At 69.7% G+C, this 105034-nt stretch carries 106 protein-coding genes; 23 read left to right on the forward strand and 83 right to left on the reverse strand.

Annotated features, from left to right (window positions below):
* The 9 genes from H489_RS37950 to H489_RS20320 form a co-directional block, all read left to right on the forward strand.
* A partial coding sequence (locus H489_RS37950) for a WXG100 family type VII secretion target (protein WP_200860503.1) occupies positions 1-1797 on the forward strand: 1797 nt, incomplete at its 5' end.
* Entirely contained in the window at positions 1794-2402 is a 609-nt protein-coding gene (locus H489_RS20285; RefSeq protein WP_017885450.1) for a hypothetical protein, read from the forward strand. The genes H489_RS37950 and H489_RS20285, both read left to right, overlap by 4 nt.
* A complete protein-coding gene (locus tag H489_RS20290; protein ID WP_017885451.1) occupies positions 2393-3226 on the forward strand; it encodes a hypothetical protein in 834 nt (277 codons plus the stop codon). The genes H489_RS20285 and H489_RS20290 overlap by 10 nt, the downstream gene beginning before the upstream one ends.
* A gap of 188 nt (positions 3227-3414) precedes the next feature.
* Positions 3415-3849 carry a hypothetical protein gene (locus H489_RS20295; RefSeq protein WP_152427103.1) on the forward strand — a complete coding sequence of 145 codons (435 nt, stop codon included), beginning with the start codon at positions 3415-3417 and terminating at the stop codon, positions 3847-3849.
* A gap of 47 nt (positions 3850-3896) precedes the next feature.
* Positions 3897-4928, forward strand: coding sequence for a hypothetical protein (locus tag H489_RS36500; RefSeq protein ID WP_159556103.1), 1032 nt, complete (start codon positions 3897-3899; stop codon positions 4926-4928).
* A 24-nt stretch (positions 4929-4952) separates the two neighbouring features.
* On the forward strand, positions 4953-5804 hold the full coding sequence (locus H489_RS20305; protein ID WP_017885454.1) for a phosphoribosyltransferase family protein: 852 nt from the start codon (positions 4953-4955) through the stop codon (positions 5802-5804).
* Positions 5801-7399, forward strand: a complete 1599-nt coding sequence (locus H489_RS20310) for a nicotinate phosphoribosyltransferase (protein WP_017885455.1) — start codon at positions 5801-5803, stop codon at positions 7397-7399. Before H489_RS20305 ends, H489_RS20310 begins: the two co-directional genes overlap by 4 nt.
* Complete coding sequence (locus tag H489_RS20315) at positions 7396-8046, forward strand: NUDIX domain-containing protein (protein WP_017885456.1); 651 nt, start codon at positions 7396-7398, stop codon at positions 8044-8046. Before H489_RS20310 ends, H489_RS20315 begins: the two co-directional genes overlap by 4 nt.
* Before the next feature lie 18 nt (positions 8047-8064).
* A complete protein-coding gene (locus tag H489_RS20320) occupies positions 8065-8700 on the forward strand; it encodes a pyridoxal 5'-phosphate synthase (RefSeq protein WP_017885457.1) in 636 nt (211 codons plus the stop codon).
* Positions 8701-8730: 30 nt separating this feature from the next.
* Here the strand turns inward: H489_RS20320 and H489_RS20325 are convergent, their stop codons facing one another.
* From H489_RS20325 to H489_RS20350, 6 genes are all read right to left on the reverse strand, one after another.
* Complete coding sequence (locus tag H489_RS20325) at positions 8731-11142, reverse strand: GNAT family N-acetyltransferase (RefSeq protein ID WP_017885458.1); 2412 nt, start codon at positions 11140-11142, stop codon at positions 8731-8733.
* A complete protein-coding gene (locus H489_RS20330; protein WP_017885459.1) occupies positions 11139-12569 on the reverse strand; it encodes a lysine N(6)-hydroxylase/L-ornithine N(5)-oxygenase family protein in 1431 nt (476 codons plus the stop codon). The genes H489_RS20325 and H489_RS20330 overlap by 4 nt, the downstream gene beginning before the upstream one ends.
* Positions 12566-13990: a pyridoxal phosphate-dependent decarboxylase family protein gene (locus H489_RS20335; protein ID WP_017885460.1), complete on the reverse strand. Its 1425-nt coding sequence runs from the start codon at positions 13988-13990 to the stop codon at positions 12566-12568. The genes H489_RS20330 and H489_RS20335 overlap by 4 nt, the downstream gene beginning before the upstream one ends.
* Positions 13991-14085: 95 nt before the next feature.
* A complete protein-coding gene (locus H489_RS20340) occupies positions 14086-16077 on the reverse strand; it encodes a LamG-like jellyroll fold domain-containing protein (protein WP_017885461.1) in 1992 nt (663 codons plus the stop codon).
* A 99-nt stretch (positions 16078-16176) separates the two neighbouring features.
* Positions 16177-18624 (reverse strand): ATP-dependent helicase, encoded by a 2448-nt coding sequence (locus H489_RS20345; RefSeq protein ID WP_017885462.1) that lies wholly within the window; start codon positions 18622-18624, stop codon positions 16177-16179.
* Positions 18625-18636: 12 nt separating this feature from the next.
* The gene (locus tag H489_RS20350) at positions 18637-19647 is read right to left on the reverse strand and encodes a glycerophosphodiester phosphodiesterase family protein (RefSeq protein ID WP_017885463.1); all 1011 of its coding nucleotides are present in this window, start codon (positions 19645-19647) and stop codon (positions 18637-18639) included.
* A 106-nt stretch (positions 19648-19753) separates the two neighbouring features.
* Here H489_RS20350 and H489_RS20355 point away from each other — a divergent pair, with 106 nt between their 5' ends.
* Together H489_RS20355 and H489_RS20360 are read left to right on the forward strand one after the other, a co-directional pair.
* Positions 19754-20749 carry a DUF817 domain-containing protein gene (locus H489_RS20355; RefSeq protein ID WP_017885464.1) on the forward strand — a complete coding sequence of 332 codons (996 nt, stop codon included), beginning with the start codon at positions 19754-19756 and terminating at the stop codon, positions 20747-20749.
* A gap of 31 nt (positions 20750-20780) precedes the next feature.
* On the forward strand, positions 20781-21653 hold the full coding sequence (locus H489_RS20360) for a Bax inhibitor-1/YccA family protein (RefSeq protein WP_017885465.1): 873 nt from the start codon (positions 20781-20783) through the stop codon (positions 21651-21653).
* A gap of 344 nt (positions 21654-21997) precedes the next feature.
* Here the strand turns inward: H489_RS20360 and guaA are convergent, their stop codons facing one another.
* The 5 genes from guaA to H489_RS20385 are packed head-to-tail and all read right to left on the reverse strand — an operon-like array spanning position 21998 to position 26799.
* Complete coding sequence (gene guaA / locus H489_RS20365; RefSeq protein ID WP_017885466.1) at positions 21998-23578, reverse strand: glutamine-hydrolyzing GMP synthase; 1581 nt, start codon at positions 23576-23578, stop codon at positions 21998-22000.
* Positions 23575-24021, reverse strand: a complete 447-nt coding sequence (locus H489_RS20370; RefSeq protein ID WP_017885467.1) for a DUF3817 domain-containing protein — start codon at positions 24019-24021, stop codon at positions 23575-23577. Before H489_RS20370 ends, guaA begins: the two co-directional genes overlap by 4 nt.
* Positions 24022-24031: 10 nt before the next feature.
* Complete coding sequence (locus H489_RS20375; protein WP_017885468.1) at positions 24032-24808, reverse strand: SURF1 family cytochrome oxidase biogenesis protein; 777 nt, start codon at positions 24806-24808, stop codon at positions 24032-24034.
* 5 nt (positions 24809-24813) lie between these two features.
* On the reverse strand, positions 24814-26265 hold the full coding sequence (locus H489_RS20380) for a cation:proton antiporter (protein ID WP_017885469.1): 1452 nt from the start codon (positions 26263-26265) through the stop codon (positions 24814-24816).
* 3 nt (positions 26266-26268) lie between these two features.
* Positions 26269-26799, reverse strand: coding sequence for a cation:proton antiporter regulatory subunit (locus H489_RS20385; protein ID WP_017885470.1), 531 nt, complete (start codon positions 26797-26799; stop codon positions 26269-26271).
* 75 nt (positions 26800-26874) lie between these two features.
* Between H489_RS20385 and H489_RS20390 the strand changes: the two genes are divergently transcribed.
* On the forward strand, positions 26875-27378 hold the full coding sequence (locus tag H489_RS20390) for a hypothetical protein (RefSeq protein WP_042539852.1): 504 nt from the start codon (positions 26875-26877) through the stop codon (positions 27376-27378).
* Between the two features lie 241 nt (positions 27379-27619).
* On the opposite strand, the gene H489_RS20395 is transcribed toward H489_RS20390, so the two are convergent.
* The 7 genes from H489_RS20395 to H489_RS20420 form a co-directional block, all read right to left on the reverse strand.
* The gene (locus tag H489_RS20395; protein WP_017885472.1) at positions 27620-29506 is read right to left on the reverse strand and encodes a glycerol-3-phosphate dehydrogenase/oxidase; all 1887 of its coding nucleotides are present in this window, start codon (positions 29504-29506) and stop codon (positions 27620-27622) included.
* A 62-nt stretch (positions 29507-29568) separates the two neighbouring features.
* The gene (locus H489_RS20400) at positions 29569-30687 is read right to left on the reverse strand and encodes a GuaB3 family IMP dehydrogenase-related protein (RefSeq protein ID WP_017885473.1); all 1119 of its coding nucleotides are present in this window, start codon (positions 30685-30687) and stop codon (positions 29569-29571) included.
* A gap of 95 nt (positions 30688-30782) precedes the next feature.
* Positions 30783-30974: a hypothetical protein gene (locus H489_RS37520; RefSeq protein ID WP_139179596.1), complete on the reverse strand. Its 192-nt coding sequence runs from the start codon at positions 30972-30974 to the stop codon at positions 30783-30785.
* A gap of 362 nt (positions 30975-31336) precedes the next feature.
* Positions 31337-32143, reverse strand: coding sequence for an ABC transporter ATP-binding protein (locus H489_RS20405; protein WP_017885475.1), 807 nt, complete (start codon positions 32141-32143; stop codon positions 31337-31339).
* On the reverse strand, positions 32140-33042 hold the full coding sequence (locus H489_RS20410) for an ABC transporter ATP-binding protein (RefSeq protein ID WP_017885476.1): 903 nt from the start codon (positions 33040-33042) through the stop codon (positions 32140-32142). The genes H489_RS20405 and H489_RS20410 overlap by 4 nt, the downstream gene beginning before the upstream one ends.
* Entirely contained in the window at positions 33035-34021 is a 987-nt protein-coding gene (locus H489_RS20415; protein ID WP_017885477.1) for a branched-chain amino acid ABC transporter permease, read from the reverse strand. Before H489_RS20415 ends, H489_RS20410 begins: the two co-directional genes overlap by 8 nt.
* Positions 34022-34033: 12 nt before the next feature.
* Positions 34034-35344, reverse strand: coding sequence for a branched-chain amino acid ABC transporter permease (locus tag H489_RS20420; RefSeq protein WP_017885478.1), 1311 nt, complete (start codon positions 35342-35344; stop codon positions 34034-34036).
* A gap of 326 nt (positions 35345-35670) precedes the next feature.
* Here H489_RS20420 and guaB point away from each other — a divergent pair, with 326 nt between their 5' ends.
* The 4 genes from guaB to H489_RS20440 all read left to right on the forward strand — a co-directional run bounded on the left by guaB (position 35671) and on the right by H489_RS20440 (position 40507).
* Complete coding sequence (gene guaB, locus H489_RS20425; protein ID WP_017885479.1) at positions 35671-37173, forward strand: IMP dehydrogenase; 1503 nt, start codon at positions 35671-35673, stop codon at positions 37171-37173.
* A 206-nt stretch (positions 37174-37379) separates the two neighbouring features.
* A complete protein-coding gene (locus H489_RS20430; protein ID WP_017885480.1) occupies positions 37380-38285 on the forward strand; it encodes a hypothetical protein in 906 nt (301 codons plus the stop codon).
* Between the two features lie 182 nt (positions 38286-38467).
* Positions 38468-38869, forward strand: coding sequence for a VOC family protein (locus H489_RS20435; RefSeq protein ID WP_017885481.1), 402 nt, complete (start codon positions 38468-38470; stop codon positions 38867-38869).
* 309 nt (positions 38870-39178) lie between these two features.
* Entirely contained in the window at positions 39179-40507 is a 1329-nt protein-coding gene (locus H489_RS20440) for an ABC transporter substrate-binding protein (protein ID WP_031259028.1), read from the forward strand.
* A 154-nt stretch (positions 40508-40661) separates the two neighbouring features.
* Here H489_RS20440 and rarD read toward each other — a convergent pair whose 3' ends face one another.
* Positions 40662-41624, reverse strand: coding sequence for an EamA family transporter RarD (rarD, locus tag H489_RS20445; RefSeq protein WP_017885483.1), 963 nt, complete (start codon positions 41622-41624; stop codon positions 40662-40664).
* Positions 41625-41788: 164 nt separating this feature from the next.
* The gene (groES, locus tag H489_RS20450; protein WP_017885484.1) at positions 41789-42085 is read right to left on the reverse strand and encodes a co-chaperone GroES; all 297 of its coding nucleotides are present in this window, start codon (positions 42083-42085) and stop codon (positions 41789-41791) included.
* Positions 42086-42244: 159 nt separating this feature from the next.
* Here groES and H489_RS20455 point away from each other — a divergent pair, with 159 nt between their 5' ends.
* Positions 42245-43447 (forward strand): class I SAM-dependent methyltransferase, encoded by a 1203-nt coding sequence (locus tag H489_RS20455; RefSeq protein ID WP_017885485.1) that lies wholly within the window; start codon positions 42245-42247, stop codon positions 43445-43447.
* A gap of 49 nt (positions 43448-43496) precedes the next feature.
* Here H489_RS20455 and H489_RS37955 read toward each other — a convergent pair whose 3' ends face one another.
* The 10 genes from H489_RS37955 to glmS form a co-directional block, all read right to left on the reverse strand.
* Entirely contained in the window at positions 43497-44324 is an 828-nt protein-coding gene (locus H489_RS37955) for a DUF4190 domain-containing protein (protein ID WP_017885486.1), read from the reverse strand.
* Between the two features lie 86 nt (positions 44325-44410).
* Positions 44411-45466, reverse strand: coding sequence for a tRNA (adenosine(37)-N6)-threonylcarbamoyltransferase complex transferase subunit TsaD (tsaD, locus tag H489_RS20460; protein ID WP_031259030.1), 1056 nt, complete (start codon positions 45464-45466; stop codon positions 44411-44413).
* Complete coding sequence (gene rimI, locus H489_RS20465) at positions 45453-45998, reverse strand: ribosomal protein S18-alanine N-acetyltransferase (protein WP_017885488.1); 546 nt, start codon at positions 45996-45998, stop codon at positions 45453-45455. Before rimI ends, tsaD begins: the two co-directional genes overlap by 14 nt.
* Positions 45995-46630, reverse strand: a complete 636-nt coding sequence (gene tsaB / locus H489_RS20470; protein ID WP_031259031.1) for a tRNA (adenosine(37)-N6)-threonylcarbamoyltransferase complex dimerization subunit type 1 TsaB — start codon at positions 46628-46630, stop codon at positions 45995-45997. The genes rimI and tsaB overlap by 4 nt, the downstream gene beginning before the upstream one ends.
* 20 nt (positions 46631-46650) lie before the next feature.
* Complete coding sequence (locus H489_RS20475; RefSeq protein WP_017885490.1) at positions 46651-47013, reverse strand: GNAT family N-acetyltransferase; 363 nt, start codon at positions 47011-47013, stop codon at positions 46651-46653.
* 92 nt (positions 47014-47105) lie between these two features.
* Positions 47106-47621 (reverse strand): tRNA (adenosine(37)-N6)-threonylcarbamoyltransferase complex ATPase subunit type 1 TsaE, encoded by a 516-nt coding sequence (gene tsaE, locus H489_RS20480; protein WP_017885491.1) that lies wholly within the window; start codon positions 47619-47621, stop codon positions 47106-47108.
* The gene (gene alr / locus H489_RS20485; RefSeq protein ID WP_017885492.1) at positions 47618-48784 is read right to left on the reverse strand and encodes an alanine racemase; all 1167 of its coding nucleotides are present in this window, start codon (positions 48782-48784) and stop codon (positions 47618-47620) included. The genes tsaE and alr (H489_RS20485) overlap by 4 nt, the downstream gene beginning before the upstream one ends.
* Positions 48781-49884 carry an alanine racemase gene (alr, locus tag H489_RS20490; RefSeq protein ID WP_017885493.1) on the reverse strand — a complete coding sequence of 368 codons (1104 nt, stop codon included), beginning with the start codon at positions 49882-49884 and terminating at the stop codon, positions 48781-48783. The genes alr (H489_RS20485) and alr (H489_RS20490) overlap by 4 nt, the downstream gene beginning before the upstream one ends.
* Entirely contained in the window at positions 49881-50276 is a 396-nt protein-coding gene (locus H489_RS20495) for a holo-ACP synthase (protein WP_017885494.1), read from the reverse strand. The genes alr (H489_RS20490) and H489_RS20495 overlap by 4 nt, the downstream gene beginning before the upstream one ends.
* 8 nt (positions 50277-50284) lie before the next feature.
* Entirely contained in the window at positions 50285-52132 is a 1848-nt protein-coding gene (glmS, locus tag H489_RS20500) for a glutamine--fructose-6-phosphate transaminase (isomerizing) (protein WP_017885495.1), read from the reverse strand.
* 70 nt (positions 52133-52202) lie between these two features.
* On the opposite strand from glmS, the gene H489_RS20505 reads away from it, so the two are divergent.
* Complete coding sequence (locus H489_RS20505) at positions 52203-52688, forward strand: glutathione peroxidase (protein ID WP_017885496.1); 486 nt, start codon at positions 52203-52205, stop codon at positions 52686-52688.
* 105 nt (positions 52689-52793) lie between these two features.
* Positions 52794-53738, forward strand: coding sequence for a type I pantothenate kinase (coaA, locus tag H489_RS20510; RefSeq protein WP_017885497.1), 945 nt, complete (start codon positions 52794-52796; stop codon positions 53736-53738).
* A gap of 94 nt (positions 53739-53832) precedes the next feature.
* On the opposite strand, the gene glmM is transcribed toward coaA, so the two are convergent.
* The 13 genes from glmM to infA all read right to left on the reverse strand — a co-directional run bounded on the left by glmM (position 53833) and on the right by infA (position 65867).
* Entirely contained in the window at positions 53833-55206 is a 1374-nt protein-coding gene (gene glmM, locus H489_RS20515) for a phosphoglucosamine mutase (RefSeq protein ID WP_017885498.1), read from the reverse strand.
* A 22-nt stretch (positions 55207-55228) separates the two neighbouring features.
* Positions 55229-55714, reverse strand: a complete 486-nt coding sequence (gene rpsI, locus H489_RS20520) for a 30S ribosomal protein S9 (protein ID WP_017885499.1) — start codon at positions 55712-55714, stop codon at positions 55229-55231.
* Between the two features lie 37 nt (positions 55715-55751).
* Entirely contained in the window at positions 55752-56198 is a 447-nt protein-coding gene (gene rplM, locus H489_RS20525; protein WP_017885500.1) for a 50S ribosomal protein L13, read from the reverse strand.
* A gap of 331 nt (positions 56199-56529) precedes the next feature.
* Complete coding sequence (locus H489_RS0118045; protein WP_017885501.1) at positions 56530-59589, reverse strand: ExeM/NucH family extracellular endonuclease; 3060 nt, start codon at positions 59587-59589, stop codon at positions 56530-56532.
* A gap of 84 nt (positions 59590-59673) precedes the next feature.
* The gene (locus tag H489_RS20530; RefSeq protein WP_017885502.1) at positions 59674-60417 is read right to left on the reverse strand and encodes an MBL fold metallo-hydrolase; all 744 of its coding nucleotides are present in this window, start codon (positions 60415-60417) and stop codon (positions 59674-59676) included.
* On the reverse strand, positions 60414-61322 hold the full coding sequence (truA, locus tag H489_RS20535; protein ID WP_017885503.1) for a tRNA pseudouridine(38-40) synthase TruA: 909 nt from the start codon (positions 61320-61322) through the stop codon (positions 60414-60416). Before truA ends, H489_RS20530 begins: the two co-directional genes overlap by 4 nt.
* 76 nt (positions 61323-61398) lie before the next feature.
* Positions 61399-62517, reverse strand: a complete 1119-nt coding sequence (locus H489_RS20540) for an FUSC family protein (RefSeq protein ID WP_017885504.1) — start codon at positions 62515-62517, stop codon at positions 61399-61401.
* A 141-nt stretch (positions 62518-62658) separates the two neighbouring features.
* Complete coding sequence (gene rplQ, locus H489_RS20545) at positions 62659-63225, reverse strand: 50S ribosomal protein L17 (protein WP_017885505.1); 567 nt, start codon at positions 63223-63225, stop codon at positions 62659-62661.
* A gap of 63 nt (positions 63226-63288) precedes the next feature.
* Entirely contained in the window at positions 63289-64284 is a 996-nt protein-coding gene (locus H489_RS20550) for a DNA-directed RNA polymerase subunit alpha (RefSeq protein WP_017885506.1), read from the reverse strand.
* A gap of 205 nt (positions 64285-64489) precedes the next feature.
* Positions 64490-64888 (reverse strand): 30S ribosomal protein S11, encoded by a 399-nt coding sequence (gene rpsK, locus H489_RS20555; RefSeq protein WP_017885507.1) that lies wholly within the window; start codon positions 64886-64888, stop codon positions 64490-64492.
* Between the two features lie 9 nt (positions 64889-64897).
* A complete protein-coding gene (gene rpsM, locus H489_RS20560; RefSeq protein WP_017885508.1) occupies positions 64898-65272 on the reverse strand; it encodes a 30S ribosomal protein S13 in 375 nt (124 codons plus the stop codon).
* Between the two features lie 186 nt (positions 65273-65458).
* The gene (gene rpmJ, locus H489_RS37185; RefSeq protein WP_022903266.1) at positions 65459-65575 is read right to left on the reverse strand and encodes a 50S ribosomal protein L36; all 117 of its coding nucleotides are present in this window, start codon (positions 65573-65575) and stop codon (positions 65459-65461) included.
* A 70-nt stretch (positions 65576-65645) separates the two neighbouring features.
* A complete protein-coding gene (gene infA, locus H489_RS20565) occupies positions 65646-65867 on the reverse strand; it encodes a translation initiation factor IF-1 (RefSeq protein ID WP_017885509.1) in 222 nt (73 codons plus the stop codon).
* A gap of 296 nt (positions 65868-66163) precedes the next feature.
* Between infA and H489_RS20570 the strand changes: the two genes are divergently transcribed.
* Positions 66164-67471: an LCP family protein gene (locus H489_RS20570; protein ID WP_017885510.1), complete on the forward strand. Its 1308-nt coding sequence runs from the start codon at positions 66164-66166 to the stop codon at positions 67469-67471.
* A gap of 142 nt (positions 67472-67613) precedes the next feature.
* Here the strand turns inward: H489_RS20570 and map are convergent, their stop codons facing one another.
* The 34 genes from map to H489_RS20730 all read right to left on the reverse strand — a co-directional run bounded on the left by map (position 67614) and on the right by H489_RS20730 (position 91186).
* On the reverse strand, positions 67614-68393 hold the full coding sequence (map, locus tag H489_RS20575; RefSeq protein WP_042537634.1) for a type I methionyl aminopeptidase: 780 nt from the start codon (positions 68391-68393) through the stop codon (positions 67614-67616).
* Positions 68394-68452: 59 nt separating this feature from the next.
* Entirely contained in the window at positions 68453-69043 is a 591-nt protein-coding gene (locus H489_RS20580) for an adenylate kinase (RefSeq protein WP_017885512.1), read from the reverse strand.
* Positions 69040-70362 carry a preprotein translocase subunit SecY gene (secY, locus tag H489_RS20585; protein ID WP_017885513.1) on the reverse strand — a complete coding sequence of 441 codons (1323 nt, stop codon included), beginning with the start codon at positions 70360-70362 and terminating at the stop codon, positions 69040-69042. The genes H489_RS20580 and secY overlap by 4 nt, the downstream gene beginning before the upstream one ends.
* A 147-nt stretch (positions 70363-70509) precedes the next feature.
* The gene (gene rplO / locus H489_RS20590) at positions 70510-70974 is read right to left on the reverse strand and encodes a 50S ribosomal protein L15 (RefSeq protein WP_017885514.1); all 465 of its coding nucleotides are present in this window, start codon (positions 70972-70974) and stop codon (positions 70510-70512) included.
* Positions 70971-71156 (reverse strand): 50S ribosomal protein L30, encoded by a 186-nt coding sequence (gene rpmD / locus H489_RS20595; protein ID WP_017885515.1) that lies wholly within the window; start codon positions 71154-71156, stop codon positions 70971-70973. The genes rplO and rpmD overlap by 4 nt, the downstream gene beginning before the upstream one ends.
* The gene (gene rpsE, locus H489_RS38560) at positions 71156-72004 is read right to left on the reverse strand and encodes a 30S ribosomal protein S5 (protein WP_017885516.1); all 849 of its coding nucleotides are present in this window, start codon (positions 72002-72004) and stop codon (positions 71156-71158) included. Before rpsE ends, rpmD begins: the two co-directional genes overlap by 1 nt.
* Positions 72001-72375, reverse strand: coding sequence for a 50S ribosomal protein L18 (gene rplR, locus H489_RS20605; RefSeq protein WP_031259041.1), 375 nt, complete (start codon positions 72373-72375; stop codon positions 72001-72003). The genes rpsE and rplR overlap by 4 nt, the downstream gene beginning before the upstream one ends.
* Before the next feature lie 2 nt (positions 72376-72377).
* On the reverse strand, positions 72378-72914 hold the full coding sequence (gene rplF / locus H489_RS20610) for a 50S ribosomal protein L6 (protein WP_017885518.1): 537 nt from the start codon (positions 72912-72914) through the stop codon (positions 72378-72380).
* A 6-nt stretch (positions 72915-72920) separates the two neighbouring features.
* Positions 72921-73319 (reverse strand): 30S ribosomal protein S8, encoded by a 399-nt coding sequence (rpsH, locus tag H489_RS20615; protein WP_017885519.1) that lies wholly within the window; start codon positions 73317-73319, stop codon positions 72921-72923.
* A gap of 153 nt (positions 73320-73472) precedes the next feature.
* Positions 73473-74063, reverse strand: coding sequence for a 50S ribosomal protein L5 (rplE, locus tag H489_RS20620; protein WP_017885521.1), 591 nt, complete (start codon positions 74061-74063; stop codon positions 73473-73475).
* Positions 74063-74422, reverse strand: a complete 360-nt coding sequence (gene rplX / locus H489_RS20625; RefSeq protein WP_017885522.1) for a 50S ribosomal protein L24 — start codon at positions 74420-74422, stop codon at positions 74063-74065. Before rplX ends, rplE begins: the two co-directional genes overlap by 1 nt.
* 3 nt (positions 74423-74425) lie before the next feature.
* On the reverse strand, positions 74426-74794 hold the full coding sequence (rplN, locus tag H489_RS20630) for a 50S ribosomal protein L14 (protein ID WP_017885523.1): 369 nt from the start codon (positions 74792-74794) through the stop codon (positions 74426-74428).
* A 31-nt stretch (positions 74795-74825) separates the two neighbouring features.
* Complete coding sequence (gene rpsQ, locus H489_RS20635; RefSeq protein WP_017885524.1) at positions 74826-75110, reverse strand: 30S ribosomal protein S17; 285 nt, start codon at positions 75108-75110, stop codon at positions 74826-74828.
* Complete coding sequence (gene rpmC / locus H489_RS38565) at positions 75110-75430, reverse strand: 50S ribosomal protein L29 (RefSeq protein WP_017885525.1); 321 nt, start codon at positions 75428-75430, stop codon at positions 75110-75112. Before rpmC ends, rpsQ begins: the two co-directional genes overlap by 1 nt.
* A complete protein-coding gene (rplP, locus tag H489_RS20645) occupies positions 75430-75849 on the reverse strand; it encodes a 50S ribosomal protein L16 (RefSeq protein WP_017885526.1) in 420 nt (139 codons plus the stop codon). The genes rpmC and rplP overlap by 1 nt, the downstream gene beginning before the upstream one ends.
* Before the next feature lie 2 nt (positions 75850-75851).
* Positions 75852-76664, reverse strand: coding sequence for a 30S ribosomal protein S3 (gene rpsC, locus H489_RS20650; protein ID WP_017885527.1), 813 nt, complete (start codon positions 76662-76664; stop codon positions 75852-75854).
* Positions 76664-77056 (reverse strand): 50S ribosomal protein L22, encoded by a 393-nt coding sequence (gene rplV / locus H489_RS20655; protein WP_017885528.1) that lies wholly within the window; start codon positions 77054-77056, stop codon positions 76664-76666. The genes rpsC and rplV overlap by 1 nt, the downstream gene beginning before the upstream one ends.
* Before the next feature lie 25 nt (positions 77057-77081).
* Complete coding sequence (rpsS, locus tag H489_RS20660) at positions 77082-77363, reverse strand: 30S ribosomal protein S19 (RefSeq protein WP_017885529.1); 282 nt, start codon at positions 77361-77363, stop codon at positions 77082-77084.
* An 11-nt stretch (positions 77364-77374) separates the two neighbouring features.
* Positions 77375-78214, reverse strand: a complete 840-nt coding sequence (gene rplB / locus H489_RS20665; protein WP_017885530.1) for a 50S ribosomal protein L2 — start codon at positions 78212-78214, stop codon at positions 77375-77377.
* Between the two features lie 18 nt (positions 78215-78232).
* Entirely contained in the window at positions 78233-78532 is a 300-nt protein-coding gene (gene rplW / locus H489_RS20670) for a 50S ribosomal protein L23 (RefSeq protein WP_017885531.1), read from the reverse strand.
* Positions 78529-79188, reverse strand: coding sequence for a 50S ribosomal protein L4 (rplD, locus tag H489_RS20675; protein WP_027466730.1), 660 nt, complete (start codon positions 79186-79188; stop codon positions 78529-78531). Before rplD ends, rplW begins: the two co-directional genes overlap by 4 nt.
* Before the next feature lie 2 nt (positions 79189-79190).
* Positions 79191-79847 carry a 50S ribosomal protein L3 gene (gene rplC / locus H489_RS20680; protein ID WP_017885533.1) on the reverse strand — a complete coding sequence of 219 codons (657 nt, stop codon included), beginning with the start codon at positions 79845-79847 and terminating at the stop codon, positions 79191-79193.
* A gap of 12 nt (positions 79848-79859) precedes the next feature.
* A complete protein-coding gene (gene rpsJ, locus H489_RS20685) occupies positions 79860-80168 on the reverse strand; it encodes a 30S ribosomal protein S10 (protein WP_017885534.1) in 309 nt (102 codons plus the stop codon).
* Between the two features lie 521 nt (positions 80169-80689).
* Positions 80690-81517 carry a DarT ssDNA thymidine ADP-ribosyltransferase family protein gene (locus tag H489_RS0118055; protein WP_017885535.1) on the reverse strand — a complete coding sequence of 276 codons (828 nt, stop codon included), beginning with the start codon at positions 81515-81517 and terminating at the stop codon, positions 80690-80692.
* Between the two features lie 79 nt (positions 81518-81596).
* Positions 81597-82574 carry a DNA topoisomerase IB gene (locus H489_RS20690; protein WP_017885536.1) on the reverse strand — a complete coding sequence of 326 codons (978 nt, stop codon included), beginning with the start codon at positions 82572-82574 and terminating at the stop codon, positions 81597-81599.
* Positions 82575-82747: 173 nt separating this feature from the next.
* A complete protein-coding gene (tuf, locus tag H489_RS20695) occupies positions 82748-83935 on the reverse strand; it encodes an elongation factor Tu (protein ID WP_017885537.1) in 1188 nt (395 codons plus the stop codon).
* A 147-nt stretch (positions 83936-84082) separates the two neighbouring features.
* On the reverse strand, positions 84083-86200 hold the full coding sequence (fusA, locus tag H489_RS20700) for an elongation factor G (protein ID WP_017885538.1): 2118 nt from the start codon (positions 86198-86200) through the stop codon (positions 84083-84085).
* Between the two features lie 87 nt (positions 86201-86287).
* Positions 86288-86758 carry a 30S ribosomal protein S7 gene (gene rpsG, locus H489_RS20705; protein ID WP_017885539.1) on the reverse strand — a complete coding sequence of 157 codons (471 nt, stop codon included), beginning with the start codon at positions 86756-86758 and terminating at the stop codon, positions 86288-86290.
* Positions 86759-86763: 5 nt separating this feature from the next.
* Entirely contained in the window at positions 86764-87132 is a 369-nt protein-coding gene (gene rpsL, locus H489_RS20710) for a 30S ribosomal protein S12 (protein ID WP_017885540.1), read from the reverse strand.
* A 228-nt stretch (positions 87133-87360) separates the two neighbouring features.
* Positions 87361-88593 carry a hypothetical protein gene (locus H489_RS20715; RefSeq protein ID WP_017885541.1) on the reverse strand — a complete coding sequence of 411 codons (1233 nt, stop codon included), beginning with the start codon at positions 88591-88593 and terminating at the stop codon, positions 87361-87363.
* Between the two features lie 37 nt (positions 88594-88630).
* A complete protein-coding gene (locus tag H489_RS20720; RefSeq protein WP_017885542.1) occupies positions 88631-89158 on the reverse strand; it encodes a DUF6121 family protein in 528 nt (175 codons plus the stop codon).
* Between the two features lie 27 nt (positions 89159-89185).
* Positions 89186-89797, reverse strand: a complete 612-nt coding sequence (locus tag H489_RS36510) for a CBU_0592 family membrane protein (protein WP_214533295.1) — start codon at positions 89795-89797, stop codon at positions 89186-89188.
* 161 nt (positions 89798-89958) lie between these two features.
* Positions 89959-90207, reverse strand: coding sequence for a hypothetical protein (locus H489_RS20725; RefSeq protein WP_017885544.1), 249 nt, complete (start codon positions 90205-90207; stop codon positions 89959-89961).
* A gap of 61 nt (positions 90208-90268) precedes the next feature.
* The gene (locus tag H489_RS20730) at positions 90269-91186 is read right to left on the reverse strand and encodes a prepilin peptidase (RefSeq protein ID WP_081612156.1); all 918 of its coding nucleotides are present in this window, start codon (positions 91184-91186) and stop codon (positions 90269-90271) included.
* Between the two features lie 185 nt (positions 91187-91371).
* Here H489_RS20730 and H489_RS20735 point away from each other — a divergent pair, with 185 nt between their 5' ends.
* Positions 91372-91767, forward strand: a complete 396-nt coding sequence (locus H489_RS20735; RefSeq protein ID WP_017885546.1) for a VOC family protein — start codon at positions 91372-91374, stop codon at positions 91765-91767.
* Between the two features lie 129 nt (positions 91768-91896).
* Here the strand turns inward: H489_RS20735 and rpoC are convergent, their stop codons facing one another.
* The 6 genes from rpoC to H489_RS20760 form a co-directional block, all read right to left on the reverse strand.
* Complete coding sequence (gene rpoC, locus H489_RS20740; RefSeq protein WP_017885547.1) at positions 91897-95778, reverse strand: DNA-directed RNA polymerase subunit beta'; 3882 nt, start codon at positions 95776-95778, stop codon at positions 91897-91899.
* A 44-nt stretch (positions 95779-95822) separates the two neighbouring features.
* On the reverse strand, positions 95823-99311 hold the full coding sequence (gene rpoB, locus H489_RS20745; RefSeq protein WP_017885548.1) for a DNA-directed RNA polymerase subunit beta: 3489 nt from the start codon (positions 99309-99311) through the stop codon (positions 95823-95825).
* A 418-nt stretch (positions 99312-99729) separates the two neighbouring features.
* Positions 99730-100329, reverse strand: coding sequence for a hypothetical protein (locus H489_RS20750; RefSeq protein WP_017885549.1), 600 nt, complete (start codon positions 100327-100329; stop codon positions 99730-99732).
* A gap of 332 nt (positions 100330-100661) precedes the next feature.
* Entirely contained in the window at positions 100662-101339 is a 678-nt protein-coding gene (locus tag H489_RS20755) for a response regulator transcription factor (RefSeq protein ID WP_017885550.1), read from the reverse strand.
* On the reverse strand, positions 101336-102604 hold the full coding sequence (locus H489_RS0118065; RefSeq protein ID WP_017885551.1) for a sensor histidine kinase: 1269 nt from the start codon (positions 102602-102604) through the stop codon (positions 101336-101338). The genes H489_RS20755 and H489_RS0118065 overlap by 4 nt, the downstream gene beginning before the upstream one ends.
* Complete coding sequence (locus tag H489_RS20760) at positions 102601-103122, reverse strand: hypothetical protein (protein WP_017885552.1); 522 nt, start codon at positions 103120-103122, stop codon at positions 102601-102603. The genes H489_RS0118065 and H489_RS20760 overlap by 4 nt, the downstream gene beginning before the upstream one ends.
* Positions 103123-103253: 131 nt before the next feature.
* On the opposite strand from H489_RS20760, the gene H489_RS20765 reads away from it, so the two are divergent.
* Positions 103254-104096 carry a spermidine synthase gene (locus H489_RS20765; RefSeq protein WP_017885553.1) on the forward strand — a complete coding sequence of 281 codons (843 nt, stop codon included), beginning with the start codon at positions 103254-103256 and terminating at the stop codon, positions 104094-104096.
* A 108-nt stretch (positions 104097-104204) separates the two neighbouring features.
* Entirely contained in the window at positions 104205-104978 is a 774-nt protein-coding gene (locus H489_RS36515) for a DUF308 domain-containing protein (protein WP_139179594.1), read from the forward strand.
* Positions 104979-105034: the final 56 nt, after the last annotated feature.

Raw genomic sequence — 105034 nt, forward strand, 5'->3', positions numbered from 1 at the left:
GATCCGGTCAAGGGTGATCCGTCGACGTTGCGGATGATGGCGCGGGAGTACCAGCGCATCTCCGACGCAGCCGATGACGCCTCGACCCGACTGAAGTCGGTGAAGGGCTCGGGGTGGCTGACCGACTGGGAGGGTGAAGCCGCGGACGTGTTCGTCGACGCGATCGAGGACACCCCGTCGGACCTGACCAAGCTCGTCGATTCCTACGAACTCGCCGCGACGGCGTTGTCGGGGTGGGCTGACACGGTCGATGACACCCAGTACCGGGCTGACGGTGCGTTGGCGGACGCGAAGGACGCCTCCGGGGACCTCGCCGCGGCGCAGGACCGGCTTGCCGATGCGCAGTCGAACCTGTCGCACTACCAGTCGGCGTCGAAGGACCTGTCGAAGGTCGCGGACAAGTACCCGGCCGGTTCCGACGTGCCCGACGGGGTGGATGTTCCGTCGCCGGCGCAGTTGCGGGCAGCGTCCGACAACGCTTCCGTCGCGCAGGGGTCGGTGTCGTCGGCGCAGGGGGACATCTCGGCGGCGCAGTCGCGGATCGATGCGGCGAAGCGGCTCGTGGCGGATGCGAAGGGTGACTGGCAGGACGCGGAGCAGCGGACCGCGACGAAGATCGGTGAAGCTGCTGACGCGGGCCTCGGGAAGCAGTCCACGTGGGACAAGATCTTCGGGTCCGAACGATGGGAGACCATCGTCTCCATTGCGAAGGTCGTCGTCGCTGTTGGCGGCATCATCGTCATGATCGTCGGCGGACCGCTCGCATGGATCGTGCTCGGTGCAGCGCTGCTCGTACTCGCTGACACCCTGTACAAGATGAGCAAGGGCACCGCCGACGGGTGGGACCTCGCGTTCGCGCTGCTCGACTGCATCCCGGGTATGAAGGGGATCACCACCGCCGGACGGCTGCTGTCCGCAGCCGGCGACGCACGCAAGGCGTTCTCGCTCGCCCGCTCGACCGGATCGCTCGGCTCGCTCGCCGCCCGGACCCTCAGCGGAGCTGGCCGCTACGGCGTGATGGCGCTCAAGGAGCTTCCGCTGGCGGTGAAGCAGTTCGCGTCAAACCCGACGCGGCGACTCGAGCGCATGGCGCTCCAGGTGCGCTACCTGACCCCAGCGAACATGGTGCACAGCGCCGTCGATGCGGCGAAGGGGCTGCACACCGGCTTCTTGGGGTCGCAGGGCAAGCCGATCGTCGAGCGCCTCACCGACGCTTTCACCGCGAGTGACCGCGCCTTCAACCGCACCGTCAGCGGCGCCTACAACGCCCACGTGTCCGACATCGCTCGGACGGATCCGGCCCGGGCCAGCCAGCTGTGGCAGGGCGGCGAAGGCTACTACGGTGTCGACTCGATGACCAACGTGACCGGCCCGCACGCGCAGATCGACGCGTTCGCCTCGACGCCGTCCGGCATGCAGAGCCCGTCGGCGAGCTACGCCGTCCCGAACGCCCCGAGCGGCGACTCCGCCGCGTTCCACGAATCGGCCCAGGTCGGCGCGAACTTCGACTACCCGACCCCGTACCGTGAAGACGTCTCAGTCGCACACATCGGAGCGGACCAGCCGTACGCCGTCGGCACGGCGCAGGCCAACCCGCAGTTCGGCGCCGGCGGTGGAACGCAGTACTTCCACTCCGGCATGGCGACCGACAGCCCATCGCCGTTCCCGGCAGGCGGGCCTTCCGGCATGGACCCGAGCGTTCGGTCGATCACCGAGTCGGTCGGTATGCGCGGAGCCCTGCACGCACCGTGGCGCGCGGTGGCCTACACGCAGCCGCTCGTCGGGAGCGACGAATGATCCACGAGGGCTTCCCGGACGTCCTCGTCGTGGGACCGGTCGCCGATCGGTCGTTCTCCGATGACGGCCAGCTGGTCATCGATTACGGCACGGCGCCTCGGTGGTCCCCTGACGCAACGCTCCCGGATCTCGTCGCACGGGCGAAACTCCTGGCGCTGCTCCTCGACGCGCTCGACCCCGAAGTCGACGTCCGAGTCGGCGCACGTCACCAGTTCCTGCTCAACGACCACATCGACGGGCGCGTCGACACCCGCGCCGGTGGGACTCCGCCGCGCCTGCTCGCGTACGGCTCGCTGACGACCACTGTGATCCGGTCGAGTGACCTCGGCCGACTCGTGGATGTCCGCAACGAACCCTCGATGGCACAAGGGCTCTTCACCTTCCCCCGCGGCGCCGATGTCGTCTCGCAGATCGGCCCCGGAGCCGCACTCACGCGCCACGGCGACACCGGGTACTTCGACCAGGTCCTCTCCTTCGAGACCGACAATGCTGCACCGCCCTCGAAGCAGACCACCAAGGCACTGCACCGATGGACGAAGATCGTAGATCGCTGGCGGACGAAGGCCACTCCCGCGCAACGGGAACTCGAAGGCCCGTGGATCTGAGCGAGCCGGCCGAGCTCACGGCCTGGCGACGGGCGGTCGACACGGACCTGTGGATGCTGGCGACGGAGGACGGCGTCCCGGCGGTCATCGCCCCGGCTGACGAGTCGCCCCAGGCCGTCGCGCTCGCGTTCCTCGACCAGCAACAGGCGCAGGCCGCGGCCCCGGACGACGCGGTCCTCCTGCACACGACGCTGTGGTCGGCGCTCCGCGCGACCCCGGCCGACGTGGCTCTCCTGCTCCAGCCCGGCCAGCCCGACGAGCAGGTCCTGCTGCCCGAGGACATCGACCGGATCGTCGGTGTATCGCGAGACCGCGCGCCGGTGCTCTCACCCCGCGACCTGGCGATCACGTCGATGATCCCCGCGGTGATCGTGGACGGAGTCGTCAGCCCGCAACCGGATGGTCTGCCCGTGGGGGTGCTCCTCGACCAGGCCGGCCGATCCGGCGTCCCGTTGACGCTGGCGGCGGGGCCGACGATGCCCCTCGAACTCGACGCATGGACGACGGCGGCACTCGTCCGAGCGGCGAGCCCGTTCCCGGCGGGGTTCGACGTCGTCGTCGGTGCCCCGAAGCCGGAGCAGTACCCGGCGGTGACCGACTTCCGCGAACAGTACGACGGGGCGGCGATCAGCACGGTCGGTGTCATCGTCGAACGGGCGTCCGAGCGGATCGTGGTACTCGTCGACACGGATGACGCCGACGAACTCGGACGCGTCCGGGTCCAGGCCGCATCGCTCGTGCCCCTGCCCGTCTTCGTGACCGATCGCCGGTCCTCACCAGAGCAGGCGTGGGTGCTCGGGCGGCCCGACAGCCACGTGTCCTGATGGTGACCTGGCGCGCGAGTACCCGTCAGACGACGGTCTGGGCTGTACCGGTTCCGAACGGCCTCTACCTGGCGATCGAGTCCGATGGTCGCCCCGCCACCGAACCGCACGATCGGGATGTTCGTGTCGAGTCCGCGTACTCGGTCGCCGAGGACCGTCCGGCGACGCGAGGAGTCGCAACGCGACCGGTGACGCGGCAGTCCCTGCTCGATGACGAGCGGAGCGGTCGCTTCGTCGTGCAGGTCGCCGCCGCCGAGGGACACGGAGACGGCGTCCTGATCACGGAACGACAGCCGCGTCGCCCAGGTCTAATCTCGTTCGCGCCGTCCGGCGTCCGCGTCCTCGAGCTGTCGGCAGCCAACGGGATCTGGGGGGACGTCGTCAGCAGACTGGCTCGGCCGCACTCGGCATGGATGCTCCTCGAGGCGTCGACGGGCGGTGCGAGCTGCACCGTCATCATCGACCCTGACCCGGACGGATGGCGGAGGCGAGCGGTCGAGGCCCTTGGTCGACGCCCGCACCCGGAGATCACCGTCGTCGACTCCCTCGACGCCGTCGCCCGTGCCTGGCGAACCGCCGCCCGCAACCTGCTCGGGCCGACATTGGCATCGACGCCCGGATGACCGAGTACGCGCGAACGGCGCACCGCCAGGGCGAGACGACGCCAGCCATGATCACCGTGAGCTCCGAGCCGTCCGGCTCGGACGGCCGATTTCGCTACTCCGTGACCGTCGTCGTCGACGGTGTCGAGCACGTCGCCGTCGAGGACGACGCCTTCGGGGCCCTGTCGACGGTGCGGATGGAGCTCGAACGACGCGGCTGGCTGCTCGGCGTCGAGGGTGCACGGATCGACGTCTGGCCGAGCGGCATGGCGAGGGACCAGGGCGGGGGCCTTCGCGCCTACCGGCTCCGACGTGGGCGTTCTCCCCGTTCAGCGGACCTGGTCGACGTGTTCGCTCCGGCTGCCGATCACCTGGCGACCGTGGCCGAGCAGCGCCTGGCGGTCGGGGTCGCGCCACTCGATCTTGCTGCCGCATCGTACGAGGACGCCGACGAGGTGGTCTCGGTCTCGGCACCGTGCGACCAGCTCGTCGCCGAACGGAGCCGGCGAGGCGGCCTCCGTGCCGCACTCTTCGGTGGCCGACGCCCCGGCGACGAGCGATGGCAGGTCGTGCGTTCGCTGGTCGGCGATGCACTGCGACCAGACCGATGGGACGAGGCCGAAGCGCTGTCCGACGAACCGGACGGTGTGCGGCTCGTGACGACGGTCGGTGCGGACGAGGACGGTGTGCGGTGGTCGGACCTCGTCGACATTGGGGTCGACGAGGCTGGCGTGGTGCGGGTCCGACGGTTCCGACGCCGCTACACCGGACGGACCCGCGCGCACGTGGAGGTGCTGCTCGACACCCGCGCGCAGGGTCTGCCACCGACACGGTTCCGGCCGGACGAGTTGGCAGCGCTCACCGGGCAGCGGCAGGTCGATGCGCTGCGGCGGCACGTCCAGGGTCTCGGTCTGGTGCCGACACCAGCTATCGATGCAATGTTCTGGACCGACCGCGGCCGTGTCCCGACCGGTCGCGACGAGGACCAGGGGTCGAACACGACGTTCCACGGCTGGGCCGACAAGGCGGCCTACAAGGTGCTCGTCAGCGGTGTCGGGCACCTCCGGATCGTTCAGGAGAAACCGTTCTTGTCGGACTGACAAATACCGTGGTACGGTCGAGCCATGGCAGTCGAACTCAGCACCTGGGACGCCCAGGGCAACCAGACGACACCGACGTTCTCCACCATGCGGTTCCCCGCCGGTGAAGCCCACGTCAAGGTCGCGAACGACACCGCCGAGCCGGGGGGCCTCACCGAGATCGCGACCCTGCGCGGCACGAACGGCGACGACCTGATCATGCTCGGCATGTGGGCGGACGCCGTGCGACAGCGCGGTTCGAAGTCCGTCGCGCTCGTCCCCTACCTGCCCGGAGCCCGGCAGGACCGTGGCCTGCCGTTCGGCGCGAAGGTCTACGCGGACATCCTCAACGGCTTCCACGTCGACCAGGTCATCGCGTTCGACCCGCACTCGCCGGTCATCGTCGGCCTGGTCGACAACCTGACCGTCGTCACGAGCGAACAGGTCGTCCGTGACGCGGTGGTCGGGGCGTCCGAGCACGGCGGTGGCGACCCGTACACCGGCATCATCGCCCCGGACAAGGGCGCGGTCCCCCGGGCGACCGCGGTCGCCCGGGCATGCGGCCTGCCGGTGTACCGCGCCGAGAAGCACCGCAACCCCGACACCGGCAAGCTCGACGGCTTCACCTGCGAACCGCTGCCGGACACCGGCCGGTTCCTGGTGGTCGACGACATCTGCGACGGTGGCGGCACGTTCATGGGCCTCGCCGGCTCGACGGGACTGCCGAAGGAGCGGCTCAGCCTCTGGGTCTCGCACGGTGTCTTCTCCGGCCGGGCAGCGCAGCTCGCCGACCACTTCGGCGAGATCGTCACCACCGACTCGTACCCCGCGCAGAACGCCATCGACGGCCTGCGCACGATCGCACTCACCCCCTACCTGACGGAGCAGATCCGATGACCCAGACCGCGCCCGCAACCACCGCCGGAGCCAACGCGACCGGCACTGCCGCCGGCCTCGAACCCCGCATCACCACGGCGAGCCCGATCGCGCCGCTGCTGGCCGTCGACGGCTACAAGCACTCGCACCGGCAGGTCTACCCCGCGGGCACCACCCGGATCCTCATCAACTGGACGAACCGGTCGAACGCGCACATGCCCGAGTCGACGCACGCCGTGGTCTTCGGGCTGCAGGCGTTCATCCAGCGCTCGCTCGTCGAGGCCTGGGCGCCGTTCTTCGCCGCGGACGAGGACGAGGTCGCCCGACTGTTCGAAGAAGCCCTGCAGGGGTACTTCGGCCCGAACCACATCGGCACCGACCACGTCCGCGCCCTGCACCGCCTGGGTTACCTGCCGCTCGAGATCCGTGCCCTGCCCGAGGGCACCCTCGCCCCGATCGGCGTAGCAACCCTGACCGTCGAGAACACGATCGACGAGTTCTTCTGGCTGCCCAACTACATCGAGACCGCCCTGTCCGCATCGATCTGGCACCCGTCCACGGTCGCGACCAAGGCGCTCGCCTACCGCGACCTGATGGAGGACTGGGCAGCGCGCACCGGTGCCGTCCCGGCCGGCATCGACTTCGCCGCGCACGACTTCTCGTTCCGCGGGCAGTCGAGCATCGAGTCGGCTGCGGCGGGCGGGGCGGGCCACCTGCTCTCGTTCCTCGGCACCGACTCGATGCCGTCGCTCGACTTCATCGACCGGTACTACCCGGGCGACAACGGGCTGGTGGCAGCGAGCGTCCCCGCGACCGAGCACAGCGTGATGTGCGTCCGTGGTGCCGACGGGGAGCTCGCGACGTTCGAGCAGATCCTCGACGTCTACCCGACGGGCATCGTGTCGGCGGTCAGCGACGGCTTCGACCTGTTCAAGGTCGTCACCGAGACCCTCCCGGCCCTCAAGGACCGCATCACGGCCCGCGACGGCAAGCTCGTCATCCGACCCGACTCGGGCGACCCGGTCGACATCGTCACCGGCACCGTGCACGGCGTGGACGAGGCCGAGTTGCTCGCCCCCGGGCGCAGCCACGAGGAGAAGGGCGTCGTCGAACTGCTCGACGAGATCTTCGGCCACACCGTGAACGACCAGGGCTTCAAGGTCCTCGATCAGCACATCGGCGTCATCTACGGCGACAGCATCACGCTCGACCGGGCGCAGCGCATCTACGAGCGCCTCGCCGCGAAGGGCTACTCGAGCGACAACATCGTGCTCGGTATCGGGTCGTACACGTACCAGTACATGACGCGCGACAACCTCGGCAGCGCCGTCAAGGCGACCTGGGCACTGGTGGACGGCGAGCCGGTCGACATCCAGAAGGACCCGAAGACGGGCAGCGGCAAGAAGAGCGCGAAGGGCCGCATCGCCCTGCACCGCGACGAGACCGGCGAGATCCGGCAGACCGACCAGGCCACGGCCGAGGACGAGGCGACCAGCCTGCTCCAGCCGGTGTGGATCGACGGACGGTTCACGCGCCTCCAGTCCTTCGCCGACGTCCGGCAGACGCTGCGGGACGAACGTGCGGCCCGCGCTGCCCGCCGGACGACCATCGCGTGACGGCCGCCGGATCGGCGACCCGCGACCAACCGCTCATCGCGATCGACGTCGTCCCGGTGTCGTTCGCGGGGGCGGACGGCCTGCGGGTCGCCACAGCGCGTCGGGCCTACGCCCCGTACGCCGGACTGGAGGCCCTGCCCGGCGTGCTCCTGGACGGCACCGAGATCCTGGCGGACGGTGCGCGGCGCGCGCTGCGCACCAAGACCGGGATCGACGCGGCCGCGGTCCGCCACCTGGCGCAGATCGGCGCGTTCGACGGACCCGACCGCGACCCGCGGAGCGCCGCGATCAGCATCGCGTTCCTGGCGGTCGTCGAGCCGGGCACGGACTCGACGGCGACGTGGCACGCCGCCGCGGACCGCCCCCTCGCGCTGCCCTTCGACCACGACCGGATCGTCGACGCCGCGCTGGAGCACGTGCGACTGCGGTGCTGGTCGGACGTCCCCCTCACGCGTGCGCTGCTCGGATCGCCCTTCACCACGGCGGACGCCCGTCGGCTGCTCACCGCGCTGACCGGCGCGAGCCCGGACCCGGGCAACCTGAACCGGATGCTCCGGACGAACCCGGTGCTCAGCCGTGTCGACGCCCCCGCGGCGGCCGGTCCCCGCGGGGGTCGTCCCCCGGCAGCCTGGACGTGGAGCGCCTGAGCACGGTTGGGTGGAGGCATGTCCTCCTCCCTGTCCGGTGACGATTCCCTGCAGCTGCCCGAGTTCGACGCTCCCCCGGCATCACCCCTCGACCTGGCCCGACAGTGGCTCGAAGCCGCCGACGAGCGCGACGTCTCCGAGCCGAGGTCGATGACCCTCGCCACCGCCGGTGCCGACGGTCGGGTGAGCGCCCGGACGGTGGACGTGAAGCGCCTGGACGACCGCGGGCTGGTGTTCGGCACCTCGACCCTGAGCCCGAAGGGACGCCAGCTCGCCGAGAACCCGCACGCAGCACTGCAGGTCTACTGGCGCGAGACCATGCAGCAGCTGCGGTTCGAGGGCCGGGCGGTGCAGCTCTCCGACGACGAGTCCGACGCGCTGTTCGCCGACCGCTCCCCGAAGTCCCGCGCGGCGACCGCGATCGCCGACCAGTCCGACGTGCTCGAACCGCGGACCCTGCAGGACCTGATCGACGACGCGAACGACCTGCTCGACGAGACCGACGACGCCGTGCCGCGGCCGGCCGGCTGGGTGGCTTGGCGACTCGAACCCGACGTCGTCGAGTTCTGGCACGGCAGCCGTGACCGGATGCACCGCCGGCTGCAGTACGTCCTCGCCGACGCTGCGTGGTCGGCCACCCGCCTGCAGCCCTGACGTCTCGCGCATCGCGAGCGCCGGCGCCCCCTACCGCCCGATCGGGTTCGGCATCGCGCCCGCCCGGATGAGCGACGACGACTGGTCGGCCAGGTCCACCATCGACAGGGTGTTCCGCAGCTGCAACCGGTTCAGGCACGAGTGCTCGAACGTCGGCACCCGCAGGTCCAGGGGTCGACGGCGGTCCGGGTGTGCGGCGGCGTGCGCGTCGATGCACTCCCCCGCGACCTGCCAGAACCGGGCCTCCGGCAGCACCCCGTCGTCGTCGAGGATCGCGGCGACGAACCGCAGCACCCCGTCGAACACGTCGGTGAACACGGCGAGCGCGGCTTCGTCGTCGGACACCGGGTGCACGATCCGGTCGATGTCGGCGGGCACCGGGCGGTCGTCGAGCCGGCCGAGCACCGCGGCCTCCTCGCCGATGTCCTTCATCACGGCGCGGACGACGACACCGTCGCGCACGACGAGCACCAGGTTCTCACCGTGTGGCATGAACACCAGGTCGTGCACGGTCAGGCAGTGCACGACGGGCAGCAGGTAGGCGTCGAGCCAGCGTCGGACCCACTCGTCGGCAGGGACTCCCGATGCCTCGATCAGGGCTGACACGACGGCGTTCCCCGCACCGTCTCGGTGCAGCAGTGCCGCCATGGTGAGCAGGTGTTCGCCCTCGGCCAGCTGCGGGACGGGACTCTCCCGCCACAGCGCCGCGAGCATCTTGCGCTGCGGCGAGGACACGTCGACCCGGTGGTAGGCGTCGCCGGTGTAGCCGATGGCGGCGTGTTCCCGGAGCACCGAGAACCCGACCGACGCGAGTGTCGGGTCGGCGGCGACGATCGACGCGACCCAGTCGTTCACGGCCGGCGTGTTCCGCATGTAGGCGGGCGACATCCCCCGCAGGAACCCCATGTTCTGCACGGCGAGCGCCGTCTTCACGTACGAGCGTGCCGGCTCGGTGCGGTTGAACGCGGTGCGGATGGACTGCTGCGGCTGGTACTCGTCAGGCCCCTCGCCCAGGTCCACCAGGTCCTGCCGGCCCAGGTCGGGCGCGAAGGTCACGGCGATCCGGTGCTGCCACTGCCAGGGGTGCACGGGCAGCCACACGTAGTCGTCGGGGTCGAGCCCGTGGCGCTCCAACGTGGCACGGAACCCGGCCACGACCGCCGCCGACAGCTCCGACTGCCAGTGCGCCTGCTCGGTCCGGTCCGCGGCGAGCGCCAGGTGCGTGTGCTCGCGTCGGGCGGCGAGCCACCGGTACCGGAACCGTCCGCCGGACTCGGGCGCGAACGCCCGGTACTCGTCGAGCCCGAACCCGATCCGCCCGTTTGCGGCGACGAACGCAGGGTGCCCCTCGGTCATCGCCGCCTCGACGTCCTGGAACGACGCGACGACGTCCTCGACGGAACCGGTCGCACCGGTCGCACCGGACGAAACGGACGCCCCGCCCGACCCGGCCCCGCCCCGCCCCCGTGCCAGCTGCCCGGCCGACGGTCCGCCCCGCCGGTGCTTCGCCGCGGCACTCGCCAGCGTCGACGCGATCTCCTCCAGGTACGTGCCGAGCAGCTCGTCGGGGATCCCGAGCACCGCGCGCAGCTCGAGCACGAGCTCCTGCGCGCTGAGCGGCGTCGACACCCCCGCACGGGTCCGCGTCAGCGAGGCCTCGTCCATCGACCAGTGCTCGAGCACGTGCTGCCGCGCCCGGAACCGGTAGGTCGACTCCCCCGCCTCGAGCCGCCAGCCGTCCCCGTCCGGCACAGGGGCGATCAGCCGTTCGTGGGTGAACTCCGCGATCGCCTTCGCGACGAGGTGCCGTTCGGCGGGTTCCAGGTGCTCGGGCCGCAGGTGCGCGGCCGGCCCGTCGTCGTCGGGGACGCCGATCCGGTCGGTGTCGAGCACCGACAGCAGCGCCCGCTTGCCGTCGACGTCGACCTGTCGCAGGGCACGGAACCCGACCTCGGCGTTCTTCGCCTGCACGGCGGTGTTCCGCACGTCCGGTTCGACGACGACCCGGCGCGCGCCGAGGGCGTCCCGGCAGTGCTCGACGACGGCACGCATGACCGCGCTCGTCAGGCCGTGCACGCGGCCCTCGGCCGGCACCGGTGCGACGAGCAGGTGCATGCCGACGTCGCCGGGTTCGGCAGCCCACACGTCGGTGAGCAGGACGGCCGAGGGGTCGTAGGTCTCGGCCAGGAAGCACGGTTCGCCGTTCCGGCGGCCGAGCCACGCGGCCTGCGCGGGGTCGGCCTGCACGCCGGCCAGGTAGGTGCGGACGCCGTCCACGTCGAGGTCGCCCATCTCCCACCACGACGACGCGGGGTGGGCGAGCCACGACTGCACGACGGCGGCGTTGCGTTCCGGGTCCACGGGTTCGACGGTCAGGAGGCCCGGCCCGGCTCCTCCAGGCGCGGTCGCGTCCGGCGCCGTGGTGGTCACGGTCGTGCTCATGCGGAGACCTCCGCACGTTCGGTCGAGGGCCGGGCCGGCGCGCGCTCCGCGGCGCCGGGATGGGCGGTGGACGGCTCTGCTGTTGACTGCTCCGCGGCGGGCAGGCCGAACTCCTGGAAGGCGATCCGGGCCTCCAGGCCGTACACGGGGCGCCCCGTGACGGACCGGATGATCGACGCGTTCCGCCACGCACCCATGCCGAGGTCGGGCGCGGTCAGGCCGTGCGTGTGCTCCTCGGCGTTCTGCACCCAGATGCGCCCGCCCAGGGTGTCGACGTGGTGGTCGCGGGCGACCGCCAGGCGACCGCGGGAGTCGCGGGCGACGAGGTGCTCGACCGGGTCGAGGAAGCGCGGGACCCGCGGGGTGTACCCGGTGGCGAGGACGAGCTGCTCGACCTCGTGCTCGTACGTCTGGTCGAGCTGCTCGTGGCGGAGCGTCAGCCGGTACGTGCCGCGGTCGGCGAGCCAGGCGGCGTCGACGACGCTCGTCTCGGTCCGGAGCGTCGTCGGGACCGGACCCCGCGCGCTGATCCGGTAGAGCTGGTCGTACAGGTCGTCGACCAGGTCGGCGCTGATGCCCTTGTACAGCCCCCGCTGTTCCCGTCCGAGGCGGTCGCGGACGGCTTCGGGCAGCCCGTGGAAGTGGTCCGTGTACTCCGGGCTCGTCATCTCGAGGGTGAGCTTGGTGTCCTCCATCGGGAAGAACCGGGGCGAGCGCGTGATCCAGTCGAGGCGGTAGCCGTCCTGCCGGATGTCCTCGAGCAGTTCGCGGTAGACCTCGGCGGCGGACTGCCCGCTGCCGATGACGGCGATCGACCCGGCGTCGCGCAGGGCGTCGCGGTTCGGCAGGAACTCGGCGGAGTGGACGGCCGGCCCGCCGATCCCGCGCAAGGGGGCGGGGACGGACGGCTCGGTGCCGATGCCCACGACGACGTGGTGTGCGCGGTACGTCTCGGGACCCTGATCGGTCTCGGCGTGCACCGTGAACGTGTCGGTGTCCGCGTCGTGCTCGACGGCGGTCACCCGGCGGCCCCACCGCAGGGTGTCGAGCCGGTCGGCGGCCCAACGGCAGTAGGCGTCGTACTCGCTGCGCAGGGGGTGGAAGTCCTCGCGGATGTAGAACGGGTACAGGCGTCCGGTCTCCTTGAGCCAGGCGAGGAACGAGAACGGCGACGTCGGATCGGCCATCGTCACCAGGTCGGCGAGGAACGGCACCTGGATCGTGGCGTCGTCGAGCATCATGCCGTGGTGCCAGGCGAAGCCGTCGGCGGTGTCGAGGAACACCGCGTCGAGGTCGGCGATCGGGTCGGTCAGGCAGGCCAGGCCGAGGTTGAACGGGCCGATGCCGATGCCGACGACGTCGTGCACGGTGTCGGCGGTGCGGTCCGCTGCGCGGTCGGCGGTGCGGTCTGCGCGGTCGGCGGTCATCGGGACGCTCCTTCCGGGGCGGTGGTGGTGGCCCTGACCCGGGCGGCCGTGGCGACGACGTGCTCGAGCGACGCGCGCATCTGTTCCGGGGTGGTCTCGGGGTTGAGCAGCGTGAGCTTGTTGCACGGGCGGCCGTCGATGACCGTCTTGGCGATGAGGACCCGACCCTCGGCGAGCAGCGCCGAGCGGATCGGGGCGACCAGCGCGTCGGCGTCGTCGTCCGTCATGCCGGCGGGCTGCCAGCGGAACAGCACCGTGCTGAGCTGCGTCGGCGCGACGAGCACCAGGTCGGGGTGCTCCTCGACGATCCGGTGGGTGACCACGGCGAGGTCGATGACGGCGTCGAACGCTGCTCCGATCGCGTCGGCCCCCGTTGCCCGCAGCGTGGCCCAGAGCTTCAGGGCGTCGAACCGGCGGGTGGTCTGCAGGGACTTGTCGACCTGGTTCGGCTCGGCGGCGTCCTCCGGGTTCAGGTAGTCGGCGTACCACGCGGTGCGGCGCAGGTCCTCCGGGCGCTGCACGAGCAGGGCGCTCGACGACACCGGCTGGAAGAACGACTTGTGCAGGTCGGCGGTCACGCTCCTGGCTCGTTCGACGCCGTCGAGCAGGTGGCGGCGCGTCGGCGACACGAGCAGCCCGCAGCCGTACGCGGCATCGACGTGCAGCCACACTCCCTCCAGATCACAGACGTCCGCGATCGGTTCGATCGGGTCGATCACGCCGCGGTCGGTGGTACCGGCCGTGGCGACGACGGCCATCGGTCGCTGCCCGCTGGCCCTGGCTGCAGCGATCGCCTCGGCGAGGGCCGCGGGCACCATCCGGCCGGCGTGGTCGGTCGCGACGGCGACCACGGTCTCGAGCCCGAGCAGCCGGGCGGACTTCGCGATGCTGAAGTGGGTCTCAGCGGTCGTGAACACGGTGCCGCCGGTGCCGAGGGCCTCGCGCGCCAGCAGCAGGGCCTGCAGGTTCGACTGTGAGCCGCCCGAGGTGAAGATGCCGTCCCCCGCGGCGAACCCGATCCGACCGGCAAGCCAGGCGACGACGTGGCGCTCGATCTCGGTGCCGATGCGGGACTGGTCCCACGTGTCGACCGACGGGTTCACGGCGGCCAGGACCGACTCGGCAGCGACCGCGGGCAGCGCGACCGGGCAGTTCAGGTGCGCGAGGTACGCCGGGTCGTGGAACCAGACGGCCTCGCGGACGAACAGCTCGTCGAGTTCGGCGAGCGCGCGGTCCGTCCCGAGGGGTTCGGCGTCGAGGTCGACGTCCTGCACCCGGGCCCGGAGGACGTCCGGGGCGGTGTCGGTGGTCGGACGGTCGGCCGCGGCGAACCGGTCGGCCAGACGGTCCACCGTGGACGTCACGGCGGAGCGGTAGCGCTCGGCGGTGGCGGTGGTCAGGAGTTCGATGGGAGGTGTCACGTTAGGTAAGGCTAACCTCACAAAACGCGTTCACGCCACCCGAACGAGGGGTGTCCTGGTCGGCCGGGCGTGTCAGACGGCCGTCTGTCGGGTCGTCAGGCGTTCATGAACTCGCTCGGTTGCAGTGCCCGGCCGACGATGCGCACGTCACCGATCGACCCGACGAACACGTTGTCGAGCTTGCCGCCGTAGCGGTACCCGCCGAGCAGCCACGGCTTGCCGATCGTGCTCAGACCGCGGTTCTGGGTGGACGGGTTCCGCACGACCGGGCACCCGTCGACGTAGAGCACGGTGTGCGTCCCGTCGTTCACCACGGCCACGTGCCACCAGGCTCCGAGCGGCAGCTCGTGCCCCCAGTTCGTCAACGATCCGTCCTGGCTCGTCGGGTACACGCACCACTGCAGTTCGCGGTCCCCCGACAGGCTCAGGGTCACCGCGGGTTCGTCCGGGTCGCCGTCGGCTCCGGTCGCCTTCCCCGCCTGGCCGGCGCTCGAGTACTGCGACAGCAGGGCGCTGAACCCGTTCGTGCTCGGGTCGAAGGTGGTCGGCAGCGCGAAGAACGCCTCGACCGTGTACCCGCGAGGGAAGTGGGTGCGGTTGAGCGGCGCCGCCCGGACGGTCTGCAGGTGGTCGCCCCCGGTCTTGCCACCCTGCAGCGCGAGGCTGCCGGCACCCGGCTGGTCGGGGTGGTGCGCGGCGGTCCAGCGCAACGCCCCGGCGACGGCGCCGGTCCGGCGGGCGACCACCAGGTCGTTGCCCTTGCCGCTCTGGTCGCGCACCCGCGTGGTCGGCGCGAGCGCCGCCCCGTCCGGGTTGCCGTCGAACCGCCAGTACGCGAGCGTCCCCGGTACCAGCATGCGTGCCGCCGGCCGGGAGGCCCGTGGTGCGACCGGCGCGAAGCCCGCGAAGCGCGCCTCGAAGTCCACTGCCATGGTGAAGCGGTCGACGTCACCGCTGAGGTTGACCTCCTGGGCGGCGAGCTCGTTCGCCTCGCCGAGCCCGCCGGCGAGCAGGAACGGCGACAGCGTCTCGACGTCGATGACGTTCCGTTCGAGGTCGACGTGGTACAGCCGGATCATGGCCGCCCCGCCGTAGTACCGGTTCTGGTAGTTGGTCAGGTGCAGGGCGACGTCGTGTCCCACCGCGTTCTTCGCCGTCGTGCGGCCCGGCCCCCAGTAGTGGCCGTTGAGCGTCAGGAACACCTGGTCGTGCTTCGTGATGAAGGAGTCCCAGAGCTGCTGCCCGTAGGGGTCGAACGCCGCCCCGCCGTCGGCGTCCGAGTCGACGATGGCGTGCGTCGTGAGGATCACCGGCGAGTGCGGCCGGGCTGCGAGCACGGAGCTGGCCCAGGCGAGGCCGCTCGCGCTCGTCCGCCAGTCGAGGGCCAGGACGACCCACTCGCGGCCGGCCGCGGTGAACCGGTGGGCGGTGTTGTAGCCGTCGGGGCTCGAACCGATCCAGCCCGGGGCCTTCCGGAACCGCTGCGGACCGAACACGTCGAGGTACGGGGTGCGGCCGCGTTGGTCGTCGGTCGACGAGTCGACGTCGTGGTTGCCGGCGAGCACGCTGTAGGGCGCTCCGGCACGGTCGAGCACGTCGAAGACCTCGCCGGACGCGCGCATCTCGGACGCCGCACCGTTCTGGGTCAGGTCGCCGAGGTGCACGAGGAACACCGTGTTGTGCCGGGCCTGCTCGCGCACGACGTACTCGAGCGAGGCGCGCATCGGGGCCTGGTCGACCGCGGCACCGTCGAACATGTACTGGGTGTCCGGCATCACCGCGACGGTGAAGCGCGGCGAGGTCGTGTCGGGTCGCCACGGACCGGTGCGCCCACGTGCCACCGCCTGCTGGGCCGCGATGCCGGACCCGCCGAGGGCCGCCGGGGTGACGGCGGGGGCTGCGGTCAGCGCGTCGGCGACGGCCGGGGCGCTGCCGAAACCGTTCGACGCCACGAGGCCTGCGGCGCCGGCCAGTCCGGACCCGACCAGGAAGCCACGGCGGGAGACCGGGATGCGCTTGCTGCGATCGTCGGCGGGGGCTGCTGCACCGTCGTGGGCGGCTTCGTGGTCGTCAGGGCTGTTCTGCACAGCACCGCACCGTACGGTCCGCGGGGGAACGCCCCGGGTCCGTCCCGTGAACACCAGACCGGCCGCTGCTGCCGGTTCGGTGTGGACCGGTGAGGGCTCCTACAGCTTCTCGATCGGGGCGATCTTGATGAGGAGCTTCTTGCGGCCCGCGGAGTCGAACGCGATCTCGGCGATGCGCTTGGCACCCTGCCCCGTCACCGCGGACACCGTGCCCTCGCCGAAGTCGACGTGCTTGATGCGGTCGCCGGCGACGAGTTCCATGTCCCCGTTGTCGCGCACCTGGCCGGACACCCGGTTCGCCCACTCGGTCTTCGGACGGGTCTTCGAGGCTGCTGCTGCACGGTCGTACGATCCGCCGCCCCAGCCACCACCACCGCGGTAGCCACCGCCGCCGCCACCACCGTTGAAGCCACCGTCGCGCTTGGCGTTCAGGGCCCGGGGCTGCGTGCCACCGCGGCTGTTCGCCATGCCCGGCGACTGCTTCCACTCGATGAGCCCCTCGGGGATCTCCTGCAGGAAGCGCGACGGCATCGCCACGTTGACGTCGCCGAACTGCGCACGGGTCATCGCGAGCGACAGGAACAGGACCTTCTTGGCGCGGGTGATGCCGACGTAGAACAGCCGGCGCTCTTCCGACGGACCACCGGGTTCGTTGGCGGACATCCGGTGCGGGAGCAGGTCTTCCTCGACACCGGTCAGGAACACCGCGTCGTACTCCAGGCCCTTCGCGGTGTGCAGGGTCATCAGCGAGACCGTGCCCGAGGAGTCGTCGAGCTCGTCCGCCGCTGCGACCAACGAGACCTCGGTCAGGAAGTCCGACAGGGTGCCCTCGGGGTTGTTCTTCTGGAACTCACGCGTCACGGCCACGAGCTCGTCGATGTTGTCGGCGCGGGCGGCGTCCTGCGCGTCGGGCGACTTCCGCAGGTTGTCGAGCAGCCCGGAGCCGTCGAGCAGCTGCGTCAGGGTGTCGACCACCGGTTGCGTCTGCGCCTTCTCGGACACGGCGTCGAGCAGCGCCGCGAACTCCGTGATGGCGTTCCGCACCTTCGGCCCGAACCCGAGTTCACCCGCGTGCCGCAGGGCGTCGCGCATCGTGGTCTCGTGCTCGTCGGCGTAGCGCTGCAGCGTGGTCTCGGTGACCGACCCGATGCCGCGCTTCGGCACGTTGAGGATGCGGCGCAGGGCCATCGGGTCGGCCGGGTTGGCGACCGTGATCAGGTACGCCATGGCGTCCTTGATCTCGGCGCGCTCGTAGAACTTGGTGCCGCCGAGCACCCGGTACGGGATCGCCGCACGGATGAAGATCTCCTCCAGCGCACGGGTCTGCGAGTTGGTCCGGTAGAACACCGCCATGTCGCGGTAGTCCATGCCGTCTTCCCGCAGGCGCTGGATCTCGTCGGCGACGAACTGCGCCTCGTCGTGGCCGGTGTACCCGGTGAAGCCGACGATCTTCTCGCCGGCACCGACATCGGTGAACAGGCTCTTCGCCTGGCGGTCGAAGTTGTTCGCGATGACGGCGTTCGCGGCGTCGAGGATGTTCTGCGTCGACCGGTAGTTCTGCTCGAGCAGGATCGTCTTGGAGTTCGGGAAGTCCCGCTCGAACTCGACGATGTTGCGGATGTCCGCCCCGCGGAAGGCGTAGATCGACTGGTCGGAGTCACCGACCACCGTCAGGGACGCGGGCGCGATCGAGCCGTCGGTCTCGCGCATCCGGGCGACGTGCTGCCCGGAGTCCTCGAGCTTGTCGACCTGTTCGACCGGCACCGGGCGGGTGAGCTCACGGATCAGGGCGTACTGGGCGTGGTTCGTGTCCTGGTACTCGTCGACCAGGATGTACCGGAAGCGCCGCTGGTACAGGGCGGCGACGTCCGGGAAGGCGCGGAACAGGAACACCGTCTGGCCGATGAGGTCGTCGAAGTCGAACGCGTTCGCCCGGCGGAGCTCGTTCGTGTAGCGCCGGAACACCTCGGTGAACATGACTTCCTGCGGGTCGTTCACGTTGATGTTGCGCGCGTAGGTGTCGATGTCCTGCAGCTCGTTCTTGAGCTTCGAGATCTTCGACGCCGCGGCACCCACGGTCAGCCCGAGGGAGTCGGCTTCGAGCTCCTTGATGATCCGCTTCAGCAGCGCCTTGGAGTCGGCGGAGTCGTAGATCGTGAACGACTGCGGGAACCCGAACCGCTCGGCTTCGCGCCGCAGGATGCGCACGCACGCCGAGTGGAAGGTGGAGATCCACATCCCCTCGGCCTCGCCGCCCACCAGCGCCCGGACACGCTCGCGCATCTCGGCGGCGGCCTTGTTCGTGAACGTGATCGCCAGGATCTGCGACGGCCAGGCTTCGCGGTTGGCGAGCAGCAGCGCGATGCGGCGGGTGAGCACGCTCGTCTTGCCGGAACCGGCACCGGCCACGATCAGCAGGGACTCGCCGCGGTACTCGACGGCTTCCTTCTGCTGGGGGTTCAGACCCGCGGTGAACGGGTCTTGGTACGCGCGGGCACCGGCGCCCGGTTCGGGCGTCGATTCGAAGGGGTCGAGCACGATCGTCATGTCCGGAACAGTCTAGGCGGGACCCCCGACAGCGGACCGGGCGAGCACCGCCAGGTCCGTGTGGTCGGCGAACACGCCGTCGAGTCCGGTGCGGATGACCGAGGTGAACCAGCGTTCCCAGTCGCCGAAGGCCGCGACGTCCCCGCCGCGACGCAACGGCGACGGCAGGAACCGGTTCTCCGGCCGGAGGGTCCACGTGTACACCGCGAGCCCGGCGGCGTGGGCACGGTCGACGATCGCGCTGCGCACCGGCGTCGGGTCGTCGAGCGCGACGCTGTCCACGCCGGCCATCAGGGTGCCGAGGTCGACGCTGATGCCGTGGAACTCGGTTGCGAACGACGCGAGCGCGTCCTCGGAGCGCTCGGCGGCGTAGGTCGGGGCGAGCGCCCCGTGGGACGCGACCTCGTCCGCGGCGCTGCCACGGGCCTCCTGGAGGTACACGAGCCGACCACCGGTCGCCCGCTCGCGCAGGTCCCGCAACACGCCCTTCTCGAAGCTCTCCACCGTCAGCCGCTCGTCCTGCCGCCACCCGGCCTCGCCGAGCGTGGCGTCGACGAGCTCGCCCATCGGGAACCCGGCGCGGTCGAAGGACGCGGCGTGCTTGACCTCGGCGACGAGCCCGACCGGGCGGGGCGCCGCGTCGAGGATCGCGAGCAGGTCGACGAACCGCAGGATCGGCTGCGCGCCGTCGTGCTCGGCGGATCCCGGGCGCAGCGCGGGCAGGCGCTCGCGGGTGCGGAGCGTCTGCAGCTGCGCCCACGTGAAGTCCTCGGTGAACCAGCCCGTCAGCGTCTGGCCGTCGACGGTCTTCGTCGTGCGCAGGTGCCGGAACTCGGCGTGGTCGGCGACGTCCGTGGTGCCCGAGACCTCGTTCTCGTGCCGGAGCACCAGGACGCCGTCCTTCGTGGGCACGAGGTCCGGTTCGATCGCGTCGGCGCCGAGTTCGATGGCCAGGTCGTACGCGCTCCGCGAGTGCTCGGGGCGGTAGCCGGACGCGCCGCGGTGGGCGATCACGAGGGTCATGGCGCGACCCTACTTGCCCGGGATGACGAGCGGGCCACCTGTGTCGCGGGACACACTCGTCGCGCCGGGGACCGCCGTTCCCAGCGCCGACGCCGAGCATCACCGCATGACCGTCCGATCGCTCTCCACCGCCGTCGAGGCCCGGATCGACCGGGCCGCACGCCGTGTGCTCGACGCCGGGCACCGACCGCACCGACCCGTCCGCGTGTTCGTCACCGAGTTCCTGGTGTTCGGTGCGAAGCAGGCCTGGGCGTGTGCGTTCGGGGCGCTGCTGCTCGCGACGATGGCCCTCGGGCACCTGACCGTGCCGGCCCCGATGCGGAACGACGTCCTGACGACCGCGGCCGTGCTGCTGCAGGTCGGCATGCTCGTGTTCGGGCTCGAGACCGTACGGGAACTCCGGGTGGTGGTGCTGTTCCACGTCGTCGGCACCGTGATGGAGGTGTTCAAGACCCACATGGGCTCGTGGACCTACGAACCCGGAGGGCTGCTCGTCGTCGCCGGGGTGCCGCTGTTCTCGGGGTTCATGTACGGGGCCGTCGGGTCGTACATGGTCAGGGTCCACCGGCTGTTCGACCTGCGGTTCGACCGGTACCCGCGGCAGTGGCTGCTGGCGGTCGTCGCGGGCGGCGTCTACCTGAACTTCTTCGGACACCACTTCGTCGCCGACGCAAGGTATGTCCTGCTGGCGCTCGTGCTGCTGCTCTTCGCCCGCACCACCATGGACGTCCGGATCCACCGGGCGACGATGCGGATGCCCGTGCTCGTCGCGATGGGGTTGGTGGCCGTGTTCGTCTGGGCAGCCGAGAACGTCGCGACCTGGGCCGGGGCGTGGAGCTACCCGGCGCAGCTCGCCGCCTGGCACCCGGTGGCCCCGACGAAGATCGTGGCGTGGTTCCTGCTCATGACGATCTCGGTCGCGCTCGTGACCTGGTTGTACCCGGCGTCACCCGCGGGCTCCCCGCGCTCGACGGCGGACTCTCGACGTCTTCGAGGCGCGCGTGCAGCGGGCGACCCTAGGCTTCCCTCGTCGGGGCCCGCTGGGCCCGCGTCCGCTCGCCGCGAATCCTCAGCCTTCCGCGACCGAGCGCACCTAGGCTGAGAGGACTCGAATCTCCTAGGAAGAGGACACCATGGCCTTCAAGCCCGGTTTCGACCAGTCCCCCGCCTTCAACGCACAGGGGGCAAACACCTGGGGCGGGCGCGGTGCTGGTCAGCAGCAGGCCGGCTGGGGACAGACCCCGCAGCAGGCACAGGGCGGCATGACCCCCGAGCAGCTGCAGTACATGTACGACCGCCCGACTGCGTCCCCGGTGGACACCGACCGCATGTCGTACGAAGACACCATCGTCAAGACGCTGCTCGCGTTCGGCGTGCTCGTCGTCGGTGCGGTGGCCGGTTGGAACCTGCCGCCGGCCGTCTGGGTCGTCGGCGCGCTCGTCGGGTTCGTCCTGGCGCTCGTCAACACCTTCAAGAAGAAGCCGTCGCCGGGTCTGATCCTGACGTACGCGTTCTTCGAGGGGCTGTTCGTCGGCGGTATCTCGAACTACTTCCAGACTGCGTTCCCCGAAGCTGACGGCATCGTCGCGCAGGCGGTGTTCGGCACGCTCGGTGTGTTCTTCGTCACCCTGCTGCTGTTCCGCTCCGGCAAGGTCCGCGCGACCCCGAAGGCCACGCGCTTCTTCCTGATCGCGATGGTCGGGTACATGGCGTTCTCGCTCGTCAACCTGGTCCTGATGTGGACCGGCGTGACGCAGAGCGCGTTCGGCCTGATGGGCGTGACGCTCTTCGGCATCCCGCTCGGTGTGCTCATCGGCATCTTCGTGGTCGTCATGGCGGCGTACTCGCTGATCCTCGACTTCGACCAGATCAAGACCGGTGTCGAGCGCGGCGCACCCCGCATCTACGCCTGGACCGCGGCGTTCGGCCTGATCGTGACGCTCGTCTGGCTGTACCTCGAGATCCTGCGCATCCTCGCCATCATCGCGAGCAGCTCGCGCAACTAGAACCACCGCACACACGAAGGGCCCCGGCGCTGCCGAGGCCCTTCGTCGTTCCCGGGCCGGTGGTCGGCGACGGCCGGGGCGGTGGCGGTGGCGGGAGGCAGTGGCGGTGGCGGCGGCGGTCCCGGGTGGTCACAACACCCCGCCGGTCGCCCGCCGAGTGGTCACGAAGCGTCGCCGGAGCCGGGGCCAGTCGACACTTCGTGACCCCTCGGCACCGGGCCCGCGGGGTGTTGTGACCACTCAACGACCCCGTCAGCACCGCCCGCCGCTCCGGCAGCGCCCCCGGACGCACGAAGGCCCGGCACGCGTGACGCGTACCGGGCCTCCCGTCGCTCAGGGGAGCCCTACTCCCACTCGATCGTCCCCGGCGGCTTCGACGTGACGTCGAGCACGACCCGGTTGACGTCGGGCACCTCGTTCGTGATGCGGTTCGAGATCTTCGCCAGGGTGTCGTACGGCAGACGCGTCCAGTCGGCGGTCATGGCGTCCTCGGACGAGACCGGACGGAGCACGATCGGGTGGCCGTAGGTCCGGCCGTCGCCCTGCACGCCCACGGAGCGGACGTCGGCGAGCAGCACGACCGGGCACTGCCAGATCTCCTCGTCGAGGCCGGCCGCGGTGAGTTCTTCGCGGGCGATCTTGTCGGCCGCGCGGAGCAGTTCGAGCCGGTCCTTCGTGACCTCGCCGACGATGCGGATGCCGAGGCCGGGCCCGGGGAACGGCTGGCGACCGACGATGACCTCGGGCAGGCCGAGCTCGCGACCGACGGCACGGACCTCGTCCTTGAACAGGGTGCGCAGCGGCTCGACGAGCTCGAACGTCATGTCCTCGGGCAGGCCGCCGACGTTGTGGTGCGACTTGATGTTCGCGGTGCCCGCTCCGCCGCCGGACTCGACGACGTCCGGGTAGAGCGTGCCCTGCACGAGGAACTTGACCTCGGCATCGGAGTCGGACGCCTGGGCCTCGAGCACGAGCGCCTCGGCTGCGCCCTCGAACGTGCGGATGAACTCGCGCCCGATGATCTTGCGCTTCTGCTCGGGGTCGCTCACGCCGGCGAGGGCGTCGAGGAACTGCTGCTCGGCGTCGATCGTGATGAGCCGGACACCGGTGGAGGCGACGTAGTCCTCTTCCACCTGCTTGCGCTCGTCGGCCCGCAGGAGTCCGTGGTCCACGAAGACGCAGGTGAGCTGGTCGCCGACGGCCTTGTGCACCAGGGCTGCGGCGACGGCGGAGTCGACACCACCGGAGAGACCGGCGATGACCCGTGCGGAGCCGACCTGCTCGCGGATGCGGGCGACCTGCTCCTCGATGACGTTGCTGGAGTTCCAGTCGCCGGGCAGGCCCGCGGCACGGTGCAGGAAGTTCTCGAGCACGGCCTGGCCGTACACGGAGTGCTTGACCTCGGGGTGCCACTGCACGCCGTAGAGCTTGCGCTCGTCGGACGCGAACGCCGCGACGGGCGTCGATGCGCTCGAGGCGAGCACCTCGAAGCCGGCCGGTGCCTTGGCCACGGAGTCGCCGTGCGACATCCACGTCACCTGGTCCGCCGGCTGGTCGCCGAGCAGAGTGCTGGTGCCGGGGGCGAGGGTCACGTCGGTGGCGCCGTACTCGCGCAGCCCGGTGTTCGCGACCTCGCCACCGAGGGCGGTCGCCATGGCCTGGAAGCCGTAGCAGATGCCGAGCACGGGGACGCCGAGGTCGAGGATGTCACCGTCGAGGGACGGCGCGCCTTCTTCGTACACGGACGACGGACCACCGGACAGCACGATGGCCGCCGGGTCCTTGGCGCGGATCTCGTCCGCGGTGATGGAGTGCGGCACGATCTCGCTGTAGACGTTCGCTTCACGGACCCGACGCGCGATGAGCTGCGCGTACTGGGCCCCGAAGTCGACGACGAGGACGGGACGCTGTTCGGTCTCGCTCACCGAGCGGCCTCCTTCTCACGCTGCTGGGCAGCGATCAGCTCGTGGTAGGTGTCCATGGCCCGCTGCTGCATGCGGTGTTCGACCACGAAGGACATGAACGGGATGATGCCCCCGAGGGCGATGAGCAGGAAGCGCGACGGCCTCCAGCGCATGATGCTCCACAGACGGAAGTCCGTGAAGAGGTAGAGCACGTACAGCCAGCCGTGGGCGATGAGGATCGCGATCGACAGGTTGAACGTGCCCGGGGTCTCGCCCGCCGTGCCGTTGGGCACGAAGAACGGACCGTTGCCGAGCTGCATCTCGAGCTGCAGCGGCGTGTACTTGATGATGACCTCGACCACCAGGGCGAGCAGCAGCACACCGGTGATGTACGCCGAGACGCGGTACCACTTCACCGCCCCCGGGATCTTGGGGATGTCACGGGTTCGGACGGTCAGGGCCATGCCGGCAATCCTACCGTCGGAGCGCGTCGGCTTCGGTGGCGAGCGCTGCCTCGCGCTCCTCTTCCTGCTCGCGCTCCCAGGCGTCCTTCACGAACCGGTACCAGAGGAACACGGCGAAGCCGGCGAAGACGACCCACTCGATCGCGTAGAACAGGTTGAGCCAGTCGAACTGGACCTCGCGCGACGGTGCACGGTCGGCGATGGTGCCGAGGTCGGCGGCCTTCGCGGTGGTGCCGTCGGCGACGACGTACCCGAGGTACATGCGGTCGTCGAAGGCCTGCCAGGTGTTCACGAACCGGGCGGGGGCGACTGCGGAGTACTCGCCCTTCTTGTAGGCGTCCTGGTCGGGCGACTCCGCCGGGTAGTAGCGGCCCTGGATCGTGAGCGTCTGGCCGTCCGCCAGGCGCTCGCCCCCGGCGACGGCGGCCGACCGCTGGTCGGACCACCCGATGACGACCGGGAGGCTCGCCCCACCATCCGAGTCCACCAGGTGCCCGACGGTCTGGTACTTCCCACCCCCGGTGCGGCCGGTCAGGACGGTGGTGTCGTCGGCGACGAAGGTCCCGGTGACGGTCACCTTCTGCCCGGCGAGGCTCTCGCTGACGGGGCGTTCGGGGGTCGTGACCGCCTCGAGCGTGCGGCGGGTCTCGGTGGTCGCCGGCAGGGGCTTGCCGTTGGCGATGGACCGCTCGAGCTGCCACTTGCCCAGCCCGGCGAACACCGCCGCCAGCACGAGCGCCAGCAACAGCAGCGCGATCCACCTCGGTCGTCGGGCAACGGCCCACATCTGTATCAGTACTCCGGATCGCGCTGTCGGACCGGGCGTTCGGGGCGCTCGGCGGGGATCTCGACCGGCGACGTCACGGGTGCGGACGTCGGCTCGGACCCCTCATTGTCTCGCTCGTCCCTGCCAGCGGCCTCCACGAGGGCGAACTCCTCGGCGAACTGGCGATCCCGCTCGGCCTTCCGTGCCGCGGCGGTGGCGTCCGCCTCGGCCTCGGCTGCTTCGGCGCTCTCGGCGGCGGCTGCCGCGGCGACGGCACGTCGGCCGCCCAGGCGTCCGCGCAGGCGGATGAGCCGGCCCGGGCGCACCACGAGGCGGCCGATCCGGTCCGAGTTCACCGCGAGCAGCGGCCCGAGGACCGCCATGCAGAGGACGTAGAGGCCCGCGAAGGCGGTGATCCGCGCCTCCAGCCCGGCGGCAGCCGACAGCGTCGCGAGGATCAGCGCGAACTCGCCGCGGTTCACCAGGATGACGGCGGTGTTGATGCCCTGCTGGACGTTGAAGCCGTTCATCCGCGCGACGATCTGGCCGGCGACCGCGTTGAGCACGATGGTCATGCCGATGGCGCCGAGGACGGGCCAGAGCACCTCGCCGAAGGTCGACAGGTCGAGACCGAGCCCGAAGTTCACGAAGAAGAACGCCGCGAAGACGTCGCGCATCGGCAGGGCGAGCCGTTCGATGCGGTCGCGGTACCGGGTCGCTCCGCAGAGCAGGCCGATGACGAAGGCGCCGATGGCGTCGGTCACACCGAGCAGGTCGCCGATGCCGCCGAACATGACCGCGAGTCCGAAGAACAGCACGGTGAACAGCTCGTCGTCACGCGTGGCGAAGATCTTCGAGACCCACTTGCCCGCGAAGCGCGCGAGCGTGAACATCACGATCAGGAACCCGAACGCCAGGGCCAGCTTGCCGACGACGGCCCAGAGGTTGGTGTCGCCGGACAGCACGACGGAGACGATCGCCAGGTACACGGCGATGAAGACGTCCTCGATCACGGTGACGCCGAGGATCATCGGGGTCTCGTCGTTCGCCAGACGGCGGAGTTCGATGAGGAGCTTCGTCACGATGGCGCTCGACGACGTCGCCGTCATGCCCGCGATGATCAGGGCTTCACGGGTGCCCCAGCCGAGCGAGAACCCGAAGGCGAAGCCCACGCCCATGTTGATGACGACGTAGGTGCCGCCCGACACCAGGAGCTTGCCGGCGTTGCCGTAGAACTCCTCTTGGTCGAACTCGAGCCCGAGGTTGAACAGCAGCAGGATGAGCCCGAACGTCGCGATGAGCTCGATCGTGTGGGACTCGACGCTCAGCCCGAACCACGGCGTGTTCGGGCTCGCGACGAGGCCGACCACCATGTAGATCGGGATGGCTGGCAGACCGATGGTCTTGCCGAGTCGGCCCAGGACGTAGGCGATGACGAAGAGCACACCGATGGTGAGCAGCTCACCACCCAGGTGCATGCGCTAGCTCTTCCGCGGGGCCTCGGCCGAGGCGGCCGCAAGCTCTCCGCTGCGGTAGAAGGAGAACGCCTTGGCGACCTTCTCGGGGGATCCGGCCACGACGATGGTGTCACCGGGGAAGACGACGAAGTCCGACGAGGGCGCCGGGTTGGCGCTGTCGCCACGGACCACGGCGACGACGGTCAGGCCGATGAAGCCCGAGTCGTGCAGGTCACCGAGGGGCTTGCCCGCGATGGCGTCGTCGTAGTCGACCGAGAACCAGTCGATGGACAGCCCGGGGATCTCGTCGAGCTTGTCGAGGCCCTCGGTGATCCGGGTGCCGCCGAGCAGTTCGGCGAGGGTGTGCGCTTCGTCTTCGCTGAGACGGAGCGAGACCTTCTCGGACTTGTCCGCGCCGTCGGAGACGTCGGCGAACGAGATGAGGTCGGAGTGCCCCGACCGGTGCGTGATGACACCGCACTTGCCACCGTCGTCGGTGTAGAAGCTGTGCAGCACGCCGACTCCGGGGAGTTTGACGCGATGGACGTCGACCATGATGGCTCCCTCTTCGAGTACCCCGATGATAACCACCCGGTGACCCCGCGCATTCCGCGCACTACTGTTCTGTGGATGGGGAGAACACGGATCGTCGTGGCCGTCGTCGGGGTGCTGGTCGTCGCGCTGTACGCGGCACTGCTCGCGCTGAACGCACTGGTGCTGGACCCGCTCGCCGCGGTCCCCGGTGCGAGCCTGGCCGAGATCCACGCCGAGCTCTCGGAGCAGGGGTTCTCGGTCGGGGCGGACATCGCGACCGTCGTGGGGATCGCCGTCGTCGGCGTCCTGTTCGCCGCGGGACTGTCGGTGCTGCTGCTCATCACCCGGGCGAGGGCGCACGTCATCGCGGCGGTGCTGCTCGCGGTCGTCGTGATGGGGACGCCGATGTCGTTCGTGGCGGCGTTCGCCCTGCAGATGGACGTCGCAGATGCCTACGGGGTCGGCGGCGGTGCCCACACGATCTGGTCGGGCGTGATGTACGTGACGAGCCTCGTCGCGCTGATCGGGATCCCGGTGGTGCTCGTGGTCGGCCAGGCGGTGCACGTGCGCCGTGCGGCCCTGCGGTCGCGCGCCGTCTGACGGACGCACCACGGGCCTCCAGTCCGGTCTTCCGTCCTTCCGGTCTTCCGGTCTTCCGTCCTGGAGGCGCGGGTGGACTCCGCAAGACGCCGTCGTCTCGTCGAGACGCCTCGTCCACCGCGAGACGCCGCCTGATTTGGCGGCGTCTCGGCGACCAGACGGCGTCGACCCGAGACGACGGCGTCTTACGCAACCCGCAGACGCCGGCGTCTCGGTGACACGACGGCGTCTGCGGGCCTCCTCACTCCGGCTCGCTCGTCTTCTCGCCGATGACCTGCTCGTCGGACGCCTTCGCGCCCTCCGCGCCGTCCGAACGGCCGCCACCCACGACCACGTCGTCCTCGTCGAAGCCGAACGCGATGTCCGGGGCCTCGAGCCGCACGCGGTCCGCGCTCTCGTCGTCGGGCTGCAGCTGCGACTCCCGTTCTGCGGCGACGCGCTTCAGGTAGTTCGCGACCTCGTGCTCGGTCGTCTCCTGGTCCCACCCGAGCACGTCCGCCATGAGCTTCGCGGCGACGGGCGCCGCTGACTCGCCGCGGTCCCAGGCCTCGATGGAGATGCGGGTGCGGCGGGCGAGGACGTCCTCCAGGTGCAGGGCGCCCTCGTGCGAGGCGGCGTACACGACCTCGGCGCCGATGTAGTCGTCGGCCCCGGGTAGGGGTTCGGCCAGCGCGGGGTCCTGCTCGACGAGCTGCAGCACCTCGGTCGCGAGGGTGCCGTACCGGTTGAGCAGGTGCTCGATCCGGACCTTGTGCACGTTGCAGCTCCGTGCGGTGCGGGCGCGTCGGTTCCACGCGGCCGGGTAGCCCTCCGCGCCGAGGAGCGGGATGTCCTCGGTCGTCGACTCCGGGATCCTGCCGTCCATGGCAGCGACGGCCTCGTCGATCGCGTCCTTGCCCATCACGCGGTACGTCGTCCACTTGCCGCCGGCGACGACGACGAGCCCGGGCACGGTGTGCGCGACGACGTGTTCGCGGCTGAGCTTCGACGTCTGGTCGGACTCCCCCGCCAGCAGCGGGCGGAGGCCGGCGTAGACGCCCTCGACGTCCTCGCGGGTCAGCGGGACGGCGAGCACCTTGTTGACGTGCTCGAGGATGTAGTCGATGTCCGCCGCGGTCGCCGCCGGGTGCGCCTTGTCGAGGTACCAGTCGGTGTCGGTCGTGCCGATCAGCCAGTGCCGGCCCCACGGGATGACGAACAGGACGCTCTTCTCGGTGCGCAGGATCATGCCCGTGTTCGACTGGAACCGGTCGCGCGGGATGACGAGGTGCACGCCCTTCGACGCCCGCACCTTGAACTGCCCGCGGGTGCCGATCATCGCCTGGGTGTCGTCGGTCCAGACACCGGTGGCGTTGACGACCTGCTTCGCGCGGATCTCGAACCGCTCACCGGTCTGGATGTCGTGTGCCTGCGCGCCGACCACGCGCTCTCCGACCTTGATGAATCCCTCGATGCGGACGCGGCTCGCCGCCTCGGCACCGTACGAGGCCGCGGTGCGCACGAGCGACGCGACGTAGCGCGCGTCGTCGACCTGGGCGTCGTAGTACGTCATGCCGCCGACGAAGGCGTCCTTCTTGAGCCCGGGCATGTTCCTGAGCACCTGCTTCCGGCTGAGGTGCCGGTGGTGCGGGACGCCGGGCGGACGGCCGCCGGACCAGCTGAACACGTCGTACATCGCCATGCCGATGCCGATGTAGAAGCGCTCCCAGACCCGGTGGTTGAGCGGGTAGAGGAAGCGCACGGGCTTCACCAGGTGCGGGGCGATGCGCTGCAGCAGCAGCCCGCGTTCGATGAGGGCTTCGCGGACGAGTGCGAAGTTGAGCTGCTCGAGGTACCGGATGCCGCCGTGCACGAGCTTCGACGAACGGCTCGACGTCCCCGAGCCCCAGTCACGGGCCTCGACGATGCCGACGCTGAGGCCGCGGGTCACGGCGTCGAGCGCACTGCCCGCACCGACGATGCCGCCGCCGACGACCAGGACGTCGAGTTCCTTGGTCTTCAGCGTCTCGATCGCGGCCGCACGTTCGTCCGGCCCGAGCTTCGCCGTGGGGTCGAACCCCACGCCGGGCGCGACGTCACGCGGACGTCCGGCCGTGCTGGTCTGCTTCGTCGTGCTGGACTTCGCCATCGTCGCCTCCGGGTCACGGTCGGCGCCGTGGCGTCACCCGGAGCAGTGTCCGGGTGCCACCGTCACTGGTGGTACGGCGCCACGACCACTTCTACTCGCTGGAACTCCTTGGCGTCGGAGTATCCGGTCGTCGCCATCGAGCGGCGCAGGGCACCGACCAGGTTGGCGCGGCCGTCGTGGGTCGGCGTCGGTCCGTTCAGGACGTTCTCGAGCGGGGCGATCGTGCCCACCTCGACCCGGCGGCCACGCGGCAGCTCGGGGTGGTGCGCCTCGGCACCCCAGTGGTAGCCGCCACCCGGGGCCTCGGTCGCACGGGCCAGCGCGGTGCCGAGCATGACGGCGTCGGCGCCGACGGCGATGGCCTTGACGATGTCGCCCGCGGTGTCGAGCCCGCCGTCGGCGATGACGTGCACGTAGCGGCCGCCCGACTCGTCGAGGTAGTCGCGACGGGCACCTGCGACGTCCGCGACGGCGGTGGCCATCGGGGCGTGGATGCCGAGTGCGGCACGGGTGGTCGACGCTGCGCCGCCACCGAAGCCGACGAGCACACCGGCGGCACCGGTGCGCATGAGGTGCAGCGCCGACGTGTAGGTCGAGGCGCCGCCCACGATCACCGGGACGTCCAGCTCGTAGATGAACTTCTTGAGGTTGAGGGGTTCCTCGGTCTGGGAGACGTGCTCCGCCGAGACCGTGGTGCCGCGGATGACGAACAGGTCGACACCGGCGTCGACGACCGTCTTCGAGAACTCCTGGGTGCGCTGCGGGCTGAGCGAACCGGCGACCGGCACCCCGGCTGCGCGGATCTCGGCCAGGCGGGCGGTGATCAGCTCGGCCTTGATCGGCTCGGAGTAGATCTCCTGCATGCGCTTCGTGACGTTGCCGTCGGTGAGCGACTTGATCTCGTCGTAGTACGGGGTCGGGTCCTCGTAGCGGGTCCACAGACCTTCGAGGTCGAGCACGCCCAGGATGCCGAGCTTGCCCATCTGGATGACCGTCGCGGGCGAGGACACGGAGTCCATCGGTGCCGACAGGATCGGCGACTCGAACGTAAACGCGTCGATCGACCACTGCACGCTGACGTCGCGCGGGTCACGCGTCCGCCTGGAGGGGACCACCGCGATGTCGTCGAACGCGTACGCCCGACGTCCGCGCTTGCCTGCACCGATCTCGACTTCGCTCACCAGGACAGCCTACCGGGCGGGCTCTGCGGCGTGCACGGGCCGGACGGTGCGGACGGCCGGCAACCTCGCACCGTGCAGCCGTCACGGCGGAGCCGTCAGCGCGGGCGGCGCGGGGCTCGTCGACGTTTGCGGAGCACCCGCAGCACGAAGCCGAGCAGGAGCGCGAGCACCACGAGGACGACGAGGAGCACTGCCGCGACCTTGACGAGCAGCGCCGCACCGACGAACAGCGCGATGAAGACCACCCACACCAGGGCGTCCATCGCGCTCACCGACAGTCTCTGCACCTGCGGAACGATACCGACCCGCGCGGGGCGAGTAGCGCCTCCTGGCCGGGTGCGACGGGCGACGCCGTCGTCAACGGAAGACGCCGTCGTCAACGGAATACGCCGTCGTCAGCGCAGGACGCCGCCATCCCGACGAGACGCCGCTGGATTCCGAGGCGTCTCGACGGGACCGCGGCGTCGACGGAACACGACGGCGTCATGCGACCACAGTCACCCGACCAGACGCGATCGGACGCGACCAGACGCGAGCCGCGCCTCCGGGCCGGGTACAGGAGCGGGGCCGTGCGGCGCGAAGCGACCACGCACGGCCCCACCCGTCACGGATACCACCCCCACAGCGGTACCCGTAGCCGACGACAGCGCTAGCGCTGTGCGTCGACGTCCTTGGCGAGCGTCCCCAGGTAGAGCTCGATGACCTTGGGATCGTCAGCGAGTTCCTTCCCGGTGCCCGAGTACGCGTTCTTCCCCTGGTCGAGCACGTACCCACGATCGCAGATCTGCAGACAGCGTCGCGCGTTCTGCTCCACCATGATGATCGACACACCGGCCTTGTTGATCCGGCGGGTCCGCAGGAACGTCTCGTCCTGACGCACGGGGGACAGTCCGGCGCTCGGCTCGTCGAGCAGCAGCACCTTCGGGTCCATCATCAGCGCCCGGGCCATCGCGACGGACTGCCGCTCACCGCCCGACAGCGATCCGGCCCGCTGGTTCCGCCGCTGGGCGAGGACCGGGAACAGGTCGTAGATGACCTCGAGCCGCTCGGTGAACTTCCGGGGCCGCAGGTACAGCCCCATCTGCAGGTTCTCCTCGATCGACAGCGACGGGAACACGTTGTTCGTCTGCGGCACGAAGCCGACACCGGCCTGCACGAGCTTGTTCGCCTTGAGGTTCGTGATGTCGTCACCCTGCAGGGTCACCGAACCCTCGCGGATGGACACGAGCCCGAACAGCGCCTTGAGGAGCGTCGACTTGCCCGCCCCGTTCGGCCCGATGATGCCGATGAGCTCGCCCGGGTAGCAGTCCAGGTCGCAGCCGTTCAGGATGTTCACGCCCGGCAGGTACCCGGCGACGAGGTTCTTCGCGCTGAGCACCGGCTCGCGTTCCAGCGTGGCCGCCGGGGACGGACTGGAGGCACTGCTCGCGTTCGTGGGGTCCGCCTGGTCCGTCATCGGGTCGTCTCCTCTGCTGCTGCGTCCGCCGCGTCTTCTTCCGCGACTTCCTCTGCCAGTTCCTCGAAGGTCTCCTCGGTGAGGAGCGAGTCGTCACCCAGGTCGGTGTCGTGGTGCGCACCGAGGTAGGCGTCGATCACGGCCTGGTCGTCCATCACCGTGTCCGCCGGGCCCTCGGCGACGACCTTGCCCTCGGCCATCACGACCACCCAGTCCGAGATGTGCCGGACCATGTGCATGTCGTGCTCGACGAACAGCACGGTCATGCCGTCGTCGCGCAGGGACTGGATGTGCCCGAGGAGCGACTGGGTGAGCGCGGGGTTCACGCCGGCCATCGGCTCGTCGAGCATGATCATCGTCGGGTCGGACATCAGCGCCCGGGCCATCTCGAGCAGCTTCCGCTGCCCGCCGGACAGCGAGCCCGCGTAGTCGTCGGCCTTGGTGTCGAGCTTGAACCGGGCGAGCAGGTCCTCGGCCTTGGCCGTGATCTCGCGCTCCCGCTTCGCCCACACCGGCTTGACCAGGGCGGCGAAGAAGTTCTCGCCGGGCTGGTCGCGAGCGCCGAGCAGCATGTTCTGCATCACGGTGAGCCGCGACAGGGCCTTGGTCAGCTGGAAGGTGCGGACCATGCCCTTGTTCGCGATGTGCGTCGCGCTCGTCTTCTGCAGCGTGGCGCCGTTGAACTGCGTCTTCGCACCGGGGCTCGGCTTGTCGAATCCGGTGAGCAGGTTGAAGAACGTGGTCTTGCCGGCGCCGTTCGGGCCGATCAGGGCGGTGATGGAGCCGCGCTGGACCTCGAGGTGGTCGACGTCCACGGCGGTCATGCCCCCGAAGCGGCGGGTGACGTCGTCGACGGTGAGGATCGGGTCGGCCTTGGGGTGGCCGTAGGTCTCAGACACTGAACGTCAGCTCCTTCTTGTTGCCGAGCAACCCCTGTGGACGGAACACGATGAGCAGCATGAGCGCGACGCCGACGAGCACGTACGAGAACTGCTCGGCCTGCTGTGCGTTCATGATCGAGTCGGGGATGAAGTCGCCGGCCAGCGTGCGGATGAAGAGCCGGACGACGAAGAAGAGCACGGCTCCGAGCACCGGTCCGAACACCGTCGCCGCGCCACCGAGGATGAGCGCCGTCCAGATGAAGAACGTCATCGAGCGGCCCATGGCGTCCGGTTGCACGGAACTCGGCAGGACGTAGATGATGCCCGCGATCGCACCGAGCGCCCCACCGAACACGAGCGCCTGCATCTTGTACGAGTAGACGTTCTTGCCGAGCGAGCGGACGGCGTCCTCGTCCTCGCGGATGGCCTTCACCACGCGGCCCCACGGGCTGCGCATGAGCAGGAACAGCACCAGGGTGAACAGAGCGACCATGGCCCACGCCGCGATGCGGATCCACCAGCCGTTGACGCCGTTGTTGGCGTACGTGAACCACAGGATCGTGGTGGTGCCGTCGGGCAGTGGGCTGAGGGCGGTGAACGGGTCGCGGTAGCTCGACCCGGTGATGCCGTTCGAGCCGCCCGTGGTCGAGGTGAGCAGGCTCGAGCGGCCCACCATGCGGATGATCTCGGCGCCGGAGATCGTGACGATCGCCAGGTAGTCGCCGCGCAACCGCAGGGTCGGGACGCCGAGGATGATCGCGAACACGATCGAGACGAGCAGGGCGATGAGCACCGCCATCACGAACGGCAGTCCGTTGGTGATCGAGATCGCGAAGCCGTAGGCCCCGAGCAGCAGGAACGCCGCCTGGCCCATGTTCACGAGCCCGGTGAGCCCGAAGTGCACGTTCAGGCCGATCGCGGCCAGCGCGAACGCCGCCGTGGTCGGGGCGAGTGCCTCCTGGGTGAGCGAGGACAGCAGGTTGAGGATGTAGTCCATGCGCGTGCTCCCTTAGCCGATCCGCTCGGCGCGGCCGAAGATGCCCTGCGGCCGGAACAGCAGGATGAGGATGAGGATGACGAGGGCGGTGGCGTACTTGAAGTCACCGGGGAGCACCAGGTTCGTGAGCTCCACGACGACCCCGATGATCATCGAGCCGACCAGGGCGCCGTACGCGGTACCGAGGCCGCCGAGCGTGACCGAGGCGAACATGAGCAGGAGCAGCTGGAGCCCCGTCTGCCAGTTCACGCCGTTCAGGACGAGCCCGAGCATCACGCCGGACAGGCCAGCCAGACCGGCGGCGAGCGTCCACACGAAGCGGATCACCCGGTCGACGTCGATGCCGGAGGCCGCGGCGAGCGCCGGGTTGTCCGACACGGCGCGGGTGGCCCGACCGAAGCGCGTCTTCGCCAGGAAGAGCCCGGTGGCGACGAGGACCACGAGCGCGATCCCCATGGCGACGTAGGACTGCACCGTCAGGGTCACGCCGGCGAACCGCACGGTCTCCGGGTTGCCCTGCTGGATGCGGACCGTCGAGGCGCCGAAGAAGTACTGGAACGCGTACTGGGCGGCGATCGACAGCCCGATCGTCACGATCATGAGCTGCGTCAGGCTGATGCGTCGGCGCCGGAGCGGGCGCCAGATCGCGGCGTCCTGCAGGTACCCGGTCGCGGCGCACAACAGCGTGACGACGATGCCGGTGACCCAGATGTTCCAGCCGAGCTGGTTGGCGAAGACGTACGCCAGCAGACCGCCGAGGGTGACCTGCTCACCGTGCGAGAAGCTCGACAACCCCGTCGTGCCGTAGATGAGCGAGAGCCCGATGGACGCCAGCGCGATCAGCAGGCCGAGCCGGAGCCCGGATGCGAACTGCTGCCAGGCCCGCTGCATGCTCACACCCGACGAGTCGGACGAGGTCGTCGCGCCCTTCTGGTCGGACAGCTGGAAGATCTGCCCGACGTTGGCGTTCAGCGTCGCCTGCACCTTCCGCTCGGCGTCCGCGGCGTTGGTCAGGTACTGCCCCTTCGGCAGGGTGCCCTGGTCGACGCTCACCGTGTACTCGCCAGCGGTCTCGACCTTGACGGACCAGCGGCCGTCGGCGTTGGTCGTGGCCGTCTGGTCGAAGCCGCTCGGGCCGGTCACGTCGACGTCGACGCCCTCGGCCGGATCACGCTCGGAGTCGGTGATCGTGCCCTGGATGCACCCGTTGTCGGGGCTGACGGTGCACGCCTGGCTGGTGGCCGGAGCCGACGTGGCACTGAAGGCCGGCAGGGTGACCGCCCAGTCGATCAGGAAGGTCGCCAGGAACGCGGCCACGAGCACGGCCGCGAGGACCGGTCGTCGTCGTGTCTGGCGGAGGCGGAACAGGCGCGGCTGCGCCCGTCCCGGAGGAGTGATGGATCCCACGGAAGAGCCTCTCGTTCGGATGACGAGGAACCTATGGGGATTTTGTGACACCCGTGTTTCCAACACGTTCCCTGTGTGATTCGTACCCGAACTGTGACGTTGTGGAGGAATGCTCCGAGGCGGGCGCGATCCGTGCCTCCAGGCGGAATGCGGCGACAGCCGCTCGCGTTACCATGTCCTATCCGGAACCCGTCGTCGTGTTCCCGGTGTCTCGACACTTCACTCGCCCACGAAGGGGACCCATGGACCAGCCGGATCCGTTCGGATTCATCGGACTCACGTACGACGACGTCATGCTCCTGCCCGGGCACACCGACGTCATCCCGAGCGAGGCGTCCACCGCGTCCCGGCTCACCAAGCGGATCTCCGTCAACGTCCCGCTGCTCTCTGCTGCGATGGACACCGTCACCGAAGCCCGCATGGCGATCGCCATGGCGCGCCAGGGCGGCATCGGGATCCTGCACCGCAACCTGTCCATCGAGGACCAGGCTGCCTACGTCGACAAGGTCAAGCGCTCCGAGTCGGGCATGATCACCAACCCGGTGACCACCACCCCGGACGCCACCGTGGCCGAGGTCGACGCGCTCTGCGGCCAGTTCCGTGTCTCCGGCCTGCCGGTCGTCGAGCAGGACGGCACCCTCGTCGGCATCATCACGAACCGCGACATGCGCTTCGTGGCCACGTTCGAGCAGGCCACCACGTACGTGCGCGACGTCATGACGAAGGCGCCGCTGATCACCGCGCTCGAGGGCATCGACCCCGAAGAGGCGATCGCCATCTTCGCCCAGCACAAGATCGAGAAGCTGCCGCTGGTCGACGCCGAGGGCAAGCTCCGCGGCCTCATCACCGTCAAGGACTTCGACAAGAGCGAGCAGTACCCGGACGCCACCAAGGACGACGAGGGCCGGCTCCGCGTCGGTGCGGCGATCGGCTTCTTCGGCGACGCCTGGCAGCGCGCCGAGGCCCTGCGTGACGCCGGCGTCGACGTGCTCGTCGTCGACACCGCCAACGGTGAGAGCGAAGGCGTGCTCGACATGGTCCGCCGCCTCAAGGCCGACCCGACGTTCGACGCGATCGACGTCATCGGCGGCAACGTCGCCACCCGCGCGGGCGCCCAGGCGCTCATCGACGCCGGTGTCGACGCCGTCAAGGTCGGTGTCGGCCCGGGCTCGATCTGCACCACGCGCGTCGTCGCCGGTGTGGGCGTGCCGCAGGTGACGGCCGTGTACGAGGCGTCCCTCGCCGCACGTGAAGCCGGTGTGCCGATCATCGCCGACGGTGGCCTGCAGTACTCGGGCGACATCGCGAAGGCCCTGGTCGCCGGTGCCGACACCGTCATGCTCGGATCACTGCTGGCCGGCACCGACGAGTCCCCCGGTGACCTGGTGTTCGTGGGCGGCAAGCAGTTCAAGGCCTACCGCGGCATGGGGTCCCTCGGGGCCCTGCAGACCCGCGGCAAGAAGACCTCGTACTCGAAGGACCGCTACTTCCAGGCGGACGTGCCGAACGACGACAAGCTCATCCCCGAGGGCATCGAGGGCCAGGTGCCCTACCGCGGCTCGGTCGGCAACGTCGTGTACCAGCTCACCGGTGGGCTGCGGCAGTCGATGTTCTACGTCGGCGGTCGCACGATCCCCGAGCTGAAGGCCCGTGGCAAGTTCGTCCGCATCACCGCGGCGGGGCTCAAGGAGTCCCACCCGCACGACGTCCAGATGGTCGTCGAGGCGCCGAACTACCGCAGCTAGCCTGCGGGCCGGGCCGGTTCTGGTCCGCAAGACGCCGTCGTGTCGTTGAGACGCCGCCGAATCCGGCGGCGTCTCAACGCTTTCCGGGCGTGGTTCGGAGACGACGGCGTCTTGCGACTCCTCCACAGGCGGCAACGGCCTGGAGGCTCTCCACCGGTCCGTCGTGCGAGTCGCCTCGCGCCGTGGTCGCGTTCCATGCTGCGGGGATGAACGCGCTCGCCCGGACAGCACTGGTCCGTGTCCCGTCGGCCCTGCACGAACCGGTACGCCTGTTCCACGGCGCCGCCGTCGAACGTCCGGAGTGGGAGGCGCTCTCACCCCTGGAACGCCGGCGCCTGTTCGTCCGCGCACGGTACGGGTCCCTGCAGTCCGAGTGCGTCGTCTCGGGGACCTCGGCCGCGGCGCTCTGGGGCTTGCCTGACTTCGACGCGACCGACTGGCGGCTGCACGTGATCGACGTCCGGCTCGACAAGACGCACACCGGTCGAGGCGTCGTCCGTCACGCTGGGCGGATCCGGAACGGCGAACGCGTCGTGGTCGACGGGATCCCGACGACCTCGCTCGACCGGACCGTGCTCGACATCGCGCGTCGGCAGTCGTTCACCCACGCCGTCGTCGTGCTCGACCACGTGCTCCGGTCTGCCCTGGTCAGCCGCGAAGGGCTCGTCGCCGCACTCGACGCGCTCGGACCACCTGGGCGCCTGCGCGGATGCCGACAGGCTGCCGCCGCGATCGACTTCGCCGATGCCCGTGCCGAATCGCCCGGCGAGTCGATCAGCCGCGTCACCGCCCGTGACCTCGGGGGTCCTGCTCCGGAGCTGCAGCGCGAGTTCGAGACACCGCTCGGCAGGTTCAGGACGGACTTCTGGTGGCCCGACGCCGGCGTGATCGGTGAGTTCGACGGTCGCTTGAAGTACGACGACCCTCGAGCGCTGTGGGACGAGAAGAACCGTGAGGACGCGCTCCGACGGGATCCCGAGGTGCGCGGGTTCGCGCGGTGGACGATGCGGGAAGCTGCGGATGCACGAGCGCTGGCTGCGGTGCTGTCGGCTGCCGGGCTCCCCTTGTTCCGCGCAGCACCGATCGGCGCACGTCGCCAGCCGGGCTCGTGAGCAGCGGCTGGCGGGCAGCGCGAGACGCCGTCGTGCGGGTTGGGCGCCGCCGAGTCCCCGAGACGCCGCCGAATTTGGCGGCGTCTCGCGAGCACCGCGGCGTCGGAGCAGCACGACGGCGTCTTCACCCAGTCCCCCGCCCCGTCCCCCGCAGCTGCGTTCCCCGGCGGTAGTGTCGCGGCATGGTCAGCGCTGTCTCCCACACCACGATCGACTCCCGCGACGCCTACGCCCAGTCCGAGTGGTGGAAGCAGGTGCTCGGGTACGTGGACCTGCCCGACGACCCGAATGCTCCGGGGCACGAGGAGTGCGAGATCACAGCACCCGATCGATCGCACACGGTGCTGTTCCTCCAGGTGCCCGAGACGAAGACCGTGAAGAACCGGATCCACTTCGACCTGCGCCCCACCGACCGCACCCGCGACGAGGAGGTCGAGCGGCTCCGCGGCATCGGTGCCGTGGAGCTCGCCGACCTGCGCCACCCGGACGGCGGATGGGTGGTCTTCGCCGACCCGGAGGGCAACGAGTTCTGCGTCCTGCGGTCCCAGGCCGAACTCGACGAGGAAGCCGGACAGCAGAGCTGACCGGGCCAGCACGGCTGACCGGGCCAGCACGGCTGACCGGCCCGCCGTCCACCGGCGCGCCCCCGGGCCTCCCGAACACCCTGCCGGACCATCCGCCTGGCGCAGGTCAGGGCACCACGCCGGCACCGCGGCTCCTGCACGGATGCCTGTCCCCACGCACAGGAACGTCACGGCTCGGTAACGAAACACCTTTGCGTACCGCCCCGTCACACGGGCGAAACACATGGACCCTACGTTTCTCGACATCCAGTGGAGGCGTCGCATTCACCCGAAGCGGCACAGCCTCCGCGCAGAGAAAGGGCTCCACGGATGATCAGAACCACCCGTGCCACCGCGGCACTGGCGTTGGCGGGCGCAGCAGCCGTCCTCCTCGCCGCGTGTTCCACCACCGGCAGTGCTTCCCCCTCGAGCTCGGCGTCGAGCGATGCGAAGAAGGATCCCGCCGCCAGCTGCAAGGCCCCCGACACCCCTGGCACGGACGCGCTGAAGATCGGCACGATCCTGCCCCTGACCGGTTCGCTGGCCTACCTGAACCCGCCGGCCGAGTCCGGTGTCGGCCTGGCCGTCAAGGACATCAACGCCGCGGGCGGTGTCCTCGACAAGGACGTCACGATCGACCCGGCGACCGACTCCGGTGACAGCAACGACATGACCGTGTCGAGCTCCGCGGCGACGAAGCTCGTCAACGCGAAGGTCCCGGTCGCGATCGGCGCCGAGTCCTCGTCCGTCACGCTGAACGTCATCGACCAGCTGACCAGCAACTGCATCGTCGAGATCTCGCCGGCGAACACGGCGAGCGACCTCTCCGGGTACTCGTCGTACTACTACCGGACCGCACCGCCGGACTCGGTGCAGGGTTCCGCGCTCGGTCAGCTCGTGACCGGTGACGGCAACGCGAAGGTCGCCTTCCTGGTCTTCAACGACACGTACGGCACCGGCCTCCGCAACTCCGTGCAGGCCGCGGTCGAGGCTTCGGGCGGCCAGGTCGTCTACGGCGGCAAGGGCGAGGGCCAGGAGTTCCCGCCCGGCCAGACCACGTTCTCGTCCGAGGTGACCGCGGCACTGGCCCAGAAGCCCGACGCGATCGTCGTCCTGGCCTTCGACGAGACGAAGTCGATCATCCCGGAGCTCGTCTCGCAGGGGAACGAAGCGAAGATCTACATGTCCGACGGCAACACGGCGGACTACTCGAAGGACTTCGACAAGGGCACCCTGAGCGGCGCCCAGGGCACCATCCCCGGTGCCTCGCCGAAGGACGACTTCAAGAAGCAGCTCGCTGCGTTCTACAAGGACTCGTCGGGCAAGACGCTCGCCGACTACTCGTACGCGGCCGAGTCGTACGACGCCACGGTCCTCGCCGCCCTCGCTGCGGTGAAGGGCAAGGGCACCGACTCCGGCACGATCCAGGCCAACATGGCTGCGGTGTCGGGAGCTGACGGCGGCACGGAGTGTGCGACGTTCAAGGAGTGCAAGACGCTCCTGGACGACGGCAAGGACATCCACTACACCGGCCCGTCCGGCATCGGTCCGTTCGACGACAACAACGACCCGTCGAGCGCGTACATCGGCATCTACAAGTTCGACGGCGACAACAAGCCCGTCTACCAGAGCGCCATCCAGGGTGCGGTGAAGAAGTAGGGTTCAGCCCAGCACCGCTCGCGAGAGCGACAGGCCCCCGCGGAAGTTCCGCGGGGGCCTGTCGCTTTCGCGGTGGAGACCGGGACGAGCGGCACGATGTGTCGCCTCCACAAGACAGGACCGACGGGCGGCCTGGAGGCCCGTGGAGACCGGGTCAGACCGGCTCGGCCGGGGTGGGTGCGAGCGCCCGGCGGCGGGACGCGCGTGCGGCGGCGAACGAGTCCGCCGTCAGCACCACGAGCGCGAGCCACACGATGCCGAAGCCGAACCAGCGCCCGGCCGACATCTCCTCGTGCTGCACCAGGACCCCGACGAGCAGCTGCATCACCGGTGCCAGGTACTGGGTCAGGCCCAGGGTCGACAGGCTCACCCGGCGCGCCGACGAGGCGAAGAGCAGCAGCGGCACCGCGGTCGCCGGCCCGGTCAGCACGGTGATGACAGCGTGCCCCCAGCCCTCGCTCGTGAACGTCACGCCGCCGCCGAGCCCGGTCACACCGAGCACCACCAGCGCCACGACCGCGATCGGCAGCAGCCACACGGTCTCGATCGTCAGGCCGCTCAGCGCGTCCACGGTGCCGCCGACGCGCTTCTTCACCAAGCCGTACAGGCCGAACGAGAACGCCAGGGCCAGCGAGATCCACGGCATCTGCCCGTAGCCGATCGCGATGACCACGACCGCCACGACGCTCAACCCGACCGCGGCCCACTGCGCCGGACGCAGGCGTTCGCGCAGGACCACGACGCCGAGGGCGATCGTGACGAGCGGGTTGATGAAGTACCCGAGCGCGGCCTCGACCGTGTGACCGGTCGTCGTCGCGAGGACGTAGACGGTCCAGTTCACCAGGATCAGGACGGCGGCGAGCCCCATCACGAGCATCACGCGGCGCTGGGCCATCAAGGTGCGGGTGCGGAGCCACGACCGGGTGACCGCGATCGCCACCGCGCAGAACACCAGACCGAAGACGATCCGCCACGACACGATCTCGAACGCCGCCGCGGGGGCCATGGCCGCGAAGAGCAGGGGCATCAGCCCCCAGAGCCCGTAGGCCACGACGGCCTGCACCACGCCGACGGATGCCTCGCTGCGGACGGGTCGCGCCGGACTCGGTTCACTCACGGAACCATCCTAGGAAGGACCGCCGACCCCGGGACGTGCACCGGGCCTCCAGGCGGGCTGCAAGCGGGCTGATCAGGACCGGAGCGCTCTGCAGACCGGCCCCGGACACACGAACGCCCCGTCGGCCCGAAGGCCGGACGGGGCGTCCGTCATGCGTACTGGACTCAGTGGACGATGACCGCGAGGACGTCGCGGGCCGACAGGACCAGCAGGTCCTCGCCCGAGTACTTGACCTCGGTTCCGCCGTACTTGGAGTAGATGACCTTGTCACCCACGGCGACGTCGAGCGGGACGCGGTTGCCGTTGTCGTCGATGCGACCCGGACCCACGGCGACGACCTCGCCCTCCTGGGGCTTCTCCTTCGCGGTGTCGGGGATGACCAGACCGGAAGCGGTGGTCTGCTCCGCCTCGACCTGGCGGATGACGATGCGATCCTCGAGCGGCTTGATGCTGACGGCCACGGTGACCTCTTCTTTCTCGGTACGGACTCGGTACAGATGAAAACCGGTTGGCACTTCGCACAGGAGAGTGCCAACGCCAACTCTAGGGGGCCACTGGCACTCGGTCAATCCGAGTGCCAGCACACCCGGAGAACACGCAGCACCTGCGAGGATCGACGCATGGACGCCGCCGAACTCACCGCACTGCTGACCCCGGACGGGATGGCCCTGCTCGACCGTACCCCCGGTGTCTCCGACGGCGGCGAGATCGTCCGCGTGGTGTCCCGGCTGCGCGCTGAGGGCCACGACCCACGGCTCGTCGCAGCCGTGCTGACCCAGGCGAAGCTCCGGCTCAAGGCCCGCGGCAAGTTCGGTGACTTCGCGTCCCGGATGCTCTTCACCGAGGCCGGTCTCGAGCAGGCCACCCGACTGCAGGTCGCGGCCCAGCACGCCGGACGCTTCGCCGCCGCGGGGCTCACCCGGGTCGCCGACCTCGGCTGCGGCATCGGCGGGGACGCCATGGCGATGGCGGCGCTCGACCTGGACGTCACCGCCGTCGACCGCGACGAGGTCACGGCTGCCGTCGCGACCCACAACCTGGCGCTCTGGCCGAACGCGCGGGTGGAGCTCGGCGACGCCGAGTCCTTCGACCTGTCCTCGGTGGACGGCGCGTGGATGGACCCCGCACGACGCACCTCCGGCCACTCCGACACCCGCCGACTCGCCGACCCGGACGACTGGTCCCCCTCGCTCGACACGGTGTTCGCCGCAGCGACGACGACACCGACCGGCGTGAAGCTCGGACCCGGCATCGACCGCGACCTGATCCCGGACACCGCCGAGGCCCAGTGGACCTCCGTCGACCGCGAGGTCGTCGAGCTCGCCCTGTGGTTCGGCCCCCTCGCACGCCCCGGCATCCGCCGCGCGGCCACCGTCATCGGCAGCCACGGCATCGACGAGATGACCGGAGCGGCAGACGCCGACGACACCGAGGTCGGACCGCTCGGCGCCTACCTGTACGAGCCGGACGGCGCCGTGATCCGCGCGCGACTGATCGGCGACCTGGCGAGGGGCCTCGACGGGCACATGCTGTCCGACGGCATCGCCTACGTCACGTCCGACCGGGCCGTCACGACACCCTTCGCGCAGGGGTTCCGGGTGCTCGACACGATGCCGCTCGACGTCAAGCGGCTGGCCGCGCGGCTCGCCGCCGACGGCATCGGCACCGTCGAGATCAAGAAGCGCGGCGTCGACGTCGACCCGGCGCAGTTCCGCAAACGGCTGCGGTTGCGCGGATCGGGTCGCGTCACACTCGTGCTCACCCGCCTGGAGGGACGCCACACGGCGATCCTGTGCGAGCGGCTCACCGACACGGTCGGCTGACGGCCGGGGGCCGGGGGCCGCTCGCGGCCTCCGTCACCCTGCGGCGAAGTCAGCTGACGAAGGCCCCGGTGTTCGAGCTGTAGTCGGAGTAGTCGGAGTAGTCCGAGTAGTTCGACGAGTTCGCGATCGAGATCCACACCAGGGCGACGATCAGGATGAACAGGCCCGTCAGGACCCAGCCACCGATGATGCCTGCGAGCGCCAGGCCACGGCCGCCCTCGCCGCTCTGCTTGATCTTGCCGAGGGCGATGTGGCCCATGATCGCGCCGGCCGGGCTCGTCAGGATGATGATCGGCCAGATGATGACGCCGCCGAACGCGAAGACGATCGACAGGATCGACAGGACGTTCGTCTTCGGTCGCTGCGCGTAGGGCTGGTACGAGTACGGGTTGGCCGCGTACGGCTGCTGCTGCTGCGCGTACGGGTTCTGCTGCTGACCGTAGGGGTTCTGCTGCTGACCGTAGGGGTTCTGCTGCTGACCGTAAGGGTTCTGCGGTGCGCCGTACGCCTGCTGCGGCTGCTGTTGCTGGGCCGCGTACGGGTTCTGCTGCTGCGGCGGCTGGCCGTACGGGTTCTGCTGCTGCGGCGGCTGGCCGTACGGGTTCTGCTGCTGCGGCGGCTGGCCGGACGGGTTCTGCTGCTGCGGCGGCTGGCCGGACGGGTTCTGCTGCTGGCCGTACGGGTTCTGCTGCTGCGGCGGCTGGCCGTACGGGTTCTGCTGCTGGCCGTACGGGTTCTGGGGCGCTTCCGGAGCCGACGGGGCCTGCGGCGCGTCAGGTGCTTGCGGGGCGTCCGGGGCGGGTGCACCGTCGGGCTGTCCGTTCGCCGCGCCGTTCGGCGTCTCGCCCGGCTTCGGCCACTCGTTCTGATCGGACACCGTCCACCCCTCTCGGGCGTCCGGTCTCTCCGACGCCCGTGTGAATCCTCCCACAGGCTCCCCCAGAAGGACCGGGGCCGAACTGGTCAGACCTGGACGGTCGTCACCGGCAGGGTCGAGTCCGCCGCGATGCCGAGGTCGCTCGGCGCGTGCCCCTCGGCAACGAGTCGGGCGCCGACGGCGGCGATCATCGCGCCGTTGTCCGTGCACAGGTCGAACGGCGGGATCCGCAGCCGCACGCCCACGGCCGCGCAGCGTTCCTCGGCGACCTGCCGCAACCGGGCGTTCGCGACGACGCCGCCACCGAGCAGCAGCCGGTCGACACCGGTGTCGCGGCAGGCGTTCAGGGCCTTGGTGAGCAGGACGTCGACGACGGCCTCGCGGAAGCTCGCGGCGACGTCGGCCACCGGCACCTCTCGGCCCTCGTCGCGGCAGCGTTCGACCCAGCGGGCCACGGCGGTCTTCAGCCCCGAGAACGAGAAGTCGTACCGGTGTGCGGCCATGTCCTTCGGCAGCGTCAGCCCGCGGGGGAACCGGATCGCCGTCGGGTCGCCCTCGGCCGCGGCCCGGTCGATCTGCGGGCCGCCGGGGTAGGGCAGTCCGAGCAGCCGCGCGACCTTGTCGAACGCCTCGCCCGCCGCGTCGTCGATCGTCTCGCCGAGCAGTTCGACGTCACCGACCAGGTCCCGCACCAGCAGCAGCGACGTGTGCCCACCGGAGACGAGCAGCGCGATCGTCGGCAGCTCGATCTCGCTGCCGTCCTCGCGCAGCACGTCGGCACCGACGTGCCCGACCAGGTGGTTGACGCCGTACAGCGGCTTGCCCGTGGCCACGGCGAGCGCCTTCGCTGCCCCCACCCCGACCATGAGCGCTCCGGCCAGACCCGGCCCGGCGGTCACTGCGACGGCGTCGAGCTCGTCGAGGGTGACGCCGGCACGCTCGAGCGCCTCGTGCAGCGTCGGGGTCATCGCCTCCAGGTGGGCCCGTGCGGCGACCTCGGGCACGACCCCGCCGTAGCGCGCGTGCTCGTCCATGCTCGAGGCGATCACGTTCGCCAGCAGGGTGTTCCCCCGCACGATCCCCACGCCCGTCTCGTCGCAGCTCGTCTCGATGCCGAGCACCAGTGGTTCAGTCGCGCTCACCGAGGGCCTCCTGTCCGATGGGTCCGACGTCCGACGACGGTTCCGCGTCCGGGCCGGGCAGTTCCGCCCGCATCACCCACGCGTCGACGCCGTCCGGTTGGTAGTAGCGTGGCCGGGTCGCGATGTGCTCGAACCCGAACGCCGTGTACATCGCCTGCGCGACGGGGTTGTCCGCCCGCACCTCGAGGAACACCTCGCGCACCCCGCGGCGCCGGGCCTCGTCGAGCAGTTCCGTGAACAGGACCCGTCCGAGCCCCTTGCCGCGCTGATCGGCGGCGACCGCGATGGTCTGCACGTCGGCCACCGGGTTGCCCGCCAGGGACGAGAGTCCGGCGTACCCGACGACCATCGGCGCTGCGGTGTCGTCGACGGTCTCGATCACGACGTAGTACCCGTGCGGTGAGTACAGCTCGCCCGACATCTGCGACGCCGACCAGGCGTCCGTCGGGAACGAGACGTGCTCGAGCCACATGATGTCGTCGAGGTCCTGCGGGTGGGCTCGGCGCAGGCGGAGCGCGTCCGGCAGGGTCACTGCTTCACCCGTTTCGGCGCACCGGGCACCGTGACGTCGGGGTCGCGCAGGTACAGGGGGGTGTCCTGGTCGAACGCCGCGCCGGACGCGAGTCGGTCCGCGGCGAGCGCGCCGAGCCTCCAGGCCGGGATGGACGTGACGGTCACGCGGTCCCAGCCCACGGCTGCGGGCCGGGAGGCGCGGATCGCGTCGTCGAGATCGGCGGGCTTGGCGAGTCCGGGGCCGGCCACGCGGACGCCGTCGGCGTCGTAGGCGCTCCAGTAGACCTCGCGGCGGCGGGCGTCCGTGAGGACGACGAAGGGGCCGGCGAGGCCGGCGGCGCGCTGGTCGAGGGCGACGGCGTCGTGGCTGACGAGCGGCAGGACGGGGACGCCGCGGGCTGCGGCGAAGGTGCGGGCGGCGGCGATGCCGACGCGCAGGCCGGTGAAGGGGCCCGGGCCCATGCCGGCGACGACCCCGGTGACGTCGGCGCCGGTGATGCCCGCCTCGGCGAGGGTGTCGGCCAGGAACGGGCCGATCACCTCGGCGTGCCGGCGGCTGTCCTCGGTGTCGCGGGTCGCGAGGGCCTGGCCGGTGACCGGGTCGACGACGGCGACGGAGGTCCCGGCGGAGGTGTCGATCGCGAGCAGCACCCGTCCATCGTAGGCGGCGGTCAGCGCACCGGCAGTCCCAGGGACCACGCGACCTCGTGCTCCAGCTGCCCCGTCCGGCGGAACAGGCGGACCTGGTGGGTGTCCGGCAGCGCGGCAGCCAGGGCCTGTCGGTCGGCGGGTGCGAAGCCGAGCGACTGCCAGAACGGACCGGAGCGACGGGAGAACAGCCACGCACGCTGGGCGCCGGCCTCGGCGGCCCGGTCGATCGCGAACCGTGCGAGGCGGGTGCCGGCTCCGGACCCGCGGTGCTGCGGAGCGACGGCCACGCTGCGGACGAGGACGTGCACGCCGTCCGCGCTCGACTCGAAGCCGGTGCTGCCGATCACGCTGCCGTCGTCGGCGCGATCGGTCCAGAGCCGCACGGTCGGGACGTCGAGCCCGGCCAGGGTCAGGTCGGCCTCGACGAGGAACGCCCGGAGCGCCTCGACGTCGTCCGCGGTGACGGGCCGCAGGGTCAGAGGACCACGCCCTGCCAGCGCGGACCGGAGGCGGTGACGACGACCCGGCGGGGCTCGTCGGGGACGTCGTCCGGGTCCGTGTCGTCGGGAGCTGCGGGTCCGGCGTCGGCACCGGTCGCCCGCGTGATCTCGACGTCGAGCAGGCTGTCGCTGACGCCGTCGACCATCCCGCGGCCCCACTCGACCACCACGATCGCGGCGTCCCAGTCGAGGTCGAGGTCGTCGAGCTCGACCGGGTCGGACAGGCGGTAGGCGTCCACGTGCACCAGGTCCGGCCCGGCGGTGGTCGGGTGTGTCCGGGCGAGGACGAAGGTCGGGCTGGACACCTGTCCACGCGCACCGAGTGCTGCGCCGAGCCCACGGGTCAGGGTCGTCTTGCCGGCGCCGAGGGGGCCGGTCAGCACGACGAGGTCTCCGGCGCGCAGCACCCGGGCCAACCGGGCACCGAGCTCCCCCATCGCCTCGGTGCCGTCGACGGTGGTGTCGAGCAGGACGTGGGACGACCCGGTCACGGCCGCTCGCCCCGCAGGTACTCCCCGACGCGTCCCTCGATGTCGTGACCCTCGTAGGACCGGGGCACACGGCTGCCGATCCGGCAGACGATCTCTTCACCGATGGTCTCGAGCGCCGCGCCCCACTCGAGCACGGTCATCTCGTCGTGCTCGCCGGTGCCGAAGAGGACGACGGTGTCACCGGTCCGCACGTCGTCGTCGCCGACGTCCACCAGGAACTGGTCCATCGCGACGCGGCCGGCGATCGGGTAGCGCTTGCCGCCGATCGCGACCTCGATGCGGCCCTGCGCCAGTCGCGGGACCCCGTCGGCGTACCCGACGGGCACGAGCGCCAGGGTCGTCTCGGTCGCGGTGCGGTACGTGTAGTCGTACGAGACGCCGGTGTCGACGGGGACACGCTTCGTCTTCGCCACCGACGCGGTCAGGGTCATCACCGGCTCGAGCCCGAGGTCTGCTGCCGAGACCCCGTCGGCCCCGGGGATGCCGAACAGGTTCGCACCCATCCGGACCATGTCCTTGCGGAACTCCTTGCGTTCCAGCCCCGCGAGCGACGCGGCGACGTGCTCCGTCGGGACATCGAGCCCCAGGTCCTCGGCGATCTCGATCGCGGCGTCGAACACGGCGACCGCGGCGCTGTCCTCGTGGTCGGACGACTCGGCCAGGTGCGTGTAGGCGGCGACGACCTCGATGCGGCCGTTCCGCTGGGCGTCCCGCGCGGCCTCGACGAGGGCCGGCCAGTCTGCGGGGACCGCGCCGTCGCGGTGCAGTCCGGAGTCGACGCCCAGGTGGACCCGGGCGGGGCGCTGGTCGACGGCGTCGACGATGCGCTGCAGTTCGGCGACGTTCGAGACACCGAGGTCGACGGCCGAGTCGATGGCGTCACGGAAGTCCAGGTCAGGGTCGTGCTGCCAGGTGAACAGGTGGACGTCCTCGCCCACCCCGATCGACCGCAGGCGCAGGGCGGCGGGGACCGTCAGTACACCGATCCAACGGATGCCGGCGTCGACTGCGGCGAGCGCGATCGGTTCGAGGCCGTGCCCGTACGCGTCGGCCTTCATGATCGCCATGACCTCGACCGGGTCCATCCACTCGCGGACACGCTCGAGGTTGGCGCGGTACGCGTCGAGGTCGATGCGTGCCTGACGCAGTGGTGCGGAGCTCACGCGGTCCTCCGTTCCACGCTGCGGCCGATCCGGGCGACCACCTCGTAGTTGATCGTGCCGATGGCGTCGGCCCAGTCCTCGACGGCGGGGTCGCCGTTCGCGGGGTCGCCCCACAGCACGGCCTCGTCGCCGACCTGCACGTCCGCGTCGCCGACGTCGACGTGCATGGCGTTCATCGCGACGCGTCCGACCACCGGGAACGTGCGGTCCCCGATGCGCAACGAGACCCGGTTGCCGAAGTCGCGGTCGAAGCCGTCCGCGTAGCCGAGGCCGATCACAGCGAGGCGGGTGTCCGTCTCGGCGCGCCAGGTGTACCCGTACGAGACGCCGTCACCCGCGGCGACCGGCACGGTGCGGAGCACGGCGGCGGTGACCCGCATCGCCGGACGCAGCCCCAGGTCGGCCGAGGTGCGGCCGTCGAAGGGGCTCAGTCCGTACAGAGCGAGTCCGACGCGGGACAGGTCGTGGCGGGTCTCCGGCACGGCGATGCTCGCGGCACTCGCGGCGAGGTGCACCACGTCCGGCACGATGCCGTTCGCGGCGAGACCGTCCAGCGCACGCTGCAGTGCGGCGTCCTGGTCGAGGTCGTCGGTGCGCGAGGCGTTCGACAGGTGGGACATGAGCCCCTCGACCCGGGTGCGGTTGCCGCCGCGGGCCAGGGCGCCGGCGGTCGCGAAGAGCTCGGCCCACTCGGACTCGACGGCCCCGTTGCGGCTCAGGCCCGTGTCGACGCACAGGTGCACGGCACGGACGTCGGAGTCGGCGGCGGCGGACAGCTGCTCGACGCTCGACACCGCCGGCGTGACGTCGAACTGCGCGGCGCGACGGAAGTCCTCGTCGGGGGCGTGCAGCCACGTGAGGATCCGGACCCCCTCGTCGATGCCGCCCTGCCGGAGCGCGACGGCCTCGTCGATGTCGGCGACCCCGAGCCACTCGGCGCCCGCGTCGACGAAGGCCTGCGCGGCGTCGAGGGCCCCGTGGCCGTAGGCGTTCGCCTTGACGACCGCGATCACACCAGCCGGGGCGACCCGGTCGGCGATCGTCGCGTAGTTCTCGATCAGGGCTCCGCGATCGATCGTGATGCCGGTGAACGCACTCACCGGGCCGTTCCTTCCAGGACCACGTCTGTTCCTTCCAGGACCACGAACGCGGTCGCGATCCCTCCATCATGCGAGAGCGACAGGTGCACGCTCGTCACGCCACGCGCATCCGCGACCCGGCGCGCACCCTGGCGCAGGGTGAGCGAGGGGTTCCGCTGGTCGTCGGACACGACCTCGAGGTCCTGCCAGCTGAGCCCGGCACTCGACCCGAAGGCCTTGATCAGTGCTTCCTTGGCGGCGAACCGTGCCGCCAAGGACGCGATCGGACGGGGTTCGCCGTCACGGACCTGCTCGGACGGCGTGAACAACCGCGCCCGCATCGCCGGTGTGCGTTCCAGCACCCGTTCGAACCGCTCCAGGTCGACCACGTCGACCCCGATCCCGATGATCACCGTCTCGACTACTCGACGGTGACCGACTTCGCCAGGTTGCGTGGCTGGTCGACGTCGAGGCCCTTGGCCGCGGCGAGCTCCATGCCGAACATGTGCAGCGGGGCCACGGCGAGCAGCGGCTCGAACAGCGGGGTCGCGAGCGGGATCCGCAGGACCTCGTCGGCGAAGGGCAGCACCGCGGCGTCGCCTTCTTCCGCGATGGCGATGACCCGGGCACCGCGGGCGCGGATCTCCTGGATGTTCGAGACGACCTTCGGGTGCAGCGATCGCGGGTCGCGGGGCGACGGCACGATGACGAAGACGATCTGGCCCGGCTCGATCAGCGCGATCGGACCGTGCTTGAGCTCACCGGCGGCGAAGCCCTCGGCGTGGATGTACGCGAGTTCCTTCAGCTTCAGCGCACCTTCGAGCGCGATCGGGTAGCCGACGTGGCGACCGAGGAACAGCACGCTCCGGGTGTCCGCCATCCAGCGGGCCAGGTCCTTGATGCCGGCGGCGTCCTCGATGGTCTGCTGCAGCTTCGGTGCGAGCCCCTCGAGCTCGGCCACCTGCTCGGCGATCTGCTCGGTGGTGAGCGTGCCGCGCAGCGTCGCCAGGTGCAGCCCGAGCAGGTACAGCGCGACGCCCTGGGCGATGAACGCCTTGGTGGACGCGACGGCGACCTCGGGCCCCGCGTGCGTGTAGATCACGGCGTCGGACTCACGCGGGATCGTGGCGCCCTGGGTGTTGCAGATCGACAGGACCTGGGCGCCCTGTTCGCGGGCGTACTTGACGGCCATGAGCGTGTCCATGGTCTCGCCGGACTGGCTGATCGAGACGACCAGGGTGCGTTCGTTCAGCACCGGGTCGCGGTAGCGGAACTCGTGGGCGAGCTCGACCTCGACCGGGATGCGGGCCCACTGCTCGATGGCGTACTTGCCCAGGATGCCGGCGTAGGCGGCGGTGCCGCAGGCGATCACGATGACCCGGTCGACGGTCGCCAGGCGCTCGGCGATCGGGTCGAGGTCGGTCAGGGTGACGGCGCCGTCGTGGACACGGCCGAGGATCGTCTTGGCGACGGCCTCGGGCTCCTCGCTGATCTCCTTCGCCATGAACGAGGACCAGCCGCCCTTGTCGGCGGCGGAGGCGTCCCAGTTGACCTCGAACTCGGTCGGCGCGGCGGGGGTGCCGTCGAAGTGGATGACGTCGACGCCGTCGGGGCGGATCGTGGCGATCTCGTCCTGCCCGATCGACAGCGCGCGCTGCGTGTAGGCGACGAACGCGGCGACGTCCGAGCCCATGAAGTTCTCGCCGTCGCCGAGCCCGACGACCAGGGGCGAGTTGCGACGGGCGCCGACGACGACACCGGGCTGGTCGGCGTGCACGACGAGGAGCGTGAAGGCGCCCTCGAGCCGCTGCACGGCCTGCTGCATGGCGGCGGTCAGGTCACCGGTGTCGCGGAAGGCCCGCCCGACCAGGTGCGCGGCGACCTCGGAGTCGGTCTCGCTCCGGAACTCGATGCCCTCGGCCTGCAGTTCGGCGCGGAGCTCGGAGAAGTTCTCGATGATGCCGTTGTGGATGAGGGCGAGCTTGTCGCCGTCGGCCAGGTGCGGGTGGGCGTTGCCGTCGGTCGGGCCGCCGTGGGTCGCCCAGCGGGTGTGCCCGATGCCGGTCGTGCCGTCCGGGATCGGCGACGACTCGAGTTCGTCGACCAGGGCCTGGAGCTTGCCGGCCTTCTTGGCCGACACGAGGTCTCCGGCTGGGTCGACCACGGCGATGCCCGCCGAGTCGTAGCCGCGGTACTCGAGGCGGCGGAGGCCACCGAGGAGGACGTCCTGGCTGCTGTTGCTGCCGACGTAGCCGACGATTCCACACATGGGACCGATCCTACGGTCTGCCTGGACGCCGACCCTGCGAAGTCCCGGGGGTGGGGATAACGTTTCGGCCATGGGACGCTTCGACGACATCGCCATCACCACGCTGCACGGCGAGGACACCACGTTCGGCGCCTACGCCGACAAGGCCGTACTGGTCGTGAACGTCGCCTCCCGGTGCGGCCTCGCCCCGCAGTACGAGCAGCTCGAGGCCCTGCAGAAGCAGTACGGCCCCCGCGGGTTCACGGTGCTGGGCTTCCCGAGCAACCAGTTCCTGCAGGAGCTCGGCTCGTCCGAGGCGATCGACGAGTACTGCTCCACCACGTGGGGCGTGACGTTCCCGATGTCCGAGAAGGTCAAGGTCAACGGCAAGAGCGCCCACCCGCTCTACCAGGCCCTCAAGGAGACCCCGGACGCCGACGGCAAGGCCGGTCGGGTGAGCTGGAACTTCGAGAAGTTCCTCGTCGCCCCCGACGGCACCGTCACGCGCTTCCGCCCCACCACGAAGCCGGACGCCCCCGAGGTCGTCGCCGCCATCGAGGCGGCCCTGCCCGCCTGACGCGTCGCGTCCTGCGGGCGCGCACCGAGCACTGGCCGGGAGGCCCGGGGCACGTGAGCCGACCGGCTCACGTGCCCCGGGCCTCCCGTCTGTACGCTCGATCCCATGCCGATCCCGGAGACCGCCGTCGCGCACCCGACCCCGTTCGTGGAGATCCCGCGTGCCGAGTGGTCGCAGCTCGCACCCAAGGAGCACCTGTCGCTCACCGAGACCGAGATCGTGCAGCTGCGCGGACTCGGCGACCGGTTGGACATGCAGGAGGTGCAGGAGGTCTACCTGCCCCTGTCCCGCCTGCTCACGCTCTACGCGGCCGGCGCACGGAACCTGCACGCCGAGACGAGCCGGTTCCTGGGTGAGCGCGCCGGACGCACGCCGTTCGTCATCGGCGTCGCGGGTTCCGTCGCCGTCGGCAAGTCCACCGTCGCCCGTCTGCTGCGGGAGCTGACGAAGCGCTGGCCGGACACCCCTCGCGTGGAGCTCGTGACGACCGACGGCTTCCTGTACCCGAACGCCCAGCTGGAGCGCCGCGGGATCATGGACCGCAAGGGCTTCCCGGAGTCGTACGACCGCCGCTCCCTGCTGCGCTTCGTGAGCCAGGTGAAGAGCGGGGCAACCGAGGTCCGGGCACCGTACTACTCGCACCTGGTCTACGACATCGTGCCTGATGCCGAGATCGTCGTCCGGCAGCCCGACGTGCTCATCGTCGAGGGTCTCAACGTGCTGGCGCCCCCGGTGCACGGGCGGCTCGCGCTGTCCGACCTGTTCGACTTCACGATCTACGTGGACGCGAAGACCAAGGACATCGAGTCCTGGTACGTCGACCGGTTCCTCGCCCTGCAGGAAGAGGCGTTCTCGAGCCCCGACTCGTTCTTCCACCGGTTCGCCTCGCTCTCGCGTGAGGACGCGGTGCGGACGGCGACCGAGGTCTGGCGGGCGATCAACGAGCCGAACCTGCTCGAGAACGTGCTGCCCACGCGCTCCCGCGCCACCCTGGTGCTGAAGAAGGGCGCGAACCACAAGGTGAACTCGGTCCTGCTCCGCAAGATCTGAACGGGAGCGGGCAGCAAAACACCGGTGTTCGCGAGCTGAACCGCGTCCTGCGCGTGTTCAACCGGCGAACACCGGTGTCTTGCGGAAGGGAACCCTACGCGGCGTCGAGCGCCAGGCGGTCCTGCACGACGGCGGCGAGCTCCTCGGCGATGCGCTGGGCGTCGTCCTGCGACGCAGCCTCGACCATGACCCGCACGACCGGCTCGGTGCCGGAGGGTCGGAGCAGCACGCGACCGGTGTCGCCGAGTGCCACGGACGCCGCAGTCACGGCGTCCTGCACGCCCTGGTCGGCGAGCCCGTGACGGTCGACGCCACGGACGTTGAGCAGCACCTGCGGGAACACCGTCATGCACGAGGCGAGCTCCTGCAGGGTCTTGCCCGTCCGCGCCATCTCGGCGACCAGGTGGAGCCCGGTGAGGATGCCGTCGCCCGTGGTGGCGAACTCGTTGAAGATGATGTGGCCGGACTGCTCGCCACCGATGGAGTAGTCGCCCTCGGTCATCTTCTCGAGCACGTAGCGGTCGCCCACACCGGCCTCGATGACGGTGATGCCCGCGTCGGCCATGGCCCGCTTGAGCCCGAGGTTCGACATGACCGTCGCGACGAGGGTGTCGTCCTTCAGGCGTCCGCGCTCCTGCAGCGACAACGCCAGGATCGCCATGATCTGGTCGCCGTCGATCGCGTTGCCCGCGGCGTCGACCGCCAGGCAGCGGTCCGCGTCGCCGTCGTGCGCGATGCCGACGTCCGCGCCGGCTTCGAGCACGGCGCGCGACAGGTTGTCGATGTGGGTCGACCCGACGCCGTCGTTGATGTTCCAACCGTCGGGGTCGGCACCGATGAGCGTCACGCGGGCACCCGCGTTGACGAAGACCTCGGGTGAGACGCCAGCGGCGGCACCGTTGGCGCAGTCGAGCACGACGTGGATTCCGTCGAGCCGGTGCGGCAGTGTGCCGAGCAGGTGCACCACGTAGCGGTCCTCGGCGTCGGCGAACCGCGAGATGCGCCCGACGTCGATGCCGGTGGGGGTCGGTGCGGAGTGGTCGTGCATGGCCGCTTCGATGCGGTCCTCGACCTCGTCCGGCAGCTTGCGACCACCCGTGGCGAAGAACTTGATCCCGTTGTCGGGAGCGGGGTTGTGCGACGCGGAGATCATCACGCCGAAGTCGGCGTCGATGTCCGCGACGAGGAACGCCGCGGCGGGCGTGGGGATGACCCCGGCGTCGAGCACGTCGACGCCGGCCGAGGCGAGCCCGGCCGCGACGGCGGCACCGAGGAACTCGCCGGAGACGCGCGGGTCACGCGCGAGGACCGCGCGCGGGCGCGGTCGACCCGACGCCCGGCGGGCGTCGGCATGGTGTCCGTGTGTGAGGACGGCCGCGCTCGCCTGGGCAAGACCCAGTGCGAGCGCGGCCGTCAGCTCGCCGTTGGCGAGACCACGAACCCCGTCGGTACCGAACAGACGCGGCATGGCGATCTTCAGCCGGTGACGACTAGCGCTTCGAGAACTGCGACGCCTTGCGGGCCTTCTTGAGACCGGCCTTCTTGCGCTCGATGACGCGGGCGTCACGGGTGAGGAAGCCGGCCTTCTTGAGGGCCGCGCGGTTGTTCTCACGGTCGATCTCGTTCAGCGTGCGGGCGATGGCGAGGCGGAGCGCGCCGGCCTGACCCGAGGGGCCGCCACCGGTGATGCGGGCGACGACGTCGTACGAGCCGAGGAGCTCGAGCACCTTGAACGGGTCGTTGATGAGCTGCTGGTGCAGCTTGTTCGGGAAGTAGTCCTCGAGCGTGCGGCCGTTCACGACGAACGTGCCGGAGCCCGGAACGAGGCGAACGCGCGCGATGGCCTCCTTGCGGCGCCCGACGGCACCGCCGGAGACGTTGAGGATCTGACGGGGAGCAGCCTCGGCAGCGGCGGGTGCGCTCTCCGTGGTGAAGCTCTCCGGGGTCTGGTCGAGGGAATCAGCGATCTGAGCCATGAGTTTCTCTATGTCCTTGAAGTCGTCGTGGCCGGAACTACTGTGCGACCTGGTCGAAGATGTACGCCTTGGGCTGCTGCGCGGCGTGCGGGTGCTCCGCGCCGGCGTAGACCTTCAGCTTCTTGAGCTGCTCGCGGCCGAGGGTGTTCTTCGGCAGCATGCCGCGGATCGCCTTCTCGACGGCGCGGGTGGGGTGCTTCTCGAGCATCTCCGGGTAGGAGGTCGCCGTCAGGCCGCCCGGGTACCCCGAGTGACGGTAGTAGACCTTCTTCGCGAGCTTCGAACCGGTCAGTGCGACCTTGTCGGCGTTCACGATGATGACGTAGTCACCCATGTCCATGTGCTGGGCGAAGGTGGCCTTGTGCTTGCCGCGCAGGAGCGCCGCGGCGTGGGTGGCGAGACGGCCGAGGACGACGTCGGTGGCGTCGATGACGATCCAGTCGTGCTGGACGTCTGCCGGCTTCGGTGAGAACGTGCGAGTCACAGGAGTGCTGCTTTCGTGTCGAGGTGAGGAGTCCGTGAATCCCACTCCGGTCGGGAGTTCCGCGGGCAGAAGCACGGGGAACACCTCGGTTGGAGGGCTCATCTGACTGTCCGCGCGCGGGGCGCACAGACCAAGGTGAGAGCCTAGCCGACGCGGGGTGCGTCGGTCAAACGCGGCCACCCGCGGCCTGGAGGCGCGGGGCGGCCCCGCACCGCGCCTCCAGTCCGCCGCGCGGTCGCGCCCACCGCGCATGGTGAGCAGAAGACGTCGGGTCCGCACCGCGAACCCGACGTCTTCTGCACACTCATCGCCCCGACGTGGGGCGTGGGGACTACTCCGCAGCCGCAGCCCGACGGCGGCGACGCACGACCAGCACACCCGCACCCGCCGCGAGCAGCAGGAACGCCACCAGCGCACCGGCACCGAGCCCCGACGCTCCCGTGAATGCGAGCTGCCCGTCCGCGGTGATCGTGATCGGGGTCCACCCGATCAGCGTGCCGTCCGCAGCCGTCACCGCCAACCGGTGTGCACCAACCACCGTGTCGGCAGGGATCGTCACCCGGACCGTCCCGTCAGCAGCGACCACAGCCGTGCCGATCAGCGTCGGCTCCGAGAACAACCACACGTTCACCGTGTCACCGGCAGACGCAGTACCCACCGTCACCGTGATGGTCTCCCCCGCACGAGCCGACGCCGGAGCCGAGACGCTCCCGCGGTTCGCGTCGGTGAGACCGGTCTCCGACGGGGCCACCGGCGGCACCGCCCCGGGAGCCGACGGGGTCGGAGCGGGGGTCGGCTTCGAGGGCGTCGGGCTCGGCACCGGGGTCGGGTCGGTCCCGGGCTCGGTGCCCGGGGCGTCCAGGTCGAAGCCGACCAGGATCGGGTCGTGGTCGCTCGCCCGGTACACGTCGTCGGTGTACAGGTTCGTCGCGTTGTAGTTGTAGCGGCTGTACTCCAGGCCCACCGACTCGACCGAGTTGATGTTCCAGATGTCCACGCCCGTGACCGTCTCGAGTGCGGCCTTCGAGGCGAACACGTGGTCGAGCGAACCGCTCAGGCCGGAGAACACGTAGGAGTACTCGGTGCTGTCCCGAGCCGGGCCGAGGTCGGTGTAGCCGGCGCCGTCGAGGACGACCACCGGGTCCTCCTTGCTGTAGGCGTTGAAGTCGCCGAGCATGAACACCTTGTCGGTGCCGTACTGGTCCTGCATGGCGCTGGAGAAGGTCACGAGGGCCTTCGCCTGGGCCACGCGGGACGCGTTCGACGCTCCCTGCCCGTCACCCTGGTCGGCGTTCTCACCGGTGCCGGAGCCCTTGGACTTGAAGTGGTTCGCGATCACCAGGAAGTCGTCGTCCGCGGTGCCACCGACCGGGCGGAACGCGTCCGCGACGGGCTGGCGGGCGTTCGTGAACGCGTCGTCGAGCAGGATCGTGGACTCGCCGACGGGCTCGACGCGGGCCTTCTTGTAGATGAGTGCGAGGCGGATGACGTCCTCGCTCGCGGGCACGACGGCCGGGGACTTCGCGTACGCCCAGGTGTCCTGGCCGGTGGCGGCGTTGAGCGCGTCGACCAGGGTGGCCACGGCGGCGTCGCGGTCCTGGCCGAAGCGGGCCGAGTTCTCGATCTCCTCGAGCGAGACGACGTCGGCGTCCAGCCCGTTGATGGCCTTGACGATCTTGACCTGCTGGCGCAGGAAGTCCTCCTGCTCAGCGGCGCCGCGGGCGTCGCAGCCGGAGTTCACCGTGACGGGGTCGCCGGCACGGTCGGTGTAGTACTTGCAGCCGGTGAGCTCGTCGCCCGTGGTCGGGAAGTAGTTGAGCACGTTGAAGCCGGCGAGCTTCAGGTCACCGCCGACGTCCTGCGGTGCCGGCTGGCGCACCTTCGAGAACGACGCCGGCAGGTCGGCCGCCGGGGTCGCACCGGTGATCGGCGCGGTCGGCTGGAACTTCCACCCGTTGTTGCGGTAGTCGAGGACGACCGGCTCGGTGAAGGTGGCGGCGGCCCCGACGGTGACGGGGCCCTGGGTGAGCCACGACACCGGGATGCCCTGGTTCGCCTGGGTGAGGAAGTTCGTGCTCGCGCCGTCGTCGAGCGTGACCTTGCGCGCGGCGTTGTCGGCCTCGACGGCCTTCGCCTCGGCGCTGCCGGGGCGACCGACCTCGGTCGGCTGGACCAGACGCTTCGTCCCACTGGCGAGCACGACCTCGCCGTACTGGTTCGTCGTGTAGTTGTCGGCGACGGTGTACGCGCCCTGGGGAGCGACGAGCATGCTCTCGAGCGACTCCCGCTGGGCGTCGGACGACGGGAACGCGACCGCGGCGGGCTGCGGTGCCGCGACGGTGTCGTCGAGCTGCTGCAGCGACGAGGCGCCGGACACCGTGAGCTCGGTCAGGCCGAAGTACTCGGACACGGCGCCGGTGACGCGGACGTGGTCGCCCCGCTGCACCAGTCCGGCGGTTGCGGACGAGAACACGAACACGGCGTCGGACGCGGTGTGGGCGCCGAGGTCGATCGCGCCGCCGGTGCCGGCGGTCTGGATCGTGTAGCCGTCGAAGCCACCGGTGCCGTACACCGCGGTGACGACGCCGTCGGTCGTGACGTTCTTGCCGGCGTACGGCGAGGTGTCCGTGGTGCCCTGCAGCTGGGCGATGGTCACCGTCTCGGCGGGGGTGCCGGGCGTGGGGGTCCCGCCGTCGCCCGGGTCGGTCGGGTCCGTGGGTTCGGTCGGCGCCGTCGTCTCGCCCGCGGCGTTCCGCGGGGTGAGCGTCGTCGTCACCGAGAAGTCCGCGCCGTTGACGTCGGTGTCCGTGGTGCCCTGGCGGACCAGGCCGTTCGGCACCGAGTTGTCCCCGGTCACGGTGCGGACGGTCGACTCGAACGTGTTCGAGGCGCCGTAGCCGAGCAGGTCGACGACGCCGTCGGTGCCTGCGGCGACGGGTCCGGCGGCGAGCGCCAGCGGTGCGGTGGCGTCGGAGAGCACGAGGGTGCCCGTGGTGCCCGACGGGGTGAGCGACGCGGTGTCGTCGTCGGCGGGCAGGTCCTCGCCGGCCGCGGTGGCCCCGCCGTTGCCCGCCATCGACACCAGGAAGGTGCCCTTCGCCGGCACGGTGCCCGCGAGCGCGCTGGCCGAGAAGGTGCCGGTGCCCGTCGCGGAGCGGTACTGCAGCGACCACCCGTCGAGCGACACCGGGGCGTCGGTCGGGTTGCCGATCTCGACGAACTTCTGGTTGTAGGAGGCGCCCTTGCTGCCCGCCTTCAGGTAGGCCTCCTCGATGACGAGGCCGGTCCCCTCGGGGTTCGCGGACGCTGCGGTGACGGTGACGAGTGGTGCCGCGAGGAGCGTCGCGGCCGCCGTGGCGCACAGCAGAGTGCGCCCGAGGGTGTTGGCCATGCCCGCACGCTACCGACCTGCGGGGACATTCAGGTTGCGCTGAGGTAAATGATTGCGTTCGGCAACATCAGCGATGCGGCGGCATCAGCCGATCGGCAGCCAGGTCCCGCCCACGCGCCGCACGGCTGGTCCGTGTCCGGGCAGTACCAGTGCCGGGAACGGCAGCGCCCGCGCCGACTCGAGCGCGCGGTCCTGGTCGGCGGTGAAGAACGGCGTGATCATCCGCGGCCGCGGGGCCCACGACCCGGGCTGGGTGTCGTGGCGACTGACGACCGCGTCGCCCGTCACGATCGCGTCGGCTGCGGGCAGCAGGTACGCCGTCGAACCGTCGGTGTGCCCGACGGCCGGGAGCGGCGCGATCGCGCGTCCCGCGAAGTCCGCGCCCGTGAACGCACGCGCCGACGGCACGGTGGTGGGCCGCAGGGCGTCCGACCGGATCGCCCGCGCCAACCAGGCGAGGACGCGTGGGCTGGCGAGCCGACCGCCGATCTCCGCCGGGGTGACCTGCTGCCGCTCCGGCCCGCGGACGTTGTCGAGCTCGTCGGCGTGGGCGAGCACCTCGACGTGCGGGTACCGCTCCAGGATCCCGGGGATGCCGCCGACGTGGTCGACGTGTCCGTGCGTGACGTAGACGCGTCGGAGGTCGGCGGGGTCGTGTCCGGCGGCGCGCACGGTGTCGAGCACCAGGTCCGTGTCGGCCGGGTACCCCGCGTCGATGAGCGCGACGCCGTCCTCCTCCGCCAGCACCACCCAGTTGGACACGGGGCCCTCGACGAAGACGACTCCGGGGGCGACGGACACGACGGAACGGGGTTCGCGCGGGCTCATCCCTCGACGGTACCGTCCGCCGAGCGTCGGGCCCGGGTCTGCTCCGCCCGCTCCGCGAGCGCAGCGTCCGCCGGGTAGCCCACCTCGGTCAGGGTCAGTCCCTTCGCGGGCGCCGTCTTGAACGCGCTGGTGCGTTCCTCGGCGACGCGCAGTTCCTCGAGGCGGTCCGGGCCGAAGCGGCCCTCGCCGACGGCGATGGTCGCGCCGACCATGGCCCGCACCATCGAGTGGCAGAAGGCGTCGGCCTGGAGGCGCGCCACCAGCACGCCGTCCGGCTCGCGGTCCCAGCGGAACTGCTGCAACGTCCGGATGGTGGTCGCCCCCTCGCGCGGCTTGCAGAACGTCGCGAAGTCGTGCAGCCCGAGCAGCGTCAGCGCACCGCGCTCCATCGCTGCCGGGTCGAGCCGCGCCGCGTGCCAGAGCGTGTGCCCCCGCCGACGTGGATCGCGCGGGGCGTCGGCGTCCGCGATCCGGTACTCGTACCGGCGCCAGAGTGGCGAGAACCGGGCGTCGAACCCGGCGGGCGCCACCGAGGCCCCGGTGACGACGACGTCCCCCTCGGGTGCCGCGATGCCGTTCACCCGCTTGCGCAACCCGTCGAGGGGTGAGCGGCCCGACCCACGCTTCCCGGTGAGTGCTGCCCACTGCCCTGCCGACAGGTCCAGGTGCGCGACCTGCCCGGTGGCGTGCACGCCGGCGTCGGTGCGTCCGGCGACGGTGAGCAGCGGCGGTTCGCCCCAGCGGGTGAAGACGGTGGCGAGGGCGGCTTCGAGGGCACCCTGCACGGTCCGGAGCCCGGGCTGCCGTGCCCACCCGGAGAACGCGGCCCCGTCGTAGGCGATGTCGAGCCGCAGCCGCACGTCGGCGGTGCTGTCGGAATCCTGCAACCCGGCCGTCTCGTCCACGTGACCACCGTAGCGGGGGTGGTCCGTGCCTCCCGGCAGGTGCCCCGTCCACCGGGTCGTGGCTGCCTGCACCCGTTCAGCCGCGCGGCCGACCGAACGCTGACGGGCCCGTGCGGGTGTCGAGGTCGTCGGTGGCGCGTCGCTCGGACTCGACGATCCCACGCAGGGCGACGAGCGCGGCCGACGTGACGGCGACGTGGGAGGGGTTCTCGCGCGAGGCGTCGAGCGCTTGCTCGAGGTCGGCGATCGCCGCCTCGGCCTGGTCCTCCGGGGAGTCGCCGCGGATCGTGCTGGCGATCTTCCGGACCGCCTCGGCGATGGGCGTGGCGAAGGCGGGGTCCGGCCGCCCGACGCCCTCGGACACCGGGCCGGAACGTGCCACGAGCTCGGTGAGGTCCGTCGTGTACCAGGCGACCCGTTCCAGCGCGCGGAAGCGTCCACCGTCCTTCTGGAGCCGCGCGCGGGATCCGCGCAGGGCACCGCGGGGGTTGAGCCGTCGGCTCTCGTGCGCGATCGCCACGCGCGATCGCACGTCGGCGATGGCGCGGTCCAGGCGGTCCTGCTGGTGGTCCCACGCCTTCTCGTCGCGCTTGCCCTCCTCGAGCACGGCAGCCAGGCCGTCGAGGTGGTCGGCGAGCACGCCGTTCACCGCGTCGATGCGGTGTTCGGCGTCCCAGAAGTGCAGCGGCGGGAACACCAGGAAGTTGACGAGCAGCCCGACGACCACGCCCACGGCCATCTGCACCAGGTACCCGAGCGAGTAGCCCTCGGCGTGCGCGCCGCCGACGAGCAGCACGAAGAGCGCCGCGGTGGACACCCACGAGCTGCCCTCGCCCAGCACGCGGAACCCACCGACGAGCACACCGACGCCGACCGCCAGGGCGATCGCCAGGAAACCGGGGTCCCCGACCCACATCGTGAACCCGGCGATCAGGATGCCGAGCGCGATCCCGACCAGGGTCTGCACGCCGCTCCGGATGCCCGCGAACACCGTGGTCTGCATCGCGACGACGGCACCGAGCGGTGCGTAGTAGGGGTACTCGGCCGCGACGCCCGGCATGTGCTGCGCCACGAACCAGGCGATCACCGCGGCGGCAGCGGCCTTGCCTGCGTGCAGCAGGCGCGGTTGCGTGCCCGAGGTCCGGCTCCACCGCCAGACCCGTGTCCCCAGACCCGCTACGTGCTGGAACGCCATGACTTCCCTCCGTCGCACCCGGCCGGTGACGTTACGCCGAGCCGTCGGTGAGCGCGACCAGCCTCGGGCACGACGAAGCCCCCGCGACCTGGGTCGCGGGGGCTTCGTCGTGGTGGTGCAGCGCGCCAGGGGCGCACCGGACTACTTGGTGTCGGCGTCGTCCGACTTCTCGGCGGCGTCGGCCTCGACCTCGGCAGCTGCCTCGGTCTCGGACTCGGTCTCGACCGGGGCGGACGCCTCGGTGGTCTCGGTCTCCTCGACCGGGGCCTCCTCGGTGGTCTCGTCGGCGGCCGGGGCGGCAGCAGCGGCCGGAGCCGAGTTGCGCTTGACCGGAGCGGGCGTGCTCGAGACGGGCTCGAGGACGAGCTCGATCGACGCCAGCGGGGCGTTGTCGCCCTTGCGGAAGCCGAGCTTCGTGATGCGGGTGTAACCACCCTGGCGGTCCTCGACCTGGGGGGCGATCTCGGTGAACAGCGTGTGCACGACGGACTTGTCGCGCAGGATGCTGATCACACGACGACGCGCGTGCAGGTCGCCGCGCTTCGCGAACGTGATGAGACGCTCCGCGACCGGACGGAGGCGCTTGGCCTTCGTCTCGGTGGTCGTGATGCGACCGTGCGTGAAGAGGGCGTTGGCGAGGTTGCTCAGGAGCAGGCGCTCGTGGGCGGGACCGCCACCGAGGCGGGGGCCCTTGGTGGGCTTCGGCATGTCAGTTCTCCAGTGGTGAAAGTGGTGCGCGCGGTGTCAGCGCGCTTGCGCGTGAGCGCGAGGTCAGTTGTTGGACTCGTCCTCGTCGTACCCGCTGTAGAAGTGGGCGCCGTCGAATCCGGGGACGGTGTCCTTGAGGGACAGGCCGAGCTCGGTGAGCTTGTCCTTGACCTCGTCCACCGACTTCTGACCGAAGTTGCGGATGTTCATGAGCTGCGTCTCCGACAGGGCGACGAGCTCGGACACCGTGTTGATGCCCTCCCGCTTCAGGCAGTTGTAGCTGCGGACCGACAGGTCGAGGTCCTCGATCGGGGTCTGCAGTTCGTTCGAGAGCACGGCGTCGACCGGCGCGGGGCCGATCTCGATGCCCTCGGCCGCCGTGTTGAGCTCGCGAGCGAGCCCGAACAGCTCGACCAGCGTGCGACCGGCCGACGCGATGGCGTCGCGCGGCGTGATGGCCGGCTTCGCTTCGACGTCGACGACCAGGCGGTCGAAGTCCGTGCGCTCACCGGCACGCGTCGCCTCGACGCGGTAGGTGACCTTGAGGACGGGCGAGTAGATCGAGTCGATCGGGATCTGACCGGCTTCGCTGAACTCGGAACGGTTCTGCGTCGCCGAGACGTAGCCACGGCCACGCTCGATCGTCAGCTCGAGCTCGAAGCGCGCGGTGTCGTTCAGGGTCGCGATGACGAGTTCCGGGTTGTGGATCTCGACGCCGGCCGGAGCGGAGATGTCCGCTGCGGTGACCTGACCGGCACCCTGCTTGCGCAGGTACGCCGTGATGGGCTCGTCGTGCTCGCTGGAGACGACCAGGCTCTTGATGTTGAGGATGATCTCGGTGACGTCTTCCTTGACACCGGGAACGGTGCTGAACTCGTGGAGGACGCCGTCGATGCGGATGCTGGTGACAGCCGCGCCGGGGATCGAGGAGAGGAGCGTGCGGCGCAGCGAGTTGCCGAGGGTGTACCCGAAGCCGGGCTCGAGCGGCTCGATGACGAAGCGCGAGCGGTGCTCGGAGATCGGCTCCTCGGTCAGGGTGGGGCGCTGTGCAATGAGCACTGTGGGATTCCTTTCGGCGAAGTGTCCGCTATATGACACTTGGCGGTACGACGGGGCCGCATGGGCCCCGACGGGTCTGTTGAGTTGTGATCACGCGCACACACGTGCGCGATCGAACGACCAGGAATGGCCGCGGGCCCTGCCCGCCCTCGCCGGAACTGATCCGGTCAGGGGACGAGCAGGGCGCGGCCGGTTGCTCCTCGCGTCAGACGCGGCGGCGCTTGGGCGGGCGGCACCCGTTGTGCGCCTGCGGCGTGACGTCGTTGATCGAGCCGACCTCGAGGCCAGCGGCCTGGAGGGAACGGATCGCGGTCTCGCGACCCGAACCCGGGCCCTTCACGAAGACGTCGACCTTCTTGACGCCGTGCTCCTGCGCCTGACGCGCAGCGGACTCGGCAGCGAGCTGCGCCGCGAACGGCGTCGACTTGCGCGAACCCTTGAAGCCCACGGCACCCGAGGACGCCCAGCTGAGGACGGCACCCGACGGGTCGGTGATGCTGACGATCGTGTTGTTGAACGTGCTCTTGATGTGGGCCTGGCCCACAGCGACGTTCTTCTTCTCCTTGCGGCGCGGCTTGCGCGCGGCAGTCTTGGGGGTAGCCATCGGGGTCTCCTATCGAGCCTTCTTCTTGCCTGCCACGGTGCGCTTCGGTCCCTTGCGGGTACGAGCGTTGGTCTTGGTGCGCTGACCGCGCACCGGGAGACCACGACGGTGGCGAAGACCCTCGTAGCTGCCGATCTCGACCTTGCGTCGGATGTCGGCGGCGACCTCACGGCGGAGGTCACCCTCGACCTTGAAGTTGCCCTCGATGAAGTCACGGAGGGCGACGAGCTGGTCGTCGGTCAGGTCCTTGACGCGGATGTCACCGGAGATACCGGTCTCCGTCAGTGCCTGGACGGCGCGGGTACGGCCGACGCCGTAGATGTACGTGAGTGCGATCTCCACGCGCTTCTCGCGCGGGATGTCGACGCCTGCTAGACGTGCCATGTGATGGCTGCTCCTGTTGTCGATGGAGGTGTGGCGCAGTACCGGTGCTCGGGCCTCCGCCCCGAGGTGTCCCCCGGCCGTCGTGCGGTCGGGTTCTGGTACTGCGTTGTCGATCTTCAGTTGTGGGTCGTGCTCGAGCAGCCTGGTGTCCGAGGGACACCGTCGGCGCCGGTCACGCGCCCGGGACTAGCCCTGGCGCTGCTTGTGACGCGGGTTGCTCTTGCAGATCACCATGACGCGGCCCTTGCGGCGAATCACACGGCAGTGTTCGCAGATGGGCTTGACGCTGGGGTTGACCTTCATGGTTCTTTCCTCGTGCTCGCTGGCTTCGTGCTCGGCAGGATTGCCGTGCCGTTCCTTTCCAGCTCGCGGATCACTTGTAGCGGTAGACGATCCGGCCGCGGGTCAGGTCGTACGGGCTCAGCTCCACGATCACGCGGTCCTCGGGGAGGATGCGGATGTAGTGCTGGCGCATCTTCCCGGAGATGTGCGCGAGGACCTTGTGTCCGTTCGTCAGCTCAACGCGGAACATCGCGTTGGGCAGAGCTTCGAGCACCGAGCCTTCGATCTCGATGACGCCGTCTTTCTTGGCCATAGCCTCACTGTCGCTTGGTTGTGGAACAGGTGTGATCCCCGAACCGGTCTGCGGGTCGGTCGCCACACCCGAGAGGGCATGACACACCAAACATCGATCTTATGTGGTAAACCCGCAATTGCCAAGTGGGGGCGCGGAACACCCCACGTCTGGGGCTTCCGGAGCAGTGTCTGAGCGTTCCACAGTGGTTTGACGGCGCGCTCCGGGTGCGCTCATGCGTGCGAACCGTAGTTTTGCTCCGCAGCCACGTCCGCCGCGCCAGCAGCCAACGCGTCGGACCACCGAACGGAGAACACGTGCCCGACGCCACACGACGCCCCTTCGCCAGTCACGGCAAGCAGGCCCGTCGCCGGGGTTGGGGCACGCTCGTCACCGTCGTGGCGTCCGCCGTCGCCGTCCTGCTCGTCAGCGGCACGAGCGTCGCCGCGATCGCCGGCGCACAGCTGTCGTCCGCTCCCCGCACCGTCGCGCTCAGCACCGACGACCAGAGCACCGCGAAGACCGCCGACATCTCGGCGATCAAGGGCGGGGCGAACATCCTGCTCATCGGCAGCGACACCCGTGTCGGCCAGTTCGACTCCGACGAGGACGTCGAGGGCGCTCGCAACGACGTCACGATGCTCATCCACATCTCGGCCGACCACCAGCAGCTCACCGCGGTCAGCTTCCCCCGTGACCTGATGGTCCCGATCCCGGCGTGCACGAACCCCGCGACCGGCACGACCTACCCCGCCGCCACGTCGGCGATGTTCAACACCGCACTCGGCAACGGTGGTGTCTCCTGCGTCGTGGACACGGTCGAGAACCTGACCGGCCTGAGCATCCCCTACGCCGGCCTGATCACCTTCGACGGTGTCATCGAGATGTCGAACGCCCTGGGCGGCGTCGACGTCTGCGTCGCCCAGCCGATCGACGACACGTTCACCGGCCTGCACCTGACGAAGGGCTCGCACTCGCTCCAGGGCACGGACGCCCTGGCCTTCCTGCGCAGTCGCCACGGTGTCGGGGACGGCAGCGACCTGGCCCGGATCAGCTCGCAGCAGGTGTTCCTCTCGGCGCTGCTCCGCAAGGTCACCTCGGACGGCACCCTCTCGAACCCCATCACGCTCTACAAGCTGGCCGGTGCCGCGCTGTCCAACATGACGCTCTCCGACGGGCTGGCGCAGACCGGGACACTGGTCAAGCTCGCCGCCGCCCTGCGTGGGATGAGCACGGCCAACATGCTCTTCGTGCAGTACCCCGTCGTCGACGACCCCGCCGACAACGCGCGCGTGGTCGTCGACCAGGAGACCGCGCACACGCTCAACGTGGCGCTGCAGAACGACGTCCGGTCCTCGCTGAGCGACTCGAGCACCGGCCGGGCGTCCGAGGAGTCGACGTCGAGCGGCGGATCGTCGGGCACGACCGGGTCGTCGGGGTCGTCGGGGTCGTCGGGATCGTCGGGAACGTCGGGAACGTCGACTGGCGGTTCGTCGCCTGCCGGCACCCCCGCACCCTCGTCGAGCGCAACGGCCACCCGGACGCCGGCCGCGTCGGCGACACCGCTGCCCTCGTCGATCACCGGGCAGAGCGCCTCGGAGCAGACCTGCTCCGTCGGCAACTGACGGCCGCCGCCGTCGGTCGCCCACCTGCACGGTCCGCCTGACGCGCCCTGAGCGCGCGCCGCACACACGGGGACCCGGCGGGGCGGACCCGGGCCGCGCCTCCAGGTCGTCAGGCCATCAGGCCCAGCCCTGGAGGCCCGCCCTACGGGATCGGGACGGGCGTCACGCCCAGCGGGGCCAGGCCCCGTGCGCCGCCGTCGGCGGCGGTGAGCACCCAGATGCCGGACGCGTGCACCGCGACGCTGTGCTCCCAGTGGGCGGCGTCCTTGCCGTCCAGCGTGCGGACCGTCCAGTCGTCGTCGTCCGTCGAGCTGTCGATCGACCCGGCCGTGACCATGGGCTCGATGGCGACCACCAGGCCGGGCTTGACGGCCGGACCGGCGCCACGGACGCGGTAGTTGAAGACGGGTGGTTCCTCGTGCATCGACCGGCCGATGCCGTGGCCGGTGTAGTCCTCGACGATGCCCCACGAACCGGTCTCGTCGATCGCGTCCTCCACCGCCGAGCCGACCTCGTGCAGGTTCTTGGCGCTGGCCAGTGCTGCGATGCCGTGCCAGAGCGACCGCTCCGTCGTGTCGCAGAGCGCCTGCCGAGCCACCGTGACCGTCTCGTCGCCACCGGGGACGACGGTCGTGAAGGCGCTGTCGCCGTTCCAACCGTCGACCTCGGCACCGGCGTCGACCGACACGATGTCACCGGGCGCGAGCACGCGGTCGCCGGGGATCCCGTGCACGATCTCGTCGTTCACCGAGACGCACAGGGTGTGGCGGTAGCCGGGGACGAGCTGGAAGTTCGGGATGCCGCCGCCGTCGCGGATCGTGCGCTCCGCGATCACGTCGAGCGCACCGGTGGTGACGCCGGGACGGATCGCTGCACGGACGGCGTCCAGCGCCTCAGCCGTCAGCAGCCCCGGGCGGACCATCGCCCGGAGCTCGTCCGGGGTCTTGTAGATCGAGGGCTTCCGGAACCGCACCACGCTGGTCAGACGGCCGCGGCGAGCCCGCGACCCGACAGTGCGGTCTGGATCCGGTCGCCGACCTCGTCGATGCCGCCGAGGCCGTCGACGTCGACCACCAGGCCACGCTCGCCGTACGCCGCCACGATGGGCGCCGTCTGCTCGGCGTAGACCTGCTGACGACGACGGATCGTCTCCTCGTTGTCGTCGCTGCGGCCCTGGTCCTCAGCACGCTTCAGCAGGCGACCGACGAGCTCGTCCTGGTCCGCGACGAGCTGCACGACGGCGTCGATCCCGGTGCCCTGCTCAGCGAGCAGTGCGTCGAGGTACTCGACCTGGCCGACAGTCCGGGGGTAGCCGTCGAGCAGGAACCCGTTCTCGGCGTCCGGCTCCTGCAGACGGGACTTGACGAGCTCGTTCGTGAGCGAGTCCGGCACGTAGTCGCCGGCGTCCATGATCGCCTTCGCCTGGACGCCGAGGGGCGTGCCCTCTGCCACGTTCTTGCGGAAGATGTCCCCGGTCGAGATGGCGGGGATCCCGAAGGACTCGGCGATGCGGCCGGCCTGGGTGCCCTTCCCGGCTCCGGGAGGTCCGACGATGATGAGACGTGCGCTCAACGGAGAAGCCCTTCGTAGTGACGCTGCTGCAGCTGGGAGTCGATCTGCTTCACGGTCTCGAGACCGACACCCACGATGATGAGGATGCTCGCGCCACCGAACGGGAAGTTCTGGTTCGCGCCGAACAGCGCCAGTGCTGCCAGCGGGATGAGCGCGATGAGACCGAGGTAGAGCGAGCCGGGCAGCGTCACCCGGGTGAGGACGTAGTCGAGGTACTCGGCGGTCGGACGCCCGGCACGGATGCCGGGGATGAACCCGCCGTACTTCTTCATGTTGTCGGCGACCTCTTCGGGGTTGAAGGTGATCGCCACGTAGAAGTACGTGAACCCGACGATGAGCAGGAAGTACAGGACCATGTAGAACCAGTTGTCACCCGAGGTCAGGTTGTTCTGGACCCACGTCACCCACGCGGCCGGCTCGGAGCCGTCGGAGGGCTGGTTGAACTGCGCGACCAGGGCCGGCAGGTACAGCAGCGACGAGGCGAAGATGACGGGCACGACGCCGGCCATGTTCACCTTGATCGGGATGTACGTGTTGTTGCCGCCGTACGTCCGCCGCCCGACCATGCGCTTGGCGTACTGCACGGGGATCCGGCGCTGTGACTGCTCCACGAACACGACGGCCATCATGATCACGAGTCCGACGAGGATCACGAACAGGAAGAGTTCGAAGGACTGCGACTGCTCGATCGCCCAGAGCGCCGACGGGAACTGCGCCGCGATCGACGTGAAGATCAGGAGCGACATGCCGTTGCCGATGCCGCGCTCGGTGACGAGCTCGCCCATCCACATGATGATGCCGGTGCCGGCGGTCAGCGTGACGACCATCAGCATGATGGCGTACCAGCTGTCGTTCGAGATGATCGACGTGCAGGAGGCGGAGGCGTTGGTGCCGAACAGGGCGCCGGAACGAGCGACCGTGATCAGGGTCGTGGACTGCAGGACGCCCAGCGCGATCGTGAGGTACCGCGTGTACTGCGTCAGCTTCGCCTGGCCCGACTGGCCCTCCTTGTAGAGGGTGTCGAAGTGCGGGATGACCACGCGCAGCAGCTGCACGATGATCGACGACGTGATGTACGGCATGATGCCGAGCGCGAAGACCGAGAGCTTCAGCAGCGCGCCGCCGGAGAAGAGGTTGATCAGGTCGTAGAGGCCGCCGGAGGACGACGCGCTGGCGAGACAGCTCTGCACAGCGGTGTAGTCGACGAACGGTGCCGGGATGTACGACCCGAGACGGAACAGCGCGATGATCGCGAGGGTGAAGCCGATCTTCTTGCGAAGATCAGGGGTGCGCATGATGCGCGCGACCGCTCTGAACACGATGACTCCGAACTTGTGGGACCGGGGCCGTCGATCGCGGCCGGACCGGTTTCGGTCGGCAGGGCCGACCCGGCTGGCGGATGCCGGCCACTGTCAAGGAAACCGTAACGGCGGCCCGTGCGCAAACGCACGGGCCGCCGACGGGGGTTACTGGGAGACGGTGCCGCCAGCAGCCACGATCTTCTCGGCGGCGGACGCCGAGACCTTGTCGACCGCGACCGTGATCTTCACGGTGATGTCACCCTGACCGAGAACCTTGACCTTCTCGTTCTTGCGGACGGCGCCCTTGGCGACCAGGCCCGCAACGGTGACGTCGCCACCATCGGGGTAGAGCTCCGAGATCTTGTCCAGGTTCACGACCTGGTACTCGACCCGGAACGGGTTCTTGAACCCGCGGAGCTTCGGGGTGCGCATGTGCAGCGGCATCTGCCCACCCTCGAAGCCGACCCGGACCTGGTAACGGGCCTTCGTGCCCTTGGTACCACGCCCAGCGGTCTTGCCCTTCGAGCCCTCACCGCGACCCACACGGGTGCGGTCCTTCTTGGCGCCCTCTGCGGGACGGAGGTGGTGCAGCTTCAGCACCTGCACGCGCTCGTTCTTCTCGTCGCTCATGCGTCGACCTCCTCGACCTTCACGAGGTGCGCCACCGTCGCGATGTACCCGCGGTTCTGGGAGTTGTCCTCACGCTCGACCGAACGGCCGATGCGCTTGAGGCCCAGGCTGCGCAGGGTGTCGCGCTGGTACTGCTTCTCGCTGATAACGGACTTGATCTGCGTGATCTTCAGCATCGCCATCACGCACCTGCCTTCTCGGTCGCGGCACGCAGGGCTGCGGCCTCGGCCTGGAGCAGACGGGCCGGGACGACCCGCTCGACGTCGAGGCCACGACGGCTCGCGACGGCGCGGGGCTCCTCGAGCTGCTTCAGAGCCTCGACGGTCGCGTGCACGATGTTGATGGTGTTCGACGAGCCGAGCGACTTGCTCAGCACGTCGTGGATGCCGGCGCACTCGAGCACGGCGCGGACCGGACCACCGGCGATGACACCGGTACCGGGGCCTGCCGGACGCAGGAGGACGACGCCAGCGGCGGCTTCACCCTGCACCGGGTGCGGGATCGTGTTGCCGACGCGGGGGACGCGGAAGAAGTTCTTCTTCGCCTCTTCGACGCCCTTGGAGATCGCCGTGGGGACCTCCTTGGCCTTGCCGTAGCCGACGCCCACGAGGCCGTTGCCGTCGCCGACGACGACGAGCGCCGTGAAGCTGAAGCGACGACCACCCTTGACGACCTTCGACACGCGGTTGATGGTCACCACGCGCTCGAGGAACTGGCTGTCGCCACCGCGGTTGTTGCGGTCACGGCCCTGCTGACGGTCACGACCGCCACCACGACGGCCACGGTTGTCAGCGGAGTCGCGGTTGTTGGACGCGGAACCCGCGGCGGTCTCGACCGGACGCTCGGCGACGGCAGGTGCCTCCGCCTCCTTGCCGGTCTTGGCGCCCTCGGCAGGTGCCTCGGCGGTCGCATCGGTGGCCGTGGCCTCCGTGCTCGCCTCGGTGGCCTCCGTGGTCTCGACTGCCTCGGTCTCCGTGGCCTCGACGGCCTCGGTCTTGGCGTCTTCGTTGGTGTTCGCGTTGTCGCTCACAGGTTCAGCCCTCCTTCACGGGCACCATCGGCGATCGCGGCGACGCGACCGGCGTACTTGCTGCCACCGCGGTCGAAGACCACGGCCTCGACGCCAGCCGACTTCGCGCGCTCGGCGAGGAGCTCACCGACGCGACGGGCCTTGGCGGTCTTGTCGCCGTCGAACGAGCGGAGGTCTGCCTCCATCGTCGAGGCGCTGGCGAGGGTGTGACCCTTCGCGTCGTCGATGACCTGCACGAACACGTGACGCGACGAGCGGGTGACGGCGAGACGGGGACGAGCCTCGGTGCCGGTGATCTTCTTGCGGAGACGGTTGTGACGACGCGCCTTGGCGGCCGCCTTGCTCTTGCCTCGTGTCTTGAGGAGTCCCATGATCACTTACCTGACTTTCCGGCCTTGCGGCGCACGTTCTCGCCGGCGTAACGGACACCCTTGCCCTTGTAGGGCTCGGGCTTCCGGAGCTTCCGGATGTTCGCGGCGACCTCGCCGACAGCCTGCTTGTCGATACCGGCGACGGTGACCTTGTTGTTGCCCTCCACCGCGAAGCTGATGCCCGCCGGCGGCTCGACCGTGATCGAGTGGGAGTACCCGAGCGCGAACTCGAGGTTCGAGCCCTTGGCCGCGACACGGTAACCGGTGCCGACGACCTCGAGGCCCTTGGTGTAGCCCTGGGTCACGCCGATGATGTTGTTGGCGATGAGGGTCCGGGTCAGTCCGTGGAGCGAACGCGACTCGCGCTCGTCGTCCGGACGGGTGACGAGGACCTGGTTCTCCTCGACCTTGGCCTGGATGGGCTCCGCGATGACGAGCGCGAGCTCGCCCTTCGGGCCCTTGACCGCCACGTTCTGACCGTCAACGGAGACGGTGACGCCGGCGGGGATGTCGATGGGGAGACGTCCGATTCGTGACATTGTCGATCACCACACGTAGGCGAGGACTTCCCCACCCACGCCCTTCTGCTCGGCTTCGCGGTCGGTCAGGAGGCCGGAGGAGGTCGAGAGGATCGCCACACCGAGGCCACCGAGGACCTGGGGGATCTCCGTCGACTTCGCGTAGACCCGGAGGCCCGGCTTCGAGACGCGCTTGATGCCGGCGATCGAACGCTCGCGCTCGGGGCCGTACTTCAGGTCGATGGTGAGGGTCTGCCCGACTCGGGCGTCCTCCACCTTCCACTCGCTGATGTAGCCCTCACGCTTGAGGATGTCGGCGATGTTCTTCTTGAGCTTGGAGCTCGGGAGCGCGACTGCGTCGTGGTGCGCGGAGTTCGCGTTCCGCAATCTGGTCAGCATGTCTGCGACCGGATCGGTCATCGTCATGATGTTCGTCCATTTCTCGCCTGGTTTCGACACCCGTTCCACGAATGCCGACCTGAGCGATCGAGTGATCCCGGGGCGGTTCCCCGAGATCGGTGTGTTCGTGCGTGCGGGCCGGAGGACGTGAATCCTCCGGCCCGCACTGCTCGAAGTAGCTTAGACCGTCTGCTCGTTGGAGCGGAACGGGAAGCCGAGCTGCCGGAGCAGCGCGCGTCCCTCGTCGTCCGTCTTCGCGGTGGTCACGACAGTGATGTCGAAGCCGCGGACACGGTCGATGCGGTCCTGGTCGATCTCGTGGAACACGGACTGCTCCGTGAGACCGAACGTGTAGTTGCCGTTGCCGTCGAACTGCTTGTCGCTGAGACCGCGGAAGTCGCGGATGCGGGGCAGTGCGAGCGTGACCAGGCGGTCGAGGAACTCCCACGCGCGGTCACCACGGAGGGTGACGTGCGCGCCGATGGCCTGACCCTCGCGCAGCTTGAACTGTGCGATGGACTTGCGGGCGACGTTCACCTGGGGCTTCTGACCCGTGATCGCCGTGAGGTCCTTGATGGCCCCCTCGATGATCTTCGAGTCGCGAGCTGCCTCACCGACACCGGTGTTCACGACGACCTTGACCAGGCCGGGGACCTGGTTGACGTTCGCGTAACCGAACTGCTCGGTGAGGGCCGTCTTGATCTCGGCCAGGTACTTCTGCTTGAGGCGCGGCTGGATCTTGCCAGCGGGCGCAGCAGTCGTGTCAGTCATCAGAGCTTCTCACCAGACTTCTTCGCGTAGCGGACACGGACGGTCTTCTTGACGCCGTCCTTCTCCACCTCTTCGGTGCGGAAACCGACACGCGTCGGCTTCTTCGTCTTCGGGTCGACGAGCGCGACGTTCGAGACGTGGATCGAGGCTTCGTGCTGCTCGATGCCACCGGTCTTCGAACCACGCTGCGTCTGGCCGACGCGGACGTGCTTCGTGACGAAGTTCACGCCCTCGACGACGACGCGGTTCTTGTCCTTGAGGACCTCGATGACCTTGCCCTGCTTGCCACGGTCGCCGCCACGCTCCTGCGTCGCGCCCGTGATGACCTGGACGAGGTCACCCTTCTTGATGTTCGCCATGGCTTACAGCACCTCCGGCGCGAGCGAGATGATCTTCATGAACTTCTTGTCACGGAGCTCGCGACCGACCGGACCGAAGATGCGCGTACCGCGCGGGTCGCCGTCGGCCTTGAGGATCACTGCCGCGTTCTCGTCGAACTTGATGTAGGAGCCGTCCTGACGACGGGTCTCCTTCTTGGTGCGAACGATGACGGCCTTGACGACGTCACCCTTCTTCACGTTGCCGCCGGGGATGGCGTCCTTCACCGTGGCGACGATGACGTCACCGAGGCCGGCGTAGCGACGACCCGAGCCACCGAGCACGCGGATGGTCAAGATCTCCTTGGCACCCGTGTTGTCGGCGACCTTCAGGCGGGATTCCTGCTGAATCACTGCTGTCTCCTATTCCGAAGCAGGCCGAGGCCTACTTGGCCTTCTCGAGGATCTCGACCAGGCGCCAGCGCTTGGACGCGCTGAGGGGACGGGTCTCGCTGATCACGACGAGGTCGCCGACACCAGCGGTGCCGAGCTCGTCGTGGGCCTTCACCTTGGACGTACGACGGATGATCTTGCCGTAGAGCGCGTGCTTCACGCGGTCCTCGACCTCGACCACGATGGTCTTGTCCATCTTGTCGCTCGTCACGTAGCCGCGACGCGTCTTGCGGTAGCCGCGAGTGAGGGCGGCGGAGTTCTTCTCTTCGTTCGCCATTACTTCTCCTCGGCGGTCTCGGCCTCGGTCGACTCGGCCGGCTTGTCAGCCTTCTTCGTCGTCTTCTTGGCCTTGGGGGCGGTCTCGACGGGCGCGGGAGTGGCACGGATGCCGAGCTCGCGCTCGCGGAGGACGGTGTAGATGCGGGCGATGTCGCGCTTGACGGCACGGAGACGACCGTGGCTCTCCAGCTGGCCGGTGGCCGACTGGAAGCGGAGGTTGAAGAGCTCCTCCTTGGCCTTCTTCAGCTCGTCAGCGAGACGCTCGTTCTCGAACGTGTCGAGCTCCGTCGGACGGAGCTCCTTGGAACCGATCGCCATTATGCGTCGCCCTCCTCGCGCTTGATGATGCGTGCCTTGAGGGGCAGCTTGTGGATTGCACGAGTCAACGCCTCGCGGGCGATCTCCTCGCTGACGCCGGAGAGCTCGAAGAGCACCCGGCCCGGCTTCACGTTCGCGACCCACCACTCGGGCGAACCCTTACCGGAACCCATGCGGGTCTCGGCGGGCTTCTTGGTCAGCGGACGGTCCGGGTAGATGTTGATCCAGACCTTGCCACCACGCTTGATGTGACGCGTCATGGCGATACGAGCGGACTCGATCTGACGGTTGGTCACGTACGCCGGGGTGAGGGCCTGGATGCCATAGTCGCCGAAGCTGACCTTGGTACCACCGGTTGCCTGACCCGAACGCTTCGGGTGGTGCTGCTTGCGGTGCTTGACTCGACGGGGAATAAGCATGGTTACGCCTCAACTCCTGCGCCGGCCGGCGCGTCCTGCGGGGCCTGCTGCGGGCGACGGTCACCGCGGTCGCCGCCACGACGGTCGCCGCCACGGTCTCCACGCTCACCGCGCGGGCCGCCACGACGCTCGGGGCGCGACGAACGCTGGTTCGCCTGCTCGCGAGCGAGCTCCTTGTTCGTGATGTCGCCCTTGTAGATCCAGACCTTCACGCCGATGCGGCCGAACGTGGTCCGGGCCTCGTAGAAGCCGTAGTCGATGTTCGCGCGGAGCGTGTGCAGCGGCACACGGCCTTCGCGGTAGAACTCCGAACGCGACATCTCGGCGCCGCCGAGACGACCCGACACCTGGATGCGGACACCCTTGGCGCCGGCGCGCTGTGCACCCTGCAGGCCCTTGCGCATGGCGCGACGGAACGCGACACGAGCGGAGAGCTGCTCGGCGATGCCCTGCGCGACGAGCTGGGCCTCGGTCTCGGGGTTCTTGACCTCGAGGATGTTCAGCTGGATCTGCTTCTTGGTGAGCTTCTCGAGCTCACCGCGAACGCGCTCCGCCTCGGCGCCGCGGCGGCCGATGACGATGCCCGGACGAGCCGTGTGGATGTCCACGCGGACACGGTCACGGGTGCGCTCGAGCTCGATGCGTGCGACACCGGCGCGGTCGAGGGTCTTCTTCAGGTACTCGCGCACCTTGATGTCCTCGGCCACGTAGTCGGCGTAGCGCTGACCGGCCTTCTTGCTGTCGGTGAACCAGTGCGAGACGTGGTCCGTCGTGATCCCGAGACGGAAACCGTACGGGTTGACCTTCTGGCCCATTAGTTGCTCGCCTTCTTGCTCGTCGCGGCAGCCTCGACCTCGTCCGGCGTCGCGAGGACGACCGTGATGTGGCTGGTGCGCTTGTTGATGCGGAAGGCGCGGCCCTGGGCGCGCGGCTGGAACCGCTTCAGGGTCGTGCCCTCGTCGACGAAGACGCGGCTCACGTAGAGGTCGCGCTCGTCGAGGAAGCTGTTCGTCGAGTCCGCCTTGACCCGTGCGTTCGCGATCGCCGAGGCGACCAGCTTGTACACGGGCTCCGAAGCGCCCTGGGGGGCGAACTTCAGGATGGCGAGGGCCTCGTGGGCCTGCTTGCCGCGGATCAGCTCGATGACGCGACGGGCCTTCTGAGGCGTGACGCGGATGTGTCGCACGCGTGCGATCGACTCCACCATTTCGTTCCTCCTCTGCGTCGCCGCCTCAGCGGCGACGGCCCTTCTTGTCGTCCTTCACGTGACCACGGAAGGTGCGGGTCGGCGCGAACTCGCCGAGCTTGTGACCGACCATCGACTCGGTGACGAACACCGGGATGTGCTTGCGGCCGTCGTGGACGGCGATCGTGTGCCCGAGCATGTTCGGGACGATCATCGACCGACGCGACCACGTACGGATCACGTTCTTGGTGTTGGCCTCGTTCTGCGTGACGACCTTGCGGAGCAGGTGCTCGTCGACGAAGGGGCCCTTCTTCAGACTGCGTGGCATCTTCTGAACTCCTACTTGCGCTTCTTGCCGGCGTTACGGCGACGGACGATGAGCTTGTCGCTCGGCTTGTTCGGCTTGCGCGTACGGCCCTCGGACTGGCCCCAGGGGCTGACCGGGTGACGACCACCGGACGTCTTGCCCTCACCACCACCGTGCGGGTGGTCGACCGGGTTCATGGCGACACCACGAACGGTCGGGCGGACGCCCTTCCAGCGCATGCGGCCGGCCTTGCCCCAGTTGATGTTCGACTGCTCGGCGTTGCCGACCTCGCCGATCGTGGCGCGGCAGCGTGCGTCGACGTTGCGGACCTCGCCCGACGGCAGACGGAGCTGCGCGTAGGGGCCGTCCTTGGCGACGAGACGCACCGAGGCGCCCGCGGAGCGGGCCATCTTGGCGCCGCCACCGGGGCGGAGCTCGATGGCGTGCACGACGGTACCCACGGGGATGTTGCGCAGCGGCAGGTTGTTGCCGGGCTTGATGTCGGCGCCGGGGCCCTGCTCGACGACGTCGCCCTGCTTCAGCTTGTTCGGCGCGATGATGTACCGCTTCGTGCCGTCCACGTAGTGCAGGAGCGCGATGCGCGCAGTGCGGTTGGGGTCGTACTCGATGTGAGCGACCTTGGCGTCGACGCCGTCCTTGTCGGAGCGACGGAAGTCGATCACGCGGTACTGGCGCTTGTGGCCACCACCGATGTGACGCGTGGTGATACGGCCGGAGCTGTTGCGACCACCGGTCTTCGGCAGCGGACGAAGCAGTGACTTCTCCGGAGTCGAACGGGTGATCTCAGCGAAGTCGGCGACCGACGAGCCGCGACGACCGGGGGTCGTCGGCTTGTAGTTACGAATAGCCATGATTTATCCCTCTGGTCCTCAGCCGACAGCCGTGAAGATGTCGATCGAACCGGACTTGAGCGTCACGATGGCGCGCTTGGTGTCCTTGCGCTTGCCGAGACCGAACTTGGTGCGACGGGTCTTGCCCGGGCGGTTCAGCGTGTTGATGCTCGCGACCTTGACGTTGAAGATCTTCTCGATGGCGAGCTTGATCTCGGTCTTGTTCGAGCGGGGGTCCACGATGAACGTGTACTTGCCCTGGTCGATGAGCGCGTAGCTCTTCTCCGAGACGACCGGCGAGATGACGACGTCGCGCGGGTCCTTGTTGAAGCCGCTCATGCGGTGATCTCCTTCGCGGTCTTCGACGCGATGAAGGCGTCGAGGGCGCTCTTGCTGAAGACGACGGCGTCCGAACGCAGCACGTCGTAGGCGTTGAGCTGGCCGTACGAGAGCGCGTGGACGTTCGACAGGTTGCGGATCGACTTGAGCGTCAGCTCGTCGTCCGTCTCGAGCACGACGAGCACGTTCTTGACGGGCGCGACCTTCTCGAGGAGCGTGCGGGCGGTCTTGGTCGACGGCAGTTCAGCCGCGACGAAGCCCTCCACAGCGGAGATGCGGCCACCGCGGGCGCGGTCCGAGAGCGAGCCGAGCAGAGCAGCGGCGATCATCTTCTTCGGGGTGCGCTGCGAGTAGTCACGCGGGGTCGGTCCGTGGACGACGCCACCGCCGGTGTGCTCCGGAGCACGGACGGAACCCTGACGGGCGCGGCCGGTGCCCTTCTGCTTGAACGGCTTGCGACCGGCACCGCGGACTTCGCCGCGGTTCTTGGTCTTGTGGGTGCCCTGACGCGCGGCTGCGAGCTGCGCGGTGACGACCTGGTGGATCAGCGGGACGTTGGTCTCGACGTCGAAGAGAGCTGCGGGGAGCTCGACGGTGCCGGACTTGGCACCCGATGCGTCGAGGACGTCGATCGTGGTTGCGGTCGTGGTGGCCATGATCACTTACCCTTCACGGCGGTGCGGACGAAGACGGAGCGGCCACGAGCACCGGGGACGGCGCCCTTGACGAGCAGCAGACCCTTCTCGGCGTCGACGGCGTGCACCGTGAGGTTGAGGACGGTCACGCGGTCGCCACCCATACGACCGGCCATGCGCATGCCCTTGAAGACACGCGACGGGGTCGAGGAAGCACCGATCGAGCCGGGCTTGCGGTGGTTGCGGTGCGCACCGTGCGAGGCGCCGACGCCGTGGAAGCCGTGGCGCTTCATGACACCGGCGAAGCCCTTGCCCTTGGAGGTACCGACGACGTCGACCTTCTGGCCCGCCGTGAACGTGCTGTCCACGGTGAGCTCCTGGCCGAGCGTGTACTCAGCGGAGTCGTTGGTACGGATCTCGGTGAGGGTGCGACGCGGGGTCACGCCAGCGGCCTCGAAGTGGCCAGCGGCCGGCTTGTTGACCTTGCGCGGGTCGATGGCACCGGCGGCGATCTGGATCGCCTCGTAGCCGTCGCGCTCAGCGTTGCGGATCTGGGTGACCACGTTCGGGCCGACCTCGATCACGGTGACGGGGATGAACTTGTTGTTCTCGTCCCACACCTGGGTCATCCCGAGCTTCTTGCCGAGGAGGCCCTTGACGGTCTTGGTTGAGTTCGCCATTGGTCAGCCCCCTTACAGCTTGATCTCGATGTTGACGTCGGCCGGCAGGTCGAGTCGCATGAGCGAGTCCACGGCCTTCGGCGTCGGGTCGACGATGTCGATGACCCGCTTGTGCGTGCGCTTCTCGAAGTGCTCGCGCGAGTCCTTGTACTTGTGAGGGGAACGGATCACTGCGATCACGTTCTTCTCGGTGGGGAGCGGCACCGGGCCGACCACGGTTGCACCGGCACGGGTCACCGTGTCGACGATCTTCCGGGCCGACGTGTCGATGACCTCGTGGTCATACGACTTGAGCCGGATGCGGATCTTCTGTCCCGCCATGTGTCTCTTGTCCTCTCTGCGCCGCGCACCCTCTGGCCGCCTGACGCCGCTCGGTTCCGCATTCCTGCGGACCGTGCTGTTTTCCTGAACCAACCGGCCGCATCCACTGGGGATGACCGCTGTTCACCTGTCAACCTCGCGGGCGACCGTGGCCGTCCAGCGTGGGCAATCGACTGCCTCGTGCTCCGGGCGCAGCAGTGGTGCACCGCGTCCGTCACATCTCGGGGAGTCGTGTTCTGCTGCCTGCGGCCCAACCCAGCCCTGCTGAACAAGGGGGTTGTGCACTGCCAGAGCAGTGATCCTGTGGGCGTACACCCACGGGGAATTCGGAACCGGACAAGTCTCGCATAGCCCCGGCCCACGTGCAACCCGGGCGTGTCGCGAATTGCCGGGCGTGTCCCGCCGGCTCGCTTGCCCGGATCCACGGGGATCGGACGGTCTGGAGGCCCGGCTCGGCCCCGCAACGCAACGCACCCTCCGGACGTGGTCCGGAGGGTGCGTCGAGACGGGTCAGGAGACCGTCACTCGGCGGTCACCGGGGGCACGAACCACGGCGGGAAGACGGCCACGCGGGGAGCGTGTCCGCCGTGGTCGGCGAGCACGGCGCGGACGGTCTGCCGGGCCTTGTCGTTCGGCACACCGATCACGGCCACCGAGGTGAACGGCACGCTCGGACCGGCGAGCAGCTCGAGGCCGTGCATCTCCGGGTCCGTGAAGTCGGTGCGACGGATCAGGTTCGTGCCGGCGTCGGGGCCGACGGCGAACCGGACGTCGTCGGCGTCGGCGTCCTGGTCCGCGACGATCACCGAGGCGCCGAACGCCGAGACCGGCACGACGAGCACCACGTAGTCGATCGCGCGGGTGCGACGGGCGGCATCGGACCAGCGCTCACCCTCGGCGCCCGTGCGGAGCTCGTCCCACCGCGTCGCGTCGGGCGACAGCGTGAACGGCACGTGCCCGGCGATCGAGGAGCCGTCCGGTGCCTCGGCCTCGGCACGTGCGGCACGGGTGCCGGCGGAGCTGACGTCCACGACGGGCTCGGCCTGGTCAGCCGCCAGGATCGCGCCGGCGCCGACGATGCCGTCGAGGTTGTCGATGTGGGTGACGTGGTGGGCACGGAGCGCTGCGAACTCACGTGCCTCGGGCAGGTCGGCGGACGACGAACGGAGCGACGTCGGCGACCGGAGCGACGTGTTCGGCCCGGAGGCCGGCGGGTCGACGCGCAGGTTGGTGGTGATGCGGGTCCGGCGTGGTGCCGGGGTGGCTGGGATCTCCGACGCCTCGCGCTGCCGGGGTGCGCAGATGTCGCAGAGCTCGGTGGGGAAACCGTGGATGCACTCGTCGGTCACGACTGTTGTGGGTCCTTCCGTGCCGTGTGGGGTGGTCCGGCACGTCGACCAACGCTACGTCATCCGGACGGCCCCCGGGTCATTGTCGGTAGAGCAGTGCCCGGACCTCGGCCTCGGCGGACGCCAGGCGGTCCGGATCGATGGTCTCCCCGTGGTCGTACGCATCGAGCAGACGGGGGTCGATGTAGCTCTGTCGGCACACCGTCGGGGTGTTGCCGAGCTCGTCGCTCGCGGCCTTCACCGCGTGTGACACGGCCTTCTTCCGCTTGGCCTGGGATGACTGCGGCCCGGTCTTCGCCAGGTCGACCGCGGCCGCGACCGTCCCGTGCAGGGTCCGGAAGTCCTTCGCGGTGAACTCGTCGCCGGCACGTTCCTTCACGTAGGCGTTGATGTCCTCGGCGGAGAGCGGCTCCCACTCCGCCCCACGGCGCTCGCGGAACGACAGCAGACGCGCATTGGGTCCGCGTCGCTTCATGCCGGCGATGACCCGCGCCAGGTCGTGGTCGTGGATCGACGACGACCACTCCTGCCCGCTCTTGCCGGGGAAGTCGAGTTCGATGTCGTCGCCGGACACGTGGGCGTGCGCGCAGAGCAGCGTGGACAGCCCGCGGCTGCCGTGCTCGGTGGCGTACCGCTCGGACCCGACCCGGAGCGACCCCTGGTCGAGCATCCGGAAGGCTGCGGCCAGCGCGCGCCGGCGGTCCGGTTCCGGCCGGCGGAGGTCTTGTGTGACACCGCGACGGGCGACCGGCAACGACTCCGCCAGCGCGAGCGCGCGGTCGTACTTGATCCGGTCCATCCGTTCACGCCACGACGGGTGGTACATGTACTGGCGACGGCCAGCACCGTCCGTGCCCGTGGCCAGGATGTGGCCGTTCGGGTACGGCGAGATCCAGACGTCGTCCCACGCCGGCGGGATCACGAACTCCTCGAGCCGACGGCGCTCGTCCGGATCGGTCACGGTCTTGCCGTCGGGGTCGCGGAACGAGAAACCGCGTCCGGAACGGACGCGGTGGTAGCCGCGACCGGAGGTCGCGGATCTGCGGAGGCGGGTCACGTGCCCGAGCCAACTCCGTGAAGCCTGTGACGGGTCACGGGGCGGACAGGAGGCCCGTGGCCGACCACGCCCCGTTCCTCCTGTCCGGCGCCCTGTACGGCGCGCCAGTGGCCGGGTACGACGAAGCGGGGCCGGACCCGAAGGCCCGACCCCGCTGTCGCAAGGAACCGGAGTTACTTGATGATCTTCTCGACCGTACCGGCGCCGACCGTACGACCACCCTCACGGATGGCGAAGCGGAGGCCCTCTTCCATGGCGATCGGCTGGATCAGCTCGACCGTCATGGCGACGGTGTCACCGGGCATGACCATCTCGGTGCCCTCGGGCAGCGTGATGACGCCGGTGACGTCCGTGGTGCGGAAGTAGAACTGCGGGCGGTAGTTCGCGTAGAACGGGTTGTGACGCCCACCCTCGTCCTTGGTCAGGATGTACGCGTTCGCCTGGAACTCGGTGTGCGGCGTGACCGAACCCGGCTTCACGACGACCTGGCCGCGCTCCACGTCCTCGCGCTTGAGGCCACGGATGAGCAGACCGGTGTTGTCACCGGCGACCGCGGAGTCGAGCAGCTTGCGGAACATCTCGATGCCCGTGACCGTGGTCTTCTGCGTCGCGCGGATGCCGACGATCTCGACCTCGGCGTTCAGGTTGAGCGTGCCACGCTCGACGCGACCGGTGACGACGGTGCCACGACCGGTGATCGTGAAGACGTCCTCGATCGGCATCAGGAACGGCTGGTCGGTGGCGCGCACCGGGTCCGGCACGTGCTCGTCGACCTGGGCCATGAGGTCCTGGACCGACTTGACCCACTTCTCGTCGCCCTCGAGCGCCTTGAGCGCCGAGACCTGCACGACGGGGGCGTCCTCGTCGAACTGCTGCGAGCCGAGGAGCTCGCGGACCTCGAGCTCGACGAGCTCCAGGATCTCCTCGTCGTCCACCATGTCGGACTTGTTCAGTGCGACGACGATGTAGGGAACGCCGACCTGGCGGGCGAGCAGGACGTGCTCACGCGTCTGGGGCATCGGGCCGTCGGTGGCGGCGACCACGAGGATCGCGCCGTCCATCTGTGCCGCACCCGTGATCATGTTCTTCACGTAGTCGGCGTGACCGGGGGCGTCGACGTGCGCGTAGTGACGCTTCTCGGTCTGGTACTCGACGTGCGAGATGTTGATCGTGATGCCGCGCTGGCGCTCCTCGGGAGCGTTGTCGATCTGCGCGAAGTCGCGGGCCTCGTTGAGGTCCGGGTACTGGTCGTGCAGAACCTTGGTGATCGCCGCCGTGAGCGTGGTCTTGCCGTGGTCGACGTGACCGATGGTTCCGATGTTGACGTGCGGCTTGGTGCGCTCGAACTTGGCCTTGGCCACTGTGGGTCCTCCTCAGGACTCGGAAGCGTCACCCCCGGCCGGCCCTGGATGGGCTCGGAACCGTGGGTGCGCGGTGTGTGTCTGTACTTTACTTGGTGGCGAGGGGCCCGTCGCCGGGCGCCCCCGCCTGTGGAGAAGCGCTGAGCGCTACTCCCCCGCGTTCTTCGCGATGATCTCCTCGGCGACCTTGGCCGGGACCTGGCTGTAGGTCTCGAAGGTCATCGAGTAGACCGCACGACCAGAGGTCTTCGACCGCAGGTCGCCGACGTAGCCGAACATCTCGGACAGCGGCACGCTCGCGCGGACCACCTTGACGCCCGAGGCGTCCTCCATCGAGGCGATCTGGCCACGACGGGAGTTCAGGTCACCGATGACGTCGCCCATGTACTCCTCCGGAGTACGGACCTCGACGGCCATGATCGGCTCGAGGATCGCCGGACCGGCCTTGCGAGCCGCTTCCTTGTAGGCGATCGAGCCGGCGATCTTGAACGCCATCTCGGACGAGTCGACGTCGTGCGCCGCGCCGTCCTTGAGGATGGCCTTCACGCCGACGGTCGGGTAGCCCGCGAGGATGCCGACCTGCATGGCGTCCTGGATACCGGCGTCGACCGACGGGATGTACTCACGCGGGACACGGCCACCGGAGGTCGCGTTGACGAACTCGTAGACCTTCTCGCTCGTGACCTCCATCGGCTCGAGCGCGATCTGCACCTTCGCGAACTGACCGGAGCCACCGGTCTGCTTCTTGTGGGTGTAGTCGTAGCGCTCGACGATCTTGGTGAGCGTCTCGCGGTAGGCCACCTGGGGCTTGCCGACGCTCGCCTCGACGTGGAACTCGCGCTTCATGCGGTCGACGAGGATGTCGAGGTGGAGCTCGCCCATGCCCTTGATCGTCGTCTGACCGGTCTCGGCGTTGAGCTCGACGCGGAACGTCGGGTCCTCTTCGGCGAGCTTCTGGATGGCCGTGGAGAGCTTCTCCTGGTCAGCCTTCGTGTTCGGCTCGATGGCGACCTCGATGACCGGCTCCGGGAACGTCATCGACTCGAGGACGACCTGGTTGGTCGGGTCGCACAGGGTGTCACCGGTGGTGGTGTCCTTGAGGCCGATGACCGCGTAGATGTGGCCAGCGGTCACGTTGGCGACCGGGTTCTCCTTGTTGGAGTGCATCTGGAAGATCTTGCCGATGCGCTCCTTCTTGCCCTTGGTCGAGTTGATGACCTGGGCACCGGACTCGATCGAGCCGGAGTAGACGCGCACGTAGGTCAGACGACCGAAGAAGGGGTGCACCGCGACCTTGAACGCGAGCGCCGAGAACGGCTCGGTCGCGTCGGGCTTGCGGATGATCTCCTTCTCCTCGTCCTTGACGTCGTGGCCGATCATCGGCGGCACGTCGAGCGGGGACGGGAGGTAGTCGATGACGGCGTCGAGCATCGGCTGGACACCACGGTTCTTGAACGCGGAACCGCAGAGGACCGGGTAGAGCGTGCTGCTCACCGTGAGGGCACGGATCGCTGCCTTGATCTCGGCGACCGAGAAGTCGGTGTCGCCCTCGAGGTAGCGCTCCATGAGGACGTCGTCCGCCTCGGCCACGCGCTCGATGAGCTTCTCGCGGTACTCGGCGGCACGGTCCTGCAGGTCGGCCGGGATCTCTTCGATCTCGTACTTCGCGCCCATCGCGACGTCACCCTTGGCGTCGCCGCGCCAGGTGAGTGCGCGCATCTGGACGAGGTCGACGACGCCTTCGAACGAGCTCTCGGAACCGATCGGCAGCTGGAGCACGAGGGGCTCCGCGCCGAGGCGGTTCACGATGGTGTCGACGGTGTAGTAGAAGTCGGCGCCCAGCTTGTCCATCTTGTTGACGAAGCAGATGCGCGGGACTTCGTACTTGTCGGCCTGACGCCAGACGGTCTCGGACTGGGGCTCGACGCCCTCTTTCCCGTCGAACACGGCGACGGCACCGTCGAGGACGCGGAGCGAACGCTCCACCTCGACCGTGAAGTCCACGTGACCGGGGGTGTCGATGATGTTGATCTGGTTGTTGTCCCAGAAGCAGGTCGTCGCGGCCGACGTGATCGTGATGCCGCGCTCCTGCTCCTGCGCCATCCAGTCCATCGTGGCAGCGCCGTCGTGGACCTCACCGATCTTGTGCGTGATGCCCGTGTAGAACAGGATGCGCTCGGTCGTCGTGGTCTTGCCGGCATCGATGTGCGCCATGATGCCGATGTTGCGGACCTTGTTCAGGTCGGTGAGCACGTCCTGTGCCACAGGGTTCCTCCGGAAGAGTTGTAGGAGAGGTTGGCGGCCGTCCGGGCGCCGGGGTTCTTGACCACCGGCGCCCGGACGGTGCCGGGACTACCAGCGGTAGTGGGCGAAGGCCTTGTTCGACTCGGCCATCTTGTGCGTGTCCTCGCGGCGCTTGACCGCGGCACCGAGGCCGTTGGACGCGTCGAGGATCTCGTTCATGAGACGCTCGGTCATCGTCTTCTCGCGACGGGCCTTGGCGTACGAGGTGAGCCAACGGAGCGCGAGGGTGTTCGCGCGGTGCGGCTTGACCTCGACCGGGACCTGGTAGGTCGAGCCACCGACACGGCGGCTGCGGACCTCGAGGGTCGGACGGACGTTGTCGAGCGCCTTCTTCAGCGTCACGACGGCGTCCTGCTGGTTCTTGGCGGAAACGCCCTCGAGTGCACCGTAGACGATGCGCTCAGCGAGGCCCTTCTTGCCGTCGAGCAGGATCTTGTTGACGAGCTGGCTGACGATCGGCGCACCGTAGACCGGGTCGGCGACGACGGGACGCTTGGGAGCGGGACCCTTACGAGGCATCTAACTCAACCCTTCTTCGCACCGTAGCGGCTGCGAGCCTGCTTACGGTTCTTGACTGCCTGGGTGTCCAGGGCGCCACGGATGATCTTGTACCGCACACCCGGGAGGTCCTTCACACGACCGCCGCGGACGAGCACCATCGAGTGCTCCTGGAGGTTGTGGCCCTCACCGGGGATGTAGGCCGTGACCTCGGTGCCGTTCGAGAGCTTGACACGAGCGACCTTGCGCAGTGCCGAGTTCGGCTTCTTGGGGGTGGTGGTGTAGACGCGGGTGCACACACCACGCTGCTGGGGGTTCGCCTTCAGGGCGGGCGCCTTGGTCTTGGTGACCTTCGGCGTACGACCCTTGCGAACCAGCTGCTGAATAGTAGGCAACTGTTCTCCTGGTTCTTCGCTCGTGCTCTCTGGCCGGCGCGTTCCGCCGGCTTCCTCGTCCCACGCTGATCACCGCCGGACGGCGGGTGTTCGAGTGGGGGACGGAGTGGTCCGGCTGGGCGATCCCGCTCGCCGGACTTTTCGGGCGCGCCCGAGGGCGCACACCCGGTAGAGACTACCCGCGGAACGGGACGAAATCAATCCGGGTCACCCCGGGAACCGACACCGTCATGAGCCGGTGTCGGACGAGCCGTTGCCCACCGCCGAGCGGAACGTCGCACCGTCGCTCGAGAAGCCGGTGACGTACCCGCTCGCGTTGACGTTGAGCGGCCCCGCGGACGCCGTTCCGGTGCCGGCGGCACCCGAGATGTCCGCCGTGTACTTCGCCCGCCCGAACGTGGTCGTCGTGATCAACCAGCCGTTCGTCGTCCAGCTGCCGACCCGGACCGTCGGCCGCGTCTCGAGCGTCCACTTCTGGTTCGTGTAGGTGTACGCGGGGTTCTGGCCGTACGCGTAGAAGCTGCAGCCGGCCGGCGCGGCGTCGGTGGAGGCGATGCAGCCGTCCACCCAGTCGTCCACCGCTCGCTTGGCGGCCTGCTGCCCCGCGGTCGTGAGGGTGGTCGTCATCTGCACCGGGGTCGACGTCGTCCGGCCGAACCCGCTGACGTCCGCCGATCCACCACGTGCCGTGGTCCACTTGCCGCCGTCGAAGGCGACGTCGTAGGTACCGGGCAGCGCGCGGAGGCTCACCGTGCCGTCCTTCGCGGTCCGCACGTTCCGGCCTGCGACCGTGACCGACGCACCGGAGGGTCCGCGCACGGCGACGTCGACCGAGCCGAGCTCGGGGGCCTGGAGCTCCCAGACCGGGAACACACCCCAGTCGGTCCCGGTCTTGTCGAGCGTGAAGGTCGCGGCGACGTCCTGGCCACCCTGGCGCAGGTACGCCCGGACGGTCGCGGTGTCGCCGTCCGTCCGCGTCGCGGCGACGCGGTACCCGGTGACCTTGTCCGATGCCTTCGCGTAGGCGGCGTCACCGAGCAGCACGTCGGACTTCCCACGTTCGATGCCCGCGTCGTCGAGGGCGTCGGCCACGCGTCCGGCCGTCAGGTCGTCGAGGAACGCCCGCACGGGGCGGTCGGCCGAGTGCGAGGCGGAACCGACCGAGTACCCGACGACCCCGGCGACGAGCAGCAGGACGACGGCGGTGCCACCCGAGATGATCCCGATGAGCTGCCCGCGGCGGAGCTTCCGGCGGGGACGCTGCGGCACCGGCCCGGGCGCTCCGGCGAAGCCGGCGCCGGGCGCTCCGGCGAAGCCGGCGCCGGGACCGACCGCAGGACCAGGGCCGACCGTCTGGCCGGCTGCGGCGGACGCGCCGTCGGTGCCACGGATCGAGGCCACCGGCGGGACGGCGCCCCAGCCGCCCTGCTGGTCCGGATCCTGCGCGTGCTGGTCGCTCATCGTTCCCCCGTTTGGTGTGCGTCGTGCTGTCCGAAGACTACCGCTCGGCGGGTCCCTCGCCCGCGTTCGTCCGGTTGTGCCCGGAGAGTCCGCCCGACCCGTCCGCGCCGCTGGTCGCGTGCGTCCCGTCGGTCGCGACCGAGCCGCCCGCGGTCCGCGCCTGGTGGCGAGCCGTCGCGATCCCGCCGAGCACCGACAGGAGCGCCACCACGACGGAACCGACCACGAACGGGCCGAGGGCGTATCCCGCGGGGAAGACGAGGAGCTCGGTCGCGTCCGAGCGGACGAGTGCGTAGCCCACGGCTCCGACGCCGAGCATGACCAGGTAGACGGTCGCCGCCGCGACGAGGGCGGTCACCCCGGGGTTGCCGTCGCGGACACCCGCCGCGGTCGCCAGTAAGACGACCACCGCGCCGCCGACCACCATCGCGGGCCCGAGGTACGGGGTGGCGTCGGGCTGCGAGATGACCTCGACGTCGGCGAGCAGGGCTTCGAAGCCCGTGACGGCGATCACGAGCGCGATGAAGAGGATCGACGTCATCGTCGCGATCAGCCACCGGGACATGGGCCGATCGTATCGCCGACCGGCTGGTCAGCGAGCGGGTTCGGCGTGGTCCGTGTCGTCGGCGTGCGCACGGTCGGACTGCTCCTGCGCTGCGGCGACCAGGGCGAGCGCGATGGTCGCCGTGATGATCGGGACGGTCTCCGTCATCGGGGCGGGCGCCTCCGGCACCGTCGCGGGCACGAGATCCGACGTCGTCGGGCGGGTCGGGTCCGTCGCGACCGTCGCGTCCGCCAGGTCGACCCGCTGGAGGCCCGTGGTCGCGTCCGTCTCGCCGGCCCCCTCCGGCTCGTGGTCGCGCAGCGCCGGCCCGATGACCGGCAGGACCCCGGTCGTGGCCGGCGGCTCCGCGCGCAGGACCGGCGGCTCGGCCGCAGCGGACCCGTCGCGCTTCGCCGCGCGACGCGCACGGACCATCTTCACCAGGACGACGACGGCGACGATCGCCCAGATGCCGTTGACGATCGTCGAGGGGACGGCGTGGTGGGCGGCGACGTTGACGGCCACCGCGAGGCCGCCGACCAGGTTGAGCAACTGGTAGAGCGGACCGTTCGGGATCCTGCCCGTGGAGAACAAGATGTAACCAGCAAGGACGGTTACTGCCCCGAACCAACCGAGGAATTCGACGATTCCGACCAACACGCGCGACTCCGGGCACGACGAGGAACGGCCGATTCGAGCCGACCGTTCGAGAGGGGATGAGCAGCCGCGGACACGGCGCCGTGAGCATCGTAATCTCCGCGACGGGCGTCGCGGAAGTGATGTCGGCGTGGCGCGGCCGACACCGGTCCGTGCGGGTCGGATCAGCCCGCCGCGGTGCCGCCTGCGTCCGTCGTCACGTCCTTCGAGCGGAAGCGCCCGATCGACCAGAGCTGGCGGAGTGCGACCGCCACGGTGTTCGGTTCGAGCACCTCGCCCTGTTTCGTCGCGCCGACGGGTACCGGCACCTCGGCGAACCGCAGGATCGTCGGTCTCGCCCGGTCCGCGTCCTGCACCTCGACGGAACGGATCGCGGCGGCGCCGATGTCGACGCCGACGATGCTCTTCGACATGGGCGGTCCTTCCCCGTGACCGTCTTCGGGTCGGTCTGGTGGCGCAGCGCGTGACGAGGCGTCAGGCGAGTCCGAGGAGGCGCAGGTAGCCATCCCACGCGGGCGCACCGACGGCGATGCCGAGCCAGGCACCCGCGAGCATCCAGGGGCCGAACGGGATCCCGCTCCGGCGGCCCGCCCGGCGCACGGCCAGGAGGACGACTGCGAAGGTACCGCCGAGCAGGAACGCGGCGGAAGAACCCACCGCGAGGGGTCCCCATCCGAGGTACGCCAGCACGAGACCGAGCACGCCGGCGAGCTTCACGTCCCCGAGTCCCATCCCGCCGAGGACCGCCAGCGCGAGCAAGAGGTAGACACCGCCGAGGACGACGAGACCGCCGATCCCGCGGACCGCGGCGCCCCAGTCCCCGGACACCACCGATGCCACGAGCAGGAGCACGGGCAACACGATGTACGCCGGCAGCACGATCCGGTTCGGCAGGGTGTGGGTGTCGAGGTCGATGAGCGTCAACGAGATGCTGATCGCCATCAGGTACAGCAGTGCGACGAGCAGGATCGCAGCGTGGATCGCTCCGGGAAGACCGTCCGGTGCCGCCCACGTCGGCCACGGTGCGAGGACCGAGAGCAGGGTCACCGCGACGAACAGGAGGCCCGTGGCGGCCTCGACGAGCGGGTACCGAGCCGAGATGGGCGCGTCGCAGTCACGGCACCGGGCACGCAGGAGGAGCCAGGACACCACCGGCACATTGTCGCGCCCCCGGATCTCGTGGCCGCAGCCGGGGCAGGAGCTGGCCGGTGCGACGACCGACATCCCGGCGGGGATGCGGTGCACGACGACGTTCAGGAACGACCCGATCGCGAGACCGAGCAGACCGACCAACGCGGTGACGAGGGGCAGCGCCGAGGTGGACACGGTGCCGGTCACCTCCCCGTCGGGGTGCCGTCGGTGCGGTCTCGCTGCGGTCGTTCGGGTGCACATGACGACCAGCCTCACGGACCGCGGACCGCTCCGTGGCCTCAGACCGGCAGGCGGTGGAGGACATCGGCGCGATGCCGCCTGTGGAGGAACACCGCGACGAACGGCACCAGGTCGACACGGGCCGGACAGCGCGACGCAGCGGAATCCCTCTCGACGCGCGCCCCCGCCCGGGCACATGATGAGACATGGACATCACGAGCGTGACCGTGGGGCTGCCCGTCACCGACATCGAGGCGTCCTGCCTCTGGTACGGCGCGGTCTTCGAGCGCACCGAGCCGGACCTCGAACCCGAGGACGGCGTCGCCGAGTACGAGGTCGGCGGCATCTGGATCCAGCTCTACGTCGACGAACAGGCCGAGGAGAACCCGGTCAGCGTCCGCTTCGGCGTCGACGACGTCGCCGCGCAGCACGCACGGATCGGCGCGCTCGGCATCGACATCGGCCCCGTCGAGTGCGTCGACGGCGCGGTCGACTGGTTCGACGTCCGCGACCCCGACGGCAACGTGCTGAGCCTGTTCTCGCTGGTCGACGAGACCGGTCGCGGCTCCGGCCGCGACAACGGCGCGGGCCGCGCGCTCTAGCCGCGACCCCACGGCGGACGGGAGGCCCGTGACGGCCGGGCACCGTGCCTCCAGGCCGTCACGTGGTGACGACACGACGAAGGCCCCGCCTCCTTGCGGAGACGGGGCCTTCGTGGGATCACATCAGGCTCAGTTGTACGTGCCCGGCGTGAAGTCGTCCGACGAGAAGCTGTCGAAGTCGACGAAGCTCAGGTCGGCGTCCGAGAACGACGAGTCGTCAGCGAAGATGCGGTTGGGGTACCGCTCCGCCTTCGCCTCTTCGGTCGCGTTCACGTCCACGTCACGGTACCGGCTGAGGCCCGTCCCGGCAGGGATGAGCTTACCGATGATGACGTTCTCCTTGAGGCCGACGAGGTGGTCCTGCTTGCCCTCCATGGCCGCCTGCGTGAGCACGCGGGTGGTCTCCTGGAAGGAAGCGGCGGACAGCCACGACTCGGTCGCGAGGGACGCCTTCGTGATGCCCATGACCTCCTGGCGAGCCGAGGCGGTCTTGCGACCCTCCTGCAGCGCCGCACGGTTCAGCGCGTTGTAGCGCGACCGGTCGACGAGCTCACCCGGCAGCAGGTCGGTGTCGCCGTGGTCGACGACGGTGACCTTGCGGAGCATCTGGCGGACGATGACCTCGATGTGCTTGTCGTGGATCGGCACACCCTGCGAGCCGTAGACGTCCTGCACACCGTTGACCAGGTGCTTCTGGACCTCTCGGACACCCTTGACCCGGAGGACTTCCTTCGGGTCGACGGTGCCGGCGATGAACTGCTCGCCGAGCTCGACGTGCTGGTTGTCCTCGATGAGGAGCGTCGCACGCTTGAGCACCGGGTAGATGAACGGCTCGTCGCCGTTGTCCGGCGTCAGGATGATCCGACGGCCCTTGTCCGTGTCCTCGACGACGACGCGGCCGGGGGCCTCGGCGATCGGGGACGCGCCCTTGGGCGTACGGGCCTCGAAGAGCTCCGTGACACGCGGCAGACCCTGGGTGATGTCGTCGGCCGAGGCCGAACCACCCGTGTGGAAGGTACGCATCGTCAGCTGGGTACCGGGCTCACCGATGGACTGCGCGGCGATGATGCCGACTGCCTCACCGATGTCGACCAGGTTGCCGGTGGCGAGCGAACGGCCGTAGCACTTCGCGCAGACACCGACGGCCGACTCGCAGGTCAGGACCGAGCGCACCTTGATGCTCTCGACACCGGCTGCCAGCAGCTTCTCGAGGAGCACGTCACCGACGTCCTCACCGGCCTCTGCAACGACCGTGCCCTTGGCGTCCACGGCCTCGGTGGCCAGAGTGCGGGAGTACACGGTGTTCTCGACGCGCGGGTCGCGGACGAGCTTGCCGTCGGCGTCCACGGTCGCGATCGGCAGCTCGAGGCCACGCGTCGTACCGCAGTCGTCCTCGCGGATGATGACGTCCTGGGAGACGTCGACGAGACGACGGGTCAGGTAGCCGGAGTCGGCCGTACGGAGCGCCGTGTCGGCCAGACCCTTGCGAGCACCGTGCGTGGCGATGAAGTACTCCGCCACGGTCAGGCCCTCGCGGTACGAGTTGATGATCGGGCGGGCGATGATCTCGCCCTTCGGGTTGTTCACCAGACCACGCATACCGGCGATGTTGCGGACCTGCAGCCAGTTACCACGAGCACCGGACGACACCATGCGGTTGATCGTGTTGTCGACGGGGAAGTTGTCCCGCATCTCCTGTGCGATCTCGTTGGTGGCCTCGGTCCAGATCTTGATCAGGTCGGCGCGACGCTCGGAGTCGGTGATCAGACCCTTGTCGAACTCGCCCTGCACCTTGGCGGCCTGGATCTCGTAGCCCGCGATGATCTCCTTCTTGCGAGGAGGCGTCACGACGTCCGACAGGGCGACGGTCACACCGGAGCGGGTGCCCCAGTAGAAGCCGGCGTCCTTGATCCGGTCCAGCGCAGCGGCCGTCTCGGTCTTGGAGTAGCGCTCGGCGAGGTCGTTGACGATCGCGGAGAGCACACCCTTGTCGGTGACCTTCTGGACGAACGGGTAGTTCGCGGGCAGGGTCTCGTTGAAGAGCGCACGGCCCAGGGTCGTCTCGAGCAGCAGCGTGTCGCCCTGCTCGTAGCCCTCGGGGGCTTCACCCTCGGCGAAGTGGACACCCGTCATGCGGATCTTCACCATCGCGTTGAGGTGCAGCGTGTGCTGGTCGTTCGCCAGGATCGCCTCGGCCACCGACGAGAACGCACGGCCCTCGCCCACGGCGCCCTCGCGGACGGTCGTGAGGTGGTGCAGACCGATGATCATGTCCTGTGCGGGCAGGGTCACCGGGCGGCCGTCGGACGGCTTCAGGATGTTGTTCGAGGCGAGCATCAGGATGCGTGCCTCGGCCTGGGCCTCGACCGACAGCGGCAGGTGCACGGCCATCTGGTCACCGTCGAAGTCCGCGTTGAACGCAGCACAGACGAGCGGGTGGAGCTGGATGGCCTTGCCCTCGACGAGCTGCGGCTCGAACGCCTGGATGCCCAGACGGTGCAGCGTCGGCGCACGGTTCAGCAGGACGGGGCGCTCGCGGATGATCTCCTCGAGCACGTCCCACACCTGCGGACGCGAACGCTCGACCATGCGCTTGGCCGACTTGATGTTCTGCGCGTGCGACAGGTCGATCAGGCGCTTGATGACGAACGGCTTGAAGAGCTCGAGCGCCATCTGCTTGGGCAAACCGCACTGGTGCAGCTTCAGCTGCGGGCCGACGATGATGACCGAACGGCCCGAGTAGTCGACACGCTTGCCGAGCAGGTTCTGGCGGAAACGACCCTGCTTGCCCTTGAGCATGTCGCTCAGGGACTTCAGGGCGCGGTTGCCGGTACCCGTGACCGGACGTCCACGACGACCGTTGTCGAACAGCGCGTCGACGGCTTCCTGCAGCATGCGCTTCTCGTTGTTCACGATGATCTCGGGAGCACCGAGGTCGAGCAGGCGGCGGAGACGGTTGTTGCGGTTGATCACACGACGGTAGAGGTCGTTGAGGTCCGACGTGGCGAACCGGCCACCGTCGAGCTGCACCATCGGGCGCAGCTCCGGCGGGATGACCGGCACGACGCCGAGCACCATCGCCGCCGGCGAGTTGCCGGTGGCGAGGAAGGAGCTGACGACGCGCAGACGCTTGATCGCACGGATCTTCTTCTGGCCCTTGCCCTCGGCGATCTGCAGACGCAGCGCCTCGGCCTCGGCGGCCAGGTCGAACGCCTCGAGCCGGAGCTTGATCGCCTCGGCGCCCATGTAGGCGTCGAAGTAGATCCCGAACCGGTCCTGGAGCTCGTGGAAGACGGCGTCCTCGGGCTTGAGGTCGCCCACCTTGAGGTTGCGGAAGTCCTCCCATACACGCTCGAGACGGGTGATGTCCTCGTCGAACGACTTGCGGACCTGGGACATCTCCTTCTCGGCGGTGTCCTTGGTGCGGCGCTTGACGTCGGCCTTCGCACCCTCTTCCTCAAGGGCTGCGAGGTCGTCCTCGAGCTTCTTGAGGCGGTCGGCGATGATCGAGTCGCGCTGGCCCTCGAGGGTCTTGATCTCGAGACGCATCTCGTTCTCGAGACCCGGCATGTCCGCGTGACGGCCCTCTTCATCGATGTCGATGATCATGTACGCCGCGAAGTAGATGACCTTCTCGAGGTCCTTCGGCGCCATGTCGAGGAGGTACCCGAGGCGCGACGGGACGCCCTTGAAGTACCAGATGTGCGTGACGGGGGCAGCGAGCTCGATGTGGCCCATGCGCTCACGACGGACCGAGGACTTGGTGACCTCGACGCCGCAGCGCTCGCAGACGATGCCCTTGAACCGGACACGCTTGTACTTGCCACAGGCGCACTCCCAGTCGCGGGAAGGACCGAAGATCTGCTCGCCGAACAGACCGTCCTTCTCGGGCTTCAGGGTGCGGTAGTTGATGGTCTCCGGCTTCTTGACCTCGCCGTACGACCACTGACGGATGTCCTCGGCGGTTGCGAGGCCGATCCGAATGGCGTCAAAGGAAGTTGCTTCGAGCAATGTTCTTCTCTCTTGCTGATTCAGGCTTCGATGTACGGGCGGGATCAGATGTCGTCGACGGAGGACGACTCGAACCGCGAGGAGATGTTGATGCCCAGCTCCTCCGCAGCGCGGAAGACCTCGTCATCGTTGTCGCGCAGGCTGACCGCCTGGCCGTCGGCCGAGAGGACCTCGACGTTCAGGCAGAGCGACTGCATCTCCTTCATGAGGACCTTGAAGGACTCGGGGATACCGGGCTCCTGGATGTTCTCGCCCTTGACGATCGCCTCGTAGACCTTCACGCGGCCGAGGATGTCGTCGGACTTGATCGTCAGGAGCTCCTGGAGGGCGTAAGCGGCGCCGTACGCTTCGAGCGCCCACACCTCCATCTCACCGAATCGCTGTCCACCGAACTGCGCCTTACCACCCAGTGGCTGCTGCGTGATCATCGAGTACGGACCGGTCGAACGCGCGTGGATCTTGTCGTCGACCAGGTGGTGCAGCTTGAGGATGTACATGTAGCCGACCGAGACGGGCTCCGGGAACGGCTCGCCGGAGCGGCCGTCGAAGAGCTGCGCCTTGCCGGACGAGCCGATCAGGCGCTCGCCGTCGCGGTTCGGGAGGGTCGAGTCGAGGAGGCCCTCGATCTCGCGCTCGTACGCACCGTCGAACACCGGGGTGGCGACCTTGGTGCCGGGCTCGGCGCTGTGCGCTGCCTCCGGCAGGTTCTCGGCCCACTCCTGGATGCCCTCGACGTTCCAGCCCTGCTTGGCGAGCCACCCGAGGTGGATCTCGAGCACCTGACCGAAGTTCATGCGGCCGGGGACGCCGAGCGGGTTGAGGACGATGTCGACGGGGGTGCCGTCGGCGAGGAACGGCATGTCCTCGACCGGGAGGATGGTCGAGATGACGCCCTTGTTGCCGTGACGACCGGCGAGCTTGTCACCCGCGGTGATCTTGCGCTTCTGGGCGATGTAGACGACCACGCGCTGGTTGACGCCCGAGCCGAGCTCGTCGTCACCGTCCTGCGAGTCGAACACCTTGACGCCGATGATCGTGCCCTCTTCACCGTGGGGCACCTTGAGCGAGGTGTCGCGGACTTCGCGCGACTTCTCGTTGAAGATGGCACGGAGCAGACGTTCCTCGGCGCTCAGCTCGGTCTCGCCCTTCGGCGTGACCTTGCCGACGAGGATGTCGCCGGGGCGGACCTCGGCACCGATGCGGATGATGCCGCGCTCGTCGAGGTCGGCCAGCAGGTCCGGGCTGACGTTGGGGAGGTCACGGGTGATCTCCTCCTTGCCGAGCTTCGTGTCGCGGGCGTCGACCTCGTACTCCTCGATGTGGATCGAGGAGAGCGTGTCGTCCTTGATGAGGTTCTGCGACAGGATCATCGCGTCCTCGTAGTTGTAGCCCTCCCACGGCATGAACGCGACGAGGAGGTTCTTGCCGAGCGCGAGCTCGCCGTTCTCCGTCGCGGGACCGTCGGCGATGACCTCGCCCTGCTCGACGCGCTCGCCTGCGGAGACGATGACGCGGTGGTTGTAGCTCGTGCCCTGGTTGGAGCGGTCGAACTTGCGCAGGTAGTAGGTCTGCGTGCCGCCCTCGTCGAGCTGCAGGGTGACGGCGTCGGCCGAGACCTCGGAGACGACACCGGCCTTGTCGGCGGTGACGACGTCGCCGGCGTCGATGGCCGTGTAGCCCTCCATGCCGGTGCCGACGAGCGGCGACTCGGAGCGGAGCAGCGGGACGGCCTGACGCTGCATGTTCGCACCCATGAGGGCGCGGTTCGCGTCGTCGTGCTCGAGGAACGGGATGAGCGACGTCGCGACCGACACCATCTGGCGCGGGGAGACGTCCATGTAGTCGACCTCGCCCTTGGCGACGAGTTCGACCTCGCCGCCCTTCTTGCGGACGAGCACCTTGTCGTCGGCGAAGTGGAAGTCGTTCGTCAGCGGGGCGTTGGCCTGCGCGACGACGAAGTCGTCCTCTTCCGAAGCGGTGAGGTAGTCGATGGTCTTCGTGACCTCGCCGTCGACGACGCGACGGTACGGGGTCTCGATGAAACCGAACGAGTTGATCCGACCGAACGACGCGAGCGAACCGATCAGGCCGATGTTCGGGCCTTCCGGGGTCTCGATCGGGCACATGCGGCCGTAGTGCGACGGGTGGACGTCGCGGACCTCGACGCCGGCACGCTCGCGGGACAGACCACCCGGGCCGAGGGCCGACAGGCGACGCTTGTGCGTCAGACCCGCGAGCGGGTTGTTCTGGTCCATGAACTGCGACAGCTGGGAGGTCCCGAAGAACTCCTTGATCGCGGCGACGACCGGACGCACGTTGATGAGCGTCTGGGGCGTGATCGCCTCGATGTCCTGCGTGGTCATGCGCTCGCGGACGACGCGCTCCATGCGGGACAGACCCGTGCGGACCTGGTTCTGGATGAGCTCGCCGACGGCGCGGATGCGACGGTTGCCGAAGTGGTCGATGTCGTCCACGTCGAGGCGCAGCTGCACCGGCTCGCCGTCACGGATGCCGTCGATCGTGGTGCGCTCGGCGTGCAGCGACACCAGGTACTTGATCGTCGCGACGATGTCCTTGACGGTGAGCACCGAGTCGGACAGCGGGGCGTCCATGCCGAGCTTGCGGTTGACCTTGTACCGGCCGACCTTCGCCAGGTCGTAGCGCTTCGAGTTGAAGTAGAAGTTGTCGAGGAGCGCACGCGCGGCCTCGGCAGCGACCTGCTCGCCCGGGCGGAGCTTGCGGTAGATGTCCTTGAGCGCCTCTTCCTTCGTGAGGACGGCGTCCTTCTCGAGGGTCGACTCGATCGACGCGAAGCCCTGGAACTCGTCCATGATCTCTTCGCTCGTCAGGCCGAGGGCCTTGAGGAAGACGGTCACGGACTGCTTGCGCTTGCGGTCGATGCGCACGCCCACCTGGTCGCGCTTGTCGATCTCGAACTCGAGCCAGGCACCACGCGACGGGATGATCCGCGCCGAGTAGATGTCCTTGTCGGAGGTCTTCTCCTGCTGGCGCTCGAAGTACACGCCGGGCGAACGGACGAGCTGCGACACGACGACGCGCTCGGTGCCGTTGATGATGAACGTGCCGCGCTCGGTCATGAGCGGGAAGTCGCCCATGAAGACCGTCTGCGTCTTGATCTCACCCGTCATGTGGTTCATGAACTCGGCGTTGACGTACAGCGGAGCGGCGTAGGTCTTGCCGCGCTCCTTGCAGTCGTCGATCGAGTACTTCGGGTCCTCGAGCTCGGGAGCCGTGAACGAGAGCTGCATGGTCTCGCCGAGGTCCTCGATCGGGGAGATCTCCTCGAAGATCTCCTCGAGCCCCGAGTGCAGCGCGAGGTCGGTGCGACCCTGCTCCTGCCCTTCGGCGAGGCGGGCCTTCCAGACGTCGTTGCCGACGAGCCAGTCGAAGCTCTCCGTCTGGAGTGCGAGCAGATCAGGAACCGTGAGGGTGTCCGTGATCTTGGCGAACGAGAGTCGCGAGTGGTTGCGACCGTTCTTGGGGTTGGTGGATGCGTTGGGCGCAGCAGCCAAGGGTGTGACCTCCGGTAGGCCCCGTCGGGCCGACACTGACGAGCAGTGTGTAGGTGAGTGGATTGATCGCTCGGCGAACCCTGAGAGTGCAAGCCCTGCGACCACGCCGACGCGTGCCTGACGCGGAACGTCGGTGCACGTGTGGGATGATCTCCGTGAGCGGTACCCGCCGCCATATACGGGTCCGGCTGCACCAGGGCGAGATGAGTTTCTGTCTCAGAACTCTGCGTCGACCGAAATATGACGACACGGATGCCAGGGAGCGCGAACTGTCATCATAGTTCGCTCCGCGGCGTGCTGTCCAGTCCCGGCTTGACCGGATTCGGCAGTGGCGTGTATAAGCCGCCGGACGCCGCTTCCATTCCCCTGCGCAGGCAGCCGAGACGCATCCGATGTGCGGCCCGGACGCGCCCCCTGCTCAGCCCAGACGCTCGCGATCGACGCGATCCGCGCCTCCCGGCCCGCCCGGCAGTCCGGCCAGCGCACGGAACGCGTCCTCGGGACGCCGCGTGCGGACGAACGTGACCCGCCCCCGGTCGTCGGTGAGCTCGATCCCGAGCCCCGGCGTGAGGATGAGCGCCCGCACGCCGCGACGGATCCGCAGGCCGACCCCGCCGTAGGTGGCCGCGTCCGCCTCGACCAGACGGACGTCGGTGATCCGCCGGCGCGCGATGCGTCGCGGCGGGAGCGGACGGAAGTGCAGGGTCACGTGCCGCTCGGTGACGGTGAACCCGGCACGGGCGAGGACGAGCAGCAGTCCGAGGGCGACGGCGAGCAGTCCCGGCACCAGGAGCGCGACCTCGGGTGCATCGCCCGGCCAGCCGAGCACGGCGGCGGACAGCCCGGCGCCGGCCACGAACAGCGCGGTGCCGACGACGCGCATCCAGGTCGGCGCCGCCTCGCGGTCGGCGTGGAACGGCCTGGAGGCCCGGATCGCCCGGGTGGGTCGGCTCCCGGACCGGTGGGGGTCCGGGGTGGTGCGGCGTGTGGTGGGCACGCTCATGGTGTCGGCGGTCATGACGGAGGTCTCCTGCGGCGGATCAGCAGTGGTGCACTCGTCATCGGGTGCGGTGCGTTCGACGGCCAGCGCGCGCGGGTGGCCGGAGGGGTGGCGCGCAGCAGCACGCCGACGGCGCGCACGCTCGAGCGGTGGGGGCGCTCAGGGGCACGTCGTGGTCACGGTGTCCGGGCGGACGCGTGGGGTGTGGGGCACACACGCATCGACGCTCGGGCGTCGTGACGACAGGCGTCAACGGTAGGCGACGAGTCTTGGCGTCCGCTGGCCGTCGATGTGCACGCATCCACCTGTCCCGAGTGCGTCACCCGGGGACGACGTCGGGCTGCCGACGGTCAGCGCAGGACGCGGGCGACGGCCTCGGCGCGGGTGCGGACCCCGAGCTTCGCGAAGACCTGGTTCACGTACGACTTCACGGTGGGCACCGTCAGGAACAGCTCGGCGGCGATCTCGGGGTTCGTCCGACCGTCGGCGATGCGCTCGAGGACGTCCACTTCGCGCGGGGTGAGGTCCGGGAACCGCGCACCGAGCGCCGGGCCGGGATCGGGCTCCGCAGGCGCAGCAGCAGGGCCACCGGAACCGGCACCGGCACCACCGACGAGGTGTGCCACGAGCCGCGCTCCCACCGTCGCGTCGAAGGTCGACTGCCCCGCGGCCACCGCACGCACCGCGGCCGCGATCTCCGCCCGCCCGGCGTCCTTCGTCAGGTAGCCACGCGCCCCGGCCCGCATCGCGGTGACGATGGAGTCGTCGTCGGCGTACGTCGTCAGCACCAGCACCGCGACCCCGGGGTGCTCGGCGACGATCCGTGCGGTGGCGGTCGGCCCGTCGACGCCCGGCATCCGCAGGTCCATCAGGACGACGTCGGGTGTGTCCCGGCCGACGGCGGCGATCGCCTCGGCCCCGTCGGCCGCCTGCCCGACCACCCGCAGGTCGGGCACGAGCGACAGCACCGTCACCAGGCCGTCGCGGACGATGGCCTGGTCGTCGACCACGAGCACCCGGATGGTCACGAGCGGTCGTCCTCGGCGACGACCGCCGCGTCCGCGTCGTCCGCAGTGTCCGCCTCGCGCGTGCCGTCGACGGGCAGGTGCATGGCGACGACGAACTCGTCGTCGGAACGCTCGGCCTCGACCGTGGCCTCGCTGCCGAGTTCCGCGAACCGCTCGCGCATCCCGAGCAGCCCCTGGCCGCCGCTGGGCAACGGGTTCGCCACGACGACGTCCACGGCGTCGCCGTCCCGGATCACGGACAGGGACACGGGGCGGCCGGGGGCGTGCCTGCGGGCGTTGCTGAGGGCCTCCCGGACGACCTGGACCACGGCGGCACGGTGGGCGTCGTCGAGGACCGCGAGGGTCGCGTCGCCCTGCACCACGGCCTCGCCGCCGAACGAGCGGTGCGCGTCGACGAGGGCCGTCAGGCCCGCCCCGCGGTCTGCGGACGGACTGGAGGCACGGGTCGGCTCCGGCTGGTCGGGCTGCGGTCGGTGGGTCCGGGGCTCGTCGGGAACTGGTCGTCCGGAGTGCGGCTCGTCGCGGAGCGCGTGCACCGCACGCCGCGCCTCGGCCAGACCGTCGGCGGCGAGCGCGCGGGCGTCACCGGCACGGCGGGTGGCCTCGTCGACGCGGCCGGCCTCCAGCAGGGCCTCGACCGCGTCGAGCTGCAGCACCAGGCCGCCGAGCGAGTGGGCGAGGACGTCGTGGATGTCCCGGGACGCCCGCGACCGGTCGGCGAGGAGCCGTGCGCGCTGCTGCTGGCGCTCGGTCTCGCGGGCCTGCGCCGTCGTGAGCCGCGCCTGCCGACGGCTGAACCCGACGAGCACGCCGAGCAGCAGCCCGCCACTCACGCCGAGGACGAACTGCACGGACGTCTGCTCGAGCGTCGCGGTGACGGCGACCACCACGACGGCGGCGAGCGCGGCGACCGCGGCCGTCCAGACCGGCAGGCGGAGGTCGGCACCGAGGACGACGAGCCCGACGATCACCGGCACGACCAGCAGCGAGTCGGTCGGCACCACGGTGAGCGATCCGGCGGCGACCATCACGCCGGCTGCGGCGACGAGGACCCGGGGTGTGCGTGCCCCTTCACGGACGGCCCAGGCGGCGAGCGCAGCGGCCCCGAGGACCCAGACCCACGCGGGGTGGTGGAGCAGGACGCCGTTCCGGACGAACCAGAAGGCGACCACGGCGATGCCCACGCCGTTGAGCAGCCACGAGACGCCGGAGCGGGACCGGACCCCGGCGGGGTCGGTCCGCTCCGGTTCGGTCGGCAGGCTCACCGCACCATCATGCCGCGGCCGGCGGTCGCCGGGCGGTCGGTCCCGCGGGGGATGCGCTGGTCGACGACCAGGGCGCGGGCGGCTCGGTTCAGGGCGAGCACGAGCAGGATCGTGCCGGTCGAGGTGAGCAGGTGCGCACCGAGGTGGCCACCGAGGACGTCGAGGCCGATGCGGGCGGCGATGAGGACGATCCAGAGGCCGGCGCCGAGCCAACCGGTGCGGGACTGCAGGGTCCGGCCCTTGTCGTCCGGTGTCGTCACGGTGCGGAACCGGGTCATGGCCCCCATCGCCAGGCCGACGGCGACGGTGAGCAGGGCCTCGAGTCCGAGGAACACGACGTCGGTGGTGGTGACGGTCGTCGTGGTCTGCGCGAGGACGACCACCCCGACGATCGCCATGACGAGCGGTCCGCGCCAGATGCGCGCCGGGTCGAGGGAGCGCCAGGTCGCCTGCCGGTACGCCAGGAGGCCGACGAGGGCGAGGCCGATGAGCACGTTCGCGAGGAGCTGGACCGACATGGTGTGCCTTTCGAAGTGGTCCGGCGGGGCCTTCCCGACCGGTGTGATCAGCCTCGTTCCGGGTGTCCCCCGGGCACACCAACCAGGGGTGGGGACGCGGGTGGTGATCGCGGTGGTGTTCCATTGACCGCATGGCTGATGCGTTCGACGGGTTCCGGATCGGTGCGGGGTACTCGGTGGTGGAGCCGGACCGGCACCGGCCGGGGTCCTTCACCCTGGTGGTGGACGGCACCCCCCAGTCGCACGTGGACCTCGAGGACCCGACCCACCTGGCGTTCGAGTACATCCGGCGGATCGGGCACGCGATCGACCTGCTGCCCGACGGCCCGGTCACGGCGCTGCACCTGGGCGCCGGGGCACTGACCCTGCCCCGCTACGTCGCCGTGACGCGTCCGGGTTCGCGGCAGCAGGTCATCGAGCTCGAGCGCGACCTGGTCGAGCACGTGCGCGAGGCCCTGCCGTTCCCCCGCGGCGCCTCGATCCGGGTGCGGTACGGCGACGCCCGCGAGGTCCTCGGCAAGCTGCCCGCCGGCCTGCGCGGCACGGTGGACCTGGCGGTGGTGGACGTGTTCGGCGGTTCGCAGATCCCCGCCCACGTGACGAGCGTCGAGTTCTACCGCGAGGTCGCCGCGTTCCTGTCGCCGACGGGCATCGTCGCGGTGAACGTGGCCGACGGCGCCGGGCTGGCCTTCGCCCGCGGACAGGCGTCGACCCTGCAGTCGGTGCTGCCCTCGGTCGCCGCGGTCGCGGACACCGGGATGCTCAAGGGCCGACGGTTCGGCAACATCGTGCTGCTCGGCTCGCCGACCGACCTGCCGGTGGCGGACATGCCCAGGCGGTACTCGTCGGACCCGATGCCGGCGAAGGTCGTGCACGGTGCGGAGCTCCGCTCGTTCATCGCCGGAGCGCCGATCGTCACCGACCAGACGGCGGTCGCGTCCCCCGAGCCGAACCGGAGCGTGTTCGGGGGCTGACGCCCGCGCGGGGCCTCGCCGGGGACGGAGTTCGGGCGTTCGGCCGGTCCGGCTGTCAGGATGGTCTGAACGACCGCGCAGGTGCGCGACCGAGCGATGGGAACCCTGATGACGAACGACGACCGGAACGACCAGGACCGGACGGGCGACGGCCAGGCGCCGAGCTGGGGCGAAGCCCCGCAGCAGCGGCCCGACGCCGACGCCCCGCGGTACGGCGAGCGGGTGGACCCGACGCCGACCTCGACCCCGCAGTACGGCGAGCAGTACGGGCAGGGCCAGCAGCAGTACGGCCAGCCGAACGGCGAGCAGCAGGGTCAGTACGGGCAGCAGCAGTACGGACAGCAGCAGTACGACCAGCCGTCGAGCACGCCGAGCTGGAACGACCAGCAGCGTCACGAGCAGGGCCACGACCAGCAGCCGTACGCCGCCGCGCCGTCGCACTCCGGTGCCCCGGCCTGGCAGAGCTACGACGAGCCGAAGCCCAAGAAGAAGACCCTCGGTGTGGTGGCGTTCGTCCTCGGACTCGCCGCGCTCGTGATCGGCGTCATCGGTGGGTACGTGATGGGGTCGGCGCTCGCCAACAGCGACGCGATCAACAACCTCGTCCCGAGCAGCGGTGCGACCCCGGACCAGCAGGAGCTGCAGCGTCAGCTCATGAACGACCCCGCCGTCATCTCGCAGATCGGTGTCGGTGCGGTGATCGCCGGCGTCGCCGCGATCCTCGGGCTCTGGGCGCTCGTGCAGGGCATCATCGCCGCCGTGACCAAGCGTGGTCGCGGCTGGGGCATCTTCGCGATCGTCCTGGCCGTCGTCGCCACGATCGCGACGCTGGTCACCTACGTCGGCGTGGCCGCTGCCGCCGCGGTGGCCGCCAACTCCTGATCGACCGCTCCGGACGGCCCGTCGTGCTCCGGCACGGCGGGCCGTCGGTCGTTCCG

The sequence above is a fragment of the Curtobacterium flaccumfaciens UCD-AKU genome (assembly GCF_000349565.1).
Lineage (GTDB): Bacteria > Actinomycetota > Actinomycetes > Actinomycetales > Microbacteriaceae > Curtobacterium > Curtobacterium poinsettiae.

Coding starts and splice junctions, on each gene's coding strand:
- H489_RS20285 (WP_017885450.1), top strand. CDS start 1,794: ATGATCCACGAGGGCTTCCCGGACGTCCTCGTCGTGGGACCGGTCGCC.
- H489_RS36500 (WP_159556103.1), top strand. CDS start 3,897: ATGATCACCGTGAGCTCCGAGCCGTCCGGCTCGGACGGCCGATTTCGC.
- H489_RS20305 (WP_017885454.1), top strand. CDS start 4,953: ATGGCAGTCGAACTCAGCACCTGGGACGCCCAGGGCAACCAGACGACA.
- H489_RS20310 (WP_017885455.1), top strand. CDS start 5,801: ATGACCCAGACCGCGCCCGCAACCACCGCCGGAGCCAACGCGACCGGC.
- H489_RS20320 (WP_017885457.1), top strand. CDS start 8,065: ATGTCCTCCTCCCTGTCCGGTGACGATTCCCTGCAGCTGCCCGAGTTC.
- H489_RS20325 (WP_017885458.1), bottom strand. CDS start 11,142: ATGAGCACGACCGTGACCACCACGGCGCCGGACGCGACCGCGCCTGGA.
- H489_RS20330 (WP_017885459.1), bottom strand. CDS start 12,569: ATGACCGCCGACCGCGCAGACCGCACCGCCGACCGCGCAGCGGACCGC.
- H489_RS20345 (WP_017885462.1), bottom strand. CDS start 18,624: ATGACGATCGTGCTCGACCCCTTCGAATCGACGCCCGAACCGGGCGCC.
- H489_RS20350 (WP_017885463.1), bottom strand. CDS start 19,647: ATGACCCTCGTGATCGCCCACCGCGGCGCGTCCGGCTACCGCCCCGAG.
- H489_RS20355 (WP_017885464.1), top strand. CDS start 19,754: ATGACCGTCCGATCGCTCTCCACCGCCGTCGAGGCCCGGATCGACCGG.
- H489_RS20360 (WP_017885465.1), top strand. CDS start 20,781: ATGGCCTTCAAGCCCGGTTTCGACCAGTCCCCCGCCTTCAACGCACAG.
- H489_RS20370 (WP_017885467.1), bottom strand. CDS start 24,021: ATGGCCCTGACCGTCCGAACCCGTGACATCCCCAAGATCCCGGGGGCG.
- H489_RS20375 (WP_017885468.1), bottom strand. CDS start 24,808: ATGTGGGCCGTTGCCCGACGACCGAGGTGGATCGCGCTGCTGTTGCTG.
- H489_RS20380 (WP_017885469.1), bottom strand. CDS start 26,265: ATGCACCTGGGTGGTGAGCTGCTCACCATCGGTGTGCTCTTCGTCATC.
- H489_RS20385 (WP_017885470.1), bottom strand. CDS start 26,799: ATGGTCGACGTCCATCGCGTCAAACTCCCCGGAGTCGGCGTGCTGCAC.
- H489_RS20390 (WP_042539852.1), top strand. CDS start 26,875: ATGGGGAGAACACGGATCGTCGTGGCCGTCGTCGGGGTGCTGGTCGTC.
- H489_RS20395 (WP_017885472.1), bottom strand. CDS start 29,506: ATGGCGAAGTCCAGCACGACGAAGCAGACCAGCACGGCCGGACGTCCG.
- H489_RS20405 (WP_017885475.1), bottom strand. CDS start 32,143: ATGACGGACCAGGCGGACCCCACGAACGCGAGCAGTGCCTCCAGTCCG.
- H489_RS20415 (WP_017885477.1), bottom strand. CDS start 34,021: ATGGACTACATCCTCAACCTGCTGTCCTCGCTCACCCAGGAGGCACTC.
- guaB (WP_017885479.1), top strand. CDS start 35,671: ATGGACCAGCCGGATCCGTTCGGATTCATCGGACTCACGTACGACGAC.
- H489_RS20430 (WP_017885480.1), top strand. CDS start 37,380: ATGAACGCGCTCGCCCGGACAGCACTGGTCCGTGTCCCGTCGGCCCTG.
- H489_RS20435 (WP_017885481.1), top strand. CDS start 38,468: ATGGTCAGCGCTGTCTCCCACACCACGATCGACTCCCGCGACGCCTAC.
- H489_RS20440 (WP_031259028.1), top strand. CDS start 39,179: ATGATCAGAACCACCCGTGCCACCGCGGCACTGGCGTTGGCGGGCGCA.
- H489_RS20455 (WP_017885485.1), top strand. CDS start 42,245: ATGGACGCCGCCGAACTCACCGCACTGCTGACCCCGGACGGGATGGCC.
- glmS (WP_017885495.1), bottom strand. CDS start 52,132: ATGTGTGGAATCGTCGGCTACGTCGGCAGCAACAGCAGCCAGGACGTC.
- H489_RS20505 (WP_017885496.1), top strand. CDS start 52,203: ATGGGACGCTTCGACGACATCGCCATCACCACGCTGCACGGCGAGGAC.
- coaA (WP_017885497.1), top strand. CDS start 52,794: ATGCCGATCCCGGAGACCGCCGTCGCGCACCCGACCCCGTTCGTGGAG.
- glmM (WP_017885498.1), bottom strand. CDS start 55,206: ATGCCGCGTCTGTTCGGTACCGACGGGGTTCGTGGTCTCGCCAACGGC.
- rpsI (WP_017885499.1), bottom strand. CDS start 55,714: ATGGCTCAGATCGCTGATTCCCTCGACCAGACCCCGGAGAGCTTCACC.
- H489_RS0118045 (WP_017885501.1), bottom strand. CDS start 59,589: ATGGCCAACACCCTCGGGCGCACTCTGCTGTGCGCCACGGCGGCCGCG.
- H489_RS20530 (WP_017885502.1), bottom strand. CDS start 60,417: ATGAGCCCGCGCGAACCCCGTTCCGTCGTGTCCGTCGCCCCCGGAGTC.
- H489_RS20540 (WP_017885504.1), bottom strand. CDS start 62,517: ATGGCGTTCCAGCACGTAGCGGGTCTGGGGACACGGGTCTGGCGGTGG.
- rplQ (WP_017885505.1), bottom strand. CDS start 63,225: ATGCCGAAGCCCACCAAGGGCCCCCGCCTCGGTGGCGGTCCCGCCCAC.
- rpsK (WP_017885507.1), bottom strand. CDS start 64,888: ATGGCTACCCCCAAGACTGCCGCGCGCAAGCCGCGCCGCAAGGAGAAG.
- rpsM (WP_017885508.1), bottom strand. CDS start 65,272: ATGGCACGTCTAGCAGGCGTCGACATCCCGCGCGAGAAGCGCGTGGAG.
- rpmJ (WP_022903266.1), bottom strand. CDS start 65,575: ATGAAGGTCAACCCCAGCGTCAAGCCCATCTGCGAACACTGCCGTGTG.
- infA (WP_017885509.1), bottom strand. CDS start 65,867: ATGGCCAAGAAAGACGGCGTCATCGAGATCGAAGGCTCGGTGCTCGAA.
- map (WP_042537634.1), bottom strand. CDS start 68,393: ATGGTCCGCCCGGGGCTGCTGACGGCTGAGGCGCTGGACGCCGTCCGT.
- rplO (WP_017885514.1), bottom strand. CDS start 70,974: ATGAGCGACGAGAAGAACGAGCGCGTGCAGGTGCTGAAGCTGCACCAC.
- rpmD (WP_017885515.1), bottom strand. CDS start 71,156: ATGGCGATGCTGAAGATCACGCAGATCAAGTCCGTTATCAGCGAGAAG.
- rplR (WP_031259041.1), bottom strand. CDS start 72,375: ATGGGACTCCTCAAGACACGAGGCAAGAGCAAGGCGGCCGCCAAGGCG.
- rplF (WP_017885518.1), bottom strand. CDS start 72,914: ATGTCACGAATCGGACGTCTCCCCATCGACATCCCCGCCGGCGTCACC.
- rpsH (WP_017885519.1), bottom strand. CDS start 73,319: ATGACGATGACCGATCCGGTCGCAGACATGCTGACCAGATTGCGGAAC.
- rplE (WP_017885521.1), bottom strand. CDS start 74,063: ATGACTGACACGACTGCTGCGCCCGCTGGCAAGATCCAGCCGCGCCTC.
- rplX (WP_017885522.1), bottom strand. CDS start 74,422: ATGGCGAACATCAAGAAGGGTGACCTCGTCCAGGTCATCACGGGCGCG.
- rpsQ (WP_017885524.1), bottom strand. CDS start 75,110: ATGGCGAACGAAGAGAAGAACTCCGCCGCCCTCACTCGCGGCTACCGC.
- rpmC (WP_017885525.1), bottom strand. CDS start 75,430: ATGGCGATCGGTTCCAAGGAGCTCCGTCCGACGGAGCTCGACACGTTC.
- rplP (WP_017885526.1), bottom strand. CDS start 75,849: ATGCTTATTCCCCGTCGAGTCAAGCACCGCAAGCAGCACCACCCGAAG.
- rpsC (WP_017885527.1), bottom strand. CDS start 76,664: ATGGGCCAGAAGGTCAACCCGTACGGTTTCCGTCTCGGGATCACGACG.
- rplV (WP_017885528.1), bottom strand. CDS start 77,056: ATGGTGGAGTCGATCGCACGCGTGCGACACATCCGCGTCACGCCTCAG.
- rpsS (WP_017885529.1), bottom strand. CDS start 77,363: ATGCCACGCAGTCTGAAGAAGGGCCCCTTCGTCGACGAGCACCTGCTC.
- rplB (WP_017885530.1), bottom strand. CDS start 78,214: ATGGCTATTCGTAACTACAAGCCGACGACCCCCGGTCGTCGCGGCTCG.
- rplW (WP_017885531.1), bottom strand. CDS start 78,532: ATGAGCGGCTTCAACAAGGACCCGCGCGACGTCGTCATCTCGCCGGTC.
- rplD (WP_027466730.1), bottom strand. CDS start 79,188: ATGGCCACCACGACCGCAACCACGATCGACGTCCTCGACGCATCGGGT.
- rplC (WP_017885533.1), bottom strand. CDS start 79,847: ATGGCGAACTCAACCAAGACCGTCAAGGGCCTCCTCGGCAAGAAGCTC.
- rpsJ (WP_017885534.1), bottom strand. CDS start 80,168: ATGGCGGGACAGAAGATCCGCATCCGGCTCAAGTCGTATGACCACGAG.
- rpsG (WP_017885539.1), bottom strand. CDS start 86,758: ATGCCTCGTAAGGGTCCCGCTCCCAAGCGTCCCGTCGTCGCCGACCCG.
- H489_RS20715 (WP_017885541.1), bottom strand. CDS start 88,593: ATGAGCGACCAGCACGCGCAGGATCCGGACCAGCAGGGCGGCTGGGGC.
- H489_RS20720 (WP_017885542.1), bottom strand. CDS start 89,158: ATGTCCCGGTGGCTGATCGCGACGATGACGTCGATCCTCTTCATCGCG.
- H489_RS20725 (WP_017885544.1), bottom strand. CDS start 90,207: ATGTCGAAGAGCATCGTCGGCGTCGACATCGGCGCCGCCGCGATCCGT.
- H489_RS20730 (WP_081612156.1), bottom strand. CDS start 91,186: ATGTGCACCCGAACGACCGCAGCGAGACCGCACCGACGGCACCCCGAC.
- H489_RS20735 (WP_017885546.1), top strand. CDS start 91,372: ATGGACATCACGAGCGTGACCGTGGGGCTGCCCGTCACCGACATCGAG.
- H489_RS20750 (WP_017885549.1), bottom strand. CDS start 100,329: ATGACCGCCGACACCATGAGCGTGCCCACCACACGCCGCACCACCCCG.
- H489_RS20760 (WP_017885552.1), bottom strand. CDS start 103,122: ATGTCGGTCCAGCTCCTCGCGAACGTGCTCATCGGCCTCGCCCTCGTC.
- H489_RS20765 (WP_017885553.1), top strand. CDS start 103,254: ATGGCTGATGCGTTCGACGGGTTCCGGATCGGTGCGGGGTACTCGGTG.
- H489_RS36515 (WP_139179594.1), top strand. CDS start 104,205: ATGACGAACGACGACCGGAACGACCAGGACCGGACGGGCGACGGCCAG.